This is a genomic window from Wenzhouxiangella sp. AB-CW3 (assembly GCF_014725735.1).
GTDB lineage: Bacteria > Pseudomonadota > Gammaproteobacteria > Xanthomonadales > Wenzhouxiangellaceae > Wenzhouxiangella.
Genome location: NZ_CP061368.1, coordinates 1411465 through 1526807, shown reverse-complemented (window position 1 = coordinate 1526807; position 115343 = coordinate 1411465). Strand labels below are relative to the sequence as shown.

Below are 115343 nucleotides of genomic sequence, written 5' to 3'. Positions count from 1 at the left end.
ATGACCTGGACGGTCTGACCTTTGATCGGGCTGCCGTTATCACCATGGAGGACCAGCGGTTGATCGACGCAGCCTTCCCGCCAGACCGTCTGCTGCACCAGCTCACTGGACAGCACGGCACTCTCGCTATCATGCACTTCCCAGCCTACGATCTTGCGGCTGAACAGATCCATGATCAGGTACAGGAAGAAGAAGCGCCCACGGATATCGGCCGGCAACCAGGTGATGTCCCAACACCAAACGGTGTTGGGCGCATCGGCACAGTGCGTCGCTGGCGGCCGGGCCGCTGCAGGCTTGCGGGCACGACCGCGATGGTGCTGCTGGTCCTCGTCATTCAGTACGCGGTAAAAGCTCGACTCAGAGGCCAGGTAGCGGCCCTCGTCGGCCAACTTCGGCACGATCTGGCCCGGCGGCATGGAAGCGTGCTCGGGCTCGTTGCAGACCGTTACAATCGCTTGCCGTTCTTCAGGCTTGAGCGCGTGAGAAGGCAACGGGCGCACTGCCTCAGGCCGTTTGTCGGCGCGCACGCCGCCATCAGCCGTCCAGCGCTGATAAGTGCGTGCCGTGATGCCCAGCACCTGGCAGGCGGGCCTGAGACGGGCGCCAGCGGTTCTGGCCTCGTCGATCAGCTCAACAGCTTTCTGGCGATCCGGGGTGCTGATCATTCGTCCTCTCCGTCCCCCCAGATCGCCCGGGCTTTTTTTGACAAGGTAAGCAAGGCAGCCGTCTCCGCCAGGGCCTTTTCCTTGCGTGCCAGATCGCGCTCGAGTTCGCGCATCTTCCGGCGTTGTTCCCGGTCAGCCTTCACTTGGCTGGCGGTGCGTTCCTCGGCCCAGTCGTTGGCCTGCTCGCAGGCCCGACGCCAAGCAGCCAGCTGCTCAGGATACAGGCCGCGCTTGCGGCAGTATTCCGAGCGCTCAGACTCGTTCATCGAAGCCGTTTCAATCACGGCCGCGAACTTGTCCCGAGCACTCCAGCCCTGGGCGTCAGATCCGGCATCGGGGTACAGCTCTCCGCGCTCCCGAGCCTGCTTGCGCCACAAGTACACCGTCGGCTCAGAAATGCCTTCCTCAGCGGCGACTTCTCGGACCGTTCGATTATGTGGTGGGCACAATTTGGCCAGCACTGATTTTCTGCGTTCTTCTGAATACTTCACTGTCAGCTCCTGTCCGCCCCCTCTTGGAGACTATTTTAGAGGAGACGACAACTATCCTGACAGAGGGGGCACGCCCGCCAGCCCAGGGCTGGCGGCCAGCGCCTCCAGATAGGAACGCATGGCCGCGCCATAAGTGATTGGCGCGAAAGGCCTGGTTGGCTTGCTTCAGGTTCACGATTGCTGCTTGCGTATACGGCGGCTTATCCAAACTGCCAGGGATAAACCACCGGCACTGTCAGGTCTTCGAATTGACGTACGTTCCGAGTGGCAATGGTATCGCCGTGGGACAGGGGATTCCGGCAATGAATGTATCCCGAATATGCACTGGCCGTCCCAGGCTTTTCCTGAGTGCAGACAACTCGGCCGCAGATTCCGCCGCGGCCACATCGAAAGCTGCCACCCGGAAACCGAGATCATCAGCGACCAGTGACGCAAAAGCCTCCTGCGAAGCGGCCTTCCGCTGACCATCGGGCATTGCCGCAATGCTTAAACTCGCTTCGAACAGCGTCACGCTGCTGATCCACAGCGAATCAGCGCCTGTGTATCCAGCCAGGCCACCACTGCCGACTCCGGACGCCGCTGTATGACGGCCGAGATCACGTTGGTACCGAGAAAAATCACGAATCAAGAACCCAGGGGCAGTGGGTCAATCTGGTGCCCGTGCAACTCGGGCAGAGGCTCGTTGAGACCGATCACTGCAAAACGCGCGGACATGCGCGAACCAAGCCCGCCGCTTGCACCAACCCTCTCTTGAACGGCACGCCGCAGCATCCTGTAGACCTCTTCTTCCATGTTGCAGCCGTGCGCCATCGCCCGTCGCTGCAGAGCTGCCTTCACATCCGCGTCCAGGTTTCGGACCACAAACTGTGCCACGGCTTACTCCGGCCAGATAACGTCACAAAACGATATCAACGATATCATTTTGTGGCAAGTCACTGGCCGCGTGAAGCACCTCTACATCGCCCACCGTAGTCGCCCACCAGACCCCATTGCCATACTTGGGAAACAGCACGCTGGCCAGGTATTTGTGCCGGATCAGTGAGAGTCAACCACCAAGGCGTTTCTCCAGGTCAAACATCAATTCCGAAAATTGTTCAACCAAACCCTGAATCTCCCGATCATGCTCAACCTCTCCAAGATTAGCCACCTGTTCCCTGATGTCTTCGCGATTAACCTTTTTGAAATCTGATGCCAAGACCGCATCTTCAAACTCAAGGCCAATCAGGCTCAGAAGCCGACCCAGAAACCTTGCTTTATCCTCAAGAAAATCCTCATAAGAGCACAGGCTAACCGGCACACCGCGCTCACGCATCACACCAGCCTTGGAAGCAAGCGCCGACTTCGATTCAACGTACTTCTTCAAATAATTCTTCAACTCACCAATATCCACAGAAAACATTCTGTTTCGAACTTCCTCTATGTAAGCTTCCTGATCGTCTTCCGACAACTTCTTTAGCTTGAACTGTGGATGATGAACTCCTTTTCCTCCGCCTATCACTTCATTCGAAAAATACCGAACGAGGTTGTGATTGACTATATCTCTGCGAGTCAAGTAGACAACATGCGTATTGGTATCCAACAACACCTCAGAGACCTTAACCATATTCCCCCAAGGGCGCCACTTGAAAACAACATGCCGATCACATGCGCCCAACGACTCAAGTTCGAAAATGCTGTCACCAAAAGGTTCTCCGCAAAGCAAACTCTTCAAGCCCCGATGAACCTCCGGGAGCCCCTCACCTTCAGCATACCTTTTCTTGACATTAGCCCGGTCCAAGTGCTCAAAAATCGGCACACTAACGCAAGTATGCCTGCCCAGACCTGAGACAATAGCGGAGCTTCCTTCGCGTCCACCATAGATCACCAATAGGTTCTTCTGCATTCCCGATGTAACTCCTTAAACCAACTTCCCGCAAACCTGCACTAACCACCCTGGCCCAGATAGCCCCTGAATGTGTCAAACCTCTTTCCATTAAAGAGATCATCTGCAAGACGGCCCTCCGCCTTGAGAAACGCAAGGCCCAGCCTTTGATCCATCGCTCTGGAAAAGTCAGCATACGACCCTGGCCTGGGCGTAAACTCACCAAAACACAGCTCACCGCCGGAGCTTACGAAATCAATGCGAAGAAATGGGGCTGGCACCTCCAAACTAATCCTGCGCGCAACCTCAAGTTGCTCAGGGGTGGCGCCCACTCCATCGTGGTAGTGGTCGTATAAATCAAACTCCGATTCAATAGTTTCACCATCGGGTTCAGACCACCTGCTGGCAAGCGGGTAGCGAGTAACCTCCAACACCAGCTCAATCTCACCATAAAAGCTGAAAAACTTCAGATCCACCGCAGGACATCCCTCATTCCCAAGCAGCTCTTCCACAATCCAACAGTCACCAGGCACTCTCCCCTGCTCCATATCAAGACTGACTGAGTCTCTAAGCTCACCTATGCTTGAGAGTTTCTCTGTGGTTTTTACCTTCAATATACTATCTTCTGCAAAAGCCAGATACACTCCATGAGAACCCTTTCCGTAAGCTGGCTTGAGGGCACAAGGCGGCTGAATATCTACATCATCGATCGACTTCCCATAGGAGTACACCCGTGGGCGCCTTAATCCCAGAGCATCAATAAACTTGGTTGCCCGATGCTTATCATCCAAGGCCCACTCGTAACAGCTATGTCGTGACTCAGGGTCGCTTCTTTTGATCGATCTGAGAGTCATCAACGTCTTGAATGAAGCCATCTGCCAGAGGTAACCCTGCCGCGCAGCAGTCTCCACGACCAATTGAGGCGCCGTGCAGGCAGTTGAGTACTCAGCAAGAGCCCGTATAAGATCCGACCTGTGCCCTGGCCAACGACGCAACGCCAGGTAACCTACTTTCTTTAATGCACGACTCATTCCGGCCTGAACCGCAACCTGCTGGGACAAGGAGTCTGCCAAGGCATCCAGGAACTCTGGGAAGGACCCGGCCGACTCAACCAGCACCTTCAAATCATTGTGCTTAAGCCCATTCATTTTTCACCCGCACTCTCTCAGAAAAGGAAACTCCCTAAAGTCAGCACCTTTACGTTTAAGCCCTATCTAGACAGCTTCCGTAGCGCCACCGAACAATCCGCAAGCCCCAAAAAGCAATAGAACAGAGCTAGAACAACTCCTCGCTTCACCCCATCACTTCACGAAAAAGCAGTCTCAGTCTACCCCTTTCCTCCTCATCGAAAAAATTCCAGTCAACCAACTCTTCAGGGTACCCCCTCAAAATATCCATTAACCGTTGCTTGAATGCGACTTTAGCGGGCAATTCACGAAGTTTTTGATACGTAAAAAGATAGGAATTCATCATTTTACAGAAAAACCATTTTATATACCTTTCATCCCTACAGAACCTGGTAATGTACTCCAGCGCCACCCCAAGATACTCAAGATGCTCCAACGCCTTCTTTTGCTGCCGAAGGCTTGTTGTCGAACCTGGCCGCCCGTACCGATAAAAGTAAGGTCGACACTCGACAACCCTGATGGTATCTGCCAATGCATGCGTCACAAAGGAAAAACAAAGATCCTCAGAATAGTACATTCTCGGAAATACAATTCCGTGCAACCGCAGAAAATCAGTGCGATAGATGCGATACCAGATATTGGAAAAGAACCTCTGTTGAAATAGTCGCTTCCGATTCTCGCGCCCCCCAAAACAAGCATTAAAGTCTCGCGCACGCACTCTTAACTTCCTCTCCTTATCACCCTCCATCCGCACAAATCCAGCTGCACTCACGACATCAACGGTCATTGACTCTGAGGCATTCAGAAGCTTCTCACAGAAGTCACTTGCGATCCAGTCATCCGCATCGACGAATCCAACATACTGGCCTTGTACGTAAGCCAACCCAACATTTCTTGCGCAGCCTGGCCGACCACTTGCCTCCAGGATATCAATGATTTTGATCCGGCCATCCAGGCATTCAAAATCATGCACAACATCAGCTGTTCCATCAGTCGAACCATCGTTGACAACAATTATTTCAATATTATCTACGTTCTGACAAAGAACAGAGCTCAATGTCTCTTGAACGTACTCCTCAACGTTATGAGCTGGAACAATGATGGACAAAAACGGCTTATCCCGCTCATGTTCTTTAAGATATGCATCGAATAGATCTCGATGCTTCCTTTGGTGTAAAGAATACAAATGGCGCAACTGGTCCATCCAATACTTGGATAATATGCCACTGTCCTTTGCTGATTCATAATGTACTCCAACAAAACTGGCCATCAATTGTTCAAACTTACACCGGTGCTTATCGTGTAGAAACTTGCAATTGTATTTCCAGTCCCCAAGCGCCTTTCTGATGACATATGGGATAAAACGATCGTATCTTCCGGACCTATGCAATTCCTCAACAATCATTTTGTAGGATCTGAGCATTTCAAATGAGCCCGCCCCTCGACGTCTATGCACAGTGGATCCTGGCCTATCGAACCGGTAGTGATAAAAGGCGCCCTTCACTCCAGAAACCCTGTTGGCACAACAAAGCGCTTTGAATGAGAAAGGTGCATCAGACGATGTCGAGAACTCCCCAAACCGGATTCTGTTCTTTTCGATTAAGGAGCGTCTGTAAATCCTCAACCACGCAATTGTCCAGTACTTGCTTTCAAATAGCTTCTCCCGGCAGGGCTGTGAAGCCGACTCATAGATGCCATGCTCTACCTGCTCAACCCTTGTACTGCCATCCTGAAGCTCCCGATAGAAGCTTGTTGCTACTGCGACATCCGCCCTGCTCGCAATTGCGCCGGAATACAGTTCTTCAAGCGCATTTTTCTCCAACCAGTCGTCAGAGTCCAAAAAGGCAATATATTCACCCCTTGCCAAAGATAATGCCTGGTTCCTCGGCACGCCTGAATTGCCTGAAGGTTTCCTATTTCGAATAACCCGAAAGCGACTATCTTTTGAACTGAATTGCTTCAGGATATCGAACGTACCGTCATTGGAGCCATCATCTACAACAATGACCTCAATGTCATGAAGTGTCTGAGCTCTTACAGACTCAAGGCACTGCCCAATATATGACACGACATTGTGCGCTGGAACGATTACGGTGACGAAGGGCTGATCTTCTTCACAAATTGCTTCGGAGCTCTTGACACCCAGCCTTCGCTCATTCAAATGGATATTAAACTCCACCTGGTCGCGTAGATAGGGTTGCGTAATGGCTATCTGCCTGTATAGCAGTAGGGATCTATCAAGCTGACCACGCCGAAAGTACTCATTTGCTTTTTTTAACGCTGACATAGCTAATATGAGGGTCTATCCGAATCTCGCAACGAAATTCCTGACATTGTCCGCCTGATTTGAGAGGTCATGGGGCGTCCTCACTGCTGTCCCATAAACAGCTAAAAAGGAAGGCCTGATTTCAACCCGTTTGGTACAATTGAGTTATCGCTAAACAGTTGAACCAACAGGCGAAATCAGGCCATGGCTCATTCTAGCACCGTGCTGGCTCAAATGCTCAAATTGTCGCCGAGACATGAATTCGAAACGCTGGCCAGAGAGCACCATCAGGGCCGGAAGTTGCGCAAGATCAGCCGCTGGGTGCAGTTCGTGGCAATGGCCAGCGCCCAGTTGACCGGCCGCGCGAGCCTGCGTGATCTGCTCGGCAATCTCGCAGCTCAATCCAGCAAGCTTTATCACCTCGGCGTGGGCTTGGTCACTCGCTCCAGTTTGGCGCGGACCAATGAAAAGCAGCCCTGGACCTTGTACGAAGCGCTGTTTTTCAGGTTGCTGAGCCGTTGCCAGCAGCAAGCACCAGGCCATGGTTTCCGGTTCAAGCACAAGCTGTTTTCACTGGACGCTTCGACCATTGATGTGTGCCTGTCGATGTTTCCCTGGGCCAGGTTCCGCCAGGCCAAAGGTGCGATCAAACTGCATGTCGGCCTGGACCACGCAGGCATGCTTCCGACCTTTGTCTCGATCACCGACGGCAAGACCCACGATGTTACGGCAGGTCGCGCACTGGCGCTGCCGACCGGATCGATTGTTGCCTTTGATCGTGGCTACACCGACTACACTTGGTATAACCAACTGAATGATCGAGGAATTTCCTTCGTTACCCGACAGAAGCGCAATGCCCGCTACCGTGTCATCGAGCGCCGCAAGACCAAGGCTGGGCAGAACCTGACCTGTGACCAGACCATCGAGCTGACCAGCTCCAAGGGAAAAACCTGCCCGATCCCATTGCGGCGGGTGGGATACCGTGACCCCGAAACTGGCAAAAAATACGTTTTCTTGACCAACAATTTCAAGCTGGCCGCAGCCACGATCGCGGCGATCTACAAGTCGCGCTGGCAGATCGAATTGTTCTTCAAATGGATCAAGCAGAACCTCAAGATCAAGACCTTTCTCGGCACCTCGAAGAATGCCGTCATGACCCAGATCTGGATTGCGATGTGCGTCTATCTGCTGCTGGCCTATCTGAAATTCACCAGCCGTACCGGCCGAAGCCTGCAACAGATTCTCCGCCTTCTTCAGCTCAATCTGTTCGAGCGCAGGTCACTGCTGGAGCTGATTGACGACAGCCCACCGGAACCTGAGCCGCCGGATCCGCAACAAGCCTTGGTGCTCGCGTGAAAGTTTGTGGGACAGCAGTGGGGCGTCCTGTAAAGTTTTGTTTTTGCGAACAAACAACACAGGAGGTTCGCCCCATGACCACGTCCAAGCTTATCGGAAAGCTGCTCAAGTTCAAAGGGTTTCGCTGTGTCGGCCTGGCCTTTCGACGCGGTAATCGCCTTGATGTGCTGATCAAGCCGTTCAAGAACGGCTGTCGGTACCCGGATTGTGGCCGGCGCGGCACGATTGTCCGACAGCGACCTGAGCCCCGCTACTGGCGCGACATTCCGGTCGGGCCCTGGTCGATCTGGTTGATGTACTGGCCGCGCGAGATCCACTGCGTCACCCACGGCCGGGTCAAAATTGTTGGCCAATAGTGGGTCAGTTTAGAGTCCCCGATAGGGGATCCGTAAACCCCTCGCCTTTAGGCGATGGATGATATTGTGAGGCGATGGAGGATTACAAGCGCGGCAGCCATACGGTCTGGGATTGCAAGTACCACCTGGTGTGGACGACCAAGTACCGTTATCAGGTGCTGGGCGGTGATGTTGGACTGAGGTGCAGGGCGCTGTTGCGTGAAATTGCGATGAGCAAGGAGATGATCATCTACGCCGGCTCGATCAATCGGGACCATGTGCACATGCTGATTGGTATTCCCCCGCAGTTGTCGGTGTCTCGGGCGGTGCAGTATCTTAAGGGGAAGAGTTCCCACAAGCTGTTATCGGAGTTCCGGGCACTAAAGAAGCGGTATTGGGGCCAGCACCTGTGGGCCCGGGGCTACTGGGTTGCGTCGAGCGGCAACGTGACCGACGACGTATGGAAGGAATACATCAAGAATCAGACGCCCCCGGAGCCGGACGATGATTTCGAGGTGGTTTCAATCGGCCGAACGGCCGATCGATCCGGCTTTGAGCCGTAACAGCAAGCCACCGGCTTTAGCCGGTGGTCGTTGACTTGGCCATTAACACGCTTCGAGTACCTGATGTTGCGATATTGTCAGATCATGTCGCAGAAGGCCGCTGCCGAGCTTCTGCGCCTGCCGGCCTCGACGCTGTCTGACCTGCTGCATCGCTCGATTCAACGCCTGCGCGAGGGCCATCGTATCCGGGGACTCAAAACCATCGGCATCGACGAAATCTCCTATCACCGGGGCCACAAATACGCCACGCTGGTCTACGACCTGGAGCGTTCCTGTGTCGTCTGGATCGCCCACGGTAAGGGCCGCGAGGCGATCGACCGGTTCTTCGACGAGGCCTTGAGCGACTACCAGAAAGCGCGTATCCGAGTCGCTTGCTGTGACATGAGCCAGACCTACATCGGTGCCATCGAAGCGCACTGTCCCAATGCCACCCTGGTGCTGGACCGCTTCCACATCGTCAAAGCGCTCAACGAGGCCGTCGACGAGGTCCGCAAGGAGCAGTGGCGGCAAGCGACTCAAGCGGATCGCAAGGCACTCAAAGGCATGCGGTGGCTGCTCTACCGCCACTCATCCACCCGCACACGGCGTGATACCCAAAGCCTCAAGGCCCTCGACAAGCACAACCGCAGAATCTACCGGGCCTGGCGCCTGAAAGAGGAGTTTGAGCAGTTCTGGAACTACAAGGCGACCTGGGCAGCCGAGCGCTTTCTCAAGCGCTGGGTGAAAAGCGCCTTGCTCAGCAGGCTCGAGCCCATGCGCCACTTCGTGCGCACCCTTAAAAGACACCAACAAGCCGTGGTCGCCTTCATCGACACCCGAATCACCAATGCGATCGCAGAAGGCATTAACCGTATCGTCAGAATGGTCAAAAACCGGGCCAGCGGCTACCGCCATCTTGAAGCATTCTCCGACATGATCTACCTCACTGTCGGTGATGTCGATTTGCCTGAGCAAATCCCGGCACGGTTCCGTACACTGTGAGAATCGCCAGAGACCCGATCAGGTCAGACGTTGCGCAGGATCAGGGCTTTGCGGGATCCGGATATAGCCTGATTTTCTGGGCCACCGCCCACCCAGCATCGGATCGGAAGTGAAGTTGGAATGGAGCACGATCTAACCGGCGAGAGACCGCCTGAGGACCCAATGGGGGCATCCGGAACCGGCAGCTGTCGGCAACAGCGCTCATCCCCGAACTGACTGCGGGTTCTCCAGGTACCACCGATAGGTCTGCTCGATTCCTACTCGCAGACCTATACGGGCGCGCCAACCCATTTCAGCCAAGCGAGTGACATCCATCAGTTTGCGCGGCGTGCCATCGGGCTTGCCCGGATCGGTCACGACCCGCCCCTGGAAACCAGTGACTTCAGCAACCAACCGGGCCAGTTCGAGTATGGAGATATCCTCACCACTGCCTACATTGATGTGCGAGAGCATGGGCTGGGTATGTGCCTGGTAGGTTTCATGCGGCAGATCCAGGACAAACAGGGCGGCTTCGGCCATGTCGTCGACATGCAGAAACTCCCGCCGCGGAGTGCCTGTACCCCAGATCACGACCTCCTCCAGACCATCCCGAGCCGCTTCGTGGAACCGACGAATCAGCGCGGGCAGCACGTGGCTGTTCTCCGGATGGAAATTGTCTCCGGGTCCGTAGAGATTGGTCGGCATTACCGAACGGTAATCGGTGCCATGCTGGCGATTGTAGCTTTCACACAACTTGATGCCGGCAATTTTGGCAATGGCATAGGGCTCATTGGTTGGCTCCAGTGGGCCGATCAGCAGCGCCGATTCGGCCATCGGCTGTGGAGCCTCTCGAGGGTAGATGCAGGAAGAGCCCAGGTTCAGCAGACGACGCACTCCCGCCCGAAAGGCCTGGTGAATAACATTAGCCTCGATCATGAGGTTGTCATAGATGAAGTCGGCCGGATAGGTATTGTTGGCATGGATGCCGCCCACCCGAGCTGCCGCCAAAATCACCACATCCGGTCGCTCGGCTTGCATAAAGGTGCTTAACGCTGTCTGATCTGTCAGATCCAGCTCTGCATGAGTGCGAGTGATGAGCTCCAACGCCTCGCCTTGTGCCCGACGCGCTTCCAGGCGACGAAGAATGGCACTTCCGACCATTCCCCTATGGCCTGCAACATAAATCTTTGACATCAAGTCACTTCCTTAACCGTTTTCCAATGAGACCGGCAAGTCCAGACCGTGCTTTTTCAACAAAGCGTGGCGCTGTGCAGTCTTCAGATCTTCCGCCACCATCTCGGCGCACATCTCTTTAGCGGTAATCTCCGGCTCCCAGCCCAGTTTCTCCTTCGCCTTGGAAGGGTCACCCAGTAGCGTTTCCACCTCCGCCGGACGGAAGTAGCGTGGATCTATGCGCACGATCACCTGGCCGGGCTGGACGCCCGGCGCCAACTCGCCGGCAACCCCCTTGACGATACCAACCTCCTCCACGCCCTGGCCCTCGAAACGCAATTCGATCCCAAGCTCCTCGGCCGCCCAGCGTATGAACTCCCGTACCGAAAACTGCTGGCCAGTGGCAATGACAAAGTCCTCGGGTTCGTCCTGCTGCAACATCATCCACTGCATGCGCACGTAATCCCTGGCATGACCCCAGTCTCGCAGCGCGTCAATGTTTCCCATATAGAGGCATTCCTCCAACCCCTGTGCGATGTTGGCAAGGCCCCGGGTAATCTTTCGCGTGACAAAGGTTTCACCGCGGCGCGGACTTTCATGATTAAAAAGAATACCGTTGCAGGCGTACATGCCGTAGGCCTCGCGATAGTTCACGCAAATCCAGTAAGCGTAGAGCTTTGCCACTCCATAAGGCGAGCGCGGATGAAAAGGCGTGGTCTCCGACTGCGGCACCTCCTGCACCAGCCCGTACAACTCCGAGGTAGAAGCCTGGTAGAAACGCGTCTTCTTCTCCATGCCCAGAAAACGAATCGCTTCCAACAGGCGCAGGGTGCCCATGGCATCCACATCAGCCGTGTACTCCGGCGCCTCGAAACTCACCGCCACATGCGATTGGGCACCCAGGTTGTAGACCTCGTCCGGCTGAACCTCAGCCAGAATTCGGGTCAGGTTGGAACTGTCCGTCAGATCACCGTAGTGCAGCTTCAACTGTTGGTGGTTGCTATGTGGATCCTGGTATATATGATCAATTCTCTGGGTATTAAACGAGGATGCACGGCGCTTGATCCCATGGACCTCATAGCCTTTCTCCAGAAGAAACTCTGCCAGATAAGACCCATCCTGGCCAGTAATACCTGTAATAAGCGCCACACTATTCACGAAATACTCCAATGTGTATCAGCCCAAGTCTAGTTAGCGGAATCTAGTTCAAAGCTCGTCAATCACGCGCTCAAATTGACTGCCGAAACAACATTAAACTCGGAATTTTATTTACCAACAGTTCATGCGCCACACGACACCTCCAAAACTCCAAATCCATCAACAAACAACATAGCCATGATCCTCTATGACTACTTTCAAGTTTACTGTAATGCTGAAAACACTTAAACGGGATTAGTAGCTTGATCTAGATGAACTCCGAAAGCACCAGCCAGATCTACTATTGAGCCCATTGCGACACAAGCAAAACTCCTCTCGCTGAGGAACGACGACGCCAACATGCCTCCGGGCCCAGAGAGACTTGATAGCCCACTGAACTCGCATCATCTACAACACCCTTCGCAGCTCAAAGCCCCTGCAACTCACTCTGTTCGAAGCTGAATGCCAAGTGAGCTAACTGTAGGTTGGTTCTGATGCTGCGCTGTCGTTACAGCATACCGGAGAATCACTTTGCCCCGCTCTGAAAGCGGATACAATTGCGCCCACTCTGCACGGGTGCAGTAGTGCCATCGCACCCATGCCCTGGTGACACGGCAATCAAAGTACTCTTTTCAAACCGAAGACTACACGCCATGACATAGGGCGTTGTCCTCCAACGTCGTACAAAACTTGCTCAGCCTTGGCAAGCTTTGAAGGTTGGTAGACTGACCGCAGCCTACTCATCAATCCAATAGGCTGTCCGTTCCCACAGAATCAAGAACCCAAACAATTGAGTGTCCGACATGACGGAGATCCTGACCATTGGCCCTCATACCCCACTCTCAAGACATCGAGCAAACGAACGACACATCCTGCCAGCCGAGGCTAGATGTCTGGCCCGATCGATATTCTGAACCCAATTTGCGCGAACCCCAAGACCAAAGAAGAAAGCGGAAAGTATCAAATCCCCAACACCCCACGCATTGGCCCAACCCTTTGTAGCATTCACTCGATCGGCATAACCTTCAAAAATCGCCATACCAACAGACCACTCTTCTTTAGTCAGATAATGCTCCGCAAAGAAATGAAGATCTGCGCCCAAACAGTTCATTCCAACCGACCCCCAGTCAAAAAGATATGGCGCAGCCGAATGGACATTAGACGGAATAGCCATATTGTTCCAATTCAAATCGTTATGGCACGTCACATCAGGGAGCGCAGAAACTCGCTTTTCGATGCGGTCAAAGTTCCGTATAATTATTTTACAAGCCCTTTTCTCTTCATCAGACTCAAAACCCTGCTCAAGCAACAACACGTCTTTCGGTTGTAGCGATCGCGCGAAGGTATGCACCCGACTACATGGAAGCCCTAAAAGGCAAATCTCGGCCAAATACGACCCCAATGCGTAACCCTTCTTGTGACATAGGTGCGGACGCTTCATAGCGCCCTCAATCTCCTCTGTCATAATTATATATCGTTTATCACCAAGCTGAGACGCATGAAACAACCGAGGAACATTTAGCCTTGACCCTTCCAGGATCGAATATGCTTGCAAATAAAACGTTCCTTCATGAATACGCGCCGTGCGTTTCTCTACAATCCTTAAAAACACTCTCCCCCATCTACCAAAGTGATGCACAACCAGGCCAATATTCGCAGAACCGACCCCAACTGGTAAGGCTTTATGATCCAACACATACTCACTCATACCTAAACTCGCATACCGCCATTAGCCAGTAGCCCCAAAATCACACCAAGCTGACTCAACTGGTCTTACCCCGCTTCAGTGGACAGTTCAGGTTTTGGGGTTGAAGTGAATTGAGCATAGCGCTTCTCGAACTCCATCGGTGCGACTTGACCGAGACTCTGATGTCGACGCCTAGGGTTGTACCAGCCTTCGATGAACTCGAACACAGCCCGGCGGGCCTGCGCATGGTTCCGGAACCGGCTGCCCTGAAGCAGTTCGCACTCGAGCGTGGCAAAGAAGCTCTCGGCCATGGCGTTATCGTAGCAGTCTCCAACGCTGCCCATCGAAGGCACTATCCCGGCCTTGCGGCATTGCTCGCCGAATTCCAGCGAGGTGTACTGGCAGCCTTGGTCGGAGTGGTGGATCACCCGACTCGGCTGCCGGCGCCGGATGGCCATCTCCAGGGCATCGAGCACCAGCTCGGCCCGCAGATGACCGGCCATCGACCAGCCGACAATCCGGCGACTGAACACGTCCAGCACCACCGCCAGATACAGAAAACCCGACCAGGTCGGAATGTAGGTGATATCGGCGACCCAGAGCTGATCCGGACGCTCGGCCGTAAAGTCTCGCTCAACGCGATCCGGGGCGGCACGGTCAGTCCGGCCGCGTCGGGTGGTCACTACCCAGCGACGCCGGGTCACGCCCACCAGGCCGTCTTCGCGCATCAGGCGCGCGACCCGCTTGCGACCAACTTGCCAGCCTTCTTCGACCAGGTCGGCGTGGATCTTTGGCGCACCGTAGCGGCCCTTCGAGGCCGCATGATGGGCGCGAATGCGCGCCAACAGACGCGCGTCCTCGCGCTTGCGGCGGCAGATATCGCGTCGGCGCCACGCGTAGTACCCACTGGTGGAGAGACCCAGCACCCGGCACATCGTGGCAACCGGAAATTCGGCCCGGTGAGCGCTCACGAACCGGAACCCTTCTTCGGGGACGACTCGCTCTCCCTGGCGAACCAGGCCGCGGCTTTTTTTAAGATCTCGCGTTCCTGGCGCAGCCGCCGGTTCTCACCGCGCAATTTCGTCAGTTCAGCGCGCTCGGCCGAGGTCAGACCGTCGCCGCGCCGGCCCTCATCGCGGTCGGCCTGGACGACCCAGTTGCGGATCGACTGCGCGGTTGGTTCGAACTCCTTGGCCAGTGACTCGGGCGTGCGGCCTGAACGGACCAGATCGACCATCTGTTTGCGGAACTCCTCCGGATACGGGGAATGGGATCTTGGCATTTGGAACACCTCCTATTCTCAAAGGATCAGGTGTCCACGAAAGCGGGTCAAGACCACAACATAACTGATGCTTGATTGCATAAACCAGCAGCAATTGCCATCAATACAATAACCCCCTAACTAGGCTCTTTGTCCCATCCACCTAAAGCCAGACGACAAACCTTATTATAGGAACCCCAATCTGCATTCTGAGCGACGTAGCAGCGCAGATCATCTCTCCTTGGCACCAACTTTTCATTCAACTGACAAAATCTGGCCACAAACTGATCAAGCACATTGCCACCCGGTCCCGAGAGACCCAAGCTCAGAAACATGCCCCTCATGACATCGACACTAGAAAAAAACCTTTCGTACTGAAGAATCGTAAACTTAGCTACCTGCCTGTCACTCAATCTAGCAACCCGTCCAACACTCTCATTCCAAGCTTCCAAGCCATTCATCCAACTCAGATTCCAAGAATCCTCCGCATCCTGAAACCTGGCCTCATAGCTCTCCACCACAGAAAAAGGGTTTCGCAAGATATAGACATGCCTAGCAGCCGGGAACTGCTCCATCACATCATCAAAATGGCGAAACAGAGATGGGAACTTGTCACCAATGTACCTTGCGCGATCGTATCGAAGCTCAGCGCCATCAGAAAAATCAGATAACGGCCTCTTGTTGTGCGTATCCCCTTCCTGAATATCAAGATAACGATCCTTAAAAAAATACTCAGGACTCAATTGGCCACGCTTTATCCTCCAATAGAATCTTTCCTGACCCATCATTATGTCTTGATGGGTATTAAGCACATTAACCAATGCACTAGTCCCAGACCTAGCAACACCAGAAACAAACAGCACCTCTTTCATACAGAACCTTCATCCGTCGCAAGCAAGCCTTTACTCCCCGAAAACATGAGCCTCAAAACCCCAAGCATCCCACCTACACACATTTTACTAATACCTACGGAATAAAGCCTCATAAAGCGGCATAAGAGCATGTGGGTGTATGGAAGAAGCTCGCCACGATGTCTGGGAGCCTCTGTAGGCTTCTGAGTGCCGCGTTGACCGCATTGATGAGTTCTTCCTTGGTCTGGACCGCTTTCTTCCCAACCCGTTGTTTGACGTGCGCCCAGACCAGTTCATCGGGATTGAGCTCCGGCGAGTATGGTGGCAGGGTGACCAATTCGATTCGATCCTTGTTTGCTTCGACAAACGTCCTGACCAACTTGGCCTTGTGCGTCGGATGCCCATCGACCACTAGGTAGATCTTCCGTTCCATACCTTGAATCAAACGCTTGAGAAAGTCACGAAAAACGGTGGCGGTGACAGTGCCATCGACGGTCATGAGCCGAAACTGACCGCGGTTGGTGATGGCCGAAATCATGTTCATTGAAAAACGGGCGCCGGTTGCCTCGATGACCGGTGTCTGGCCCTTCGGTGCCCAGGTCCGCCCGGCATGATGATCAGATCGGATTCCGGACTCATCAGCAAAGAAGATCAATGCTTTCTCGCTCTTTGCACGTCGAGACAACTTGGGAAACTCCTTGTCCCGCCAGTTTTCGACCAATACCTTGTCCTGCTGCCAGGCAGCGGTACAAGGGACGCTGAGGCGTCAAACCAAGTCGCTTGAGAAGTCGCCCGACCGAGACCTCGCTAAGCTTGACGTCGAACTGTTCGCGGATTAACCGACGAATCATCGGAATTGTCCAAAGGGCATACTCGAACTTCAACTGCTGCGGATTCTTGGTGCGAATGATCTTGGCCAGCTTCTCCAACTGCTTGCCATTCAGCTTCGCTGGACGCCCAGGGCGCTTGCCTGTGGTGAATGATTCTTCCCCGTAATAGTGATAGGCCGAAATCCACTTGTAAATGGTTCGCCGGTTGATGCCAGTGCCTGCTGCCACATCCTCAGGACTTTCTCCCGCATCGACTCGTTCCATGGCCGAGCGCCGAAGCAACTCCTGCGCCTTAGGCGGCAGCTTGCGGGCATCAATCTTGCTTCGTCCTGTCATGCTGCATAGTATAACTCATGAGGCTTTATTTATGTAGGTAGTAAATACCCCCGGCAAAGCCGGGGGCTTTAATTTTGTGAGCCGCTCAAAGCGGCAATAAAACCTGGGGCCACTAAAGGTGGCTGATCAGCCCAGCAGATTCATCTGATCGCGGCGCCGACCCTCAGACTCCTGGTTCCGAATGTAGTCTCGGATGACACCCTCGTCTCGACCAACCGTGGAGAGGAAATAGCCCCGAGCCCAGAAGTGCTGACCCACGAAATTCCTCTTGCGCTCTCCATAATTCCTTGCAATGTGGATTGCGCTCTTGCCTTTGATGTAGCCAACCACCTGCGAAACCGCATACTTCGGCGGGATCGAAATGAGCATATGCACATGATCCGGCATCAGGTGGCCTTCCTCTATCCGGCTTTCCTTCTGCCTGGCCAGACGATGGAATACCTCACCCAGGTGGCGTCTGAGTTGTCCGAATAGCGCCTTGCGCCTGTATTTCGGAATGAAAACAACATGGTACTTACACTCCCACTTGGAGTGACTTAAACTCTCTGGTTCGTCCATTGGGATTCTCCTTTGATGTGTGCTTGGCGGCTCACAACAAGGAGTTTTCCCAATGGACCCCCTAAAATGTCAAACTTCTACTGTCACCCCGGCAGAGCCGGGGGATTTCCCGATTTTGGTTAATAATAGCCGCCTCAAATGGCTTCAATGTCCATGTCCATCATCTCGCACATCAGTTGATCACCGAAGGACGTGAAGGCCATACCTGCCGAGGGATAGGAGGTGAACTCACCGAATACAGGCCCCGTGGAGGTGAGATAGAAATCCAGCCGATAGAACACACCTATGTCGCGGGCTATGCGGTCGGCATCGGCCAGCAGCGCCTCCAGATGCGGTGGGCGCGGATAGGCTGGCCCCATGCGGTAGTTGGTTTTGATGCGCTCATGGATGAATCCCCAATCGCGATCAAAAAAGGAACTCGTGCGCAGCTTCTTCTCGGGGTTGCGATCGATCACTTGAATCAGCCGTGCCCGCCCGTCCGCGACGAAGACCTTGAAGTCCCGAGGGATAGCGAATTCAGGATCATAGTCTTCCACGAACTCCTCGACAATTAGTCGTGTTCCAGACTTGGCAAAGACACCATCGCGCTCGCAGACCATGGCAATATAAGCAGGCCTATCCGATTGCATCACCGTATCGCCAGAAAGAAGCTCTCGGTCACCATCGAATAGCATCACACCCTTGCTATCGGCATTGTTATTAGGCTTGATAACAACACGGTCGCGAAGGTGCATACGTTTTAACGCCCCAGGAGTCTGAAAATCAGCGTACTGGCGTGGCAGACGTAACCCAAGTTTACCGATGTATTCATGCATTACCCCCTTGTTTACAAGGGACGCTAAAAACCGTAGGCGCTCCTGTGACTTAAAATCAGCATGCGGATCGGCGCCCTTATACCAGCGCTCAAGTCGATCATCCATACGCTCTTTGAAGGATCGCTGGGTATCTGTTATTTCAGTCATGAGTTCCACTTGCGCGATACTTTGAAATGAAATGACTTCCAGAGCTACTAATACTTTCGAGGCAGGAATTAATGGATTGCTTAGACAAGACTCAATATCTCTCTTATAACTGCATCCATGATACGTTTCCGCTCAAGAGTGATTTTTTCGTGCTCAGAGAAAATCGCTACTAACCTGCGTGCCGTATCCCGCCAATGCCATGCAAGCTGGGCATTAGGTCTGATCCCTGATATACGCTTAACTGCTTGCGCCACTGATTGACTATACGTGTTAATCAAAATATCTCTTGGAACCAACTCAAAGATCCGGTGACCTGGCCCAGCCCAGTAAGCAGGTATAGCCCCTACTGCAAAAGCATCAAATACCTTTTCTGTAACATACTGACTTTGATGAACATTCTCAAACGCTGAAAGCACCCTGGTGCGGCCATCCAGTTGTGCGAGTTTATCAAGATGCCAGTCCGGGAGATCCTGTCGTCGCTTTTCGCCGTGCCAGCCTTTTCCAACACGAAGCACAGCCTCTCCACTGGCATATTCCGCCACCTCGGTTCGATAGGCGCTCAATGCATGTACATCTCTTTCCGGGAAGGAGTTTGAATAGCCCTCACCGTTTCTCTTTTCGTGGAAGAAGGCCGCAGCAATGGGCGCAGCTTTCCACATGCTCATTAGCTCATCGGCCGTCATACTTTTGAAACGGGCCATGAGATTGGCGTAGCGAACAGGAAAATCATCGCTGGTAAGCAAAAAGTAGGGAATGCGATCGAACTTGAATATGTCAGAGGTTTCATGCCCCAGGAACGTGTACTTGATCTCGGTGCCACCGATGGTCAGACTGGCATTGCGTCCGGTAAACGGCCCACTCCACGTAATGTCCCACAGGGGCTCTTCTGAAATCACCGCCAACTTTGGGGGTTTTGATCGATCAAGCACGGGCAACAATGAATCGATACCGTCGCGGAAATCGATTCTAAATCCTGACACAATCAGGTCAGCGGCTTCTGGAGAATCTACGAACTTGAGGCGTCCACCCAGGTGCCGCCTGATTGGCTCGTAGCTGAGCGGGGTTCGGTTGGAGTGCCGTCCAAACAGGCAGATCTTGGGCGGGGACTTACGCAGCACGGCTGGGTAGCCGGATCGCCCACCAAAGGCGCGTTTCCGGGCACGCGAAACTAGTGTTCTATAATGCTGAACCAATCCACTGTCGACACTTGGGTCTCGTTGAGCTCTGGCAACCGCCAGGGACAGACTTGAATTTGATTCCAGTTGACTGATTGCGCCGACCGGATCCAGCAGCAGAGCCGTAGAACATTGTCTCAGCAGTGAGGAGCCATTGTTATTGAGCAGTGTCCGGCAAGCTCGGTCCATCAACCGTCGGCGGGTCTCGCCCACTGACCCCGGGCATACCGGGGATGTGACCGTCAGCATGAGTTTCTGTATGTCGGTAACAAATGATTGTGGTCCGTACATCAGCCAGATCTGCCGCATCGCCTGTCTCATCTGGGAAAGTCGCTCTGGATCCGCAGCGATGCGCTCCAGTTGATCAGGCAGAGCACGGATTTCATCCGGTGACTCTCGACAAAAGACAGCAGCCTGCTCCCAAAGGCGCAACTGACCTGGCGGTGCCCAGGTATCAGCCAGAATGACCGGAATTGCTCCAGCCGCGATGGATTCCCACAGACGAATGGAGTTCGGGCCTGTACCGGAAGGACACAACGAAAACGTGCTGTTCCCGAGCACTTTGCAGAACTGATTGGACGCCACCTCGTTGACCAACGCAGTGGCACCCCCCTCCTCGACCGCCCCTTGAACTTGACACTCGTATACCAGCTTCTCGTAGTGCCAACTGTTTCGCCCTACTATCAGGCCTCGGGGATCATCCTCCAGGTAATCGAGAATCCAATCACGGACTTTACTCAAATAAAATCGGTTTGCGCGCGCACCAACGAATGAAAACAGATGCTTTCGTTGGTCCGAATCCTCCTCCAGATCAGCACCTTTCTGCAACTCCGGGACCTGGACGGGGTAAAGGGGGAAGGGCAAGATCCGCATTGAACACGAAGCCTGCTCGTTTTCCAGTACATCATCACTTGTGGCATGAGACCAGAACAGATGGGTAATTCCAGCCTGCTCGAAAAATCTGGCGTACTTCTTCGCGTAAATGTGCTGACATACCGTCACCTTTACAGCTTTCTTCGGTATTGATCGACAAAACTCATCGAGGCGATTCAGGTATAAGGCTGCATCGCCGGCCCTGGTATTTACCTTATCAATCAGGGTCGCCCATGGGAAAGCCACATACACAGCACGATCCGGGATAATGGAGGAGTGGCGCTTCATCATCTCAAAGGCATGCTGCTCCGTTATTGCCGGATACTGCCAATCCCTGTCGAATGAGACAATTCTTGACGTAGATATCCTGGTATTGCTTCGCTTGGAAGCAAACGAAACCATACGAGTGGCGGCATCGCTTCTTGAGCATGCGTGCGACTGTGGGCTTGCTTCTCCGGCACCAACGGAGCGAGCAGAAGGCTTAGAATTCTCTAGAGCCCGAATCTTGCTTCTTCGATCACGTAGCTTCTCAGAGACTGACTCCTCTCTGATCGACAGCTCGGAACCTCTAAAATCTTTAACTATCAGTAACTTGCGAGTTACGTCATCCTCCTGACACAGCATTTCCAGATGCCGCGTTCGTTGAGCTGGCGTCAGCACGGCATCAATCTCAGCCAGGTAGGAGCTTTTCTGAAGAAAGGACGCTTGTTGATCTGATGTACAAAAGGCACCCAGGGGCGACTTGGTCTGGAAAAAGTCGGCGTGATGAGCCATTTGTCGCCAAAGCTCCCAATCGCCCGCCAACTTCATTTCGCGAATATTTCGGGCCGCCTTATCCCATAGCCATTTGCGGAAGAACGTACCCTCCTGCTGTAAAAAGTCCCAGTGGGTGCCATCACAGATACCCATTCGAAGTGCTTGACGCGGAATCGGCCTGTCAAAACAAGCTGTTATCAGATCATTGGACACCACACATACTGCCCCCCCGAACCAGGAGAGCTGATCGGGCATAAACTGCTCCTCTACGGCCACAGCCAGCGAAAGAGCACCGGGCATCAGGAGATCATCAGCATTGATCCAGGTTAGAAATCCATGATCTGGCGCGCACAGCTCTTCCATTGCATTGAATAGCGCATCATACATGCCAGCATCGGGCGCGGCTGAGTAGCTGAACAGCACAGAGTCACAATTGCTTTTGAATGCCTTGGACGAAATAGTGGTTTGCCAGTACTGCAGTTTATCCAATGTGCGATCTTGTGAGCCACCATCTTGAACATGGTAGCGAATAGAGAACTTTCCCGCTTGCGAGACAACACTCTGGATTGTCTTGTCTATGGTAGCTTCCGCATTCAGACAGGGAGTAGTTATGAAAATGGTTGGATTCATGGAATTTGAATTAGCATCCCTGTGAATGCGCTATTTCCCCTTGATCAATGATCCAGATTCCATTCATATCCGAGGCGCTCGCAAAGGTGACACAACGCTCTCGATTGCCTGAGTTCTTGATGAACGTGACCAGGAATTGACCTGCGTACCCTTGGCTCAATTTTGCCCCCACTCCGGCCACTGTCGCCAGAGAATGAATGCACTGAAAAAAGCTCCTGAAAGTCTTCTGGATATGCAAGGTTCAGGGCACGGCACATGGAAGCGAGTTCCTCGGCCGGGTCCTCAAGAAAGTCCTCGTAGCGAAACATCATTACATCTTGATACTTATCCAGAAAAACTTCATAGCGTCTGGCATACTCATCCGCTGTCGCAGGATTAAATTGATGCCAGTGATTCACTTTTAACGCCAACCAGGAATCGATAGGGTGGCGAACAGTAACGATGGAAAGTACCGGGAAGGTTCTATGGAGGATTTCTCGCACAGTCAGGCGTTCAGGGATTGCTGACCCGATGCAAAAATGGCCGTGGGCATGGTCTCGAACGAGAACCCTCAATCCCTTCTTTTGATTGGATTGATGAAGTACTTTCAGGCTACCCAAAAATAAATCCAGCTTCTCTTCCATGGTGGACGCACGGTTACTGAATCCTGTCAGCTGAATAAGGTCACTGGGAGCGAATTTGCCCACAGTGGCCGGAACCGTACTCAGTGGGTCCACTTCACTAAGCGCGTGAACATTCGGACTGCAAGCCAAGCATTTTGTGATCAGTGTGCCACCAGTACACGCAAAGTGATGAATCGTGCGGATGGGCTCGACGTCCGATGTTTTATCGGTTTCTGCCAAATGACCGCATTGTTCGAGTAGACTGGGAAGCGGATCCGGCTCTATCCGATCGCGCCCCTGGGTTCCGTCCAGTGCTGCATTGTCCAACAGATCCAGCGCATCGTGCACTGCAGACTGGACTTGCCTCATTACTTTACTTGTCGTGACCCGCATTCCGTAGTCGTCCTTCATATGCCTGATCAGTACCGTCAAGTGGTTTCTGAATCGTTGCCGATCAATGCACGGACCAGGCCTTCCTGAAGTTCACCACGATCATCCTGTTGCTCGTTCATCAGTCGCAGGTAGTCTGCAGCCACACTCAGACGCCTATGCAGCTTACCCAGCAACTCCTTCTGGTCCTGATTTGTCTGCATCAACTGGCCATAGCGCTGCTGAAGGTCCTTGAGATCATTCTCTCTAAGGTTCTGCAGTCGAAGGGCGACGGAAATGTCGCTTCGTTGTTGTTGCACTTCATCCCTGATTGAGTCGAGTTCCTTTCGCAAGGCGTCGTTCTCGGCTTGAAGCTGTTGTTCTCGTTGCTGGATCTGGTCAGCGAGCTCTCGCTTCTGTTGCTCCAGCACGGGATTCTGCTCTGCTGTCCGTCGAAAATCTTCGAGCTCCTCAAGTTTGTCTTGCAGCTTCTCAACCTGGGAATACAGGTTTCTTTTCTGTTCCTCGCCCTCCTCTAACTTTTTCTCTAATACATCCTTCTGTTCGGTCAACGTCTCGATCTCTCGCCTGAGCCTTCGGACCTCGATAGCCTTGGGGTTGAGACGAAGATGGTAGCGGGGCCAGTCGGGGTCGCTGCTGTCTTTGGCGCCTTCGATGTAGTAGCCCAGATTTTCCAGTTGACGGGTAAGCTGATCGACGGTGGGCATACCGTCGTAGAGCCTTTCAGTGCCGCCACGGAGGATAACTCGGTCGAAGTGGCTAAGTTGCTTGTGCTGTTGCAGGTTGCTGATGATGGTCTCTTCTTCGCCGGGCGTGTCGATGACTAGCCAGTTGTTTTCGTCGTTTTTCAGGCCCAGGTGCTCGGGGAGCGTATGAGCGGCGATGACATTGACGATGGCCTGGTCGATTTGCTGCAGGCCGGGCAGCAGTTCGGTCAGGCCGGTGGGACGCCTGAGGCTGGACAGGTCCGGGTAGTTGTAGAGTTTGAGCGTACTTTTCCCCGGTTCGGCAGCTATTGCAACGGGAAGAATCTGGACGTTGGAATGTGCCGCGGCGTGCTTCTGGAGCTCCGGCAGCAGTTCCGGGTTGGGCTCGACCAGTATGATCCGCGCAGCACCACTGTCGATGTAGTGTTGCAGCTCCCGGCACAAACCAGCGCCCAGATGGATGATGGTGTTGGGTGTGGGCGCGTGGCAGAGTTGATCTTGAATCCAGTCCATGGCTTGGAATCTCACTTGGCCCTTTTACGTTTGAGAAAGTTGCCGACGCGCAGCGGCTTGGTGAGACGCCAGGAACGGGACGCGCGCATGCTGTCGATCTTCTTCTGAAGCACATCGGCTCTTTGCAACGCGCTGTTGCACTCCCGTTTCAGCTTCTTGCGCTCTGCTTCGGCTTTGTCGTATTTCTGCTGGATGTCGCGGCTTCCCAGGTAGTAGGACTCCAGCTCTTCCTGTACGTGGTGGAGTTGCTGCAGGAGCAGGTCGTTTTCTTCCTTGAGGTCCTGGTATTCACCGGACTGGCTCAGGTCTGCCTTGCCTTTGAGTTCATCGATCTGGGTCTTGAGCTTCTGCTGCTCCTGGCGCAGCTCGCGGTTTTGCGCTCTGAGTCGTTCGGCTTCGGCACGCTCGGTATTGCCATGCTGTTGATACCCATGCCAGGCAGTGAGTGAATCAGGCAGCAGGTCTTCATCGCCCTGCCCCAGGGGGAGGGACGTGGCCTGCAGTTCCTGGGCCAGGCGGCGGGCCTGGGTGTTGGTCACTACCGCACGCTCGGCAATGAGCAGTTCGACCGGGTCGTGCTCTTCATGGGTGCCGGGGCTGTGGGTCGGCATAGCCAGCGAAAGGTCCAGGCGCTGGTTCAGGCGTTCGATGAGGGCGCCGGGATTGGCCTGGGCCAGTGTGCTTTCGATCAGGGTGGTGCGACGGCGGTTCTTGCGTACGGCGGCCAGCACACTCTCGGCACGGGCTGTCCATTCGGCCAGTGCCTCATCGGGGGCCTGCCCTTCGGCCATGGCCTGGGCCAGTGCGGTAACGGGGCTTTGCCAGAAAATCACGCAGTGGCGCTGGGGGTTGTTTTCCAGCCAGCCGGCGACTGCTTCGGCATTCTCGCTTTCGATGGTGTGCAGCGGCAGGGAGGCGCTGGACAGCCCGGCACGCGCCAGCGTGTCCATGGGTGCCCTGGCATCGCCGCCGAAGGGGCTGGCAATACCCAGGTGCTCGGGCCGTCCGATGCTGGGGACAGGCCCGCCATCCGACGGTGCCTTGTTGTGGTTCAGGTTCATTGCATCTTCTCCGTACAATGCTGGTATGTGATGCGTGTTATTGTTTTTGTTGACTTTTTTGGGCCTGTCGGGCAGTAGCAGGCCGGATTCGCTTTGTTGCCAATGTGTTGGTGTGGTCCCTGTCATGATCTTGACCCCCTCCTGGTCATTTGGGTAATTCTACGGGTTTGCTCTTTATTGATCTAGCCGAGTCGCCGGCTTGCGCTGCCCCGGCCTACTCTTGGGTTGGGGCGCCGGGGCGTGGGGCCGGCTGGCGGGCTCTCAAGGCTTGTTGTAGCTCAACGGGCCATAGGGTGAGTTGTACGGCTATGGCGGTCAGGCGGTAGCTCAGTGGCCACTGGGATGCGCTCAGGTACTTCCAGAACTCGATCAGTGGGGGCGCCAGGGCGCGTAGTCTTCGCCAGTCGCCGGACTGGACCTGGGCAGCCTTGATGCGGCGAGTCTTCTCGACCAACTCGGCACGACTGGTTCGGGCCGGGTGGGCGACGATGGCTTCAGGAACGTACTTCAGTTGGGCATTCTGCCGTATCGCCCGGCGGCAGAATTCCGCATCTCCTCCGGATTGCCGGTTCCCGTCAAATCCCTCCAGCTTTCTTGTGAGTGCGGCCGAAGCGACCAGGTTGGCGGTGGCGGCGTAGCCACGCTTCACATACCAGGCTTGCGGGATGCCGCGTACGAGGTCGTAGATTTCCCAGCGGTTGGGCGGGTCGTTCTGCGGGACCATTTCTATGGCGCCGGCGTATATTGTGTTTTCGTTGGTTTGTTGGTTCGTTGTTTGGTTGGTGGCGAGCATCAGGTTTTGCAGCCAGTCTGGGCGCGGCAGGCAGTCGGCGTCGGTAAAGACCAGCCACTCGCCGGTGGCGCGTTCGATGGCGTGGTTGCGGGCGGCATAGGAGCCGGGGGTGGTGCAGTGTTCGATGCGGGCGTTGGGTGGCAGTTGGTCGGGTGGCTGGAAGGTGTCGGAGCGGTTTTCGACCAGCACGATTTCGAATTCGCTTTGCGGCAGCGTTTGCGCCGCCAGGCATTGGAGCAGGTTCGGGACCAGGTGCCAGTGGTTGTGGACGGGGGTGATGATGGAGAAGTGCATGGGTATTTCGGGTTTCGGGTTCCGGGGAAAAGAACGGTTTCCGGTTTCCGGTTTCCGGTTTCAGGTTTCAGGGCTCAGGAATACCTGCCTCTCGGGCTGCTTCTTGGCCTGTGAGGGCTTGAGGGCTTTCTTGCACTCTTGACTGCCTTGCTTTGACAAGCCCGTTGAGCATTGCTGAGATTTCCTTGCACTCTGCAACCAATTCAGTCACGGCTTCGTCGCTCAAAACGCCCACCTCCTTGGCGATATATAGCTGTGTTCTGAGTTCAGCTGCAGAGCCCTTGGCGATATTCAAAAATCGGATGAACTCCGCGTTGGTGTCTCTCTCGTATCCTTCTGCAATGTTGGAGGGTACCGAGACGGCGGCTCTTGTCATTTGGTCTTTCAGCCCGAAGTCTCGACAGCCCTTCAGGGCCTGGTAGGTCGAGACGGCCAGGCGGCTGGAGCGCCTCCAGACTTTCAGGGATTCGAAGGAGTGGTACACGGTTTACAGTTTCCGGGTTACGGGGTCGGGGGTCGGGGTTCTAGCTTCGAGGCTCTAGGTTCTGGGTTGGCTTTCCAGCCAATTATTCAAGTACTTTTGCAGTTCCTTGGCCGTATCGATCAATTCATTCAGTTCGGCTGCGGTTGGGTCGAAGGAGCCGTCGTACAGCCCAAGGGCCCGTTGACGCCTGAACTGATCGATCAGGCGGACTTTTTCTTTGGGAAAGCCGATGGTCTTGGGCAATGTCTGCAGCACTGTCATGTGATGCCCACCTGAAGAGCTGGGGCGGTAATGATTAGCCCGAAGTGCAGCGAGACCGAATTGCAGCAGGGCCTCGTAGGCCAGATCAAAGCGGCTTTCTCGGCTAATTTGTTCGTTCTGGGCGTCATCGAGGCGAATTGCAGCTTTCTCCCGGAGACGATCGATCTCCTCGTCCGTGGCTTGCTCACGGTGTAGCGTGCTGCCGACTAGGTTCTCAAGCGTCACTGGAGTGATCGATCAGGGGGATCGTTGGGCCGCTCAGTACTCTGGTCAGGAATGGGTCTGCGTTGTCCATTCTGATCTGGAATTCCTTTTTCGTGAAGACACGGGCGTTGATCTCGCGACCCAGGCTCTGCTCCAGTGGCTGGAGATGTTCCAGCATCTCGGCAAGAGAAATGTCACCTGCCACGATCAGGTCAATGTCGCTGTCGGCCCTGGCTGTCCCTTTTGCCACTGAGCCGTAGATGGCCGCGAAGTGCAGTCGATCGGCCAATGGCTCGAGTATTGAGTGCAGTTGCGCGGGGATACCACAAGTCTTTCTGATCAGGCCTTGCAGTTCCGCGAACACCGGGTGAGCAGCGTTGGCCGAGTAAGTCACGCGGTTGCCGTCCTGCTTTCTAATGACCAGTTCAGCCTGTACCAATCGCTGTAACTCTTGCTGTAATGTGCCGGGGCTGACTCCGGTGATCCGGGCAAGCTCACGAAGATAGCAGGCCCGCTCCGGTGTCTCGAACAGAACCGAGAACACCGCCCGGCGAGTTTTGCCGAACAGGAGATTGGCGGCAGCATCGTTCATGTACTGGATTGTAGAACATTTGTTTTGACAATTAAAACGGGTTCAGGGTTCAGGGTTCAGGGTTCAGGGTTCAGGGTTCAGGGTTCAGGGTTCAGGGTTCAGGGTTCAGGGTTCAGGGTTCAGGGTTCAGGGTTCAGGGTTCAGGGGTCAGGGTTCAGGGGTCAGGGGTCAGGGGTCAGGAGTCAGGAGTCAGGGTTCAGGTCGTTAGTCTTTATGCGCCAAGTTGGATTGGAAGCCTAGACTTTTCGCGGCTTCGTGCAGTTGCCGATCTGCCGTGATCAAGGGCCAACCATTTTCTGCTGCAACGGCCAGATGCAGTGCATCGAGCGTCCTGAGGTTCGTAGTTCTCTTCTGCAGCCAGGCGCGTGCCTGCCAGTAGTGACGATCTGCAAGTTCTGTACGCTCGAATACGTCCAGTCGCAGGTCCTCTGCAAACGTCTTGTCCACCAACGTAGCTTGATCATCGCTCAACTCTCCTGTGCGCACCCAACGAGCAACGGTGGAGCTAAGCTCCACTTCAGTTAAAGGACTGATCACGGGCCGCCACTGCTCTTGCAGCGCTTCCGCCCTGGGCGTGAGGGGCTCGGCCCGGTACAGGGGGGCGATGACGCTGGTGTCGAAGTATGCGGGTTGTTCAGCCACGTTCGTCGCGGAGCTCGCGGATCAGCTCGGCTGAGCTGGTGTGGGCCGCAGGAAGTTTTTCGCGCAGCGCCGCACGAGCGGCTGCTCGGGTTACTGTCTGTTCATCCGCTGTGTCCGGACGCGTCAGCCGAGCCACGACCCGGCCGCGCCGGGTGATCTCCACTTCTTCGCCCTGCTCTACAGCCTTGAGCAGGTGGCTGAGTTTCTGTCGTGCTTCACGGATACTGAATTGCATAGGCTTATACTGGGTGTGGACACGGATAAGTGTACACGAAACTTAGGTTTCCGGTTTCCGGTTTCCGGTTTCCGGAAGATAAGAACGGGTTCCGGGTTCCGGGTTTTTATTCGATCAGGTGGACGTTCAGCTCCGGGATTTTTCTGAAATCCTTGTCGCCGGTGACGATTGCCGGGTTCTCTGGCAATGTCAGGGCGCTGGCGGCCTGCAAGGCGTCGGGTGTTCGTAGGCCGTGACGGGCGCGGAGCCGGGTGGCTCGTTCGATGACCTCGCCGTCGAGTTCGACGATGGACAGGCCAGGATTGACAAAAAAGTGGTCGAATTTCTCAAGTCTTGCCGTATCGCCAGTTCGAATGGGGTGAACCCGGCACTCCAGCAGACTCAATGCCGACACTACGATGGCTGGTTTGGCATCGCCGCTGCACAAATCTGCCAGGATTTTCTGAGTCGCGTGCTGGATTCCGGGCTCACCCTCGAGCAAGTAGATGAGGGCACTGGCGTCCAGAAATACCGCGTTCAACGGTTCCAGCTCCCTCGTTCTTCCTGGAGTTGCTCGTCGATCTCCTCCCTGGAACGCCCCGCTTCATTGGCGGCGCCCAGTAGCTGGTTCCAAAGCGCGCTCCGTGCTCGGGGCAGATCCACCATGCGTCGGTAGTCTTCTTCACTGAGGATGACGTAGCGTGGCCGATTGCGCTGGATGACGTGTACCGGGCCATGCCGCAGCGCTTCGTCCACCGCCGAGATGCCGCGACGCTTGATTTCCTGAGCGGTGATGGTGTTTTCCATGGCTGGTTCTGTTTGGTACTGGAGTTGGTACTTATTTTAGCACTGGCCTGGTGGATGCGAAGGGTTCCGGGTTGCAGGTTATGGTTTCAGGCGGTGGTGGTCTGAGCGCTTGTCAGCATTTCGGCCTTTTGGCGTTGTTGCCGCGTGTTCAGGTGCATGTTGTGTTGAGCGATTTCCTGAAGTGCCGGGTCTATACGATAGCCTCGTTGCTGCTGCAACCAATCGAGAACCGGGGCAAGGTGCCATAGCGACGGGTTGCCGCAGTGAAACGGTCTGGGAAAATCGGCCTGGTTGAGCATCTGCTTGCGCAGCGCTTGCCGGGAGATGCCGATGATGTCCGCGATTTCAGTCAGTCCGGCGTAGTCGGGCGCGGCTTCGATCAGTTCAGCACCGCCAAGAGCTCTTTGTACGTCGTCAAACGCGGAATCAATGGCCTCGCGGGCATTCTCTGATTCGCGGCTGAATTCAAGTGCAATGCGCCCCGGGTGGCCGGTGCCCACGATGGCATCGTCGCATCCGGCCTCGGCAAGTGCTTCGACCAGTTCATTGATTGGCGGTGAATTTTGGGGTAGCTGAAAGATCAGCTTGAATTCGTGGATCACTTGTCGGTCTCCGGCATGTTTCGACTGCATCGCTCGACGATTCGGGTGATCTGTCGTGCGTGGTTCTCCGGGCTTCGCGGCGTTGACCAGATGCTAGTGGGCCAGGATTTCGTCTGCGGCCAGTAGTTCGATGCCTTCCTCGATGGCCTGGGCGGCGAGGATGCGGTCGAACCGGTCTCGGTGGTGGTTGGGCAATTTGGCAATCTCCAGCGCATGTGTGCTGGAAATTGGGAGTTCCTAGTAGCCGTTGTCGAGCAGGCCTCGTCTCAAGACGGATGCATCGACTTTGAAATCTTCTCGACCCAGGGAAGACTTGATGACGATTTCCCAGATGGAGGCAGCGGAGAAGAGTGGGTGCGTTTCCGGGTCGTTCCGTCGTCTTACGACCCACTCCGGCAGTCGTCGGTCGCCCGCCGCCGCCCACAGCAGCAGGTGGGTATCGAGCAGGAGGTAGTTCACTGCTCGAACATTCGGGAGAGGTCGTCTTCGCCCATCTCGTCGAAGTCGTCAGGCACTTCGATGCGGCCTTTCAGGAAACCGACCCGCTGGCGATTCTCGACGCTGGGGCTGTCCAGGGCGCTCACGCGCACCATTGGCTTGCCGGCCTTGGCGATGATGAAGCTTTCACCCCGGGCGGCTTTCTCGACCAGGCGCGAGAGGTGTGTCTTGGCTTCGTGGATGTTGATGGTGTCCATTTATGCGGGTAGATGACGGAGCGACCTAGTTTGCTTAGTCTGGTTTGTTTGGTTTACTGATGCAATCAGTCGAATCTGTTGTGGCTACCCGGTTGCCGTGCCAATCGGATGGGTGCGAGGCCCCGGCTCTACGCTTCGCTCCGGCCGGGGCGACGGGGAGATTACGGGGTGGCGGGGTTGGGTCGTCCCGGCCACTCCCCCATCGTCGTTCCGGAAAATGCGAAGCATTTATCCGGGATCTCGCACGGTGAAGGTTGACTCATCCAGATATTCGGTCGACATGACACAGGTCGTGACATCATCCGCGACGGGTCATGATGCTACGGGAAAATCCCAAGTTTCTGCATATTCAATCTAGTGTCAGGCAGAGACATATCTCTCGCTGTATTTCAGCGCAGTTTCGAGGATCTGCCGCAATTCTGACAGTGCTTCAAAGACCAGATTCAGATTCGCTGCATTCTGTTCCGGGGAGTCTGGATATTCATGAGTGGCGCGGTTTCGCAATTCTCGAAGCTCGCTCCACTGCACGGCAGACTCAAGGACTCCAAGCTTTTCCAGGCGATTCAGCTTGTCAATGAAGGGTTCAGTCTCATCCCACTCTTCCACGACCTTCAAAATGGACGGAAACAACCGCCTCCCAACAGCATCCTGTAGCTTGACGAAGCGAAACAGAAGCTGATCGATGCTGGCTATTGTCTCTTCGTCAAGCTCCATCCATTGTGCTGAATCCACGGGAATCAGACCAGCCAACTTGTCGGCGGCATAGTCCAGTCGCTTCAAGTGCAGCTCGCACTCTCGCTTTGCAGGCTCCAGTTGGAATTTTTGAATCTCTGAACGATTCACAGCGGAGTTCCGGTTTGTCGGGCAATCTTCACAATGTGGGGCACGGGTGTTTGCCCGGAAGAAGCAATTACGTCGATGCGCCGATCACCCAGTTTAAGCTTGAGTCGAGCGAGAAATCGAATGCGCGCCCGGGCCAATTCCCGGGAATCACGTCCGGGAGCCTCGATGAGCAAATCAATATCTCCGCCCCGACGACTGTCGTCCAGACGCGATCCAAACAGCCATACACGAACATCGTCGCCAAAAGCTTCGGAAGCCGTTTGCTTGATGATTTCAACCTGTTCGGTACTCAGGCGCATGATGCCAGTTTAACTGCTTTTCGCGTTGGTGCTGCCAGTCGGCCAGGTGCGGGGCTCCGGCTGTCCCATGGGCGCTCCGGCTTTCCCAACGTCGTCCCGGAAAATGCGCAGCATTGATCCGGGATCCCGCACGCAGGGGTTCTGCTCTGCGCCGTGCCAATCGGATGGGTGCGAGGCCCCGGCTCTACGCTTCGCTCCGGCCGGGGCGACGGGGAGATTACGGGGTGGCGGGGTTGGGTCGTCCCGGCCACTCCCCCATCGTCGTCCCGGAAAATGCGAAGCATTTATCCGGGATCTCGCACGGTGGGTTGTGCCACCCCGCCCTAGTGATAGTAGCTTCGATACCAGTCCACGAAGGCTGCCACGCCTTCTTCAACGGAGACTTTGGGTGTGTAGCCTGTGGCCCGGGCCAGGTCGGCGACGTCGCATTGGGTTTCGGGGATGTCGCCGGGCTGCAGGGGCAGCATTTCCATGGTGGCACTTTTGCCCAGGTTTTCTTCCAGCACCTCGATGTAGCGCATCAGCTCCACGCTTTGCTCGTTGCCGATGTTGTATATGCGATAGGGCGCCACCCCGCTGGTTTGCGGGTTGGGATGCTCGCCTTGCCAGTTCGGGTCTGTCTCGGGAGGTTTGCCGAGGACTCGAACGACCCCTTCGACAATATCGTCTATGTAGGTGAAGCTGCGCTTGTGATGGCCATGGTTGAAGACCTGTATGGGGTCGTCGGCAAGGATCGCTCGCGTAAAAAGAAACAATGCCATATCCGGTCTGCCCCAGGGGCCGTAGACGGTGAAGAATCTGAGCCCGCTGGCAGGAATGCCGTAGAGATGGGCGTAGGAGTGAGCCATCATCTCATTGGCTTTCTTGGTGGCCGCGTACAGCGTCAACGGGTGCTCGGTTGACTGTTCTTCGGCCAACGGCATGTGGGTATTGGCGCCGTAGACTGAGCTGGTGGATGCGAAGACCAGGTGCTCGGTGCCGTGGTGCCGGCAGCCTTCCAGGATATGCAGTGTGCCGGTGACGTTGCTGCTGACGTAAACATGGGGGTTCTCGGCTGCGTAGCGAACACCGGCCTGGGCTGCCAGGTGGACTACGCGGCCTGGCAGGTGGTCCGAAAATATGGACTCCACGGCTGTGCGATCAGCCAGGTCGCATGTGTAGTGTGTGTAGCCCGGGTGGTTCTCGAACTGCTTTAGCCGATCAGCCTTCAACTGCGGGTCATAGTAGTTGTTGAGGTTGTCGATCCCGATCACCTGGTGCCCCTGTCCCAGGAGTTTCAGGGTGACATGGCTGCCGATGAAGCCGGCGGTTCCGGTTACCAGTGTGGGTCTGCTGTTGGGCGCCATTGATCAGACACTCGTTGAGATGGTTGGTCCTATGCCTTCGAAAGTGAAGACACGCCGTTTCATGTTTTGGGACGCAGTCCCCTTCCCCATTGTCGCCCTGCCTCAGTGTCGTTCCGGCCGTCCCAATGTCGTCCCGGAAAATGCACAGCATTTATCCGGGACCCTGCTGAACGGCCACCGCCCAGAATCCCCGGCCATGCAAGGCCGGGCTACTCCTGCGCCGTGCCAGTCTGATAGGTGCGAGGCCTCGGATATCGGCTGGCGGCGATTCCGGGGCGACGGTTACTAGGTTGTCCCGGCTGTTCCACGGTCGTCCCGGCTATCCCATCGTCGCCCCGACTCCCCCAATGTCGTCCCGGAAAATGCGCAGCATTTATCCGGGATCTCGCACGGTGGGGTTCTGCTCTGAGCCGTGCAAATCGGATGGGTGCGAGGCCCCGGCTCTCCACGCGCTTAACGGCATTCCGGAAGTCCTTCTTTCGCCTGACGGCGAAAACCAGACTTCCTCCATTGCCTGCGCTTCGCTCCGGCCGGGGCGACGGGGTTGGGTTTCGCTTTTGGAGCGAAGGCGCTACATTGATCTTGGCTTTACTTCCAGCCTCGTTTTTCCAGTTCGCCCAGCATATTTCTGGCTGCGTTGGTCAGTTCTTCCACGTAGTCATGGCCAGCTTGAAGTGCTTCGGCAAGAACTGTTGAGTCTTCGATGTATTCATGAATCATCTGATTGCGAAGCTGACGAATGACCATCCATTGCTCGCTGGATTCAATCCAGCCCAGTTTCTCGGCCGTGTCCAGGCGATCGATCAGCAGGGCTCGTTCTTCGCCCAGGGCTTTCAGCAAGGCCGGCAGCAGCTTGTCTCCCAGGGTGTCCTGCAGGCGGCTGAAGCGAGCCACGAAGGCATCGACCCGTTCGGAAAGTGCCTGGTCTTCGTCGAGCCGCTCGGCAGCTTCTGCTGTGAACGGTTCGCTGAACAAACGTGCATTGGTGGCCTCGAGATTTCTGGTTTCGCCTTCGATCACTCGCGCCAGGAACCGCAGGCGCTCCATGTCGTTGCTTCGCTCGGTCATAGCCGGACACCCTGTGTGCGCGCTGCCGCATGAATCGGCATTTCCGGAAAGCCGGGGGCATGCACGACGACATCAACACGGCGACCGTACATGCTACGGGAAACACGTGCTGACAGCCGAGCAGCCAGCAGGGCTGGGTTGTCCGGCGCTTTGTCGGTTTCAACCATCAGGTCGACGTCACCGCCCCGGCGGCTATCGTCGGCACGCGAACCGAACAGCCACACGCGCGCATCCGGGCCGAAGATATCGGCCGTTGCCTGCTTGATGGTCTGGATTTGCTTGGGGTTCAGGCGCATGACGCCAGTTTAACTGCTTTTCGCGTTGGTGCCGCTAATCGGCCAGGTGCGAGGGCGCGTGCCGTGCCAACTGGTCAGGTGCGAGGCCCCGGATATCGGCTGTCGCCGATTCCGGGGCGACGGGATGATGTCGTTCCGCCCCCTTCAACGTCGTCCCGGAAAATGCGCAGCATTTATCCGGGACCTCGCACGGTGAATGATGCACTGCCCCGCTAATGGCGCCGCGGGAACCACGCCGCACCGATCGAAACGTTCGGCTTTCAGGCTCTTACCAGGCCGGGTGTCCCGTTTGGGATGCGGCCGCGGGTGTCGACGATGGGGTTGGCGTGTCGAGCGATCAGTTCGTAGTCGAAGGCGTCGTGGTCGGTAATGATGACCACGCAATCGGCCTGGCTGAGCGTATTGCTGTTCAGTTCTTCACTGCTCAGGTCGAACTCGTGTTCACGCATTTTCGGGAAATGCGGGACGTGAGGGTCGGAATAACCCAATACCGCGCCGCTGTCTCGCAGCATTTCCATCAGCACCATGGCGGGAGACTCGCGCGGGTCGTCGACGTTCTTCTTGTAGGCGATGCCCAGTATGAGGATCTTGCGGCCCCGAATCGACTTGGTCTGATCATTGAGCGCGCCCGCGACCTTGCGGTACACCCACGCGGGCATGTTGCTGTTGACTTCCCCGGCCAGTTCGATGAAGCGGGTGTTGATGCCGTATTCGCGCGCCTTCCAGGTCAGGTAGAACGGGTCGATGGGAATGCAGTGGCCGCCCAGGCCGGGGCCCGGGTAGTACGGCACGAAACCAAATGGCTTGGTGGCGGCCGCGCCAATGACTTCATAGATGTCGATGCCCATGCGATCGGCCACCATCTTCATCTCGTTGACCAGGCCGATGTTGACCGCACGGTGGATGTTCTCGAGCAGCTTGGTCATTTCGGCAGCTCGAGTGCAGCTGACCGGAACCACTTGATCGATGACCACTTCGTACAAGGCCACTCCGGCTTGCAGACAGTCATCCGTGCTGCCGCCGCACACCTTGGGGATGGTGCGGGTGGTGAAATTGGCATTGGCCGGATCTTCGCGCTCGGGAGAGTAAACCAGAAAAATGTCGGCCCCGACTTTCAGTCCCTGTGCCTCGATGCACGGGCGAACTTCCTCCTCGGTCGTGCCCGGATAAGTTGTCGATTCCAGCGATACCATCTGACCCTTGCGCAGGTGCGGAGCAAAGGTTTCCATGGTGTCGCGCACAAAGCGCATGTTCGGCTCGCGGTTGGCGGTCAATGGCGTCGGCACACAGATCAGGAGAGCATCGACCTCGCCTGCCCGGCCGGCATCCGTGGTCGCTTCAAAACCCTGTTCGATGGCCGTGACCACCTTGTCGTCGGTCAGGTGCTTGATGTAGCTCTTGCCGGCGTTCAGTTGCGCTATCTTTTCCGGATCGATATCGAAACCCAGCACCCGAAATCCCTGCTCGGCAAAGCGGAAGACCAGTGGTAGCCCGACATATCCAAGGCCGATGATGCCGACAACAGCACTGCGGTTGGAAATGCGCGATTTGAAATTCTCAAGGCTACTCATGGTCTTTCACTCTCAGGAATTGGATCGACGCTGGCTGGCGTCGACAGATTGAAGGCTTTCCGGCACGCTTGCCGAAGGCAGGCGGCCTATGCCCTCGTAGTGGAACCCCAGTTCGCGCATCTCGTCGGGTTCGAACAGGTTGCGGCCGTCGAAGATGACCGGCTCTTTCAGGGACTGACGGATGCGCTCGAAATCCGGCGCCTTGAACTCCGACCACTCCGTCACGATAAGCAGGGCATCGGCCTGTTCGGTGGCCGAGCGGGCGCTGGTGACGAATTCGATGTTGTCATGGTCTGACAGCAGTTCGCGGGAGGCTTCCATGGCCACCGGGTCGAACGCCCGGATGTGCGCTCCGGCGCGGGTGAGCTGGTCGATCAGCACCAGGCTGGGGGCTTCGCGCATGTCGTCGGTATTGGGCTTGAAGGCCAGCCCCCACAAGGCAACCGTGCGACCTTTCAGTTTGCCGTTGAAGTGGCGCGACAGCTTTTCGAACAGAATGTGCTTCTGGTTCTGATTAATTGACTCCACCGAATCAAGCATGTGCAGTGGCTGCCCCAGGTGTTCGCGCGCGGTCTGATTGAGGGCGCGGACATCCTTGGGAAAGCAGGACCCGCCAAAGCCGCATCCGGCATAGAGAAAGTCGAATCCGATCCGCGTATCGGAGCCAATCCCCCGACGCACTTCTTCGATGTCGGCGTCGACGACTTCGGCCAGGTTGGCCAGTTCGTTCATGAAACTGATGCGAGCAGCCAGCATGGCGTTGGCGGCGTACTTGGTCATCTCGGCCGAACGCGTGCGCATGACCATGAGTCGGTCGTGATTTCGATTGAGCGGCGCGTAGGCCTCGCGCATGAGCTTGGTGGACTTGCCGTTTTCAGTGCCAATGACAATCCGGTCGGGGCGCATGAAGTCTTCGACGGCGTGACCTTCCTTGAGGAATTCGGGGTTGGATACCACGTCGAAGTCCAGCTCGACGCCCCGCTCGGCCAGGGTATGACGAACCGTTTCGCGAACCCGGCAGGCGGTACCCACCGGCACCGTGGATTTGTTGACCACCACCTTGAAGTCGTTCATGTGTTGACCGATATCGCGGGCCACGGCCAATACGTACTGCAGGTCGGCCGAACCATCCTCGCCCGGCGGCGTGCCGACGGCGATGAACTGCAGCCTGCCATGCGCCACGGCCTCGGCGGTGTCGGTGGTAAACGCAAGTCGCCCATCGGCATGGTTCTTCTTGACGATGGCTTCCAGCCCGGGCTCGTAGATGGGGATTTCACCGCGGTTGAGCCGGTCGATCTTGTGCTGATCGATATCCAGGCAGACCACGTCGTGGCCGACTTCGGCGAAGCAGGCGCCGGTGACGAGGCCGACGTAGCCGGTTCCTATTACGGTTATTTTCATAAGATCAGGTTCGAGGTGCTAGGTTCGAGGTGCTAGGTGAAGGATTTGCGGGTTTTGATTAGGCCTCCGAGCATCAGGGAGATTTCTCGGGTTTCTTCTACCCACTCGTTGCCGAGTTCTTTTGGTATGTGGCCGGCTTCTATTCCTATGAGGATTTGGGTTCTCAGTTCTCCGCAGGAGCCCTTGGCATACGAGAGGAAGTTGACGCATTCCTTATTGGATTCGCGCTCGAATCCTTCTGCAATGTTGCTCGGGATCGACAGGCCAGAACGGCCGAGTTGATCGCGGAAGCCCCAGTCGTTCAGCTCGCGGGCAAATCGGTACAACTCCGCGCTCATCCGCACCGCCCGACGCCACACACCCAGATCCTCAAACTTCACACCAAACGCCCCACCAAATAACTGGCCCCTCGAACCCGCTCTTTACCCCGGAACCTCGACCCTAGAACCTCGATCCTGCCCTTCAAGACACGCTACCGCCCTTGGGTGGCTCCCAAAGGCCCTGATTTTGCAGGGATTTTGGTGCCGAGGAGAGGACTCGAACCTCCACGGGTTGCCCCACCTGGACCTAAACCAGGCGCGTCTACCAATTCCGCCACCTCGGCACGTTCGGAGTGCTTCAGGCTCTGACTGTACGGCTCCGGCCCGATACGTCCCGCGTGAAAAACACCGGGTTCAAGTATGGCACAGAGATACCCCTTCCGACAGTCGCTGCCGCTACTCCGCGGCACCCGCCGCGGGCGTATTCTATCAGGCGATTATCGGGTGTTGCTGTGACATTGATATGGCTGCTGGGGTGCGCCGGAGATGCAACCCCGGTCTACGAGGGTAAATCAACCGGAATCGCCGGGAAGGTGGGTGTAGCCCGGCCTTGCATGGCCGGGGTTCTGGGGCTGGCCGTGCCGATTTGATGCGTGCGAGGTCCCGGATAAATGCTGCGCATTTTCCGGGACGACGGTTCGGGGGGACGACGGTGGGAGTGGGCGAGGAGTGGGGTTATACCGTCTGGCCTTGTCTTGCCGAAGCTGGTGTCCGGTGTCTTTTGAGGATGGCTTCGATGATGCGGGGGCAGGCTTTGCCGTCGCCGTAGGGGTTGTGTGCCCGGCTCATACGCCGGTAGGCGCATTGGTCGTCAAGCAGGCGTGTGGCTGACCGGATGATGTCTTCGGTTTCCCTGCCGATCAGTTCGACGGTGCCGGCTTCCAGCGCTTCGGGACGTTCGGTGGTGTCACGAGTAACCAGTACGGGCTTGCCCAGGGACGGGCCTTCTTCCTGAACACCGCCGGAGTCGGTGATGATGAGGTAGGACTGCATCATCAGGTAAACGAAAGGCAGGTAGTCCTGCGGTTCGATCAGATGGATATTGGGCCGGCTGGATAGCAGCTCGCGTACCGGCTGCTGTACATTCGGGTTGAGGTGTACGGGATAGACCACCTGCACGTCATCGCGTTCGGCCAGGGCGACCAACGCCTGACAAGTCCGCCGCAGCCCCTGCCCAAAGCTTTCCCGGCGATGCCCGGTCACCAGTATCAGGCGTCGCGCCGGGTTGATGAAGGGAAACCTGGAGGCCAGATCCTGCCGGAGTGTCTGGTCGTGACGGATCCGCTCTGCCACTTCCAGCAGTGCATCAATAACGGTATTGCCGGTGATGACCGTATCGTTGTCGCGGATGCCCTCGGCCCGCAATGCCTCCGCGGCAAGCTGGGTGGGGGCAAAGTGCAGGTCGGCGATTCCGGCGGTGAGCTTACGATTGACCTCTTCGGGCCAGGGAGAGTAGATATTGCCGGTACGTAGCCCGGCCTCGACATGCCCGACCGGAATCCGGGCATAGTAGGCTGCGAGACTGCCGGCCAGTGTGCTGGTGGTGTCTCCGTGCACCAGCACCCGGTCAGGCTGCACTTCGGCGAGGACATCGCGCAGGCCGGTCAGTATGCTGGCGGTGATATCCGTCAGATCCTGCTGGCTGCGCATGATATTGAGGTCATGGTCGGGACGGATATTGAAAAGGTCCAGGACCTGGTAGAGCATTTCCCGGTGCTGGCCGGTGACGCACAGCCGCGAGTCGATGGCCGGGTCCGAGGCCAGCGTTTGGATCAGTGGCGCCATCTTGATGGCCTCTGGCCGCGTGCCGAAGATGGAAAGGACTTTGAGGGGCTGGGACATACTTGAAGGTCTTTATTGTGTTGTCAGGCTGCAATCAGGTTCAGGGCTGGCCGTGCTGCAACAGCAGCTCTCCGGCCGGCAGGTAGCGCAGTGAGAAAACCAGCGATGGATGACAGCCATCAAACTGATTCTCGCTCAGTGGTCTCGGTCGGGCTTCGAATTCTGCATCGGGCGCGCTGAGTTGCTCGAAGGCTTCGTGAATGATGCCGATGTCGCAATCGAGCTCATCGAGATAGTGGCGACGTTCCCGGCCGGTCAGTTGTCCGACCCCTGCCCCGTCCTGCACCCAGACGCGCAGTCCGGGCAGATCGTTAAGCCCGTGCAGCCATTCGGCGTACTGCCGGGGTTGCTGGCGCCCCGTGAAATAGCTGCTCACGGCCAGCGGTGAATCCAGCGCCTGCAACAGGCGGCCAAGCTGGCCGGACAAAATGGTCTGCCGGCCTGTTTCGGCCAGTCCCCGATCAGGCAGCTCCAGCGGCAGATACCAGCCGGCAAACGCTTCGTACCGCGGGTGGTCCTGCCATGTGCGAGCCTGTGCCAGGCTGCCCAGCAACAACTCATTGAGCTCATCGCCCCAGGATTGACTGTCTCGCTCCAGGCTGGCAAACCAGCGGTCTTCCCAATGCAGGCCCACCCAGATTTCCAGCCCGGCTTCCACTGCATCTTCGACACGCTGACCGAGCCAGCCCTCCACGCCACCGAAGTGCTCTTCGTTGTAGCGGGTCCACTGGAACACCACGCCGCTGTAGCCGGCGTCATCAAGCGCCCCCAGGATGGATTGCCATTGTTCCCGGTCCAGTTGCTGGTCATCGAGTTGAGGCTGGTAGAACACCAGCCGGTCGTCAGCGCCCGACAGCGCGGTCATGGGTATGGCCATGAGCGAAAGAATCAGAAGAAGGTGCTTCACCATTCACTCCCCACGCGCAGGAACAGACCGTTGCGATCGGCAATATTGGTTTCGAATGCATGCTGGAATTCCAGCCGGATACTATGCAGCCGCCGGTAGGCGTCGTACTCTCGAGCTCCACCCCACAGACGAAGACCCAGGCCTGCACCGGCGCGCAGATCGTGCCCGCCGCGCACCAGGCGTGATTCGGCCAGAACATACGGGAACCAGCTTGCCGAGGTATCGTCGCGCAGGGGGCGATGCCATGCGTAATCGTATCGTGCCGAGACCAGGTAATCGTCGCTGCGCGTCCACCAGGCGCCTTCGACGTAGAGACGCTGCTCGCGCCAGGAGTCGCTGACCGGGCGCCAGTCACGGCGATATCGCCCCGTGCTCAGCAGCTCGGTGGCGCCATGGACCAGAAACTGACCATGTCCGGATTCGGGCTCCAGCCAGTCGACGCCCAGCACCGTGATGCCCACCGGCACCTGCCAGAGCAAACCCAATGTGGCGGCCCGATTGGCCAGAACGTCGTCGGAAGGCCCCTGCCCGATCAGCCGGCCGCGGGCGTGGACACTGCCCAGGCCGCTCCGGGGCGTCAGGCGGCGGCTGAGCGTGACATCGGCATAGTGTCTGGGCGGGTCGGCTTCGAAGAAAAACTCGCCGGGGACACTGCCGGTGGCAATCCAGCCGCCTGCCGATACATTCCATTTTCGCCCCAGTGACTCATGACTGCGACGGGCAAGATAGGAACGCTCGATGGTCTCTTCCCGATCCAGGCCCGGCGGTGGCAGATCCGAATGCAGCAGGTCGATGGCATGGCGAAACGATTCGCGGGCCTCTTCATCGTGGTATTGCTCGGCTTCGAGATGACCGATCTGCTCGTGAATCCGGAATCGCCAGGGCTCCATCTCGGCAACACGCTGAAACACCTGGACGGCGCGCTCGCGGTCCAGCGGCTCCAATGCATAGGCATATTCGGCCAGGTACTCGACCTGGTCGGGCGCCCGTTCAACGGCTTCTGCCAGAGCCTCCACCGCTTGCTCGCGCTCACCCAGTCCCCACTGGATGACCCCGATCTGAAAGCTGGCCTCTGCCTGGGGCCAGCGTTGATGCAGTGTCTGCCAGTGTGACAGCGCGGTTTCGAACTCGCCCATGCCCTGGGCAATGCGGGCCTGCATGGACCACCACTGTTCATCGTCGGTGGCTGGATCGAGCCGCTCGAACTGATGGCTGGCCGCGGAATAGTCGCCAATGGAAAGAGCCGCCTCCACCCACATGACCCGCAACGGATCGGCCATGATTTGCTGCTCGTCCAGCTCTTCGAAGCGTTCAAGCGCGGCATGCCGGTGCCCGGCTTCTGCCAGAGAGATCGCCAGCGGCTCCAGCGCCAGGTCAACACTGGCTCGATGGGCGGCCTCGAAGTGATGCGCGGCCAAACCCGGCGAGGCAGCCGCCTGAAGGCAGAACCCGAGCAGCATGTGCAACGCCCCCTGCTCTTCTCCACCGGTTGGCAGTTCCAGTCCACGCACTTCGTCGCAACGACCGATGCGCTGCAGCGTCTGGGCTGCCGCGACTCGCAGCTCCGGGGCCGCTGCCGTCGATGCCAGAGTGACCGGGTGGCGCGCCTGGGGGTCGAGCGTTTCCTGCGGGTAGAGACCCAGCAACCGCAGGCTGAGACGCTGTCCGGCCGGATCATCGCCATGTGGCATGGCCGCAATGAGCAGCCGTGCGGCCTCGTCGTTCTCGCCGGCCAGAATGTAAAAGTAGGAAGCGCGTTCCAGGTCGTCAATGTCGGCCGACCTGTCAAAGCGCTGCTCGTGCAGGCGGGCGGCATCGAGATAGCGCTGTTGACGCTCCAGTGCCGCGAGCAGGTAGGCCTGTGCTACAGGGCCGGGCTGGCCGCGCAGGGACTCAATCAGCCGCTCGTCATCGCCACGCTGTTCCAGTATGACTGCCAGGGTGGTCAAACGCTGCTCTTCCAGCACCTGCTCATCGAAGGATTGTTGGGCCAGCAGCTCAACCGCCTCCAGACGAACGGCCAGGTTCAGCCAGTAGTCGGCCGGCGCCGTGGGGCAGCCGTTGAACCACTTCATGGCCTGTTCGGACTGACCCGCCTGCCAGGCCAGATCGACGGCCTGCAAGCACTCTCCCTGCCGATAGGCCAGTTTGGCGGCGCGTTCCAGATCACCCAGTTCACGATAGACCTGTGACAGTTGCTGCATCTCTCCTGGTGTCAGCACATGATGGGCGGCGACGGCCTCGAGAACATTTTGAGCCACATGCCAGTGACCGCGACCGATGGCCGCCTGGGCGCTGGTGCGCAGCAGTTCAAGGTCAGCGGCAGAACGCTCGTCGAGAAGATGTGCTGCGAGGGCCTGCCATTCGCCAAGCTCGATCCAGGCGGCCACGGCCCGCTCCCGGTCCTGCGGCAACCAGGCCTCGTGGTTCGCCAGCCGCGTCAGCGAGGCGATCACCCGATCTGGCTGGTTGGCGGACTCCGCCATGATCGAACGCAGCCGCAGCGCTGCGGCACAACCGCTGGAAGGACAAGGCACCTGATCAAGCTGCGCCAGCGCGGCGCGGGTTCCTTCCCGCGCCTCGGTGGCAAATCCCAGTGCCTGAACCAGCTCGCGGGCACGCGTGGGCGTGGCTTCGGTCAACCATCCGGAAACGGTCTCGATGGCCGGCGGGTCGTCCGGATCGGCCAGCCAGGCCAGCCTGGCACGATGACGAAGCTCATCCTTGCGCTCGGACCGCGGCAGCGCCTCCAGTCTTGACTCCACCTGCTCGTAGCGACCCGCCATGATCAGGGTCTGCACCATGGCTTCGATCAGGGGCTCATGTTGCGGCGCGCGGCGAAGTGCTGCTTCCCAGTGCACGATGGCGCTGGCCAGATCACCTTGTTCCATCGACCGCTGGGCTCGCTCCACATGAGGAAAAACACGGTGACGATCCAGCTCGCTCAAGTCCGCGAGCATGGACACGGGTGCCGCATCCTGCGGGCCGTTTTCGGCCATTCCGCAAGGAGTCAGGGCAATGAGCGCAGTTGCGATCAGCCACAATGCCCACACCGGGTGGTGCACCAGCCGCTTCATGACACCACCTCCTTCTCGAGTGATTCCGGATCGATGCCGGACTCCTCCAGCAACTGCCGCATGGTGGGCTGGAATTTCTGCTGCAACTCGAGAGTGGACTCCAGTGCAGACTGACTCAGATAACCATGCTCGACCAGGTACTGACCGAGGGGCAGATCACTTTCTTCGTAACCCAAAAGGGCCTGATACAAGGCGCTGGAACTCATGACGTGGTTGCCCATCAACAGGTCACCCAGCAGTACCTGCCGATGAATGTAGCGCATCCACAATGTTTCGGCCTGACGGGCATTGATCTGTTCGGATTCGACAGCCGCTTCGAGTAGCTTGATCGGGTTTTCCATGGGCCGCCCTGAACAGTGCAGACGAAGCGCGGTCGTGACCGTTCCCTGGGGCGTGATCACATAGCGCACGTCCCGGCCCAGCCGGCGCGTCAACGCACGCTGCTGCACCGGCAGCAATGCCGTTTCTCTAGCCAACAGCAGCGCCCCGTCCGGCTCCTTCTGAAGCGGAAACACACCGTACTTGCGCGCCAGGTTGAGGTCCATCAGTTCAAGCTGCGCGCGGCTGATGTTGCGCGGATCGAAATCCCGGCACGGCACACCGGCCTGGGCGGCCAGCAACGCACAGAGCTGCCGGGGCGAGATCAGTTCCAGCCGCAGCAGGGTTTCACCGAGCCGTTCTTCCGGACGACGTTCGGTGAGTGCGCGGTCAAGTGCTTCATCGCTCAGCATTCCCTCCGCCACCGCAGTGGCGCCAAGGGCGCCGATATGTACGGTCTTGCCCAGCTCGGGAAACTCATGCGCGGTCTTGTCCCAGTCCATGCCCTTGCGCTGGGTCGCCCTGGCATACAGCCAGGCAGCCCGACCGGTTGCGGCAAAATTGATGACGTTGCTCCACAACATTCTGGGCGCCGACATCAGTCCCTGGACAATGCCGTACTGCGCACTGACGAAGTAGATTCGCTGCAGTAGTCGGTTCAGCAGCAAGAAGCCGTTGATCCACAGCAGGGTCACCAGCAACTGGCTTTCGGCAAACATGCCGAGAAATCGATAAGGATCGTCGCTCAACCAACCGTACAACAGCAGCACCAGCGCGTTGAACAGAATGAAAGTCGCCAGAAACGACACCGGGTGTGCTATCAGGCCGCGCCGATCGCGCCAGAGGAAGTAGTTCATCCAGAACGAGCCGCCCCAGCGAAGGCTGCTGGCGCCCTGGAACACGATTCCTGTGACCCAGCGAGACTTCTGCCGTACCGCCGCCGAGAATTTTTCCGGGAAGTATTCCCGCACGGCGACCACAGTGGCATCCAGGCTCTGTCCATCAGGCAGACGCTCGCTGGGAAAGCGAACAAAGACTTCCTTCATGCCCCGACGGGCCAGACGGACAGCAATGTCGTAGTCTTCTGTTAGAGACTGGGTATCAAAGGGTACCGAGTCATGTTCGCGCATCAGACTCAACAATGCCCTGCGGCTGAAACAGGTACCCACACCTGCACTGGGAACCTGACCTGCCAGGGCTTCACGAATCACGACGTCCTTGCCATGCTGTTCGGCAAACTCGTCAACATAGTGACCGCCGGTAAACTTGTGCAACGGCCGCGGCAATGGGTAGACCGGCACCTGGATCAGGTCCTTGCCGGCCAGCATGGCGTTGAAGACCCGGAGTTCGAGCGATGGGATCACATCCTCGGCATCATGCAGAATGAAGCCTTCGAACTGGACTCCCAATTGCTCTTCGAGCTCGAACACCCGTACGACGATGTTGTTGAGACAATCGGCCTTGCTGGTCGGACCCGGTCGGGCACAGACCACCTTGTGGACGGTGGGGTGCCGATCGGCAATCTGGTCGACGGCCTGCTGGGTTTCGGTGTCATTGGGATACGTCCCGACGACGATGTGATAGTTCTCGTAGTCAATGGAACGACCCGCCGCCTCGACCATCCTGGCAATAACTTCACTTTCCTGCCAGGCAGGCACCATGATGACCAAGGGCCGCTGCCTCGCGGTCAGTAAGGAATCCGGCCCGGCCCGCCGGTGCTGCCGGTAAATCGTCAGATTGCGCCAGAACCTGCGGCACCAGTAGACGATATCGACAAACAGATCATCAAGACTCAGGAATGCCAGGAGTATGGCAGTGACGATGGTGACGTACTTGAGTCCGTAGAGATATACGGCGGTGAGATCAACCCAATCCATCGGTTTCGGTCAGCCCGGAATCAGTTAAACCGATGCCCTTGAACACGCACAGCCATGCCCCCGCCCAAACCGCTTGGCTTGGCGGGCACTTTGCTGTGTTCAAGGACCCCTTATGTGATCCACGTCACACTATCGCGAGTATAGCGCGGGGGTGATTATTGTCAACGATTTCCTGCATGCGCAGCGAGAGGCAGGGCCTTGCATGGCTGGGGCGGTGAGCGGTGGCCGTGCAGATTTGGTGCGTGCGAGGTCCCGGATAAATGCTGCGCATTTTCCGGGACGACGGTGGGGGGGCAGCCGGGACGACGGTGGGGGGCAGCCGGGACGACGGTGGGGGGCAGCCGGGACGACGGTGGGGGGCAGCCGGGACGACGGTGGGGGGCAGCCGGGACGACAACTATTCCGTCGCCCCGGCCGGAGCGAAGCGCAGGCAATGGAAGAAGTCTGGTTTTCGCCGTCAGGCGAAAGAAGGACTTCCGGAATGCCGTTAAGCGCGTGGAGAGCCGGGGCCTCGCACGCTGCCCCCGGCACGGCTTCTCGCCATGGCCATCAGAAAACGCCGGGAATCACCCACCAGGTGCGAGAGCGATACCCTGGCCACTCGGCATGCCGCGCCATGCTCGCTTCCTTGTGGATCATGTTGACGGCGAACACCCCGCCCCAGACCCAGGCCAGCACCACGAATGGCAGCCAGTGCCAGACCATCAGGGCGAAGCTCAGGTAGATCATCATTTCGCCAAGGTAGTTGGGATGGCGAATGTGGCGATGCAGGCCGTCGGTGATCAGGCCTTTTTCTAGCCGCAGGGTAAAGTACTTCTGTGCGTCGGCGGCCACCATGATGACTGTGCCGAGCAGGCACAGCGTGATGCACAGGGCGAACCAGGCGCCTTCGGGCAGTGGATAGTCGCCGCCGTGACCGGCGATGAGTAGCCAGCCGAATACCCAGTACCAGCCCAGCACGCCCAGAAATGCGTTGATGCCTCCGGCGACGGTGATTCGTTTCTGCCAGCCGGCATCGGGGAAAGCCACATCCTTGACCAGCCAGGCGATCCCGTAGCTCCCATGCAGGGCCAGGTAGACCCAGACGGCGGTGGATGTGTTGCCGTAGAGCCACATCAGCAGGGCCAGAAAAGGGAAGGTTCCGACTTTCTGGAAGTTGATGACCCAGGCAAATTTCCACGGACGCGGGCCGCCAAGGGCGTCTTCGACCAGCCAGGTCGTCAGTCGGCGAAGGCGGGCGGCCCATGTGGGGACTGGCATGGCGATCGGGTTTCAGTAGCAGAAACCCCGATTGTAGCCCGGCCTTGCATGGCCGGGGGTTTTGGGCGGTGGCAGTGCAGATCTGGTGCGTGGGAGGTCCCGGATAAATGCTACGCATTTTCCGGGACGACGATGGGGGTGGTTGTGGAGCTGTCCGTGCAGATGCGATGCGTGGGAGGTCCCGGATAAATGCTGCGCATTTTCCGGGACGACGATGGGGGGGGGGTGTGGAGCTGTCCGTGCAGATGCGATGCGTGGGAGGTCCCGGATAAATGCTGCGCATTTTCCGGGACGACGATGGGGGGGTTGTGGAGCTGTCCGTGCAGATGCGATGCGTGGGAGGTCCCGGATAAATGCTGCGCATTTTCCGGGACGACGATGGGGCAGCCGGGACGACGATGGGGCAACCGGGACGACGATGGGGCAACCGGGACGACGATGGGGCAGCCGGGACGACGATGGGGCAGGCGGGACGGCGATGGGGCAACCGGGACGACGATGGGGCAACCGGGACGACGATGGGGCAGCCGGGACGACGATGGGGCAGGCGGGACGGCGATGGGGCAGCCGGGACGACGGTGAGGGCAGCCGGGACGACGCTGGGGGCAGCCGGGACGACAACTATTCCGTCGCCCCGGCCGGAGCGAAGCGCAGGCAATGGAAGAAGTCTGGTTTTCGCCGTCAGGCGAAAGAAGGACTTCCGGAATGCCGTTAAGCGCGTGGAGAGCCGGGGCCTCGCACCGAGCCGATTGGCACGGCTCAGAGCAGAGACCCACCGCGCGAGCCCCCGGCACGAAGGTTGAAACGCTATCTAACCTGCCCGGGCACCATCAACTGCAGGTCGGGGATGACGCGTTGCAAATGCAGGAAATCCCGGTCGTCTTGCAGCAAACGGGCATTGTGCTCGATGGCGATCTGCGCAATCAGGCAGTCTATGGTGCTGCGGATCGTGAGGCCAGCTCGTCGGCACTGCAGGTAGAGATCGGCGGCACGATTGTGACTCAGGACAGGATCTTGAGGATGCAGAAATCGTTGGGTGCCGAAGTACTCGGTCAGACGCTGAAAACTCTCTGGCGAGTCTGCCCCCTGAAGAATCTCCTGATAAATGACGCCAGTGATTGCTACTGGCAGGTCATCGCCAAGGAGGCTCTCGAGCAACCGCGTGGCGGCGGTATCCTGACCACGCAGATAGTCGATCCAAACGGAGGTATCGACCAGGATCACGAGGAGCGGTCACGCTCGCGCAAGGCGCGGTGGTCATAGTCGGCACTTATGCCGCCCTGCCCGCGGAGCTCTCTCAGATCCTTGCGGCGATGCTGCTCAACGAATTCACGCAGAGCGAGATCGACCAGTTCGCGTTTGGTTTTCACTCCCGCATAGCGGAATGCGGCCTGGAGCAGTTCGTCATCCAGTTCTATGTTGGTTCGCATGCGACATACACCACTCTATACACATTGGATGTGTGCCAGTGTACACCATGGTGAAGTTGGGGGTTCTGGATGGGTGCCACGTATTCTTCGGGACGACGGGGTTCTGGGGGTGGCCGTGCAGATTTGGTGCGTGGGAGGTCCCGGATAAATGCTGCGCATTTTCCGGGACGACGTTGGGGGAGCGGGACGACGGTGGGGGAGCGGGACGACGGTGGGGTTGGTCGGGACGACGGTGGAGGGCGGGATGACGGTGGAGGGCGGGATGACGGTGGAGGGTCGGGATGACGGTGGGGGAGCGGGATGACGGTGGGGGAGCGGGACGACGGTGGGGAGCGGGACGACGGTGGGGTTGGTCGGGACGACGGTGGAGGGCGGGATGACGGTGGAGGGTCGGGATGACGGTGGGGGAGCGGGACGACGGTGGGGTTGGTCGGGACGACGGTGGAGGGCGGGATGACGGTGGAGGGTCGGGATGACGGTGGGGGAGCGGGACGACGGTGGGGAGCGGGACGACGGTGGGATTGGTCGGGACGACGGTGGAGGGCGGGATGACGGTGGAGGGTCGGGATGACGGTGGGGAGCGGGACGACGGTGGGGAGCGGGACGACGGTGGGGTTGGTCGGGACGACGGTGGAGGGCGGGATGACGGTGGAGGGCGGGATGACGGTGGAGGGTCGGGATGACGGTGGGGAGCGGGATGACGGTGGGGGAGCGGGACGACGGTGGGGAGCGGGACGACGGTGGGGGAGCGGGACGACGGTGGGGGAGCGGGACGACGGTGGGGTTGGTCGGGACGACGGTGGAGGGCGGGATGACGGTGGAGGGCGGGATGACGGTGGGAGTAGCCCGGCCTTGCATGGCCGGGATATCCCCGGAATCGCCAGGGGCGATTCCGGGGGATCCAATCTGGCCTCAGCCTTCGTCGTCGATCAGGCCGCGGCGTTCGAGTACGGGCTCGATGGTGGGCAGGCGGCCGGCGAAGTCCTGGTAGAGCTCCATGGCGTCTTTGCTGCCGCCCTGCGACAGGATGGTGTCGCGCAGGTGCTGGCCGGTTTCGCGGTCGAGTCCGCCATTTTCCTTGATCCACAGCACGCTGTCGGCGTCGAGAATCTCGCTCCAGATGTAGGAGTAGTAGCCGGCTGAATAGCCGCCCATGATGTGCGAGAAGTACGGCGTGCGATAGCGCGGCGGCACCGGTGTGTAGTCCATCTCCCAGTCGGCCAGTACCTGGGCTTCGAAGTCCATGACTTCATCGAGCGGCGGTACTTCGTCAGCTGTCAGCTGGTGCCATTCCTGGTCGATGACCGAGGCGGAGATGTATTCGGCGGTGCGGAAACCCTGGTTGAAGGTTTCGGCGGCCAGTACGCGGTCGAGCAGGTCCTGCGGGATCTGCTCGCCGGTTTCGTAGTGGCGCGCGTAGTTGGCCAGCACTTCCGGCCATGCGGCCCACATTTCGTAGACCTGCGAGGGATACTCGACGAAATCGCGCGGCACCGAGGTGGCGGCGAAGGTCGGGTATTCGACGTCGGAGAACAGGCCGTGGATGACGTGACCGAATTCGTGGAACAGGGTGGTGACTTCGTCCCAGGTCATCAGCGTGGGCTCGCCTTCCGGCGGCTTGGGAATGTTGAGGTGGTTGCCGGTGACCGAGTGGCCACCCAGCAGGCCGGAATGAATGCGGTAGGAATTCATCCAGGCGCCGCCGCGCTTGTTGGAGCGCGAGTACAGATCGGTGAGCATCAGGCCGATGCCGGTACCGTCTTCTTCAAAGGCTTCCCATACTCGTACGTCGGGGTGGTAGGTCGGCAGGTCGGTACGCTCTTCAAAGGTAATGCCGAACAGCTTCTCGGCCGAGTAGAACACGCCGTCTTTGAGCACGTTATCGAGCTCGAAATAGGGACGGATCTGTGATTCGTCGAAGTCGTAGCGGCGCTGCCGTACTTTCTCGGCATAGTACGACCAGTCCCAGGAGGCCAGTTCGAATGGCTCTTCTTCGGTCTCGTTGATGATCTCCTGGATGTCGGCGCCTTCGGCCCGGGCCGCTTCGAATGCAATCGGTACGACCTGGCGATGCATGTCGTTGACGGTCTCGACCGACCCGGCGGTCTGACGCTCGAGGATGTAGTCGGCATGGGTGTCGTAGCCCAGCATTTCAGCACGACGGGCACGCAGCTCGACCACTCGCCTGACGATATCGCGGGTGTCGTGCTCGTTACCGCGCGAACCCCGGTTGAGCGAGGCTTCGTGAACGCGCTGGCGTGACTCGCGATTGTCGAGGTCGGCCAGTGGCGGCTGACCGGAGGTGTTGAGCAGGGTGATGACGTAGTGACCTTCTTCCAGATCGCGGTCGGCGGCCTCCGAGGCGGCACGGTCGATGGCCGAGTCGCTCAGGCCGGCCAGGGCTTCGCGATTGTCGAACACCACAGCCGAATCGTTGACCTCGGCCAGCACTTTCTGGCTGAACTCGGTGCCCAGTTCGGCCAGCTCGCTGTTGATCTCGCGCAGGGTGTCTTTCTCTTCTTCGCTCAGTTGCGCGCCGGCGCGCACGAAGCGGATGTAATACTCCTCGAGCAGCCTAAGCGATTCGGCATCCAGGTCCAGCTCGTCGCGCTGTTCGTAGAGCGTTTCGATACGGGCGAACAGATCGGGATTGAGGTTGATGGCATCCTGGTGGGCCGACATCTTCGGGGCCATTTCACGCTGAATGTCCTGAAGCGTATCGCTGGTGTTGGCGCCGGCGAGGTTGGAAAACACGCGACCGACATAACCAAGCACCTGGCCGGCAGCTTCCATGGCCACGATGGTGTTCTGGAAGGTCGGCGGTTCGGGGTTGCCGGCAATGGCTTCAATCTCTTCGGCATGCTCGGCCATGCCGACTTCCAGCGCTTCGCGGAAGTGCTCGTCCTCGATCTGGTCAAACGGCGGCATGCCGTAGGGCAGGTCACTCTCGACGAGCAGCGGGTTGGTGTCTTCCTCGGTCTCCGGGGCTTCATCCACGGCTTCGGCCGGTTCGGCCGGCGGGGTGGGTTCAGCCGGCGGCTCCGGCGGTTCGGGCGGTTCGCTGCAGGCGGAAACCAGCAGCGCCGCCGTGATCATCAGGCAGGCAATCAGTGTGACTCTCACGGTCATTCCTCTTCGACTGGGTGGGACAAACTCCGAATGGTAGCACCATCCCGCAGGCTGCACCTACGGTTCGCGTACTCGAAACTGACCGACCGGTTCAACGGCGCCGCTCTTGCGATCAAGCAACTCCAGCGCGTATTCGCCCGGTATTTCAATCAGGGTCGGATCGGGCATCCGGGCGGTGATCAGGCCCTCGTCGGCCTGCAGGGTCGTGGGCAGCTCGACGCCGTCGAACACGACCACGGTGTCGTCGGGAAAACAGTCGACGAGAATCCAGAAGGCCGAGGCGCCATCGGGTTGCTCATTGAATGGTTCACCGGCCACTGTCTCGCGCTCACCCCAGTCCGCGGGGGCACAGAAGCCTGCTTGATCGGGCACCGCCTCGGTCACGGTCAGCGTACCGACCTGTTGCCGACGCTGTGCGACCGGGTCGTAAAGCCACAGTGCCACCGAGCCGCCGGCGCGGGCAATATCATCGAGTATGACGTCGATCAGTTGCACCGAAAAGCCATTGGATCGCGGGCTGATGTGCAGGCGGTGACCCTGCACGAAGAACACCAGCCGGCTGGGCGGGCGTTGCGCCGTCTCGAAGCTGATCACGTTCTCGGGCAGACCCGGGTGCGCAAGAGGCTCGCCCGGAACAAGCTTGGTCGGAGCCTGACCTTGTATGCGAAGCAAGCGCCCTTCCCCGGCCTGTTCGAAACCGGGTTCATCCGGATGGCTGGCATCCTCGCCGAGCAGCTTGACGTGCAAAGCGGCCAGCGCCGCTTCGGTCTGCGACAGCCACCAGCCTTCGTGTTTGAACAGACCGTGTCCGGCCAGGTCGTGTTCAATGCGCTCACCCAGTGTGGCAACCAGATCGCTGAACTCCATTTCATGCTCGGCGCTCAGGGCCAGGTTGTCGAGCAACACCTGGTGCGGGTCGGTATCGTCATGTTGCTCAAGCCAGGCCTGCCCGACCACGGCCACACCGGTCATGTCGCGCGCAATATGGTCGAAGTGAATGCCGGGCAACGCCGCTGGTATCTCCCGAGCAAAACGCCAGAAGAGACCACCGCCGCCCAGCACCAGCAGGCCGCTGCCGGATATCAGCAGAAAGCGGCGTCGATTCATGCCTCACCCCTCCGCAAGTGTCCGGCCAGGCGCGTGGCCAGTGCCACGATGGTCAGTGTAGGGTTGGCGTATCCGGCCGTTGGAAACACCGCGCTGGAGGCCAAGTAGAGGTTATCGGTGCCGAACACGCGGCAGTCCGGATCGACCACGCCCTGCTCGGCATCGGCGCTCATGCGGGCAGTACCCATGTGATGCAATCCGCCGGAAAGACCGTCGCGTGCGTTGTCATCGACAGGCCGGGCAAACTGCAGGCGCCCCAGTCCGCTGCTGCCAATCCAGTAACCCAGGGCATGAACCAGCCGGTCGATAGCCTCGAAATCGGCGTCGGCCACCAACCAGTGCAAATGCAAGCGCCGCATACCCAGATCATCCAGCTCGTCGGACAAAGTAACCCGGCTGTCCGGATTGGGGCTGGGCTCGTTGATCAAGGTCACTCGATAACGCCAGGCCTCGCTGTCCAGCGCCCTGCCCGCCCCGGGTGTCGTCGCCAGGGCCTCCGGCGGCCAGACCGCATCGGGCTCGACCGGCTGCAGCGTCATGCAGGCGTTGTTCAGGCGCTCGCGCCTGATCAGGGCCTGGTCGGGCGCGAGTACTGGCATGACATACCCGTCGCGACCGGGAAACCGCGTGTAGCGCAACTCGGATCGCGTCATCAGGTAGCCGGGCGCATAACCGAAATGATCCATGAAACAACGCCCCAGCAAACCGGACTGATTGCCCAGCGCGGGGCTTTCACTGGTGGCGGTATGCAACAGCAGTCGTGGCACTTCCAGGCCACCGGTGGCCAGCACGAAGCGTCCCGCCGAAAGGGTGAAGCGCTGCCCTTCCAGGGTGGCGACATGTACCAACTTCACCCGGCCGTTCTGGTGGTCCATGCCGGTCACAGTGGCATGCAGAAACACCACCGTGTCCGGATCGCGCTCCAGCGCCTCGCCGTAACGTTCGGAAAAACGTGTGGGCGGGCTGAATCGGAACAGGCGGTTGCGAAACCCCGATCCATCGGCTACGGGCAGCACATCGGAGTCGCTGACGACGGCCGGGTCGTTGTAGTTGTCGCTGTCGATTTCCAGGATGTCGTTGGCCCGTCGATAGCCTTCGGCCAGGTCATCCGGGCCGATGGGCCAGCCACTCATCGGCATCCAGTCGCGCGTCGCGAAGTCGATGTCATCCAGCGGCCGGCACCACCCGCCCCAGTGATTGCTGGTGCCGCCGAAAAAGCGCTGGCGCGAAGCCGGAAGCGGGTAAGGAATGCCGCTTGTATCGGCCTCGTACAGGGCCATGGCATCGGCATCGGGATGGCTGCGACCGCCGGCTTCCAGCAGTGCAACCTTCAGCCCCGACCCACGCAACTCCAGCGCCAGACTCATGCCAGCCGGGCCCGCTCCCACGATGACCACGTCGAACTGACGATGATCGCCATCGTCCAGGGCTTGTCGAATGTCTTCGATCACAGGTTCTGATTCCCGATACTCTGCAAGTAGCTGCCGCGGCGATTGTACAGCGGCAAAACATTCATGATTCCTTCATTGATTTTCCAGCCTTCTGCTGGAATACTCTGCCCTCGACAAATGTCGACGGGGGGGCGTTGATGTTTCCAATCGCAAGGGGCCCAAATTCCAGGTTGTTCTATTCGATGATGACGATTCGCCATGCTCTGTTTGCCCTGGCCCTGCTCGGGCCTGCCGCCATTCATGCCGCCATGCTGACCAACCCCGACTTCGAGGCCGAAGCCGGCGCCTGGTCGGACCGCAACGGACCGCCGGGCTGGGAATTGCGGCTGGACGATGACGATCAGCTCGGCATCGTCGAGGAGATCGACTTTGCCTACAGCGGCAACCACGCCTTTTTCTTTTCCCACCTGCACCGCGGGTTCGGCGGCAGCCGCATGGACCAGTGCGTGGTACTGGGGGACGAAGAGGCCATTGGCCTGTCGGTCGCGGTGCTGACCGACGAACCCGATCCCGAGCTCAGTGTGCGGCTGCGCCTGGATTTCTATGCCGACGAGGTCTGCGACGAGGATTCGGCCAATGCCGATGCAGAACAGGTGCAGAGTGATATCGGGCTGAGCCAGGATCGCGCTCCGGCCGGCCAGTGGACCCGTCTGCAAAGTGAATCGCGACTGCGCTCGGAACTGGGCGAGGATGTGCGTTCGATGCGCGTGAGCCTGCGCGTGCGCGACAGAAGCGACGACGGCCAGCCGCGTGAACCGGCCCGAACTGTCTGGCTGGACGGGGTGTCGCTGGAAGCTGATGTCGCGCTGCTGCCCGAAAGCCAGCGCCAGGCCCTGCGCGAGATCTACCAGGCGACTGACGGCGAGCAATGGCGTCGCCAGCTGGCCTGGATGGGCGCCGAGGGCACCGAATGCCGCTGGCACGGTGTGACCTGCGACGAGGCCGGCGAGACCGTCGTTGCTCTGGACCTGGCCGGCAACCGTCTCAACGGCACCTTGCCCGAGGCCATCGAACAACTGGTGGATCTGAAAAGCGGATCCGGGCTGGACCTTTGCCACAATGCCCTGGATATTCCCGAATCGATGAGCGACTGGGTCGATGCCCGCCAGATCGGCGGCGACCTGACCGAGTGCCAGCACAGTACGCTGGAACCGACCAGCGCCCGCATGGGTGGCCACTTCTATCAGCCCGAAGGGCGTGACGGCGAAGGCATGATGGTCCACATGCTCTCCAACGGTTCGGCGCTGTTTTACTGGGCCACCTACGACGATGACGGCGAACCACTGTGGCTGATCGCCACCGGGCGGGCGCAGGATCGCATCATCCGATTCGATGAGCTCCATCAGACCGCCATGGGCGAACAGGGACTGGAATTGATCCCGGTCGGCCAGGCCCGGCTGGTTTTTCCCGAGGCTGACCCGGCCTGCAGCCGGGCTGCCATGCGATTCCATGTCGATACGCCGGATTTCGGTGCCAGCGACCGGCGCAAACTGGTCTACATCGACGGCATGGGCGGCTGCCAGCGTCCCGAAAGCCAGGATGCCCTGTTCATCGAACTGGAAGGTCAGTGGTATGACCCGGACTTCAACGGCCAGGGCATCAGCCTGGCCCCTTACGACGACGACCGCGTGGTGCTGACCTGGTACACCTACCGCGAGGACGGCACCCAGACCTGGCGCTGGGGTGTGGGCGAGCGCAACGGCGACAGCATCGATTTTGGCGAGATTGTCGAATTCTTCGGCGGCAACTTCAATGACGCCATCGAACCGGATGGATTGACCACCGAACCGGTGGGCACGGCCCGCGTTCACCTGGAAGCCGACGATAACGGCGAAGAACACTGGCACTTCACCTACGAAGGTTATACCGAAGCCGACACTCGCCTGACCCTGGAACGGATCGTCGCCGGGCCTGAACTCATGGCCAGCACCGGTCACCCGCTGTACCTGCAAATGACCTGGGACGATGTCGAAGAGTTGTACCTGCGCGATGTTCGCAGCGACGACCGCCTGCCCGGCCGTGTCCGTTTTGGCCGGGATAGCGAGCCTGAAGACCTGATGGGGCTGCGCTTCCGTGGCAGCAGCTCGCGCTTCCTGCCCAAGAAGGCCTTCAACATCCGTTTCGAGCAGCCGCAGGACCTGCTGTTTGGCAGCGAGCGCATGAACCTCAATGCCATGTACACCGACCCGTCGATGATGCGCGAGAAGCTCAGCTTCATGCTGTGGCATGAACTGGAGCAGCCGGCCTCTCAAACCCGCTATTTCGATTTCTGGCTCAATGGGTTTTACGAAGGGCTGCACATTCACATTCAGCGTGTTGACGAGTGGCTGCTGGCCATGAACGGACTCAACACCGACGCCACCCTGGTGCGCGACGGCTTCCGCGACAACAGCGACCTGGCCGACTCATCGTTCGGACACGATTTCGGCGACCTGGACAGTGACGAGCGTGAAGCTCTGCTGGCCGACAATTTCAACTCCCGCGGCGACCCCGAGTGGGACCGCGTGCGCGAACTCATCGACTGGGCTCAGGACACCCCGGCCGGCATCCAGTATGCCCAGGGCTTTGCCGAGCGTGTCGACGTCGACAACTTCATCGACTGGCTGGTGCTGCACTGGCTGGTCGGCGACATCGACTCCTTCGGCGACGATTACTGGCTCTACATCGATCACGAAGATCCCGAGGCGCGCTGGAAGTTCATTCCCTGGGACAAGGACCTCAGCTTCGGCTCTCACTTCCGCCAGGGCTTCTTTACCGACAATGACTTCTTCCATTACCAGTACGGCCTGTCCGGCGGCTGGGACAACCTGCTGATCTCCAAATTCCTGCAGACACCGGCGCTGCGTGACCAGGCCCATGCCCGCCTTGACGAGCTGATCAGCGAATACTTCCCGGAAAGCTGGTTCTTCGAGCGCATTGATGAACTGGCCGAACAGATCGTCGACAGCGTCAACATCGCCCCCAGCGCGACGGCATTCCGTTTCCATGACCAGAACCATCATGGCGAGCTGGGTCGCTTTGCCGACCATGTCGAAAACCTGAAGGACTTCGTGCAACTGCGCTACCGGTTCATCGAGCACGCCTTGTCGGGTGTTTCGGGGCCACCCGACCAGGCGCAGCTTCTTCTGCCTGCCGGTCACCAGGAACGCTTTGCCCTGGTTGACGGCACCGGTTTCACCCTGGCATGGATCGACCCGATCGAGCCACTTGCCGAGGACACCGAAGTAATTCTGACAGTTGAAGAGTCACCGGGCACCACCGGCATCGACCGCACCTGGACTCTGGACAGCAGCACCGCACTGGGCGAAGTCGAAATAACCCTGTTCTACCGCAACGACCTGCCCTACACCGGCCGCGAGAACTGGTGGACTCTTGGGGATCAAGCGGTTGGCCAGCAGGATGAATTGCAGATGCGCATCGTCCAGGACGATGGCCCGCATGATCATCCCGACACCCGTGTCAATCCTTACTCGAACAAGGCCACTGCAATGCTGAAGGTGGAGGAAGGCAGCATGGAGTTGCAGTTGGTGCTGTTGCCGGTCGTGGGACCATGATGGATAACACCCTCGCCGGGGCCATCTACCCACCCCGTAGACCGGGGTTGCATCCCCGGTGAATAACACAACCGCAAGCCCGTAACGCCGGCGACGCAGCGCCGGCCTACTCGGTTGCACCAAGCCATGGAATGCGGCGACACCCACAGGGAAATCGCCCACCCCGTAGACCGGGGTTGCATCCCCGGTCGACAACACAACCGCAAGCCCGTAACGCCGGCGACGCAGCGCCGGCCTACTCGGTGCACCAAGCCATGGAATCCGGCGACACCTACAGGGAAATCGCCCACCCCGTAGACCGGGGTTGCATCCCCGGTCGACAACACAACCGCAAGCCCGTAACGCCGGCGACGCAGCGCCGGCCTACTCGGTGCACCAAGCCATGGAATCCGGCGACACCTACAGGGAAATCGCCCACCCCGTAGACCGGGGTTGCATCCCCGGTCGACAACACAACCGCAAGCCCGTAACGCCGGCGACGCAGCGCCGGCCTACTCGGTTGCACCAAGCCATGGAATCCGGCGACACCTACAGGGAAATCGCCCACCCCGTAGACCGGGGTTGCATCCCCGGTCGACAACACAACCGCAAGCCCGTAACGCCGGCGACGCAGCGCCGGCCTACTCGGTGCACCAAGCCATGGAATGCGGCGACACCTACAGGGAAATCGCCCACCCCGTAGACCGGGGTTGCATCCCCGGTCGACAACACAACCGCAAGCCCGTAACGCCGGCGGCGCAGCGCCGGCCTACTCGGTTGCACCAAGCCATGGAATGCGGCGACACCTACAGGGAAATCGCCCACCCCGTAGACCGGGGTTGCATCCCCGGTCGACAACACAACCGCAAGCCCGTAACGCCGGCGACGCAGCGCCGGCCTACTCGGTTGCACCAAGCCATGGAACGCGGCGACACCTACAGGGAAATCGCCCACCCCGTAGACCGGGGTTGCATCCCCGGTGAATAACACAACCGCAAGCCCGTAACGCCGGCGACGCAGCGCCGGCCTACTCGGTGCATCAAGCCATGGAATGCGGCGACCCCCACAGGGAAATCGCCCACCCCGTAGACCGGGGTTGCATCCCCGGTCGACAACACAACCGCAAGCCCGTAACGCCGGCGACGCAGCGCCGGCCTACTCGGTGCACCAAGCCATGGAATGCGGCGACCCCCACAGGGAAATCGCCCACCCCGTAGACCGGGGTTGCATCCCCGGTCGACAACACAACCGCAAGCCCGTAACGCCGGCGACGCAGCGCCGGCCTACTCGGTGCACCAAGCCATGGAATGCGGCGACACCTACAGGGAAATCGCCCACCCCGTAGACCGGGGTTGCATCCCCGGTCGACAACACAACCGCAAGCCCGTAACGCCGGCGGCGCAGCGCCGGCCTACTCGGTGCACCAAGCCATGGAATGCGGCGACACCCACAGGGAAATCGCCCACCCCGTAGACCGGGGTTGCATCCCCGGTCGACAACACAACCGCAAGCCCGTAACGCCGGCGACGCAGCGCCGGCCTACTCGGTTGCACCAAGCCATGGAACGCGGCGACACCTACAGGGAAATCGCCCACCCCGTAGACCGGGGTTGCATCCCCGGTCGACAACACAACCGCAAGCCCGTAACGCCGGCGACGCAGCGCCGGCCTACGGTGGGGTGAATCAGTCGGTGAAACCGGGGGATATCCCGAACTGCGTCTCCCCTACCGCCGCCGTCGGAAAAATGCGCGCAACATCTCGGCGCATTCATCGGCCAGCACCCCGCGGGTGACGTCACATCGATGGTTGAGTTTCGGGTTGTCCAGCACCTCGAATATCGAACGATGCGCGCCGGCGCGAAGATCGTCGGCGCCATATACGACCCGCTCGACGCGGGCGTTGACCAGGGCGCCGGCGCACATGCTGCACGGCTCCAGCGTGACGTAAAGGGTGGTGCCGGGCAGTCGATAGTTGCCCACATTGCGGCTGGCCGCGCGCAGCGCCACGATCTCGGCATGGGCGCTCGGGTCGCTGTCGGTAATCACCGTATTGAAACCGGCACCCAGCACCTTGCCGTCGCGAACCACCAACGCGCCGACCGGCACCTCGCCCATGCGCTCGCCCTGCCCGGCCAGGGCCAGGGCCTGCTTCATCCAGTCGGTATCGTCCAATCTCTGTGTTTGTCGGGCCACTGCCCGAGCCTGGAGCAAACCTGTGTGGAATCCTACACCAGTTGACCTCGCGCCACGAACCATGCCACTCCCACTATAATGCCGGGGTTGTTGGCCACATGACCCTGACACCCTCAGGGACCCAAGCAGGAGCATACCCGATCATGCAGACCCGGCACCATCACGACTGGCAAACCTATGACGAGTTGCTGCAAAAGGCAGCTCAATGGAAGCAGCACTTGCAGCAAGTCAAGGAAACACCTCCGGCACCGGAGCGAACCTGGTATGCCCATGACATCATGGCCAGTCTCTGGCACCTGGAAAGCCTGTTTCGGGAGCTTCCGGCATCGATTCTGGATGTGTTTCGAGAGGGCCGTATTGCCGATATCGGCGGTGCCGACGGCGACCTGGCTTTTTTCATGGAATCCATGGGGTTGACCGTGGACCTGATTGACTGGCCTGCCACCAACTGGAATGGGCTGGCCGGCGCCCGCGCCCTCAAGGACCGGCTGGATGCACAGGGTGTCTCCATTCATGAAGTCGATCTCGACAGCCAGTTCAATCTGCCGGCAGAGCAATACGACATGGTGTTTCTGCTGGGCATCCTCTACCATCTCAAGAATCCGTTCTACACGCTGGAAACGCTGGCCCGACACTGCCGATACTGTTGCCTCAGCACCCGCATCGCTCGCCGAACCGCCGACCGCAAGGTTGAACTCGAGGCGGCACCTGTTTCCTACCTTCTCGATCCGCATGAATGCAATAACGATCCGACCAATTTCTGGATCTTCTCGGCAGCCGGCCTGCTGCGGCTGGCCGACCGGACCGGCTGGAATGTTCTGGCCGACAACCGCGTGGGTGATACCAAACGCTCCGACCCCAGCTCGGACGATCATGACGAGCGCATGTTTCTGGTACTGGAAAGCCGCCAGTTCGGGAGTTAGACAGTGAAATCAGCATCCCGGAAGTCATCCTCCATGGGAGTGATCGCGCTGGCCAGCGTCGCGGCACTTCCGGTGCTCAGCTTCTTCCTGTTCGGCACATTCCAGCTCTATGCTGGCAATGCCGACGAGTTCGAAGCCGGTTTTCGCACTCTGCTGCCTCGCTACGTGCCGGCCATGGTCATCATCTGGCTGCTACTGACCGGAGCCGGCCTGTTGCTGCGTGGCTCGATCAGGCAACGCTATGTCTGCGCCGTGTTCGGCCTGGGCGTTCTGATCTGGTTCCAGGGCACGTTCCTGGTCGGCAGCTATGGAGTGCTTGATGGCCGCGGCCTGGACTGGCAGGCCTTCTCGTTTCCGGCCTGGCTGGATATCGCGCTGTGGATTGGCGTGTTGGCCGGATTTGTCATCGCCTATCGGCAGGTCGGCCGCCTGGCCGTATCGGCCAGTGCCGTACTGATAGCCCTGCAACTGGTTTCGGGCCTGCATGTCGGGCTGACCAGCGACACCCGCCTGTGGAGCGCGCGCATTGCCGACGTTTCGGGACCGCCGGAGGATATTTTCCAGTACTCGCGAGAGCACAATGTCGTGCAGTTGATCCTGGATAACTTCCAGACCGATATCTTCGAAGAACTGATCGAGGAAGAGGGGCTTGCCGAAGACTTCGACGGGTTCGTGCTGTTTCGGGAGAACGCGGCGGTCACGCCCTATACGATACTGGCCATCCCATCCATACTGAGCGGACAGGTTTACGATGGCGGCGAGCCCCCCGGAGAATTCTTTCGTCGCAGCATCAGGCAAGGACTACCCAGCCGACTGCACGAGCAAGGCTACCGGGTCAATCTCAGCACCATGCGCTCACTGGAAGACAGCGACCATGACGCTCATTACAGGATCCCGTCGGTGTACGGCGCCACGGCCCGGGAGATGATCGAAAGCGAGGCTGCCCGGCTTGTCGATATCACCCTGTTCCGCCATGTTCCCCACCTGGTGAGAAACTGGGTCTACAACGACAACAACTGGCGGCTCAGTCCGGTCATGGTCGACCCAGAAACCCTGCCGAAGTCTTTTGCTCACAAGCAGTTCTTCCGGGACTACACCGAACGCCTCGATCCGCGCCTCGATGGCCCGGCCTTCCACTTTCTTCATCTCTGGCCGCCGCATCCTCCCTACGTGACCACCGAAGACGGAGAGTATGCCGGAGAGGCACTGCCCAATACCCGGGAGAATTACAAGCACGAAGCCCGCGCCATCCTGCTGCAAGTCGTCGAGTTTCTCGAGAAACTGAAGGATCGCGGAATCTATGATGACACCCTGATTGTCCTGCACAGCGACCACGGGGGTGCTTTCGAACCGGAGTTCACGCCGACACGAACATTGGCACTGAAAGCCATCAAGCCGCGAAACAGCCGTGGTCCCTTGCGCACCTCCAATGCCCAGGTCGCGCTGACCGATGTGGCCGCGACCATCGTCGAGGAAGAGGAACTGGACATCGACTGGCAGGGACGCTCGGCATTCGATGTTTCCGAAGACGAGGTACGCGAGCGCCGCTTCGTTTTCTACCATGGCAATCGCAATCAGTACCTGCGTCCGGTATCCATAAAAGGCAGCCTGTACTCGGCCGACAGCTACACCCATCTCGAGTCCGTGCCCATCGACATGACCGCCGAGACCTACCAGCCGGGAAACACCGTCGGCGTCGGTATTGACGGGGAGGGTTCGGTGTATCTCGGAGAGGGCTGGAGCACACCCGATGCCGGCGTGGTCTGGAACAACGGGCAGGAAGCCACCCTGAACATTCCCATAGAGCCGCAGGAGAACGATCTGCAACTGTCCCTCTGGTTGATACCTGCAATCTACGAGGACGTGCTTGAACAGCAGCGCATCTCCCTCTACAGCGCCGACCGCAAACTCGGGCAGTGGACGCTGGAAAGCCGCGAGGGCACCCGCCTGCAGGCCTCCGTTCCGGCCGAACTGATGCAGACTGGTGAACTTGAGCTTCGACTCGAGTTGCCCGATGCCGCAAGCCAGCAGGAACTGGGCGTGGGAGGCGACCAGCGCCAGCAGAGCATTGCCCTGAGCCGCTTCCTGCTGGAGTAGGTCCCCGGCTCAGCGCCGACGGCGCATCAGGTAGAGCGTACGCTCGCTGCCTTCGACCGGCTCGCGTTCGAGGATCTCGAAATGCCGGGTCATGGCCGCCTCGAAGTGCTCGGCATCGTAGGTATCGAAGATGTCTTCACGGGTGCTGAGCAGGCGCTGGACCTGGCTGTCGCCGCGCGGGACGAATTCGATGATGAGATGCCTGCAGGCGTCGGCAAAAAAGTCGGCCAGCCGGTCCAGCGGCACATTGTTGGAAATGGCCAGGTGGTGAATCAATGCCAGCGCCATGGCGCAGTCCACCGGGCCACGATCCAGAAACGAATCGCGTTCGCGCTCGTGCCAGCCGGTGCCGGGGCTGGGATTGGTCAGATCCAGCAATAGCGGCAGTGGCCCGGACTGCTGTTCGGCACGCAGGCGCCGGTAGTTCTTTTCCACCGCCGAAGGATCGATATCGAAGGCCACCACCGGAATGTCGCGACGGGCGGCGATGCGGCTGAACTCACCGGTATTGGCGCCCAGATCCCAGACCGCCTCGGGCGAGACGGCATCCAGAAAGCGATCGACCAGTGCCTGCTTGGCGGTGAATGCACCCTCGCTGTAATTGGTCGCCTGGTAGTAGTCGGCCCACTCGGTACCACCGGGGTTCCAGTTCAATTTGGAGATGGTGCCGCGCAGGCTGTCGACCATGCCCAGCAGGCCGGTTCGACTGACCCGGGCCTGTTTGACCGACTTGCCGGACTGCGAAGGGGCGGCATCGGCGTAGTTTCTCTGGTAGCGGGCATGCAGGTGCAGATGCATGGCCAGACCGGGCCTGAGCCGGGTGCGCCTGGGCAGCAAGCCGGCGGCGAGATCCAGCGGAATGCCGTCGATATGCACACGCAGCAACTGACCCAGGCGGATATCACGCCTGGCCATCAGCGCCAGCGGGGCGAGGAAATGCTGGCAGAACTGGCGGTAAGCCACCCAGGGCTCACCCTCGCGGTAGACCTCGAATGACAGCGTGTCGATCATCACCGGCCGGCCGCGATGGAACTGGATGTTGTAGGCCGAGGCATCTTTCAGACTCATGTCATGCTGCATGGCCAGGCGCTGGATCTCCAGGGTGGCCAGGGCGGCATCCTTGAGCTGGCTGAAACTCCACTCGTAGGGCCAGGACAAAAACTCCAGCGGCTCGGGCCGGAGAATCCGGTAGGCCGTGTCCGGCTCGGCGACCGGCCCGTCGACTTCCTCATGCGGAATCAGCAGACCCCGCTCGACCAGTTTCTGATACAGACCCGAATCGATCAGACGATGGTAGTCCTCGCGATAGCGCTGATTGACCTGGCGGTAGACGACGCCGTCCTGCCTGAACACGAAGCCTGAAGGGTCGCGAAAAGAGGCAGCCGCCACCGTCGCTGCTATCTTGCTGGAATCTTCCATCAATCACTCCGTCTTGCCGCATGGAGCCACCCCGGGATTCAAGCGAGTGGCCGAAAGCAGGTGATTTTACAATCTTGTTACAATGCATGGTTTACCGTTCGCGTCCACCGCGACGGCAAAACACAAGCGATACAGCGAATGACCGGAATGGACAGAGCAATGCACCGAGCACGAATTACCTTTTTCTGGATCGCCGTGGCCGCGCTGCTGGCTTTCGTCTCCATGCCGGTCCATGCCTATATCGACCCCGGTACCGGCAGTGCCATTTTGCAGGGCATCCTCGCCGCCCTGGCCGCCATTGCGCTGACCGCCAAGCTCTACTGGCATCGGCTGTTGCGTCTGCTCGGGCTGCGCAAGCGCACCGAGGAACCGGTCAGTGACGCCACGCAGGAACAGGGCGAACACGCCGAAGAATCCAGAAACGACTGAATCCAGGCTGCACATGATTCGCTCGATGCTGGCCGCTGCGGCCCTGTTGGCGGCCCTGCCGATTTCGGCTGAAGCACTGGAGCTGCAATCCGACACCCTGCATCTGGGCTGGGGCGCGGATCACCCTGCACCGACCACCTTCCAGGTCAGAAGCGACCGCGATGCCCGCTGGCAATCACTGATCAGCGCCGACTCGAAGCTCGGTGGCAGTCGGCACCTGCAGTTGCACATCGGCGGCGAGCCGCTCGACAACTGGCAGCTCGACGCAGCCGACCCGACAGGCGTGGTCGCCCGCAGCCATGATCCAGACCGCGAGCTTGAATTCCGGCAGCACTTCGAACTGGCCGAGGGCGGACATACCCTGCACTTGCAGATCACCGTAACCAATCAGGGCGGTTCAGAAACGAACCTCGACGGCCTGGGGCTTAGCCTCGGCCCGGGTCTGGGCGAAGAGCCAATCGACGGGCTGGGCATGGCTGCGGCCCTGTACTCCTTTGTCGATACCATCGGGTTGGTGGATGGACGCATCCAGCGCCCGGCAAGACCGGAGCCCGGCGAAACCCTTTCCCTTGGGGAACTGGCCGGTGCAGAATGGCTGGGACTTTACAGCCGCTATTTCGCCCTGCTGCTCAAGCCTGACGACCCGACCACCATCAACTCAGCCAGCGCCGCGCTGCCTGCACCAGACTCGTCCTCGCTGCCGGCCCGCTACCTGCCTGGGTTGATGTTGGAATTGGACGAAGCGAGCCTGGCCGCGGGCGAAAGCCGGGAGTGGGAGTTCACGGTATTCGCCGGCCCACGATCGCGACAGGCAGTCGCAGCGGGCGAGGCAGATTTCTCCGATGTGCTGTTTCCCGGACTCTGGCAGTGGATGCGCTATCTGTGCTTTGGCCTGCTGTGGCTGCTGGAAGTGCTGTTTGCCCTGATCCCCAGTTGGGGCCTGGCCATTATCGTGCTGGCCGTCCTGGTGCGCCTGGCCATGTATCCGCTAGCCAGGCGGGCCCTGGCCGGACAACACGCATTTGCCGAAGTCCAGCGCCGGATCCAGCCGGAAATCGCAGAGATCAAGCAACGCTACAAGGGTGGTGAGCAGAGCGAGCGGATTCTTGAACTCTACGAGAAGCATGACGTCAGTCCCCTGGCCGGACTCAAGCCGCTACTGATCGTGCTGATCCAGATTCCAGTGTTCATCGCGTTGTTTCATGTGCTGGGCCAGGCCTTCGAACTGCGCGAGGCGCCTTTCCTGTGGATCGAGACACTGGCCGAACCCGACCGGCTGTTTTCGATGGGTCTCTCGCTGCCGTTTTTCGGCCAGTATTTCAACCTGCTGCCTGTCTTGCTGGCCATCACCACGCTGATGACCCTCAAGCTCTCGCCGGCACCGGCCGCGGACGCCACGGCCCAGAGGCGTCAGAACATCTTTCTGGTGATCATGGCCCTGGGCTTTTTCCTGATTTTCTACCCCTTCCCTGCCGGCATGGTGCTGTACTGGACCGCCGCCAACATACTCCACATCGCCCAGAGTCGTCTGACTTCATCCAGCCGCTGAGTGTACGCCGGGGATGCAACCCCGGCCTACGGCTAGGAGAACCCTTGAAATAATACGCCGGGGATGCAACCCCGCCCCACGGCTAGGAGAACCCTTGAAATAATACGCCGGGGACGCAACCCCGCCCCACGGCTAGGAGAACCCTTGAAATAATACGCCGGGGACGCAACCCCGCCCCACGGCTAGGAGAACCCTTGAAATAATACGCCGGGGACGCAACCCCGCCCCACGGCTAGGAGAACCCTTGAAATAACGCCGGGGACGCAACCCCGCCCCACGGCTAGGAGACCCCTTGAAATAATACGCCGGGGATGCAACCCCGCCCCACGGCTAGGAGAACCCTTGAAATAATACGCCGGGGATGCAACCCCGCCCCACGGCTAGGAGAACCCTTGAAATAATACGCCGGGGATGCAATCCCGGCCTACGGTTTGGAGAACCCTTGAAATAATACGCCGGGGATGCAACCCCGGCCTACGGCTAGGAGAACCCTTGAAATAATACGCCGGGGATGCAACCCCGGCCTACGGCTAGGAGAACCCTCGAGGTAGCCCGGCCTTGCATGGCCGGGATTGCTAGGAGAACCCTCGAGGTAGCCGGGATTGCAGGGGTGGCCGTGCAGAGGGCATGCGTGGGAGGTCCCGGATAAGTGCTGCGCATTTTCCGGGACGACATGCCAACCCTGCCCGCCTTATTCCCACTCGATGGTCGCCGGGGGCTTGCCGGAGATGTCGTAGACGACTCGGGATACGCCGTCGCATTCATTGATGATGCGGCGCGAGACATGGTCGAGGAAGTCGTGGTCGAGGTAGGCCCAGCGCGCGGTCATGAAGTCAATGGTTTCGACGGCGCGCAGGGCAATCACGTACTCGTAGCGGCGGGCATCGCCGACAACACCGACGGACTTCACCGGCAGGAACACGGCAAAGGCCTGGCTGACCTTGTCGTAGAAGCCGGCCTTTCTGAGCTCTGAAATGAAGATATGATCGGCTTTCTGCAGCGGCTCGACATACCCGGGCTTGACCTCACCCAGGATGCGCACGCCCAGTCCCGGTCCCGGGAAGGGATGACGCATGACCAGTTCGCGCGGCAGGCCCAGCTCGATGCCGATCTCCCTGACCTCGTCCTTGAACAGTTCCTTCAGAGGCTCGACCAGCTTGAGATTCATGTCCTCGGGCAGGCCGCCGACATTGTGGTGCGACTTGATCACCTTGGCCTTGCCGGTGGCCGCACCAGCCGATTCGATGACATCGGGATAGATCGTGCCCTGGGCCAGCCAGCTGGCTTCCTGATGACTCTTGGCCGACTGCTCGAACACGCGAATGAACTCGCGGCCGATGATCTTGCGCTTCTCTTCCGGGTCGGACACGCCGGCCAGGGCATTCATGAACTGATCGCGCGCATTGATGCGCTCGACGCGCACGCCCAGGTGCTCGGCGAAGGTGGCCATGACCTGGTCGCCTTCCTGGTAGCGCAGCAGCCCGGTATCGACAAAAATGCACAGCAGTTGATCACCGATGGCCTCGTGCAGCAATGCAGCCACCACCGAGGAGTCCACCCCGCCGGAAAGCCCCAGCAGTACGGTGTCTTTACCGACCTGCTCACGCACCCGGGCAATCTGGTCGTCGATGATGGCTGCGGTGGTCCAACCCGCCTCGCAACCGCAGATGTCATGCACGAAACGTTCGAGTATGCGCCGTCCCTGAACGGTATGGGTGACTTCAGGGTGGAATTGCAACCCGTAGTAGCGACGCTGGTCGTCGCCCATGCCGGCAATCGGCGCCGAGGCGGTGGTGCAGATGGTCTTGAAGCCTTCGGGCAGCGTGGTGACCTTGTCACCATGACTCATCCATACATCCAGCAACGCCTGCCCGTCGGGGTCCACCCGGTCCTCGATGCCGTCGAGCAGCCGGCCAGGTGCGTCCTGTGCCACTTCGGCATAACCGAACTCCTTTTCGTCCGAAGGGCTGACCACGCCGCCGAAATGGCTGGCCATCGCCTGCATGCCGTAGCAGATGCCCAGCAATGGCACACCCAGGTCGAACACAACCTGCGGAATACGCGGGCTGTCCGCATAAGCCACGGATTCCGGCCCGCCGGACAGCACGATACCGGTTGCACCGAAGTCACGAATCACGTCGTCTCCGACGTCAAAAGGCAGGATTTCCGAATACACCCCGATCTCGCGCACACGACGCGCAATCAATTGCGTGTACTGGGAGCCGAAGTCGAGGATGAGGATGCGGTGGGTGTGGATGGACATGCTGGTGGCTTGCGGTTGGGTGGGTGGAGGGGTTTGGGGTTCGTGGCTTTCGGTGGGTTGGGAGGTTCAGTTTCAAGTGTTAAGTGTGAAGTGTGAAGTGTGAAGTTGGGGCTTGCGATTAGATTTGTCGAATGGTTTCGGGTTTAGTGGCTTCGGTTGGGTTGGGGGTGTTAGGTGTTAGGTGTTAGGTGTTAGGTGCTGGCACCAAGCCTTGACCAGCTCCCTTGCTCCTTAACACATAACACATAACACCTAAATCTTCACACTTCACACTTCAAACTCCATAGAGCTACCCCAACTTGTAATTCGGTGCTTCCTTCGTGATTGCTACGTCGTGGGCATGGGATTCTCGGACGCCGGCCGGGGAGATTCTCACGAATCGGGGGCGGGTGCGCATTTCGTCGATGCTGGCGCAGCCGACGTAGCCCATGGAGGCGCGTAGCCCGCCCATGAGCTGGTGGACGACGCCGCCCAGCGGGCCCTTGTAGGGCACGCGGCCTTCGATGCCTTCCGGAACGAGCTTGTCGGCTTCGGCCTCGGCCTGGAAGTAGCGGTCCTTGGAGCCCTGCTCCATGGCACCCAGCGAGCCCATGCCGCGATAACTCTTGTATGAACGGCCCTGGTAAAGCACTACTTCGCCGGGCGCTTCCTCGGTACCGGCCAGCAGGCCGCCGATCATGACGCTTGAAGCGCCAGCCGCCAGGGCCTTGGCCACGTCACCGGAGAAACGAATGCCGCCATCGGCGATCAGGGGCACATCGGACTTGCGAACCGCATCGGCCGCGGCGGCCACGGCGCTGACCTGGGGTACGCCGATACCGGCGACCACGCGGGTGGTACAGATCGAGCCGGGTCCCTGCCCGATCTTGATGCCGTCGGCCCCGGCCTCGGCGAGGTCGCGGGCTGCATCGGACGTCGAGACGTTGCCACCAATGACCTGAACATCGGGGTAATGCTTCTTGACCCAGGATATGCGGTCGAGCACGCCCCGGGAATGGCCGTGCGCGGTGTCGACCACGACGATGTCGATCCCGGCCTCGACCAGCGCGGCGATGCGGTCCTCGGTATCGCCGCCCACGCCAACCGCGGCCGCAGTGAGCAACTGCTCGGCACTGTCCTTGGCGGCATTGGGGAAATCACGCGACTTCTGGATGTCCTTGACCGTGATCAGGCCCTTGAGCTGGAAATTGCCGTTGACCACCAGCACCTTCTCGATGCGGTGTTTGTGCAGCAGCTCCAGCACCTCATCCTGGCTGGCGCCCTCCTGCACGGTGACCAGCTTGTCCTTGCGCGTCATGATATTGCGCACCGGATCGTCGAGGTGGCGCTCGAAGCGCATGTCGCGACTGGTGACGAGCCCCACCAGCTCGCCACCATCAACCACCGGCACGCCGGAGATGTTGTGCCGCCGGGTCAGCTCGAACACGTCGCGAATGCTGGTGTAGGGGTCGACCGTGATCGGATCCTTGATCACGCCGGCCTCGTACTTCTTGACGATGCGCACCTGCTCGGCCTGGCGCTCGATGGTCATGTTCTTGTGGATGACGCCTACGCCGCCAGCCTGGGCCAGGGCAATGGCCAGGCGGGCCTCGGTGACGGTGTCCATGGCCGCCGAAGCCAGGGGGATATTGAGCTTGAGATCGCGCGTGATGCGGGTCGAAAGATCGACGTCCTTGGGGAGCACCTCGGAGTAATCCGGCACCAGCGAAACATCGTCAAAAGTAAGGGCTTCGTCGATCAGGCGCATGGGGCGTGCTCCGGCAGGTAAATCCCGCCATTTTACACCTTAAATGCCGTTATGAGCAAACTTGGGAGAGGCGAGAGCCAGCCGTAGGTCGGGGTCACATCCCCGACGGGCGACATTTCGGGCCTGAACGCTCGTAGCTCATGTGTGAACAAGCCTGCTGACTCGTCCGTCGGGGATGTGACCCCGACCTACTCGGGTCGCGTTGGAGTCCGTCGGGGGTGTGACCCCGACCTGCGCGGGTCAGGCTCCTACGGTAAAGCTCTCTCCGCAGCCGCATTCGCCGGTCACGTTGGGGTTGGTAAAGCGGAATTCGCGCACCAGGCCCTGGTGGACGAAGTCGATGCGGGTGCCGGCGACCATGGACAGTGCCTTGTCATCGACGATGACCTGGATGCCCCGGTCCTCGAAGACATGATCTTCGGCGGCAGCCTCATGGGCCAGGCCAACATCGTAGGCCCAGCCGGAGCAGCCGGTGCGTTTGACCGAGAGCCTGAGTCCGATACCCCCGTCTCGCGCCATGAATTCACGCACCCGCTCGGCGGCCGCCTCGGTCAGGCTGACGCCTTCTTCAGTCAGGTTTTCTTGGGTTGCCGTAGCCATGTCCAGTATTATTGCGTCTTGCCCGTCATGTTTCAATGAAAAGGATTTTCATTTCCACCATGCAAACTGCCAGCATCAAAGCGGTGCTCGGCGGCGAAATTGCCGTCGGCTCCGAAATCGTCGTCCAGGGTTGGGTTCGCACCCGGCGTGACTCCAAGGCCGGATTCTCCTTCATCCATCTCAACGATGGCTCCTGTTTCGGCAACCTGCAACTGGTCGCCGACAAGGACCTGCCCAATTATGCCAGCGAAATCCAGAAACTGACTTCCGGCTGCTCGCTGCGCTGCCGCGGCACGGTGGTGGAATCCAGGGGGCGTGGCCAGAGCGTGGAAATCCAGGCCGCCGAGATCGAGGTGCTGGGCTTTGTCGAGGACCCCGACACCTACCCCGTGCAGCCCAAGCAGCACAGCTTCGAGTTTCTGCGCACCGTGGCCCACCTCAGGCCGCGCACCAACACCTTCGGCGCGGTTACCCGCGTGCGCCATGCCGCGGCCCGAGCCATTCACGAGTTCTTCGACGAACACGGCTACTACTGGGTCAACACGCCGATTGTGACCGCCTCGGACGCCGAAGGCGCCGGCCAAATGTTTCGTGTCTCCACGCTCGACCTGATGAATCCGCCGCGTACCGACGACGGCAAGATCGACTTCCGCGAGGATTTCTTCGGCCGCGAAACCTTCCTGACCGTATCGGGGCAACTCAACGTCGAGGCCTACTGCCTGGCGCTTTCCAAGGTCTACACCTTCGGCCCCACTTTCCGTGCCGAGAACTCCAACACTGCCCGCCACCTGGCCGAGTTCTGGATGATCGAGCCGGAAGTCGCTTTTGCCGACCTGGAGGACCTGGCCAGGCTGTCCGAGGACTTCCTCAAGTTCGTATTCGCCCGCGTGCTGGAGCGCTGCGGCGAGGACATGGCTTTCTTTGCCGAGCGCATCGAGCCGGAAGCGATTACCCGGCTGGAGAAGCTGGTCGACAGCGATTTCGTGCAGATGGACTACGCCGAGGCTATCGAGATTCTGAAAAGCTCCGGCAAGAAGTTCGAATTCAAGCCTGAGTGGGGCGTGGACCTGCAGACCGAGCATGAGCGCTACCTGACCGAGCAGCACTGCAAGGCCCCGGTGGTAGTCAAGAACTACCCCGACGAAATCAAGGCCTTTTACATGCGCCTCAATGACGACGGCAAGACAGTGGCCGCCATGGATGTCCTGGCACCGGGTATCGGCGAGATCATCGGTGGTTCGCAGCGCGAGGAGCGTCTGGATGTTCTCAAGTCGCGCATGGCCCACCACGGCCTGGATGCCGAAACCTACAGCTGGTACGTCGACCTCAGGCGCTACGGCACCGTCCCCCACGCCGGCTTCGGCCTGGGCTTCGAACGCCTGCTCAACTACATCACCGGCCTGGGCAATATTCGCGACGTGATTCCGTACCCGAGAACGCCGGGGAGTGCGCCGTTTTGATGGTGAGAGGTAGAAGGTGGGAAGTGGGAAGTGGGAAGTGGGAAGTGGGAAGTGTTAAGTGTGAAGTGTTAGGTGTTAGGTGTTAGGTGTTGGGTGTTAGGTGTTGGGTGTTAGGTGTTGGGAAAGCGGGAGACGGTGATCAGGGCACTTGGTCGTCCCGGAATCACCGCAGGTGATATCCGGGATCTCGCAGGCTGGTCTTCTGCACGGCACACCGGCCGAAGCCTGAGGCCCTGCCCGCTTGAATGTGCGAGGTCCCGGCGCTTTGGCCGGGACGACAGAACTTGCCCACCGGTCGTCCCGGAATCGCCGCAGGCGATATCCGGGACCTCGCACGCTGGCTTTCCGCACGGCGCACCGGATACAGCCGGAGGCCCTGCACGCTTGACCGTGCGAGGTCCCGGCTCTTCGGCCGGGACGACAGAACTTACCCATCCGTCGTCCCGGAATCGCCGCAGGCGATATCCGGGACCTCGCACGCTGGCTTTCCGCACGGCGCACCGGATACAGCCGGAGGCCCTGCACGCTTGAATGTGCGAGGTCCCGGCGCTTTGGCCGGGACGACAGAACTTGCCCACCGGTCGTCCCGGAATCGCCGCAGGCGATATCCGGGACCTCGCACGCTGGCTTTCCGCACGGCGCACCGGATACAGCCTGAGGCCCTGCACGCTTGACCGTGCGAGGCCCCGGCTCTTCGGCCGGGACGACAGAACTTGCCCACCGGTCGTCCCGGAATCGCCGCAGGCGATATCCGGGACCTCGCACGCTGGCTTTCCGCACGGCGCACCGGATACAGCCGAAGGCCCTGCACGCTTGACCGTGCGAGGCCCCGGCTCTTCGGCCGGGACGACAGAACTTGCCCACCGGTCGTCCCGGAATCGCCGCAGGCGATATCCGGGACCTCGCACGCTGGCTTTCCGCACGGCGCACCGGATACAGCCGGAGGCCCTGCACGCTTGACCGTGCGAGGCCCCGGCTCTTCGGCCGGGACGACAGAACTTGCCCACCGGTCGTCCCGGAATCGCCGCAGGCGATATCCGGGACCTCGCACGCTGGCTTTCCGCACGGCGCACCGGATACAGCCGGAGGCCCTGCACGCTTGACCGTGCGAGGTCCCGGCGCTTCGGCCGGGACGACAGAACTTGCCCACCGGTCGTCCCGGAATCGCCGCAGGCGATATCCGGGACCTCGCACGCTGGCTTTCCGCACGGCGCACCGGATACAGCCGGAGGCCCTGCACGCTTGAATGTGCGAGGTCCCGGCGCTTCGGCCGGGACGACAGAACTTGCCCACCGGTCGTCCCGGAATCGCCGCAGGCGATATCCGGGACCTCGCACGCTGGCTTTCCGCACGGCGCACCGGATACAGCCGGAGGCCCTGCACGCTTGACCGTGCGAGGCCCCGGCTCTTCGGCCGGGACGACAGAACTTACCCATCCGTCGTCCCGGAATCGCCGCAGGCGATATCCGGGACCTCGCACGCTGAGACCCTGCAACAAGAATCGACACGTGAGTTCTTGAAAACATACATTCGTGTATGTATACTTTCGCTTTGCGGTTAACCACGCCGCCTGGCTTGCCTGACTGACTGGAGATTCACCCATGCGTGCAGACCATGCCGCACGTGGCCGCGGCCGCGTTTTTCTTCTTTTGCCCGCCCTGGCTCTTGCCCTCACCGCCTGTGGCAATTCGGACCAGGACCAGCAACCGCCCCCACCGCCGGTGACTTATGACACCGCCGAGCTCACTTCGGCCAGCGTCACCGAGGAATATGCCGGCCGCGCCCGCGGCTCGCGCGAGGTGGAAGTCCGTGCCCGGGTCGAGGGCATTCTGGAGGAACGACTCTACGTCGAAGGCCAGGTGGTCGATGCCGGAGACGAACTCTTTCTGATCGATCCCGAGCCCTACGAAATTGCCCTGCAGCGCGCCGAGGCCGAGCGCTCCAATGCCAGTGCCCGCCTGAGTCAGGCCGAGCGCGAATGGCGCCGGGTCTCGGGCCTGTTCGAGCGCGACGCGATTTCCGAACGCGAGCGTGACCGTGCCCGCTCGGAGCTGGACCTGGCCGAGGCCGGCGTGGCGCTGGCAGACGCCGGGGTGGCATCGGCACGCCTGAACCTCGAGTGGACCCGTGTGAGGGCCCCGATTGCCGGTGCCACCGGCCTGGAAACCCTGTCCGAAGGCAGCCTGATCAGCCAGGGCACCCTGCTGACCAGCATTACCCAGACCGATCCGGTGCATGTACGCTTCGCCGTGCCGGAACGCGACGCCGCCATGCAGCGCGCGGTGCGCCGCGCCCGCGACGGCAATGGCGATGAACACCGGCGTACCGCAACGCTGACCCTGCCCGATGGCAGTGACTACGACCAGCCCGGCGTGGTCGATTTCACCGATGTCAGCATCGATCCACGCACCGGCAGTGTCAGTGGCCGGGCTATCTTTCCCAATGCCGACGGCCACATCATGCCGGGACAGTTCGTGCGCGTGCGCCTGACCACGCAGGAACTCGACGATGTCGTTCTGCTGCCGCCGGCCGCCATCGGCCAGGACCAGGAATCGGCCCGCGTCTTCATCGTCGGCGACGATGACCGGGTCAGCTCGCGCCAGGTCACCCTCGGCCCGATCATCGACGGTCGGCAGGTGGTAGCCGACGGCATCGAGGCGGGCGAACGCGTGGTGGTGCGCGGCCTGCACATGCTGCAGGACGGTCAGCCGGTTCAGCCAAGACCGTCTGAGGCTCCACCTGCGGATGCTCAGCCGGAAGATGACCAGCCGGCTGACGGAGGCGAATGATGTTCCGCTTCTTCATCGACCGGCCGATCTTTGCCTCGGTCGTCTCCATCGTTATCGTGCTGGCCGGCACGGCGGCACTGCGAGTATTGCCGATCGAGCTCTATCCCGACGTGGTGCCTCCGCAGGTGGTGGTCAGCACGATGTATCCGGGCGCCAGTGCCGAGGTGTTGGCAGAAACCGTGGCCGCGCCGCTGGAGCAGGAGATCAACGGCGTCGACGACATGATCTACATGGAGTCCACCGCCACCGACTCGGGCATGCTGATGATCACGGTGTCGTTCGAGATCGGCACCGACCCCGACCAGGCCACCATCAACGTCAACAACCGGGTCCAGGCCGCCCTGCCCCGGGTGCCGCAGCTAGTGCGCGAGATGGGTCTGAGGGTCGAGTCGCGCTCGACCAACATCCTGATGGTGCCGGTGCTTTACTCGCCCGAGGGCACGCACGACCCGCTGTTCATGTCCAACTATGCCCTGCTCAATGTCATCGACGAGCTGGTGCGAGTACCGGGAGTGGGTGATGCCTCGCTGTTCGGGCCCACGGACTACTCCATGCGCATCTGGATAAGTCCGGACAAGCTCGCCCAGTTCGGGCTCACCCCGCAGGATGTGGCCTCGGCCATCCGCGACCAGAACGCGCAGTATGCCGCCGGCCGCATCGGGGCCGAGCCCTCGCCCGAAGGCCAGGCCTTCACCATGACGGTGACCACGCGCGGCCAGCTCGACGCGCCCGAGCAGTTCGAGAACATCATTCTGCGTTCCGATCTCGACGGCAGCGTGCTGAGGCTGGGCGATGTGGCCCGCGCCGAGCTCGGCGCCCAGGGTTATGACTTCGACGCCATCTACAACAACCAGCCCACCGTACCGCTGGGCGTCTACCTGCAGCCCGGTGCCAATGCGCTGGAAACAGCCGAGCGCGTATACGACGCGCTGGACAGCACCGCCGAGCGTTTCCCCGACGACATGGCCTATGCCGTACCGTTTGACACCACGGACTTCATCAACATCTCGATTCGCGAAGTCATCATCACGCTGCTGGTGGCCACGGTGCTGGTGGTGCTGGTCACCTTCCTGTTTCTTCAGCACCTGCGCGCCACCCTGATTCCGGTTGCCGCCATCCCGGTGTCACTGATCGGCACCTTTGCCGGCATGCTGGCACTGGGCTTTTCGGTCAACCTGCTCACCCTGTTCGGGCTGGTGCTGTCGATCGGCATCGTGGTCGACAACGCCATCATCGTGATGGAGAACGTCGAGCGGCTGATGCGCGAGAAGAACCTCAAGGCACGTGATGCCTCGGTCGAGACCATGCAGCAGGTTTCCGGCGCGGTCGTGTCTTCGACCCTAGTGCTGGTGGCCGTTTTCGCCCCGGTGGCTTTCCTCGGCGGACTTTCCGGTGAGCTCTATCGCCAGTTCGCCGTCACCATCGCCGTGTCTGTGGTGGTCTCCGGCGTGGTCGCCGTGACCCTGACGCCGGCCATGTGTGCCTTGCTGCTCGATACGCAGAAAAAGCATGTGCTCAAGCCCTTCGAGTGGTTCAATACCGGTTTCGAGCGTGTCACATCCGGTTTCGTGCGCACCGTGGAATTCCTGGTGCGCGCTCCTGTGCTCGGCATCGGCCTGTTCGTGCTGGTCGCGGCCATGGCCGCACTGGGCATGAACCGGCTGCCGCCGGGCCTGGTGCCGCAGGAAGACCAGGGCGTGGCGCTGGTCTCCTACAGCCTGCCGGCCACCGCCTCTCTGGAGCGCACGACAGCCTTCCGCGACCAGCTCTCCGAGCAGTTGCTGGCCATGGACGAGGTAGACGATTTCAGCACTTTTGCCGGTTTCGACATCATCGCCATGGCGCTGAGAACCAATTCCGGCGTCGGCTTCGCCAACCTCGCCGACTGGAGCGAGCGGCGCGGGCCGGGACAGGACGCCCAGTCGCTGACCGAGCGCATCATGGGCATGGGAATGGGGATGGAAGACGCCTTCGTGATCGCGTTTGCCCCACCGCCCATCCAGGGCCTGTCGCTGACCGGCGGCGTCGAAGGCTACCTGGAAGTGCGCGACGACCTCAGTCCGCAGGAAATGGAAGCCCTGGCCTGGCAGCTGATGAGTGCGGCCGGTGAACGACCCCAGCTGAGCAATGCCCGCACCACGCTGGAAACTTCCATTCCGCGCTACCGCGCCGATGTCGACCGCGACAAGGCGCTGGCCGCCGGCGTGCCGATCAATCAGGTGTTTTCCACCATGCAGGCCACCTTCGGCTCGCTGTATGTCAACGACTTCACCCTGCAGGGACGCAACTGGCAGGTCAACCTGCAATCCGAAGGCGAATTCCGCAGCCGGCCCGAAGACCTCAACAAGGTCTTCGCCCGCTCCGAACACGGCGAGCTCATCCCGTTGAGCTCGCTGGTCACCCTGGAGCGCGTTTCCGGCCCCGACATCATCAACCGCTATAACGTCAATGCCGCGGCCCGCATCATGGCCGACGCCGCCCCCGGCTACACCACCGGCCAGGCCAAGGCGGCACTGGAAGCCGTGTTCACCGAGGTCATGGACCGCGAGCAGGCCAGCCTGGGCTTTACCGGCGAGGCCTACCAGCTCGACGCGGCTGCTGGAGCCGGCGGGCTCGCCTTTGTTCTGGGCCTGGTCATGGTGTTCCTCATCCTGGCCGCCCAGTACGAGCGGTTGACCCTGCCGTTGGCCGTGGCCACGGCCGTGCCCTTCGGGGTGCTCGGCGCCGCCCTGTTCGCCCTGCTGCGCGGTTTTCCAAACGACATCTACTTCCAGGTCGGTCTGCTCGTGCTGATCGGGCTGGCGGCCAAGAACGCCATCCTGATCGTCGAGTTTGCCGCCCAGAACCGCGCGGCCGGCATGTCGTCGACCGAGGCGGCGATCACCGCGGCGCGCCAGCGTTTCCGGGCCGTAATCATGACCGCGCTGACCTTCATCATCGGCACCATGCCGCTGGTGCTGGCCACCGGCGCGGGCGCGGCCAGTCGCCAGGAGATCGGCACCGTAGTGGTCGGCGGCATGCTGTTTGCCAGCACCCTGGCGCTGCTGTTCGTGCCGCTGGCCTACAAGCTGTTCGAGGATCTCTCGGAGTGGAACCGCAAACGCGGCGATGGTCATGACCGTGACAGCTCGGAGGAACGGGCATGAACAGACGACTTCATCAGAACGCTTTAGTACTCACCGGGCTGCTGTTGCTGGCTGGCTGTGCCGTCGGACCCGACTATCAGCGCCCGGAACTGGAAGCACCCGCGCCCGTCGACACCGAACAGGTTCGCGCACATCAACAGGCACTGGTCGACTGGTGGCAACGCTTCGACGATCCCGTGCTCGATGACCTGATCGAGCGGGCGACCAGCGACAACCTGGAGATTCGCGCAGCACTCGCGCGCCTGTCCGAAGCCCGCGCCCGCGCCGGCCTGGCCCGTGCCGAGCGACTGCCGACGGTCGCCGCCCAGGCCGAGGCGGCGCGCGAACGCACCCCGGCTACGGCCTTCCCGATCGATATTCCCGGCGCCGGTGCCACCACGGCCAATACCTTTTCCGTGGTCGGCATGCTGGACTGGGAGGTCGATCTGTGGGGACGGCTGACCCGCGAGCGCGAGGCGGCACTGGCCCAGCTCGAGCAGAGCCGGCATGCCCATGATGCCGTTTACCTGGGCATCGTCACCGAAGTGGTCCACAACTACTTCGCGCTGCGATCAGCCGAGCAGCAACTGCGTATCACCGAACGCACGCTCGAGTCCCGGCAACGCACACTGGAGTTGGAACAGATCCGCTTCGACGCCGGCGAGGCCGACGAACTCGCCCTGCGCCAGGCGCAGACTCAGCTCGAAACCACCCGCGCCCAGCTCCCGGCCCGGAAAGCCCTGGTCAGTCAGCTCGAAGGCGCGCTGGGCATCCTGGTGGGCATGACCCCGGACGAGTTGATGGGCGAGATTGCGCTGGCCGAAGGCAGCATCCGCGAGATCCGCGTGCCCGAGCTCGACCTGGACGATCTGCCGGCCTCGCTGATCGAGCGCCGGCCCGACATCCGTGCGGCCGAGGCCGGCCTGATGGCGGCCACCGCCGGCATCGGCGTGGCCGAGGCCGCGCGCCTGCCCGGCCTGAGCCTGGGCGCCATGCTGGGTTCCATTGCCAGTGACCAATCCGACCTGTTCAGCACTGGCGCGACCGCCTGGAATGCCGGCGCGTCCCTGTTCGGCCCGGTATATGACTTCGGTCGCTCACGCTCGCGCATCGAGGTGGCCGAAGCGCTGCGTGAACAGGCCGAACTGAACTGGCGCGCCAGCGTACAAATTGCCTTCAATGAGGTACGTAGTGCTCTGATCACCCTGGAATCGGCCACCGAAACCATTGCCGCGGTCGAGCGCCAGGTCGAGGTCATCGCCCGCACCGAGGAACTGGCCGAGATCCGCTACCGCGAGGGCCTGGTCGGCTTCATCGAATTGCTCGACGCCCGACGCAACCTGCTCGACGCCGAACTGGCCCTGAGCGAGGCCCAACGCGAACAACTCACCGCGGCAGCCACCCTGTTCAAGGCACTGGGCGGCGGCTGGACGGTAGAGGACTAACCGTGCCCAGAAGAACACGTGAAGAAGCCGAAGCCACCCGCGAGGCCCTGCTCGATGCCGCCGAGCAAGTGTTCCATGAAAAAGGCGTGGCGCGAGCCTCGCTGCAGGAAATCGCTCGCACCGCGGGAGTCACCCGAGGCGCCTTCTACTGGCATTTCCGCGACAAGGCCGAGTTGTTTCGTGCCATGTTGGAACGGGTCAATCTTCCGTTTGAAGAACTGGTGGAAGCCATTCCGCCAGGATCACAACCGCAGGGCGAACTTGAGCGCATCCGGCTTGCCAGCCTGGTGGCGCTGGAACGAATGCAGCAACCCCGTTTCCGACGCATTCACGGCATTCTCATACATCGCTGCGAGATCTTTGACGACATCGACCCCGTAGCCATGATGCGAGAGATGGCTGCCACCTCCCATGCCACTACGCTGGAACATTTCAGACGCGCAGAAGCAGCAATGGAGCTGAAGCCAGGACTTGATGGAGAAACCGCCAACCAGTTGTTTCACTGCACGGTCAGGGGGCTGGTTCACAACTGGCATCTGGACACAAACGCCTTCTCCCTTCACGAAACCGGCAGCGCGCTACTCAACAGCTGGTTCAGTCTGATCGAGCGACAAAGCTGAGCCCGACTGAACGTTGAACAAACTCTACTCCGGCACGAAGTCCAGGCTCTGAGGCACTGCCCGCTTGACCGTGCGAGGTCCCGGCTCTTCGGCCGGGACGACAGAACTTGCCCATCCGTCGTCCCGGAATCGCCGCAGGCGATATCCGGGATCTCGCAGGCTGACTCTCTGCACGGCACACCGGCCGTTCGCCCTGTCGCGGTTACTTGACTCGCTGCACCACCCCCACCTACAGTGGTTGACGACCGACCGGCCAGCAGACGAGGCTGGTTCAAGCAAGGGGATTTCATGCTGCGGTTACCAGAACTGTCGATGGTGAGGAGGTTGCCGGTTGCCTGGCCGGCAATCGCCGTGGGCACTTTGCTGATTGCCTGGGCGACATGTGCACAGACAACCATCGAGCTGAACCCCGAACAGCCCAGGTTCATGATCGATGAAGGGGTTGAGTACCTGATCGAAGGTCCAGACCGTCGCCTGAGTCTCGACGATGTTCGCAGCCCGGAACGATCCGACGACTGGACTGCCATTTCGGGTGTCATCAACTTCGGCTTCCAGCGTGATGCGGTCTGGTACCGGCTTGATCTTCGCAACACAACCCCCGAGTCGTTAACCCGCCACCTCGAAATTCGCTATCCACTGCTCACCCGGGTCGACTTTCATCATGTCGTGGATGATCAGCTTGTCACGCATTATGCGACCGGCCTGGCACAATCGTTTCGCGAACGACCCATCAACTACCGAACCTTTGTGCTGCCATTCAGCGCACCTGGCGACAGTTCGAGCCAGATCTACCTGCGCATACAGACCAATGGATCTCACCAGGTGCCCATGGTTATCTGGGATCCTGGCGAATTCCTCCAAGCTGCCCAGGACGACCTGCTCATCCACGGGATGTTCTACGGGACACTGCTGATCATGGCAGTGTTTGTCTTGCTGCTTTATGCCAGCATTCGAGAACGCAGCCTGATCTACTTTTCGGGGGTACTTTTCGGCCTGGTGATCAGTACTGCCGCGCTGCACGGCACCACTTTCCAGTACCTGCTGCCGAACTCGCCGCAGGTTCAGGAACGCCTGATGCTGACTGCGATTCCGATGACCGTGGTCTTCTTCTGCATGTTCTGTGCCTCATTCCTGCAGCTCGGCGAACGATTGCCCAAAGCCAACCGGCTGGTCGTGGGTACTGCCGGCTGCATGCTGATCGCCTTTGTCGCTGGTGCCCTGCTGCCCTACCATCTCGCCGCCGAGGCCATATTGTGGCTGAGCGCAATCGTCTGCATCATTCTGCTGGCCGTTGGCGGCCTGAGTGCCTTGCGCGGCAATCGCAATGGCATCTACTTTGTCATTGCCTGGTCGACCCTGCTGGGCGGCATTATCGTCAACGTTCTCAACCTGGGTGGCCTGACTGGCCGATACGGCATCATCGGCATGAGCCTTGAAGGGGGTGCCGTGTTCGCAGCTGCGGTGTTCGCCGTGGCCCTGGGTGAACGCTTCCGGCGTGAGACCGCTGCCTGGATGCGGGAACATAAAAAGCATCTGACCTCCCTGAGGCGACAGCGTGAAGCCGAGCGCCAGGTCGTGGAAAGCGCTCGGCAACATCGTCTGACCGGGCTGCCCAACCGGGTCGCGCTTGAGCAATGTCTGCAGAACCAGATCAATGAACTGCCGGCTGCCGGTCAACACCTGGCACTGGTCATGCTGCACTTGAAGAACTTTGATGACCTTAATCGAACCCTGGGTCATGAATATGCCGACCAGCTGCTCACTACACTGGCACGCAGATTGAATGACGGGGTCGTACAGATCCCGCAAAGCATGACCATTGCCCCCAGTTCCAGCGACAAGCCCGATCATGCACTGGCCCATGTGGAAGGCGTGACCTTTGCATGCAGTTTTACTGTGGAAGAGCCGGAGCTGATGACCTCGATCATGCAGCACCTGGCCGACAACGTTCAGCAGCCACTGGACTTTGAGCAGATGCACCTTAGTGTCGGCGTGGTCTGCGGCTGTGCGTACTATCCGGATGACAGCCAGGATGTGGGCACCCTGCTGCGTCACGCCTTCATTGCCTATGGCAGTGCTGACACCGATGTCAGACCACTGGCCATTTACCGACATGACGAGAACCTGCACAACGCGCATCGTTTGACACTGATGACCGATCTCAAGCAGGCCATTGACAATGATAATCTCAGCCTGGTGTTCCAGCCGCAGGTGCGCGGAGACAGCGGCGAATACTTCGGCATGGAAACCCTGCTGCGCTGGGAGCACCCCCGGCAGGGATTTATTCCACCCGATCAGTTCATCCCTGTTGCAGAACGCTCGGGCCTGATGCCGGCCCTGACTGCGTGGGTTCTGGACAAGGCCCTGGCATCTCACAAACGCTTCGAGCAGGCGGGGCTTCTGGGCACCATCTCGGTGAATATTTCCCCGGTCAACCTGCGCGACGACGGCTTTCTGGAACTGGTCCGGAGTACGCTGGAAAAGCACCAGGTCGAGCCCCATCGCCTGGTTCTGGAAGTCACCGAAACAGCGGCCATGCGTGAATTCGAACGCACATTGAAAGTACTGCGCTCACTCAACGATCTCAATATTCAGATCTCCATCGACGACTTCGGCACTGGCCATTCCTCACTGGCCTATCTGCGGCGACTGCCGGTCCAGGAGATCAAGATCGACCGTTCGTTTGTTATGGAAATGGATCGCAACCAGGATGATCTGACCATTGTTCGCACGATCATCGATATGTGTCACAACCTCGGTTACCGGATCGTGGCCGAAGGCATCGAGTCGGATCGTTCGCTGCAATTGCTTAGAGAGATGGGCTGCGATGTTGCCCAAGGCTATTTCATCGCCCGTCCGCTACCGCCCGACCAGGCCGAGAGTTGGGTCCAGCAGTCCGGCACACAGCATTCAGGCGAACAATAGACCTGAAATAAGATGCCATGCCGGCACGGTAATCGCCGAGCTCATCACCCCCCAGGCCACCATGGCCGTAGCAAGAGATGGAGCCAGCCTGGCCCCGGAAAGCAGCGCGGCGGCAGTAATCATCGGTGGCATGGCCGCCTCGAGCACGGCGACCCGCGCAACATCTCCTCCGGTTCCCATGAGCAGCAGCACCCCCGTGGCCACCAGTGGCAATACGAGCAGCTTGGCCGCCAGGCCGATGAGCAGCGGCTTGCGGTACTCCGGCACCAGCTTGAGCCTGAGGCTCAGGCCGATGGCAAGTGTTACCAGGGGCAGGAGCATGTCAGCCAGGGTTTCGGCCAGCTCCATCAGCCAGACGGGAAACCAGTGGTTGCCCAATAGCAGTGCCCCCACCAGGGCAATGAAGGGTGGAAAGCAGACAATGCGGGTGGCCAGTGACCGGATTCCGGGAGGCTCACCACCGCCATACCAGGCCAGCACGAACAATACGTGCGTACAGACGATAAGGAAAGACCCCAGCTGGTCGTAGACCACGGCATAGGGCAACGCGTGACTGCCAATCAGGCCGGAAACCAGGGGAAAGCCAAGAAACGAGGTATTGCCCAGCGGAATCAGCACCAGCAACACTGCGGTCACTTCCCGGGATAGCGACATCCAGCGCGCCAGGGGCAGGATGACCGCAATGGTCAGCGCCAGCAGCAACCATGGCATGATCACCAGCGGCAGCAGTTGCAGGCTGGGTTCAAGCGAGGGCACATGCAGAAAGATCAGGGCCGGCAGACACAGACCGATGACCACCTGGTTGAGCACCTGCGGCGCCGAATCGGGAAATACCCGAAAGCGTGCAAGCACCCATCCCAGCGCAACCAGGGTAATGATGATGAGGTAGGCAGACACCTTGGCGTGTGATTGAAATCCAGCCGTGTATCATAGACCACCATGGCTGCGAAAAAGGTGGGCGAACGCCCGGCAATTGATCGGCAACGCCTCGTCTGGATGGGCCAGGCCCTGGTTGTTCTGGCGCTGATCTGGGTGGCGCTCAACGGCCTTGATGGCTGGTGGCTGGGCCTGCTGGCCGCATCCGCCGGCGCCGTGGCCGGCGCAATGCTTGCCTCTGGTCAACCTCACCCATGGCGCCCCCACCGCCTGGCCGGCTTTGCCCTGTTTTTCCTGGTCGAGTCCTTCAAGGGCGGCATGGATGTGGCCTGGAGAGCCCTGAAACCCGACTTGCCGATTCAGCCGGAGTTCCGGCGTTACCGCCTTGACCTGCCTGGAGGGCAGCCTCGAACACTGATGGTCAGCGTGATCAGCCTGCTGCCCGGCACACTCAGTGCCGACCTGTCGGATGATGGCCGGGAACTGGTCGTTCACTTGTTGATGCCCGAGGCCATGGATTCGGTCAGCCGGCTTGACCGGCGCATACGCCACCTCTTTTCGCTTGAGCCCAGGGAGTCTGCCGACGAATGACCCAGGTACTGGGATGGGCCACCCTGTTCCTGTTGCTCAACCTGGTAGCCGGGTTGTGGCGGGTGGCGCGCGGACCCACCGCAGCAGATCGCATGCTGGCCGCATTGCTGTTTGGATCGACAACCGTCGCAGTGCTGCTGATCATGGCCGAGTGGATGGCCATGCCCGCGCTGCGCTCGGTGGCTTTGTTGTTCGTGATGCTGGCCAGCATTGTCACCATTGCCTTTTTCGGGCTGCCGGCTGGAGACGACGAGCGATGACGGCACTGGAGTGGATTGCCCTGGTGCTTTTGATCGCCGGCTGTTTTTTCTACCTGGCCGGCACCATCGGCCTGCTGCGCTTCGGCGACGTGCACTCGCGCCTGCATGCATTGACCAAGGCCGACAACCTGGGCCTGTTGCTGGTCTGTACCGCGCTGGCCGTGCTTTCGGCCAACTGGCGCGTTGCCGCCCTGCTGGTTCTGATCTGGCTGCTGGGCCTGCTGGCCGCCACCGTGTCGGCACACCTGATCGCCCGCCACGCAAGGCGCGGCGGAGACTGAAGCATGAATGTCTCCGTCTACATCGACTTCCTGCTGGCCGCCGGCCTGGTCATGCTGGCACTGCAGGTCGTTTCCGAAAAAGCAGTCCTGCGATCCATCATCCTGTTCGTGGTCTTCGGCCTGGTCATGGCGCTGGCCTGGACCCGGTTGCAAGCGCCCGACCTGGCACTGGCCGAGGCGGCCATTGGCGCCGGAGTGACGGGTGCGCTCATGATGATGGGCTGGCGCCGATTGCTGATCATCAATCCTGCCCGTCCGGCCGAAACGCCCAGCGGGCGGTCACGGCTGGCCATACCCGTGGCCCTGTTTTCGGCCGCGCTGGTCGCCACAATCGGCCTGACGGCGCTGGATATCGAATCACCGGCGCATACGGCCGGACAGGTCGCTGGCGACGAAATGGCCGCGACCGGCCTTGGCAACCCCGTTACCGGCGTATTGCTGCTGTTTCGCAATCTCGACACCCTGCTGGAGATGGCGGTGCTGCTGATCGCACTGCTGGGTGCGCGCGCGATCAGCCCGCCGGCCCGACCCGAGGAGGCCGCGGTGGTCGAGACCGGCACACCGCTGGTCGGTGCCCTGCTCGCCATACTGGTGCCGCTGTCCATACTCATCGCAACCCACCTGCTACTGGCCGGCACCCACGAACCCGGCGGCGCCTTCCAGGCCGGCGCGGTGCTGGCCGCCGGCGGCGTGGCACTGGTACTGGCCGCGCGGCTGCAACCGGACAAGCACCCCGGCATCATGACGCAGCTCGCCGTCACCGCCGGCCTGATTGCCTTTGTCGGCACTGGGGTCGGCATCATGGCGCTCGGAGAAACACTGCTGGTCCTGCCGGGCACCTGGGCCGTCTATCTCATTGAAACCGCCATGATGGTGTCAATCGGACTGACCCTGGCATTGCTGTTTGCCGGCGCACCAGCCCTGATCGGGAGACGCGGATGACGGCCATCCTGTTCGTACTTGCCGCCTCCCTGGTCTTTGGTATCGGTGTATGGGGACTGCTAATCGCCGAGCATCTGCTGCGCAAGCTGCTCGCGCTCAATGTCATGAGCAGTTCGGTGTTCATCATCATGCTGGTGGTCTCGGGCGGCGGCAACGACGGTCCCGACCCGGTGGCCCAGGCGCTGATTCTTACCGGCATTGTGATCGCGGTGGCCGCGACCGCCTTTGCCCTGGCGCTGATGATCAGCATTTATCGTGTGACCGGGCGGGCCACAATCAGCGAGGACGATGACGATGGTCGCTGAGGCACTGGCCGGACTGGTATTCATTCCGCTGGGCATCACCCTGCTGGTGATGTTACTGCCCGACAGGGCCCGCGGCCCGCTCTGCCTGGCCGCCGTGCTGGCTCTGCCGCTGTGCCTGCTGCCGCTGACCCAGGCGGTGTGGACCGAGGGCGAGCTCCACCTGGTCCTGGCCGAGTTCGCCCCTCCCCTGGGCATCGTCTGGCGCCTGGACGGCCTGGCCCTGATCATGCTTTGGCTGACCGCCATCGTCGCGGTGCCGGTCAGTGTTCATGCCCTGACCAGCTTTCCGCCAGGCGAGGCATCCGGGCGCGGATTCTGGCCGCTGTGGATGATGCTGCTTTCGGGCATCAACGCGCTGTTCCTTTCGGCCGACCTGTTCAATCTCTACGTCACGCTGGAGATGATCACCCTGGCCGGGGTGGCCATGATCGGCATCGGCGGCAAGGCCCTGGCATTGAAAGCCGCCATGCGCTACCTGCTGTTGGGGCTGCTGGCCTCGCTGCTCTATCTGCTGGCCGTGGGCCTGATCTACGGCCAGACCGGCGCGCTGGACATCGGCCTGGTGGGCGAGCGCCTGCAGCCGGGTCGAATGGCGGCAACCGCACTGGTGTTGATGACGACCGGCCTGCTGGTCAAGTCAGCCATCTTTCCCATGCACGTCTGGCTGCCGGCCGCCCATGGCAATGCCCCGGGACCGGTCAGCGCCATTCTCTCCGGGCTGGTGGTCAAGGTCTCGCTCTACATGCTGATCCGCATCTGGTTCTGGATGGCCGGCGACTGGGAGCTGTCGGCCGCTGCCACCGCCCTGGGCCTGCTGGGCGCCGGCGCCATCCTCTACGGGTCCGTCGCCGCCCTGGTTCAGCCTCGGCTGAAAATGGTGATCGCCTATTCCACGGTCGCCCAGCTCGGTTATGTCATGCTGCTGTTTCCCCTGGCCAGCATCGACGCGTTTCGGGCCGCCAGTTACCAGTTGCTGGCCCATGGCCTGGCCAAGGCGGCAATGTTCCTGGCCGCAGCCAATATTCTCAAGAGCCTGGGCACCGATCGCCTGATCGCCCTGACCGACCTGGACCGGAAGCTCCCGATCGACCTGTTTGCCTTTACTCTGGCGGCCGTCAGCATCATGGGGCTGCCGCCCAGCGGCGGATTTCTCGCCAAGTGGATGCTGCTGGAGGCCGCCTGGAGGCAGGAAGCCTGGGGGTGGCTGATCCTGGTGTCTGTCGGCAGCCTGTTGTCAGCCGCCTATCTGTTTCGCGTGATCGCCCTGACCTGTTTTCACCCGGAACGCCGTCATGGGCCAAGCCGCTGGCAAGCGCCGTCGGCCAGCGCCAGCAACGCCGCGTTGATCCTGGCACTGCTGGCCATCGCTGCCGGCTTTGCCTCGGCACCGGTGCTGAACCTGATTGACGCCAGCCTGCCACCCGGAGGCATCTGGCCATGACGAACTGGCTGCCCCTGACCATGGTGCTGGTGTCGCTGGTCGCCGGAATCATTATCTTCCTGCTCGGGGAGCAGCGCCAGCTGGCGCGCACCCTGCTCAACCTGGGTGCCGCCGTGGTCAAGCTGGCGCTGGTGGCATTCCTGTTCATGCTCATTGTCGTCGACGACTCGCCCGAGTTTCGCCTGGCCCTGTTGCCCGGGCTGGACCTGGTGCTGAGAGCCGACGCGCTCAGCCTGCTGTTCACGACGTTGTCGGCGGTACTGTGGCTGATCACCACCGTTTATGCCATTGCCTACCTGGAGCGTGACGAGAACCGGGCACGATTCTTCGGTTTCTTCAGCATCTGCGTGGCCTCGACCATGGGCATTGCCATGGCCGGCAACCTGTTCACCTTTTTTATCTTCTACGAGTTGCTGACCCTGGCCACCTGGCCGCTGGTCGCCCATTCGGGAACACGCGCCGCGATACTGGGTGCGCGCACCTACCTGCGCTACACGCTGGCCGGCAGTGCAGTGTTTCTCGTCGGCCTGATCTGGCTCTACGGACTCGCCGGCAGCCGCGACTTCATCGTCGGCGGCACCCTGGAAGAAATCGGCATCGACCAGCACCTTGAGCTGCGCATCATCTTCGTCTTTCTGATCGTCGGCATGGGCGTCAAGGCCGCCCTGTTTCCAATGCATTCCTGGTTGCCCAGGGCCATGGTGGCCCCGGCACCAGTCAGCGCACTGCTGCATGCCGTCGCCGTGGTCAAGGCCGGGGCCTTCGGCCTGGTACGACTTGTCGAAGACGTTTACGGCCCGGAACTGGTGGCTGAACTGGGGATGGACGGCCTGCTGGCATTAGCCGCAGCAATCACCATCATATACGGCTCGGTCATGGCCCTGCGCCAGACCGACATCAAGCGACGCCTGGCCTTTTCCACCGTCAGCCAGGTGTCCTACATCACGTTGGGGGTGGCCGTGGGCGGCATGATGGCCACGACCGGAGGCATGGTCCACCTGGTTCACCAGGGCCTGATGAAGATCACCCTGTTCTTCTGCGCAGGCATTTTCGCCAGCGTGCTCGGAGTCAAGCACATCGGTCAACTCGACGGCCTCGGGCGGCGCATGCCCTTGACGGCGCTGAGCTTCACCATTGCCGGGTTGGGCATGATCGGCCTGCCACCCATGGCCGGCTTCGTCAGCAAGTATTACCTGGGCGCCGGTGCCATCGCCGTGGGTTCCTGGTGGGTGATCCCGGTACTGATCGCGTCCACCCTGCTCAACGCCGCCTACTTTCTGCCCCTGATCAAGCGCATGTGGATGCATGACGAGCCGGCACAGTGGCCCAAGCCAGTCACACTGGGCCGACTGGAAACCGGGGGACTGGTCGTGCCCACCATTGTCACCGCACTTCTTTCAGTGCTGGTCGGATTGCTTGCCGCCCACCCCTTGAGCCCGCTGAGCTGGGTGATGGGCATCGCCACGGAGTACTTCCCGTGAGTATGCTGATCACAATCTTGTTGCCATTGATCGCCGCGATCATGATTGCTGCCGGCGGCAGAGCCGCCCGAGTGGCATGGCGGCTGGTGCCGGTCCTGCCATTGCTGCTCGCCTGGCCCCTGCTTGCAGCCGGACGCTACGAGCCTGGCTGGCTGCTGTTTGGCTTCACCCTGCGCATCGACGAGGTGACCGCTGCTTTCGTGGTGTTGCTGGGCCTGGCCTGGAGCCTGGCCGGATGGCAGGCCCTGCGTAGCATCGATCATCACCAACGCACCTTCTGGATCGGCTGGCTGCTGTGCCTGAGCGGCATGACGCTGGCGACGTTCGCAGCCGACCTGGTCGGCTTCTACCAGGGTTACGTGGTGCTGAGTCTTTCGGCCTGGCTGATGATCGTCCAGGCACGCAACGACGAAGCCTGGCGTGCCGGTCGCATCTACCTGATCCTGGCCCTGCTGGGAGAGGCCGCCATACTGGCCGGCGTTCTGGTGCTGGCCGGGCACTACGGCAACTTAGAGCTGGGCCTGCTGACAGCCGGAGATGCCGAACAGCACCACGTCATCGTGCGCTGGCTGCTGCTGGCCGGCTTCGGTATCAAGCTCGGCATCATTCCCTTGCACCTGTGGCTGCCGCTGGCTCACCCGGCCGCACCGGTACCGGCCAGCGCCATACTGTCCGGCGTTATCGTCAAGGCCGGACTGCTGGGCTGGCTGAGGCTGGTGCCACAGACCGGGCTGGAAGGGGAACCCACCGGGCAGCTCCTGCTGTACCTGGGCCTTTTCACCGCCTTTGCCGGCGTGGCACTGGGACTGCCCCAGCAACGCCTGAAAACCGTTCTGGCTTATTCGACCATCAGCCAGATGGGGCTGATCCTGGCCGCCTTCTCATTGCTGTTTCTGACTGAAGAGCCGGAGCTCGGCCTGCTTTCGGTCATCGGCTTGCTGGTCCTGCACCACGGTTTGAACAAGGCTGCCCTGTTCCTTGCCTGCGGCAACGCACCGGGCATGAGCCGGTTTCGCCTGTTGCTGTTCGCCCTGCCGGCCGTGTCGCTGGCCGCCGCCCCCCTGACCACCGGGTTTCTGGCCAAGCACTGGCTCAAGCAGGGCGTTCATCATCTGGACGGCGCCACGCTGGCCTATCACCTGCTGACACTGACATCGGCAATGACCGCCATGCTGATGTGGAAAGCCTGGAACATGGCGCGGACCAGCAACACCGACGCCGCCACCATACATCCGGCCTGGCCCATACTGGTGGGATTCGCCCTGGTGGTGCCCTGGGCATGGGCCGTCCTGGCCGAGCTGACCATTGCCATCACGGCACGGGCACTGTGGGACAGCGCCTGGCCGATCCTGCTTGCGGCTGCCGTGATCGTTGTTCACGCACGCGGAATGCGACTTCGTATTCGTATACCCGAAGGAGATGCCATCGTAGTGTTCGAGGCGCTGGCCAGACGTCTTCGCACACCAGCCCCAAGCCTGCCGGGCGTGGAGTCCGGGCGGCGTGCGGTTCGCCGACTGCTGATCAAGGCCGATGTGCCAGACCGGCACCTGAGGGATTTGCCGCTGGCCGGGTTGATGATCCTGCTGGTGGGTGGGTTGCTTTGGGTGTTGATGATGGTGGGTGGGGGCTGAAACCAACTCAGGGCGGGAAATAGAGGATATGCTCTTGCCAGTCTGCCTGCCAGACATAGAACGGTCGACGATCAATCGAAAAAGTCGTCAGGCAAGTTAAATCGGCGAATCATTGCTTTCAAGTACCCTTTTCCGGGCTCTGTATTCTCACCATGGTATTTGACTGGATAGTGGGCCACCCTACCGTCAATATCCGGATGAAAGATCACTCGGTGGCTTCCCTTCCCTCTTGTCAATGGCCATCTATTTTGACCCACTTTTGGCCATTTATTTTGACCCACCGTGTGTCGTCTAGCTCGTGGTTTTCTGTTTCAAGCGATAGCTCTCTCCTCCCAGCATGAAGATGTGTGAGTGGTGGATGACGCGGTCAATGATCGGTACCGCCACGGCGTCATCGTGGAAGAAGGCTCCCCAGTTGCTGAAGTCCTTGTTGGTGGTCAGGATGATTGAGCGGTACTCATACAGGCTATTGATCAGCTGGAACAGGTTGTAGCGGGCTTGCCGGGTCATGGGCAGGTAGCCCAGCTCATCGATCACCAGCACATCGTACTTACCCAACTGTCTCAGCCGTTTTTTCAGTTCACCTTTCATCTCGGCCAGCTCCAGGTCTTCGACCAGCGCCAGTGCCGTGCGGAACAGCACCTTGTAGCCGGCTTCAATGGCCTTCAGAGCAATGCCGATGGCCAGGTGCGTTTTGCCCACCCGGGCGGACCGATGAACACCAGGTTTTGGCGCTCATCGATGAAGCCGAAGTCCAGCAGGGCGCTGACCTGACGCTTGGTGATGGTGGTCTGGTGGCGGTAGTCGAACGCTTCTAGCGGCTTGTGCGCCGGCAGCTGTGCCTGTTTCAGGTGCCGATCGATGCGGCGGCGGGTGCGCTCGGCCAGCTCGTGCTCGGCGATCTGCCGGGCAAACTCCAGATAGGACAGCTCGTTGGCTTCGGCTTGGGCCAGCAGCTCACCCAGGTGCCCGGCGGTGGCGCTCAGGCGCAGGCTGCGGTACTGGGACTGGGTCTGTTCAAGCCGACTCATGGGTCACCTCCTGGCCACTGGAGCGGCCAACCTGAGCATAGGCTTGCAGGGCCGAGACAGGCATTCGGTCCTCAGGATCAGGCGTTGTGTTGGTATCGGGGGCTCGCCCGCGGTCTCGAGCTTGCTGCCACGCCTCCAGGTAGCGTTGCACGGTGCTGGCGGTCAACCGGGGCTGCTGAGTCAGTGTCTGCAGCAGTTCGGCGTCGACGGGTCCATGCCGGTTGAGCAGATCACGCAGGCCTGCCAGTTGGTCCTTGTAGATCCTCGGCGAGGTCACCTTGAGCAGGTGGCACAGCGTCTCGCCCTGACCGTCGGGCAGCTGTTGGCAGATGGCCGCTTCCAGATCCGCGATGCGCTGGGCCGGATCCCGGTAGTGGTGGTTGTTCTTGATCGTGCGGCCTTTCTCCAGACACAGCACGTGCTCAGCAATGTGCTCGCCGCTCTCCAGGTCATGGATATGCAGGTGCCCCTCCTGTTCAGAGACACCCACCTGGGCCCGCTGCCAGCGCAGGGGCACTGAGTACTTGTTGGCTTTCCACGAGATCAGCCCGGTTTTGTCGGCCCGGCGGGTCTCGTGGTCAGGGCGAGCCTGAAGCAGGCTTTGCGCCACAATGTAGGGACGCAGGTGTGCGCGCTCGTCGGCCTCGAAGTGGGCCCGCGGCTGGCGACCGGTGGCGCCGTGCTTGCGAACATTGGCCACGGCCTCCAACCAGCCTTGCAGGTGCTGGCACAGCGCCGTCTCGCTCTCGAAGCACTCCCCGTAAAGGGCGTCCTGCTTGACGTACTTGACCCCGGCCTCCACCTTGCCCTTGCTCTCGGGATCATAGCCCTCGCAGGCATGGATCCGGTAACCGGCAGTCGTGGCGTACTGGTGAAAGCGTTGATTGAGCGTCAGCTCTCGGTACCGCTCGTGGATCACCACGAGCTTGGTCTGATCGTATACACACTCCTCAGGCACACCACCAAAGTAGCGGAAGGCTTCGTCGTGAAGCTGGATGAACGCCTCGGTGTCCAGAGGCTGGAATCGCACCCCCACGTACATCAGCCGTGAACAGGCCAGAACGAAGACCACGAAGTAGACCACCCGCTCCACCCCTGCGATCATCACTCCGCGCAGCTCGCCGGGGTCAACCTGGCACTGAACGCCGGGTACGGCGTCAACCACCGGCTCGTAATAACGAGTCTGGCCGTTGGCGATTTGCTCCTTGAGCGCTCGCACGTAGCGGCGCAGGCTACGCTCAGAGGCTGGCAACTCGCCCACTTTCTCACGAAGTCGCCGAGCCAGCTTGATGGCGCTCAGCCGGGGATACGTCTTGAGCTGATGGATGAGGAAATCTCGATACTCGTCCAGACGCTTGCTACGCGAGGGATCCTCCTGGGCCTGGCTGATCGCCATCTCGTTCAGTCTCAGGTACTTGCGAACCGTGTTACGGGCAATGCCCAGTTCCCGGCTGATCGCCCGGACCGATAGGCCCCGCCCCTGATCGTGTAATGCTTTGATTTTGTGAATCACAACCCACTCCTTCAATGATCTGTCCCGGCTTATTTGTCTGGCACGGGACGCTACAGTGTTTTGTGGCCAAAGCCACCCGGGGTGGGTCAAAATTGTTGGCCAATAGTGGGTCAGTTTAGTTGGCCATTAACAGTCCAGACCTGAGCCATTGGTCAGAGTTTTTGCCATGATCTACCCGCGCGGTCAGCTGATTGCTGAAGGAGAACCCTGCTTCTATCACATGGTTTCACGCTGTGTTCGTCTGGCCTTCCTGTGCGGCTGGGACAAGCTGACCGGGCAGAGCGACGAGCATCGCCGCCAGAGGATCGAGACATGTATCCTGTAACTGGCCATCACCGGCAATTCGGAATGTCTGGCGAAACTGAGAATGTGCCTGGGCAAATGGCCAAGGCTGTTGGACTCGGGAAGATGTGGACGAGGGCGTAGTGAGTGAAGTGGAAATTAATATCCTCAGAGAACGCCCTACCTGACCTGTGCCTTCAACCAAACCACCCCTCCCCCACCGACATTGACAGGGCTTCGCCATGCCCGACCCACACGGAATCGGGCAGTTCAATCTGCATACAGCTGCAGCATGGAGAGAAAGCCAGGATGAGCAGCAAGAACAGGCGAACCCGACCGCCACAATGTCAGGAAAAACGTCGGCGGCGCCCATTTGGTGATTTCCACCATATATATGTATGGGGATTTCGAAACTGTGTATGGCTCAGGTTCTCAAATTCCCGAAAAAATCGGCTATTGTTCAGACCGCCCTTTGAGCCCGAAGCCTACAGGAAGCACCGAGAAGGTGGTGTTGGCAAAATGCTAGTATAGGCAGGCCGAAGTAGCATCTTATCAGAGCAACGAAGTCCCTTGAATTTGAGTAACGTTTCGAAAACTTTGGCTCCGGCGATCGGGCACCCCCAGTCCCTTGCGCCATCTAAAGTCGACATTACAGTGATCGCATCTGCTTCACGAACGAAAGTCCTCTAGTATTGGAAGCTTTCGGGGCACTTGAACGCGTCAGAAGAATGCATAAATACACTGACCTGTACTAACGTTAGGAGAGCACACCATGGAAGAATTTCCGAGTCCTCTGGCCCGAGAACGAACCTTGATGTCGATTGTCGTTCCGGTCATGAATGAGGCGCTTGGGCTACGCGATTTCGCAAGCGAATTGAAGAGCTGTGTAGAATCCTTGCCAATTGATGTTGAAGTGATATTTTCAGATGACGGTTCCACAGACTCAAGCTGGGCCATCATTCAAGACCTTAGCGTTAAGTGTTCGCTATTTCGCGGAGTTTCCCTCTCTCGGAACTTCGGAAAAGACGCCGCTATTATGGCGGGATTGAATGTTGCTGCTGGCGATGCAGTTCTTGTAATGGACGCTGACGGCCAGCACCCCATTGAGCTTATACCAGAATTTGTCACTGCGTGGCTGGCTGGTGAGGGGGAGATTGTTGAGGCAAGGAAGACTTCGCGTCCAGGGCAAGGGCTACTCACCCGCGCAGCAGCGATTGCCTTTAACCGACTCTTCACTTTGCTGGCTGGTGTTGATATGAACGATGCCACAGATTTTCGGTTAATGTCACGCTCAGTAGTTGATGTTTTGCTTGCCATGCCGGAGAGGGCCGTCTTCTTTCGAGGGCTAAGTGCGTGGACTGGTTTCCACAGTTGCGTAATTGAATTCGACCCTAAGCCTCGAGCTGATTTTGGCAAAAGTCGATTCTCGCTGTTCGCGTTAGTTAAAGTCGCATTACGAAGTTTGATTTCATTTACCTCGACCCCTCTTCACGTGGTGACATTCACTGGCTTAACATTTGGCGTGTTTGCGATCGCTCTGGCGATTCAAACCCTCGCTCACTGGATGGCTGGGGATGCAGTGGAAGGCTTCACAACGGTTATTCTGCTTCTCCTGATAATAGGGAGTGCCATAATGTTGGCTTTAGGTATTATCGGACTATACATAGGGCAGATTCTGGACGAGGTTAAGTCAAGACCAAAATACCTAATAGCCAGGAAAACGGAAAGGTGCTGACGGTGCAGGGTAACCGAATTTCGTTGCGCAATATGGTTGCACATGTGCGTCTTGCTCGGTACGGCGTAGCGGGAGGATTTAGCCTCCTGGTCCACGCAACCGTTCTTTTGGTGCTCGTAGAAGTGGTTTTAATGAGCCCCGTATATGCGACCATAATAGGATTTGGTTGTTCACTTGCGGTATCGTACTATCTTCAGTATGTGTGGGTATTCTGCTCTAATGCTTCTTTCACACACGCATTCCCGAGGTTTTTGTTAGTTTGCGCCATTGGGTTACTTTTGAATGCATCTATAATGGCGCTGGGCACCTCTGTTCTTGGATTGCACTATGCGTTTGCGCAGGCAGTCGCATTTATAGTAGTCCCTATCAGCAACTACTTGATTAATCGCTCTTGGACATTCGCCCCGGGGGACACTTTCCAACAGAACAGCTTGCTTGGCATTGCCTTGCCATTTGTCATGACTGGTTTTTGGGTCTCCCTTGCGCTGTTGGGGGCAATCCATCTCGATCTTGCTCGGGATGTCATGGTGGGTAGTGATATAACAAGAGGTGTTGAGCTTCCCTTGCAGGGACCTCCGCTTGCGGGGGTGTTTCATCTGGGCCCGATCTGGTACTACGGTTTGGCGTTCCTGCAGTTGCTCGGAGGTTACGGCACCATTGTTGCTATTTTAGCATCGCTCTCCGCACTTCAGTTCTGGTTAGCACAGCAAGCTGGCAGACTCATCCAGTGCCCTACAAGTGGTTTAGTGTGGTCCGCTTTGCTCTTTGTGCCAGCATGGGGCACCTTCGAGCTAATTCTGATGTCCCACCCTGTTCTCGTGAGTGTGCTAACTGTCTCCATGATTCTCCTCGGTGCAAAGTACCTCGAATCAGGGTGCGCCCGGTTTCTCGCAGGCATGCTGATGTGTTTCTCTTTGGGGGTACATGCTCATCCTACCATGATGCTGCAATGGGTTTTTCCTGCAGGGGTTCTGATTTTGGGGTTATGGAGGCATCGTACTTCCTTGATTGTGATCTCTATGTGTGCCACGGCTGCCTTGATTCCATTCATTCCATGGGTGTTCCACCAGCATCTTTCTGAATGGGTGTTTTTCCAAGAATTGGCTAGGTACTCATCTGAACAACAATCAGCCGGTAGCTTGTCGGCGTTTTGGCCGCTGCTTTGGCAAATGACTGGCGGCGGTGTCGAATACTGGTTGAGGGGCACGCTTGGGTGGCCTGCGGTGCCTTCGATGCTAATTGCATTGTTTTATACAGGCATCGTTCTCGTGGGGCTGTGCGGTGGTGTTGTGTTATCAATTCGCGGTAATGTGATGCTGCAGTTAATGTTCTTAACCGTCTTAGTGGGGGCAGTTTCCTTGTCCTTGGTGCGAACCATGCATGCGTACTATATGCTGTCTGGTGTACACACTATTCTTCTCGGTATAGCGGCCTTTGGTATAGCGTATTGGGCCAGTCGAATTCGATCGTCAAGAAGGATTTTAAATGGCATTGTAGTTGGAGCTATTTCAATGAGCTCGACTGTGTATTTGTTGTATGCAATCGATGCCCGGGAAGGTGGCTGGCCATTTGCTTTCATGCCCTTGTTCAATGTTACATCGGCTATGGATCCCCATGCTAGGCATCCATTTCTGACGCCAATGGCAGCATCGGCAAGCGGTCGTTGGCTCTGTAGGAATAGAGACGTAGTTGTCCACGGCTCATATGCGTTGTCTATTTTGCATACATACGCATCAGAGAGCCAGTTGAGGTGCGGGATCGCTCATGTTCCGGTGCATGGGCTCATGGAAAGAAGCGCGAGGCACGTTGTGGGTGTTTCTAAAGCGCTGCTTAGGCGAGTGAATGTAGAGCCTGTCGAGATGGTCGGCGTGTTCGGTGTCCTTCCGGCGTCAAGGATTGCCATGCGTGAGCCGGCTCTAATTGTTGGTAAAGAAAGGCCCTACCCAGTACTCGAGCCACGCTTCGGTGAGGTTTATGAAACGGTAATTGATTGGGTTCCGAGAAGCGACGAACTCGTGATTGTGTCAGATCTTTCTTTTGGATTGGCCACGCCCCCAACCGTGACCATGAGGTGCGGGGATGACCAGCTGGATCCACTGGTTGAAGATCGAGTCACTTGGATCTTTGATGCCTCAGTATGCGAATCAACAGCTGAGGTCATTCTAGAAACGTCGGCTCCCGAGTACATGAACGTAGTGGGCATAAATCGCTGAGGGGAAGTCTAATTCGGAGTTCCTGCGCTGGTTGCGGAGGGGCGTAGGCTTCCCCGTCAAGTCGACACCTCAAGTTAGTGCAACGATTTAGTACTCGGTGAATCGAGATTTCTTCATTAATTCTCCTTTGTGTGACCAGGCCAGAAATCTCTACTTTCTGGATGTGTCACCAGCGGGGAAGTCTGCGATTTGTAGGAAGGGTCATGCCAACAGACAGGGCCTCACACTTTGTCGACGGTTAAAAGCACGAGTGGCCGTTTCGCACAATCACAGTTGTTTCTGGATCGCTGTTGGATCGTCTAGGTTCGGCATGACTACAATCCATCCGTGGGAAGTCTCCATAGAACACCACGAAAAGCCCAAAGTTCAACTGCGCGGAGGGTCGGAGGTTTGAGTTGCCGCAACCCGAATGTGGGGTTGCGGCAACAGTCAGCTGGGAGAGCTACATCTGCCAAACTCTAGGGTTATTCACCTGGAGCCACATTTGTACTGAGGGCGTCGGTTGTGTGGCTGCTGCCGCCCCCTCCACGTACCAGTGGATCCCACGCACATCAACGATCTCTGACTCTGGGAATGGCTCAGACCAAGGGCTATAATTTTGCTCCACGCACTGGAAAAGATTGGTTAAGTGGAACCCATAGTCGGTCTGGTTGCCTGCGCCGAAGATGGGAGATAAGGGCTGATCGCTCACTAGGACAGATTGCGGGCAAACTGTTGAAAGATGGTCAATTGTTACAAAGAACCAATCAGCGCCAGGATAGAAGAACGACTGTTCAAATGGCCAGTTCCAATCCAGTGTTCCCCAGCCGTTTGGGAACATAGTGCCATCAATATTCGGGTGGCTGCTTGCGTCCTCGTGCATTACAACGAAAATGCCCCTCGGGTGATCTGAGCCTCCAGGTGTTTGACCCCATTCTGCAAGCACATAGAAGCCGGCATGACGATAGCTTCCTCCATGTTGCCCGTCGCTTGAGTGCCAAAGCTGAGTGTCAATGGCCATCTATTTTGACCCACTTTTGGCCATTTATTTTGACCCACCGTGTGTCGTCTAGCTCGTGGTTTTCTGTTTCAAGCGATAGCTCTCTCCTCCCAGCATGAAGATGTGTGAGTGGTGGATGACGCGGTCAATGATCGGTACCGCCACGGCGTCATCGTGGAAGAAGGCTCCCCAGTTGCTGAAGTCCTTGTTGGTGGTCAGGATGATTGAGCGGTACTCATACAGGCTGTTGATCAGCTGGAACAGGTTGTAGCGGGCTTGCCGGGTCATGGGCAGGTAGCCCAGCTCATCGATCACCAGCACATCGTACTTACCCAACTGTCTCAGCCGTTTTTTCAGTTCACCTTTCATCTCGGCCAGCTCCAGGTCTTCGACCAGCGCCAGTGCCGTGCGGAACAGCACCTTGTAGCCGGCTTCAATGGCCTTCAGAGCAATGCCGATGGCCAGGTGCGTTTTGCCCACCCCGGGCGGACCGATGAACACCAGGTTTTGGCGCTCATCGATGAAGCCGAAGTCCAGCAGGGCGCTGACCTGACGCTTGGTGATGGTGGTCTGGTGGCGGTAGTCGAACGCTTCTAGCGGCTTGTGCGCCGGCAGCTGTGCCTGTTTCAGGTGCCGGTCGATGCGGCGGCGGGTGCGCTCGGCCAGCTCGTGCTCGGCGATCTGCCGGGCAAGCTCCAGATAGGACAGCTCGTTGGCTTCGGCTTGGGCCAGCAGCTCACCCAGGTGCCCGGCGGTGGCGCTCAGGCGCAGGCTGCGGTACTGGGACTGGGTCTGTTCAAGCCGACTCATGGGTCACCTCCTGGCCACTGGAGCGGCCAACCTGAGCATAGGCTTGCAGGGCCGAGACAGGCATTCGGTCCTCATGATCAGGCGTTGTGTTGGTATCGGGGGCTCGCCCGCGGTCTCGAGCTTGCTGCCACGCCTCCAGGTAGCGTTGCACGGTGCTGGCGGTCAACCGGGGCTGCTGAGTCAGTGTCTGCAGCAGTTCGGCGTCGACGGGTCCATGCCGGTTGAGCAGATCACGCAGGCCTGCCAGTTGGTCCTTGTAGATCCTCGGCGAGGTCACCTTGAGCAGGTGGCACAGCGTCTCGCCCTGACCGTCGGGCAGCTGTTGGCAGATGGCCGCTTCCAGATCCGCGATGCGCTGGGCCGGATCCCGGTAGTGGTGGTTGTTCTTGATCGTGCGGCCTTTCTCCAGACACAGCACGTGCTCAGCAATGTGCTCGCCGCTCTCCAGGTCATGGATATGCAGGTGACCCTCCTGTTCACAGACACCCACCTGGGCCCGCTGCCAGCGCAGGGGCACTGAGTACTGGTTGGCTTTCCACGAGATCAGCCCGGTTTTGTCGGCCCGGCGGGTCTCGTGGTCAGGGCGAGCCTGAAGCAGGCTTTGCGCCACAATGTAGGGACGCAGGTGTGCGCGCTCGTCGGCCTCGAAGTGGGCCCGCGGCTGGCGACCGGTGGCGCCGTGCTTGCGAACATTGGCCACGGCCTCCAACCAGCCTTGCAGGTGCTGGCACAGCGCCGTCTCGCTCTCGAAGCACTCCCCGTAAAGGGCGTCCTGCTTGACGTACTTGACCCCGGCCTCCACCTTGCCCTTGCTCTCGGGATCATAGCCCTCGCAGGCATGGATCCGGTAACCGGCAGTCGTGGCGTACTGGTGAAAGCGTTGATTGAGCGTCAGCTCTCGGTACCGCTCGTGGATCACCACGAGCTTGGTCTGATCGTATACACACTCCTCAGGCACACCACCAAAGTAGCGGAAGGCTTCGTCGTGAAGCTGGATGAACGCCTCGGTGTCCAGAGGCTGGAATCGCACCCCCACGTACATCAGCCGTGAACAGGCCAGAACGAAGACCACGAAGTAGACCACCCGCTCCACCCCTGCGATCATCACTCCGCGCAGCTCGCCGGGGTCAACCTGGCACTGAACGCCGGGTACGGCGTCAACCACCGGCTCGTAATAACGAGTCTGGCCGTTGGCGATTTGCTCCTTGAGCGCTCGCACGTAGCGGCGCAGGCTACGCTCAGAGGCTGGCAACTCGCCCACTTTCTCACGAAGTCGCCGAGCCAGCTTGATGGCGCTCAGCCGGGGATACGTCTTGAGCTGATGGATGAGGAAATCTCGATACTCGTCCAGACGCTTGCTACGCGAGGGATCCTCCTGGGCCTGGCTGATCGCCATCTCGTTCAGTCTCAGGTACTTGCGAACCGTGTTACGGGCAATGCCCAGTTCCCGGCTGATCGCCCGGACCGATAGGCCCCGCCCCTGATCGTGTAATGCTTTGATTTTGTGAATCACAACCCACTCCTTCAATGATCTGTCCCGGCTTATTTGTCTGGCACGGGACGCTACAGTGTTTTGTGGCCAAAGCCACCCGGGGTGGGTCAAAATTGTTGGCCAATAGTGGGTCAGTTTAGTTGGCCATTAACACCTCTCTTAACGTGCTCCTCGAAGCGCCTGTCATGCTTGACGAGCTTCTTTCTTAGCTCTCGCTACTTGTGAGGTCTTGGCACACCAGCCCCCTGGGGTCATCACTCACGCAGACTGAATCTGAAAGCCATTCTGATTCTGGGGGTGTGGAAAAGGAATATCTGACGCTGCCTCGTCAACAGAATCGGCACCTTGCCCGTAAAGCGCGGCAGTATGGTATCGGCGGGCTTAGTGGTATTTCCGCCAGTACTCTTCCGGGGCATCTTTCCAAATGGAACCAATCTCTCCACGCGAAGCCGCAAAGCTGATCTGCATCTCAATGAGTTCATTTAGAGATTCCAGAGCTTCACCCTTGGAATCAGCCTCGGTCACAATATCGAGATCTAGTGCCACTGCCTTCCAGTTTTTCTCTTCTGGATTGCTAAACACCACGCATCGAATGCTGATGTTATCCATCCTCGCTCCTCCTGAACGACAAATACCCCGGAAGCTACCCGAGGTTGTGCAAAATTTGCCGCTAATTACAAATGTAGCAAACTACCTCAGATTAGACAGTGTTTGTGGCAATGGTTGCCTCCAAACCCCGGATGAGGAGCGAATTCTTGCAGGAAGACCGGGTCCTTCTGCGTGAGAGCCCGCCCTTGCGAGCTCTTCCGGGGCAGTACCACCGATGGTGTTTAAGGTGGCAAGGGACGTGCGGACGGCTCCAGGCAAGGGCTTCTTTGCATACGCAAAACCGCCCTTACCTGTCTGCCTGCACTGCTGACGCTTCGCGTCAGCGAGCTCGGGCCGCTTTGCGGCCCTCGGTTCGAACCCTAAAGCGGGCAGCATTAAGGCTTATGGTTTCGAATGGGCTTGTCGGTTCTCGAAGCTTCCGACTTCGGGCGCCTGGGTTCGATTCCGCCACAGAAGCGGCAAATAAAAAGGCCCCGCTCTTGCGAGCGGGGCCTTTTTATTTGGCGTCCCCTAGGGGATTCGAACCCCTGTTGCCGCCGTGAAAGGGCGGAGTCCTAGGCCTCTAGACGAAGGGGACTGAAACGCGGTGGTTTCGAGCCACTTAAAACTTTTTTGGTGGAGCCAGGCGGGATCGAACCGCCGACCTCTACAATGCCATTGTAGCGCTCTCCCAGCTGAGCTATGGCCCCACAACAAGCCGAGCATTTTAGACAAGAGGGTCAGGATCGTCAAGCGATTTCGTGTCGCTTTTTTGCCTTTCAGTTCTTGCCCAGCACGAGCGCGGCGAAGTCTACCATACCTTTGTCGTGGCTGGTGATGCGTCGTGCGGCCAGCAGCGCGCCGCGGGCGAATACGCGGCGATCCGTGGAACGGTGCGTCAGCTCCAGGCGCTCTCCGTCACCCAGGAAAAACACGGTGTGCTCGCCCGCCACGTCGCCGCCGCGCACGGCCTGGTAGCCAATTTCATCGCGATCACGGGCCTGGCGTCGCTGGCTGCGGTCATGCACTGCGCTGCTTTCGAAATCGAGTCCACGGCCGCGAGAGACGGCCTGGCCCAGCCACAGGGCCGTGCCGGAAGGTGCGTCGAGCTTGCGTCGATGGTGCGCTTCCATGATTTCGATGTCGAAGTCGTCGTCCAGGGCCGCGGCGGCCTGCTCGGCCAGCCGGGCCAGCAGGTTCACACCGATGCTGAAATTCGCCGCGCAACACACCGGAATCCGACTGGCGGCCTTGGTCAGCCGCTCTTCCAGTGAGCGGTCCAGCCCGGTGGTCCCCACCACCAGCGGCAGACCGCGTTGTTCGGCATACGGAATGATGCTCGCCAGAAGCTCGGGATGCGAGAAATCTATGATGACATCGGCTGTGACCGATGGGTCGAATGCCTGATGGCGGCTCGCCTGTCCAACCAGCTTACAGCGCTGGTCAGCCGCGATCAGGTCGACGAGAGTGCGGCCGACCACGCCAGTGGCTCCGCTGAGTAGAATCCGAGTGCTCATGATGCCAGCTTACCGCACGCGGCCGGCATGCTCAGAGCCCCATGCGATCGAAAAAGCGCTTGACCTTGTCGGTCCAGCCCGTCGACTGTGGATTCTGGGCCGACTGCTCTCCCATGGTGTCCTGAAGCTGTTCGAGCAGTTCTTTCTGTTCGCGGGTGAGATTGACCGGTGTTTCCACCATGACCCGGCACAGCAAGTCTCCGGCCGAGCGGCTGCGAACTGACTTCACGCCCTTGCCGCGCAGGCGAAACAGCTTTCCGGACTGGGTTTCGGCCGGAATCCTGAGCAGTACCGAGCCATCGAGCGTGGGCACCTTGAGCTGCCCTCCCAGTGCCGCGGTGGTGATGGTAATGGGGACTTCGCAGAACAGGTCATCACCGTCACGTTCGAACAGCGGATGCGGACGTACCTGTATGTCGACATATAGATCCCCGGCCTGACCACCCTGGGTTCCGGCGGCCCCCTCGCCACTCAGTCGAATGCGATCGCCGGTATCCACACCGGGTGGAATCCTTACTTGCAGAGTGCGGGTTTCGCGCACCTGGCCCGAGCCATTGCAGTCGCCACAGGGGTCCTTGATCGTTCGCCCCGAGCCGTGACAGGCCGGACAGGTTTGCTGAACCGAGAAAAAGCCCTGCTGCATGCGCACCTGGCCCTGCCCGCCACAGGTTGAACAGATATCGAGCTTGCCGCTTGTCGACCCGGTGCCGTTGCAGGTTTCGCACTCGCCCAGGGTGGGCAGGCGAATCTCTTTTTCTATGCCGGCAACGGCTTCTTCGAGATCCAGCTCAAGCGTGTAACGCAGGTCCTGGCCACGTCGGGTACGTTGCTGGCGCCGGCGGCCGCCACCCCCGAAGATGTCGCCAAAAATGTCGCCAAAAATGTCGTTGATATCGCCGAAGCCGGCGTGACCGCCCCCGCCGCCAGCTCCGCCCATGCCGTTGACACCGGCATGTCCGAAGCGATCGTAAGCCGCACGCTTTTGCTCATCCTTGAGCACATCGTGCGCCTCGCGGACTTCCTTGAACTTCTCTTCGGCTCCGGGATCGTCCGGATTGCGATCCGGATGGTACTTGCGCGCCAAACGACGATAAGCCTTGCGAATCTCGTCAGTCGAGGCTTCGCGCGATACGCCCAGTGTTTCGTAGTAGTCTGCGGACATGCCGGAAAAGTCAACCCGTTGGCTGGTGTGCTGGTTCGCTCGTTACGTCTGCTAAACGAGATCGTCCCGGATCAGCGCTGTGCACTGCCCGGGACGACCTTTGCATTCAGTGATCCCGAGGATCACTTCTTGTCTTCGTCGTCGACCTCGGTGAACTCGGCGTCGACCACTTCCTCTTCACCGGAGTCGGCCTCGGTACCGGCATCTCCACCCTGCTCGGGCGCACCTTCGTCGGCCTGGGCCTTTTCGGCGGCCGCCTTGTAGAGTTCGGTGCCGGCCTGCTGCAGTTCGTTGACAGCCTGGTCGATGGCTTCCTTGTCGTCGCCCTTGATGGCTTCGTCCACCTTGGCCAGCGCTTCTTCGATCTGCTGCTTGACACCCGCGTCGAGCTGGTCGCCATGCTCACTCAGGCTGGTGCGCGTGGCATGGGCGATGCCATCGGCATTGTTGCGTGCAGTCACCAGCTCCTGGAACTTCTTGTCCTCTTCCCGGTGAGCCTCGGCGTCCTGCACCATCTTTTCGATCTCATCCTCGGAAAGACCGGATCCGGCCTTGACCTCGACCTTCTGCTCGCGACCCGTGGCCTGATCCTTGGCCGAGACGTGCAGAATGCCATTGGCATCGATGTCGAATGTCACCTCGATCTGGGGCACACCGCGGGGGGCTGCCGGAATACCGGTGAGATCGAAGCGGGCCAGCGACTTGTTGGCCGCGGCCTGATCACGCTCACCCTGCAGCACATGCACGGTGACTGCGCTCTGGTTGTCCTCGGCCGTCGAAAAGACCTGCGAGGCGCGCGTCGGGATAGTGGTGTTCTTCTCGATGAGCTTGGTGAACACGCCACCCAGCGTCTCGATACCCAGCGACAGCGGCGTGACATCGAGCAGCAGCACGTCTTTGACATCGCCGGCCAGCACACCGCCCTGGATGGCGGCACCCACGGCCACGGCCTCGTCCGGATTGACATCCTTGCGCGGATCCTTGCCGAAGAAGTCGGCCACGGCCTTCTGCACGGCCGGCATGCGTGTCTGGCCGCCGACGAGAATCACTTCATCGATCTCGTCCACTTTCAGACCGGCATCCTTGAGCGCGGTCCGGCAGGGCTCGATGGAACGCTTGACCAGTTCTTCGACCAGCGATTCCAGCTTCGAGCGCGTGACCTTGATATTGAGGTGCTTGGGCCCGGACTGATCCGCCGTGATGTAAGGCAGGTTGACCTCGGTCTGCTGGGCCGAGGACAGCTCGATCTTGGCCCGCTCGGCTGCTTCGCGCAGGCGCTGCAGTGCCAGCGGATCGTTGTGCAGGTCCACACCCTGCTCCTTCTTGAACTCTCCGGCCAGGTAGTCGATCAGGCGTAGATCGAAGTCCTCGCCGCCGAGGAAGGTATCGCCATTGGTCGCCAGCACTTCGAACTGCTTCTCGCCGTCGACATCGGCAATTTCGATGATTGAAATATCGAAAGTACCGCCGCCGAGATCGTAGACGGCCACCTTGCGATCAGCGCCTTCCTTGTCCAGCCCGTAGGCCAGCGAGGCCGCCGTGGGCTCGTTGATGATGCGCTTGACGGTAAGCCCGGCGATCTTGCCGGCATCCTTTGTGGCCTGGCGCTGGGAATCATTGAAATAGGCCGGCACGGTGATGACCGCCTCGGTGACTTCCTCGCCGAGATAGTCCTCTGCCGTCTTCTTCATCTTCATCAAGGTGCGCGCTGAAATCTCCGGCGGCGCCATCTTCTTGTCGCCGACCTGTACCCAGGCATCACCGTTGTCCGCCTCGATGATCTTGAACGGCACCAGCTTCCTGTCCTTCTGAACCACGTCTTCAGAGAACTTCCGGCCGATCAGGCGCTTGACCGCGTACAGTGTGCGGTCGGGGTTGGTGACAGCCTGACGCTTGGCCGGTTGCCCGACCAACACTTCGTCATCCTTGGTGAAGGCCACAACCGAAGGGGTCGTCCGATCGCCTTCGGCGTTCTCGATGACCCGCGCCTTGCCGCCTTCCATGATGGCAACGCAGGAATTGGTCGTTCCCAGGTCAATGCCGATAATCTTGCTCATGGTCTGAAAATCCTGTTTCCGTCTGATTTGGAAAGTCGTAAAACTGCTCTAGCCGATTAGTGGGGCCCGGCCGTGCTTATTTCAATCGCAGCGGCATTTCAATCGTTCCGCGCAACGATGACGCGAGCGGCGCGCAGCAACCGATCATGCAGGCGATATCCCTTCTGCAGTACGGCCAGCACGGTGTCCGGTTCAGCGTCTTCGCTGGGCTGCATGCTCATGGCCTCGTGCCATTGCGGGTCAAAGCGCTCGCCGACCGGCTCGATGACTTCCAGCCCATACTGTTCGAGTGCCTTGAGCAGAAGTCGACGAGTCAGGGTCAGGCCTTCGCTGGAAGCAGCACCGCCGTCAGCACCATCAAGACCCTGGTCAAGTGCATCGATGACTGGCAGCAGTTCGCGCATCAGCCCTTCCAGCTGAAAGCGGCGGGCCTTTTCGAGTTCGCGACGGCTGCGCTTTTCCATGTTGTCCATTTCCGCGCGCGTTCGCAGCAGGGCGTCGCGCAGACGCGTCACCTCTTCGGCCGGCACGACATCGGCGTCACCGCTGACGTGACCATCGCCGCCTGCATCATCCGTTGAATCCAGTTCCGGCTGAGAGGCTTCTGGCTGCTCGTATTCTTCGTGTGGCTGTTTCGGGTCACCCATGGCTCTGGTTCTGTTTGCGTGATTGATCCTGCCGCCAACAATGGGGCTGGCCGACTCCGAATACAACCGCCGTTGCCGTTTGTGCGGCTTGGTGCTAGTTTGATGGCCCCCGAATGCTCCGACGGTGAAACGACCTCGCATGCTGCGCGCGCTGGCAATACGACATTTCGCCATCATCAGCGAACTCGACATCCGGCTGGAACCGGGCTTCACGGCCATCACCGGCGAGACCGGTGCCGGCAAGTCCATCCTGGTCGATGCCCTGGGGCTGTTGCTGGGCAACCGCGCCGACAGCGCCCTGGTGGCAACCGGCGCCAGGCAGGCCGAACTGTCGGCGACCTTCGATATCAGGGAAATCGCCACCGTTCGCGAGTGGCTCGATGATCAGGCCATGGACGAGGGAGATGATCTTCTGCTGCGCCGAGTGATCTCCGCGGACGGCCGTTCCCGAGCCTGGATCAACGGACGCAGCGCGACGATCAGCCAGCTTGGCGAACTGGGCGCCAGATTGGTCGAGATTCATGGTCAGCATGAGCATCAGCGGCTCGAGAAGCCCGAGGTTCAGCGCAGGCTGCTCGACGGGGAACTGGATTCGGCCATCCCCGGCAACGTGGCCTCGGCCTGGAGCCGCTGGAATGAGGCCAGTCAGGCGCTGAACGAGTTCGAGCAGGACGCTGGCGACCCGGAGGCGATCGAACTGCTGCGCTACCAGTGTCGCGAGCTCAATGAGCTGAGCCTGGCTGAAGGCGAGTTCGAACAGCTTGAAGCCGAACAGGACCGACTGTCGCGCAGCGATGAGATTCGGCAGGCCGCGGCCAATGCCAGCGCCGCGATTGATCAGGACGACACCCCCAGCGTGCGCTCACTGATGCAGGCCGCGCTGCACCAGCTCTCGCCTGTGAGCGATTCCGACCCGCGCCTGGCCGAGGCCGCGACCATGCTGGAGGAGGCCCGCATCAACATCGACGAGGCCTATGCCCTGATCGAACGGGTTGGAGACGAAGAGCTCGGCGACCCCGAGCGCCTGGCGGAGGTCAACCAGAAACTTCAACGGGCACTGGACCTGGCCCGCAAGCACAGGGTCGAACCGGCTGAACTGCCGGAGCTGACCGTTTCACTCAATCAGCGCCTGGAGCAGCTTGAAAGCCAGGGAGAAAAACGCACGAGCCTTGAAGCCGAGGTTCAGACCGCCAGGCAACTCTGGGAAGAAGCCGCCGCTTCATTGAGCGCAGCACGCGCCGAGGCGGCCGCTGCAATATCGACCCGTGCCCGAGACTGCCTGGCAGAACTGGGCATGGATCGGGCCAGCATCGAGTTCAGCATCGAGGTCCGTTCGGAATCGACCCCCTCCCCCCATGGTCGCGATGCCGTCCGCGTCGATTTCACCGCCAATCCCGGACAGTCGCCAAAACCACTGACCCGTGTGGCTTCAGGCGGCGAACTGTCACGCGTGGCCCTGGCCCTGATGATTGCAACCGGCAACCGGGAAGGTACCCGGACCCGCATTTTTGACGAAGTCGATGCCGGCGTCGGCGGCGAAACAGCCCACGCCGTCGGCCGCTTTCTGCGCCAGGCCGCCGGCCAGGGCCAGGCCCTGTGCGTGACACACCTGGCCCAGGTCGCCGCCTGCGCCGACCACCAGCTCCGAGTCACCAAGCACAACGAAAAAGACACCACCGACACCCAAATCGAACACCTCGACCCCACGGCCCGCAAACACGAAATCGCCCGCATGCTGGGCAACGCCGAATCGAGCACCAGCCTGGCGCACGCAGAGGAGATGTTGGGGGGAGGTGAAGGTGAAGTGTGAAGGGTTAAGTGTTAAGTGTTAAGTGGCGGGCCTCGGTGGCTGATTGAGTTGGCTGGTGAGTGTGGCGATTTTAGCAGTGAGTGGAGACGGGGTGGGAGCTTATAGGTTCGGAGTTCGGGTTGTAGGTTCTGCCCATTAAACAGGCAGTTGCAAATGAATATTGAGAATCTGCTTCATCGGCCGCCATCCCCTGTCTAAGGCACCACACAAAACACAAGGCACCTTCACCCACCAAGAGTCCGCCGGAGGCATAAGCGCACCCAGCCACCTCTCCGCCCCAACGCCCGCCTAACACCTAACACCTAACACTTCCCACTATCCTCTCTTCGGCCTGACATAGAGCACCAGCGAGTGGTCGACGATTTCGAAACCGTGTTGGGCTGCGATTTCTTCCTGGCGTTGTTCGATGGCTTCGTCGTGGAACTCCACCACCTCGCCGGTTTCGACGCAGACCATGTGGTCGTGGTCTTCTTCGTCGATTTCGTAGCAGGCCTGCTGAGCGCGGCCGGTGCCGCCGTCGAACATGTGCTTGCGGACCAGTCGGGCCGCCTCGAACTGGGACAGGACCCGGTACACGGTGGCCAGACCGATCTCCTCACCCTGGTCAACCAAGGCCCGATAAATCTCGTCGGCCGTCATGTGTTTCTGGTCCGTTGTTTCCAGCAACCGCAGAATCTGCAGGCGCGGGTGGGTAACCTTGAGGCCGGCCTTTCGCAGCTCGCTCGACTCTTCCGCCATCGGTGATCCTTAGCCTGATTCCAGTTAAGTATTGTATCATTGGGCACATGAAAAACTTCCGCACTCTCCGCTTGGCGTCAAGCCTTTCCGCCCTGCTGCTGGCCGGCACCCTGACCGGCTGCAACCTGGTCTACAAGCAGAATATCCAGCAGGGGAATGTCCTTGATGCTGAGGATGTTGCCGAGCTCAGCGAGGGCATGACCAAACGCCAGGTCCAGGTGCTGCTGGGCTCACCGTCGATTCAAAGCCCGTTCCACAGCGATCGCTGGGACTACATGAACACATTCTCCCAGCGCGGTGGTACCCCAAGCAAGCGTGTCCTGACACTGCATTTCGAGAACAACCGTCTGGTTGCCATGGAAGGCAATTACCTGGACGAAGACGATGTGGCTCGCCAGGCGCTGGACGACCTGCAGGACGAAGAAGAAACCCCGATTCAGGATCTCGACACCCTGCAACAGCCCGACTTCGATCCGGACCCCACCTCCGGTGGTTCCGGCTACTAACGGTCTGCTCAATAGTGAGACCGTTAGCAACCCGGGTCAGGAGCGGCGCTTTCGCTCCAGTTCGGCCATCTGCCGCCGGACTTCCTTGGGATCTGCTCGCAGCGGACGGTAAATTTCGACGCGATCACCGTCTCTGAGCACGGTATCGGCGGAGCGTCGTTGCCCGAAAATGCCCAGCCGGCCCGGATCAATCTCGATGCCAGGCAGTCGACGCGCAATCTCCGAGCGCTCGACAGCTTCACCCAGCGTGCTGCCCGACGGCAGATTGAGTACCAGCAGTTCCTGTCGGTCCGGAAGGGCGGCGGCGACTTCAACGCGAATTGTGCCGTCCTCAGCCATGGATGGCTTCGGCCCGACGGGCAAAGTCGTCAACCATGCGGTCGGCCATGCGAGCGAAATTGCGCCGGAATGGTCGGAGCAGCAAAGATCCTGGCATGCGGAATCGAAGGTCCAGACTCACCCGACAGCCGCCCTCCAGCGGCTCGAAACTCCAGCGCCCCGACAGCTCATCGAATGGCCCGTCCTGCAGTTGCATGGCCAGCGAATGAGGCCGATCCAGCACGTTACTGGTGGTAAATCGCCGCACGAGCCCGCCCAGACTCACCTCCAGCGTGGCAAGCTGCAGGCTCTCGCACTCTTCATGAACCTGAGCGGTGCGAACCCAGTTCAGAAACTCGGGATAACGGGCCACGTCGCGCACCAGGTCGAATATCTGGTCGGGCCGGTAGGGAACCAGGGCAAAGCGGTGGACTTCGGGCATGCAGGTAAGGGTTCAGGGTTCAGGGTTCAGGGTTCAGGGTTCAGGGTTCAGGGTTCAGGGTTCAGGGAGCGCAAGACACCCTGAACACGCCGCGAAATTGTAACGCCCATTCCCCAGTCGTCCCATTTTTTCGAATGACTGACCCGTACCCCCTGAATCCTGCTCGCTGAATCCTGAATCCTGAAACCTCAAACCAACCCTGCGCTATCATGGCCCATCCATCCAGACCCGACTGAAACCGCAGTGTCAAGCAAGTCCTCGTCATCCACCATCGCCCTGAACAAGCGTGCCCGCTTCGAGTACAAGCTCGAGGAACGCTTCGAGGCCGGTATTTCGTTGATGGGCTGGGAGGTCAAGGCCCTGCGCGCCGGTCGAGTCCAGTTTGGTGAGAGCTACGTGCTGCTCAAGGACGGCGATGCTTTCCTGTTCGGATGCCTGATCACCCCGCTGCCTTCGGCCTCGACTCACGTGCAACCGGACCCGATGCGCAATCGACGTCTGCTACTGCACCGACGCGAACTCGACCAACTCATTGGCATGGTCGAGCGCAAGGGCTACACGCTGATCCCGACGGCGATGTACTGGAAGAAGGGCAAGGTCAAGGTCGAGATCGCTCTGGCCAAGGGCAAGAAGACCCACGACAAGCGTCGCACCGAGAAGGAGCGAGACTGGCAGCGTCAGAAGGGTCGGCTACTGCGCCAATCCTGATCCCCGGGGCATCGACCCTCCAGGTCGCACAGTGATGCACAATGTCTGCAACGACCGTTCACGGAGTATTCCCTGCCGATGCACCTGAAGCTGCTTCGCATCCGCAATTTTGCCGGGGTTCGAAAGGCCGAGCTGTCCTTCGACGGCACCACCGTGCTGATCGGCGAGAACAACTGCGGCAAATCCAGCCTGCTTGAAGCGCTGGGACTGGTTCTGGGTGGCCGACCGGAGGAACCTCCAGCGTTTGAACCCAGGCATTTTCACCAGCGCAATGGCCAATGGGGCCAGCCGGACAACCCGGAGCCAGATACCGCTTGCATCGAAATGATTTTCGATGAGACACGGGTCGGTGCCTGGAATCACCCGGACATGCGACCTCTGACTCGACTCGTGCCGGCACGCAAGCGCCAGGTACGGCAGATATCGCTGAGAGTGGAGGCCGACCCGCCCACCGACGGGACATCGAAGGTGTCGCCCCGCTGGAGCATCGGCCCGGTCCACGGCGCTGAACCAGGCCCTGATGACGAGGATGCCCTGACATTGATTCGCAGGCTGAACCCGCTGATCGACCTGCGCGGCTGTCCATTGTCCGCCGCGGCCCTGGGGCGCCACAACGGGAACGAGTCCTGGCTGGAAGACGATCCCGAAGGTCGAGCGCTCCAGCAACAGGTTGACCGGCATTTTCACGCCGTGATCTCGGGCGGATCGGAAGACCACGAGGCCGACATGGAAGCGGGTGTGGCCGCTGCCGAAGCCCTGCTTGATCACATGGACGTCAAGCTCGATCCAGGCGCCGGCCTGGGGCAGAAGGCCATCGGTGAGCTGGTCGGTCGTTCGGCACAGTTGGCACATGCCCGGCGTGATCGCCAGCCCAGTACGTCCATTCGTCGCCTGGGTTTGCTGATTTTCACCGCGGTCATACTGCGCGGCCTGCCGCAGGGTAACGGGCATCCCGACTGGCCCATAATGATTCTCGAAGACCCGGAGGCCCACCTGCACCGCATGACCCTGGCGTCGGTCTGGCGCCTGGTCCACGGATTTGACGTGCAAAAGATCATCACCACCCAGTCCCCCACCCTGCTGGCGGCATCTTCGCTGACCAGCCTGCGGCGGCTGACCCGACACAACGGCAACGTACTGGAATGGCGGGTTCGTGAGGATGCGCTGTCGGACAGCGAGTTGCGCAAGCTGGGTTATCACCTGCGCGCACGACGGGGCGAAGCCGCCTTTGCCCGCGCCTGGATCCTGGTCGAAGGCGAGACCGAATTCTGGGTCATCAACGAACTGGCCCGTATAGAAGGCCGCGATTTCGATCTTGAGGGGATTGCCTGCGTGGAGTTCGCCCAGTGCGGCATCCCGCCCCTGCTCAAGACTGCTCGAGAACTGGGCATCGAATGGCATCTGCTCACCGATGGAGATGCCGCCGGTCGCAGCTACGTCGAGCGCGCACGGTCGCTGTTTGGAGAATCGGATGATGAGCGGGAACGCATCACCCGTCTCGACGAACCCACCCTGGAGCAATGCTTTCACGATCACGGCTATGCTCCGGTATTCCAGCGCCTGGCCGGATTTCGTGGCGACCCCGGCCCGAATGTCACGGCACAACAGGTCATCGAACGCGCGCTCAAACGCCATGCCAAGCCCGATATTGCCCTGCAGCTTGTCATGGCGGCGGCCGAACCGGATTCACCCGGCGTACCCGAACCGCTGGCCGCCATGATTGAAACCGTATTGAAGATGGCGCGCGAGGCGCCGGAGCGCGGCCAGATCAGGCGCCAGGACAACGGCCATCAAGGAGAAGATACAAAGACATGATTTCCCTGAGATTCTGTGGCGCGGCCGGCGGTGTTACCGGCTCCGGCTACCTGGTGGAGACAGGTCGGGCCCAGGTCCTGGTCGACTTCGGCATCTTTCAGGACGGCGACAACCGGCGCGAACGCAACCGGTCGCTGGGCCCGGTGGACCCACGGCGTCTTGGCGCCGTCGTGCTGACCCATGCCCATATCGACCACTGCGGCCGCCTGCCACTGCTCATCGCCAACGGATTCACCGGCAGCCTCCATGCCACGCCCGCGACGCTGGATCTGCTCGAGATCATGCTCGAGGACATGGCCAAGATCGAGGAGGAAGACACGCGCCGCATCAACCGCCGCCGGCGTCGCGCCGGGGAAAAGCCCCTTCAACCGCTGTTTACCAGCCAGCAAGTCGGGCAGTTGCTTCAGCGCGCACGCCCCTTGCCCCTGGGGAACCTGACCAAAGTCGCCACCGGAGTCCGTGCCCGGGCGATTGAGGCCGGGCACATCATTGGCTCGGCCAGTATCGAACTGCACATCGAACACGGCGACGGGGAACGCTGCCTGGTGTTCTCCGGCGACCTGGGGCCAGGTGACGCCCCCATTCTGCGCGATCCCGAGCCACCGACCTCTGCTGATCTGGTGGCGCTTGAATCCACCTACGGCGGCCGCAAGCGCCCCGATACCCGCCAGGCCGTGGCCGAATTCAAACGCATCATTGAAAAAGCCGCGCTGGACGGCGAGCGCGTCATCATCCCGGCCTTTGCCGTGGGACGCACGCAGACCGTACTCTACTACCTGGCCGAAGCAGTACGCGAAGGCCGTCTGTCGCCCGACTTCCCGATCTATCTCGACAGCCCGATGGCCACCCGGGCCACCCAGGTGGTCACTGCCCATCCGGAACTGCATGATGACAAAACGCGACAGCTGCGCGACCAGCGCCAGCTTGAGGCCGACCTCCGGGGACTGCGCATCATCGAATCGGTTCCCGAATCCATCGCGCTCAACGACAGCGATCACCCCTGCATCATCATCAGTGCTTCAGGCATGTGCGAAGGTGGCCGCGTGGTTCACCATCTCAAGCATAACCTGTGGCGCCACAATGCCCACCTCATGCTGGTCGGGTACATGGCCGAGGGCACGCTGGGCCGGACCCTGCTCGATCAACCCGAACATGTCGAGATACTCGGCGAGACCATTGCCGTCAGGGCCGACATCCACCGCATCGAGGGGTTTTCGGCCCACGCCGGTCACGATGAGTTGCTGAACTGGCTGGCACCGATGACTGAGTCGCGGCCACGGGTCGTCCTCACCCACGGTGAAGACGACGCGCGCGAGGCACTGGCACAAGCCATCAAGGAACGGTTCGATTTGTCGGCCGAATGCCCCGGCATTGACGACGTGATCACTCTGGAGTGATCGTACTACTTGCGGAACTTGTCGCTGAATTGCTAGTCTATGTTCCTGACTTCGGGGGCGTACTGGCTTCGACGTGGATCGGACGTACCCTGGGGCATGCCGAGCAGACAGCATCACTCGTAAAACCCTGCTGTAAACTGTTAGTTGCCAACGACGACAACTACGCACTGGCCGCCTAAAAACCGGCCTGCTCCCGACCGGTTGAGCCTGCGCTTCCGAATCGGGATCATTGAGCAGGATCGCGTTGTGTCGCGTTTCAGGGCATGGCGTTAAATCACACTGGAACTGGTCGTTGCATGTGCCCTGCCCCTCGGGCGGTGTGACGACGAGAAACAATCGAGCGGGCTAAGCATGTAGAACCAGGATCAGATGGTTCGCGGACGGGGGTTCGACTCCCCCCGCC

95 protein-coding genes, 3 tRNA genes, 1 other RNA gene and 3 pseudogenes (3 of these 102 cut by a window edge) are annotated in these 115343 nt (G+C 59.8%); 33 read left to right on the top strand and 69 right to left on the bottom strand.

Annotation, left to right across the window (positions count from 1 at the left end):
• From IC757_RS06625 to IC757_RS06605, 5 genes are all read right to left on the bottom strand, one after another.
• Positions 1–1162 (bottom strand): IS3 family transposase gene (locus IC757_RS06625; RefSeq protein WP_411913475.1). Its coding sequence is split into 2 segments (ribosomal slippage): positions 1–688 and positions 688–1162, totalling 1554 coding nucleotides; it reaches 391 nt to the left of the window's first position; the frame shifts between segments, so codons are not numbered across the junction.
• A 618-nt stretch (positions 1163–1780) separates the two neighbouring features.
• Positions 1781–2029: a FitA-like ribbon-helix-helix domain-containing protein gene (locus IC757_RS06620; protein ID WP_190976562.1), complete on the bottom strand. Its 249-nt coding sequence runs from the start codon at positions 2027–2029 to the stop codon at positions 1781–1783.
• A gap of 172 nt (positions 2030–2201) precedes the next feature.
• A complete protein-coding gene (locus tag IC757_RS06615) occupies positions 2202–3038 on the bottom strand; it encodes a hypothetical protein (RefSeq protein WP_190976561.1) in 837 nt (278 codons plus the stop codon).
• A 41-nt stretch (positions 3039–3079) separates the two neighbouring features.
• On the bottom strand, positions 3080–4165 hold the full coding sequence (locus IC757_RS06610; RefSeq protein WP_190976560.1) for an ATP-grasp fold amidoligase family protein: 1086 nt from the start codon (positions 4163–4165) through the stop codon (positions 3080–3082).
• A gap of 145 nt (positions 4166–4310) precedes the next feature.
• Positions 4311–6323 (bottom strand): glycosyltransferase family 2 protein, encoded by a 2013-nt coding sequence (locus tag IC757_RS06605; RefSeq protein ID WP_223846287.1) that lies wholly within the window; start codon positions 6321–6323, stop codon positions 4311–4313.
• 291 nt (positions 6324–6614) lie between these two features.
• Here IC757_RS06605 and IC757_RS06600 point away from each other — a divergent pair, with 291 nt between their 5' ends.
• From IC757_RS06600 to IC757_RS06585, 4 genes are all read left to right on the top strand, one after another.
• Positions 6615–7766 carry an IS4 family transposase gene (locus IC757_RS06600; protein WP_190976558.1) on the top strand — a complete coding sequence of 384 codons (1152 nt, stop codon included), beginning with the start codon at positions 6615–6617 and terminating at the stop codon, positions 7764–7766.
• Between the two features lie 74 nt (positions 7767–7840).
• A complete protein-coding gene (locus IC757_RS06595) occupies positions 7841–8122 on the top strand; it encodes a hypothetical protein (RefSeq protein WP_190976557.1) in 282 nt (93 codons plus the stop codon).
• 74 nt (positions 8123–8196) lie between these two features.
• Positions 8197–8664, top strand: coding sequence for an IS200/IS605 family transposase (gene tnpA / locus IC757_RS06590; RefSeq protein ID WP_190976305.1), 468 nt, complete (start codon positions 8197–8199; stop codon positions 8662–8664).
• A 30-nt stretch (positions 8665–8694) separates the two neighbouring features.
• Positions 8695–9645, top strand: coding sequence for an ISL3 family transposase (locus IC757_RS06585; protein ID WP_263405585.1), 951 nt, complete (start codon positions 8695–8697; stop codon positions 9643–9645).
• Between the two features lie 201 nt (positions 9646–9846).
• On the opposite strand, the gene fcl is transcribed toward IC757_RS06585, so the two are convergent.
• The 43 genes and pseudogenes from fcl to IC757_RS06370 all read right to left on the bottom strand — a co-directional run bounded on the left by fcl (position 9847) and on the right by IC757_RS06370 (position 54256).
• Positions 9847–10818 carry a GDP-L-fucose synthase gene (gene fcl / locus IC757_RS06580; RefSeq protein WP_190976555.1) on the bottom strand — a complete coding sequence of 324 codons (972 nt, stop codon included), beginning with the start codon at positions 10816–10818 and terminating at the stop codon, positions 9847–9849.
• A 12-nt stretch (positions 10819–10830) separates the two neighbouring features.
• A complete protein-coding gene (gene gmd, locus IC757_RS06575; protein WP_190976554.1) occupies positions 10831–11955 on the bottom strand; it encodes a GDP-mannose 4,6-dehydratase in 1125 nt (374 codons plus the stop codon).
• Positions 11956–12763: 808 nt separating this feature from the next.
• Positions 12764–13642, bottom strand: coding sequence for a phosphotransferase family protein (locus IC757_RS06570; protein WP_190976553.1), 879 nt, complete (start codon positions 13640–13642; stop codon positions 12764–12766).
• Between the two features lie 65 nt (positions 13643–13707).
• Positions 13708–14903 (bottom strand): IS3 family transposase gene (locus IC757_RS06565; RefSeq protein WP_190976288.1). Its coding sequence is split into 2 segments (ribosomal slippage): positions 13708–14645 and positions 14645–14903, totalling 1197 coding nucleotides; the frame shifts between segments, so codons are not numbered across the junction.
• 116 nt (positions 14904–15019) lie between these two features.
• Entirely contained in the window at positions 15020–15754 is a 735-nt protein-coding gene (locus IC757_RS06560) for a sulfotransferase family protein (RefSeq protein WP_190976552.1), read from the bottom strand.
• A gap of 109 nt (positions 15755–15863) precedes the next feature.
• The gene (locus IC757_RS06555) at positions 15864–16454 is read right to left on the bottom strand and encodes an IS630 family transposase (protein WP_190976551.1); all 591 of its coding nucleotides are present in this window, start codon (positions 16452–16454) and stop codon (positions 15864–15866) included.
• Positions 16372–16899, bottom strand: a complete 528-nt coding sequence (locus IC757_RS06550; protein WP_190976550.1) for a winged helix-turn-helix domain-containing protein — start codon at positions 16897–16899, stop codon at positions 16372–16374. The genes IC757_RS06555 and IC757_RS06550 overlap by 83 nt, the downstream gene beginning before the upstream one ends.
• Before the next feature lie 126 nt (positions 16900–17025).
• A complete protein-coding gene (tnpA, locus tag IC757_RS06545; RefSeq protein ID WP_190976549.1) occupies positions 17026–17457 on the bottom strand; it encodes an IS200/IS605 family transposase in 432 nt (143 codons plus the stop codon).
• Between the two features lie 134 nt (positions 17458–17591).
• Positions 17592–18419, bottom strand: a complete 828-nt coding sequence (locus IC757_RS06540; RefSeq protein ID WP_190976548.1) for an ATP-grasp fold amidoligase family protein — start codon at positions 18417–18419, stop codon at positions 17592–17594.
• Positions 18420–18499: 80 nt separating this feature from the next.
• Entirely contained in the window at positions 18500–21853 is a 3354-nt protein-coding gene (locus tag IC757_RS06535; RefSeq protein ID WP_190976547.1) for an exostosin family protein, read from the bottom strand.
• A 44-nt stretch (positions 21854–21897) separates the two neighbouring features.
• Positions 21898–22866, bottom strand: a complete 969-nt coding sequence (locus IC757_RS06530; protein ID WP_190976546.1) for a sulfotransferase — start codon at positions 22864–22866, stop codon at positions 21898–21900.
• A gap of 17 nt (positions 22867–22883) precedes the next feature.
• Positions 22884–24065 (bottom strand): hypothetical protein, encoded by a 1182-nt coding sequence (locus IC757_RS06525; protein ID WP_190976545.1) that lies wholly within the window; start codon positions 24063–24065, stop codon positions 22884–22886.
• An 11-nt stretch (positions 24066–24076) separates the two neighbouring features.
• Positions 24077–25126 carry a hypothetical protein gene (locus tag IC757_RS06520; protein ID WP_190976544.1) on the bottom strand — a complete coding sequence of 350 codons (1050 nt, stop codon included), beginning with the start codon at positions 25124–25126 and terminating at the stop codon, positions 24077–24079.
• A 214-nt stretch (positions 25127–25340) separates the two neighbouring features.
• A complete protein-coding gene (locus IC757_RS06515) occupies positions 25341–26213 on the bottom strand; it encodes a glycosyltransferase family 2 protein (RefSeq protein WP_190976543.1) in 873 nt (290 codons plus the stop codon).
• Between the two features lie 67 nt (positions 26214–26280).
• A complete protein-coding gene (locus tag IC757_RS06510; protein WP_190976542.1) occupies positions 26281–26697 on the bottom strand; it encodes a four helix bundle protein in 417 nt (138 codons plus the stop codon).
• Between the two features lie 54 nt (positions 26698–26751).
• Positions 26752–27183: a DNA-binding protein gene (locus IC757_RS06505; protein WP_190976541.1), complete on the bottom strand. Its 432-nt coding sequence runs from the start codon at positions 27181–27183 to the stop codon at positions 26752–26754.
• Complete coding sequence (locus IC757_RS06500; protein WP_190976540.1) at positions 27173–27754, bottom strand: nucleotidyltransferase domain-containing protein; 582 nt, start codon at positions 27752–27754, stop codon at positions 27173–27175. The genes IC757_RS06505 and IC757_RS06500 overlap by 11 nt, the downstream gene beginning before the upstream one ends.
• 204 nt (positions 27755–27958) lie before the next feature.
• The gene (locus tag IC757_RS06495; protein WP_190976539.1) at positions 27959–28396 is read right to left on the bottom strand and encodes a type II toxin-antitoxin system VapC family toxin; all 438 of its coding nucleotides are present in this window, start codon (positions 28394–28396) and stop codon (positions 27959–27961) included.
• Positions 28389–28631 carry a type II toxin-antitoxin system Phd/YefM family antitoxin gene (locus tag IC757_RS06490; RefSeq protein ID WP_190976538.1) on the bottom strand — a complete coding sequence of 81 codons (243 nt, stop codon included), beginning with the start codon at positions 28629–28631 and terminating at the stop codon, positions 28389–28391. The genes IC757_RS06495 and IC757_RS06490 overlap by 8 nt, the downstream gene beginning before the upstream one ends.
• Positions 28632–28737: 106 nt before the next feature.
• Positions 28738–29151, bottom strand: a complete 414-nt coding sequence (locus IC757_RS06485; RefSeq protein ID WP_190976537.1) for a type II toxin-antitoxin system VapC family toxin — start codon at positions 29149–29151, stop codon at positions 28738–28740.
• Positions 29148–29417: a type II toxin-antitoxin system Phd/YefM family antitoxin gene (locus IC757_RS06480; RefSeq protein ID WP_190976536.1), complete on the bottom strand. Its 270-nt coding sequence runs from the start codon at positions 29415–29417 to the stop codon at positions 29148–29150. Before IC757_RS06480 ends, IC757_RS06485 begins: the two co-directional genes overlap by 4 nt.
• A gap of 86 nt (positions 29418–29503) precedes the next feature.
• The gene (locus IC757_RS06475) at positions 29504–30019 is read right to left on the bottom strand and encodes a helix-turn-helix transcriptional regulator (RefSeq protein WP_190976535.1); all 516 of its coding nucleotides are present in this window, start codon (positions 30017–30019) and stop codon (positions 29504–29506) included.
• Positions 30020–30112: 93 nt separating this feature from the next.
• Positions 30113–30478: pseudogene (locus IC757_RS06470) on the bottom strand (type II toxin-antitoxin system VapC family toxin).
• The gene (locus IC757_RS06465; RefSeq protein ID WP_190976534.1) at positions 30475–30714 is read right to left on the bottom strand and encodes a type II toxin-antitoxin system Phd/YefM family antitoxin; all 240 of its coding nucleotides are present in this window, start codon (positions 30712–30714) and stop codon (positions 30475–30477) included. The pseudogene IC757_RS06470 and the gene IC757_RS06465 overlap by 4 nt, the downstream one beginning before the upstream one ends.
• A gap of 360 nt (positions 30715–31074) precedes the next feature.
• Positions 31075–31557 carry a hypothetical protein gene (locus tag IC757_RS06460; protein WP_190976533.1) on the bottom strand — a complete coding sequence of 161 codons (483 nt, stop codon included), beginning with the start codon at positions 31555–31557 and terminating at the stop codon, positions 31075–31077.
• Positions 31554–31856 (bottom strand): nucleotidyltransferase domain-containing protein, encoded by a 303-nt coding sequence (locus tag IC757_RS06455; RefSeq protein WP_190976532.1) that lies wholly within the window; start codon positions 31854–31856, stop codon positions 31554–31556. Before IC757_RS06455 ends, IC757_RS06460 begins: the two co-directional genes overlap by 4 nt.
• A 323-nt stretch (positions 31857–32179) precedes the next feature.
• Positions 32180–33202 (bottom strand): NAD-dependent epimerase, encoded by a 1023-nt coding sequence (locus IC757_RS06450; RefSeq protein ID WP_190976531.1) that lies wholly within the window; start codon positions 33200–33202, stop codon positions 32180–32182.
• A 588-nt stretch (positions 33203–33790) separates the two neighbouring features.
• Positions 33791–34270 carry a hypothetical protein gene (locus IC757_RS06445; protein ID WP_190976530.1) on the bottom strand — a complete coding sequence of 160 codons (480 nt, stop codon included), beginning with the start codon at positions 34268–34270 and terminating at the stop codon, positions 33791–33793.
• The gene (locus IC757_RS06440; protein WP_190976529.1) at positions 34267–34566 is read right to left on the bottom strand and encodes a nucleotidyltransferase domain-containing protein; all 300 of its coding nucleotides are present in this window, start codon (positions 34564–34566) and stop codon (positions 34267–34269) included. Before IC757_RS06440 ends, IC757_RS06445 begins: the two co-directional genes overlap by 4 nt.
• Positions 34567–34826: 260 nt before the next feature.
• Positions 34827–36137, bottom strand: a complete 1311-nt coding sequence (locus IC757_RS06435; RefSeq protein ID WP_190976528.1) for a nucleotide sugar dehydrogenase — start codon at positions 36135–36137, stop codon at positions 34827–34829.
• A gap of 12 nt (positions 36138–36149) precedes the next feature.
• Positions 36150–37538 carry a UDP-glucose dehydrogenase family protein gene (locus IC757_RS06430; RefSeq protein WP_190976527.1) on the bottom strand — a complete coding sequence of 463 codons (1389 nt, stop codon included), beginning with the start codon at positions 37536–37538 and terminating at the stop codon, positions 36150–36152.
• A gap of 32 nt (positions 37539–37570) precedes the next feature.
• On the bottom strand, positions 37571–37918 hold the full coding sequence (locus tag IC757_RS06425) for a four helix bundle protein (RefSeq protein ID WP_190976526.1): 348 nt from the start codon (positions 37916–37918) through the stop codon (positions 37571–37573).
• Between the two features lie 139 nt (positions 37919–38057).
• Positions 38058–38142 (bottom strand) — tRNA-Leu (locus IC757_RS06420).
• Between the two features lie 391 nt (positions 38143–38533).
• Positions 38534–39700, bottom strand: coding sequence for a non-hydrolyzing UDP-N-acetylglucosamine 2-epimerase (gene wecB / locus IC757_RS06415; protein ID WP_190976525.1), 1167 nt, complete (start codon positions 39698–39700; stop codon positions 38534–38536).
• A 40-nt stretch (positions 39701–39740) separates the two neighbouring features.
• A complete protein-coding gene (locus IC757_RS06410; RefSeq protein ID WP_190976524.1) occupies positions 39741–40610 on the bottom strand; it encodes a DUF4434 domain-containing protein in 870 nt (289 codons plus the stop codon).
• On the bottom strand, positions 40604–43684 hold the full coding sequence (locus IC757_RS06405) for an NfrA family protein (RefSeq protein ID WP_190976523.1): 3081 nt from the start codon (positions 43682–43684) through the stop codon (positions 40604–40606). The genes IC757_RS06410 and IC757_RS06405 overlap by 7 nt, the downstream gene beginning before the upstream one ends.
• Complete coding sequence (locus IC757_RS06400) at positions 43681–45879, bottom strand: glycosyl transferase family protein (protein ID WP_190976522.1); 2199 nt, start codon at positions 45877–45879, stop codon at positions 43681–43683. The genes IC757_RS06405 and IC757_RS06400 overlap by 4 nt, the downstream gene beginning before the upstream one ends.
• A 549-nt stretch (positions 45880–46428) precedes the next feature.
• Positions 46429–47139 carry a methyltransferase family protein gene (locus IC757_RS06395; RefSeq protein ID WP_190976521.1) on the bottom strand — a complete coding sequence of 237 codons (711 nt, stop codon included), beginning with the start codon at positions 47137–47139 and terminating at the stop codon, positions 46429–46431.
• A gap of 807 nt (positions 47140–47946) precedes the next feature.
• Positions 47947–48363 carry a PIN domain nuclease gene (locus IC757_RS06390; protein WP_190976520.1) on the bottom strand — a complete coding sequence of 139 codons (417 nt, stop codon included), beginning with the start codon at positions 48361–48363 and terminating at the stop codon, positions 47947–47949.
• A complete protein-coding gene (locus IC757_RS06385; protein WP_190976519.1) occupies positions 48360–48569 on the bottom strand; it encodes a type II toxin-antitoxin system VapB family antitoxin in 210 nt (69 codons plus the stop codon). Before IC757_RS06385 ends, IC757_RS06390 begins: the two co-directional genes overlap by 4 nt.
• A gap of 912 nt (positions 48570–49481) precedes the next feature.
• Entirely contained in the window at positions 49482–51692 is a 2211-nt protein-coding gene (locus IC757_RS06380) for a M3 family metallopeptidase (protein ID WP_223846285.1), read from the bottom strand.
• Positions 51693–51755: 63 nt separating this feature from the next.
• The gene (locus tag IC757_RS06375) at positions 51756–52805 is read right to left on the bottom strand and encodes a hypothetical protein (protein WP_190976518.1); all 1050 of its coding nucleotides are present in this window, start codon (positions 52803–52805) and stop codon (positions 51756–51758) included.
• On the bottom strand, positions 52802–54256 hold the full coding sequence (locus tag IC757_RS06370; RefSeq protein ID WP_190976517.1) for an FAD-dependent oxidoreductase: 1455 nt from the start codon (positions 54254–54256) through the stop codon (positions 52802–52804). The genes IC757_RS06375 and IC757_RS06370 overlap by 4 nt, the downstream gene beginning before the upstream one ends.
• Before the next feature lie 182 nt (positions 54257–54438).
• Between IC757_RS06370 and IC757_RS06365 the strand changes: the two genes are divergently transcribed.
• Positions 54439–57810, top strand: coding sequence for a CotH kinase family protein (locus IC757_RS06365; RefSeq protein ID WP_190976516.1), 3372 nt, complete (start codon positions 54439–54441; stop codon positions 57808–57810).
• Between the two features lie 1703 nt (positions 57811–59513).
• On the opposite strand, the gene tadA is transcribed toward IC757_RS06365, so the two are convergent.
• On the bottom strand, positions 59514–59981 hold the full coding sequence (gene tadA, locus IC757_RS06360) for a tRNA adenosine(34) deaminase TadA (RefSeq protein ID WP_223846284.1): 468 nt from the start codon (positions 59979–59981) through the stop codon (positions 59514–59516).
• A 143-nt stretch (positions 59982–60124) separates the two neighbouring features.
• Here tadA and IC757_RS06355 point away from each other — a divergent pair, with 143 nt between their 5' ends.
• A complete protein-coding gene (locus IC757_RS06355) occupies positions 60125–60904 on the top strand; it encodes a class I SAM-dependent methyltransferase (protein WP_190976514.1) in 780 nt (259 codons plus the stop codon).
• A 3-nt stretch (positions 60905–60907) separates the two neighbouring features.
• A complete protein-coding gene (locus tag IC757_RS06350; protein ID WP_190976513.1) occupies positions 60908–63001 on the top strand; it encodes a sulfatase-like hydrolase/transferase in 2094 nt (697 codons plus the stop codon).
• Between the two features lie 9 nt (positions 63002–63010).
• On the opposite strand, the gene IC757_RS06345 is transcribed toward IC757_RS06350, so the two are convergent.
• A complete protein-coding gene (locus IC757_RS06345; protein ID WP_190976512.1) occupies positions 63011–64420 on the bottom strand; it encodes a class I SAM-dependent methyltransferase in 1410 nt (469 codons plus the stop codon).
• Between the two features lie 159 nt (positions 64421–64579).
• Here IC757_RS06345 and IC757_RS06340 point away from each other — a divergent pair, with 159 nt between their 5' ends.
• Together IC757_RS06340 and IC757_RS06335 are read left to right on the top strand one after the other, a co-directional pair.
• On the top strand, positions 64580–64849 hold the full coding sequence (locus tag IC757_RS06340) for a hypothetical protein (protein WP_190976511.1): 270 nt from the start codon (positions 64580–64582) through the stop codon (positions 64847–64849).
• Between the two features lie 13 nt (positions 64850–64862).
• Positions 64863–66398: a YidC/Oxa1 family insertase periplasmic-domain containing protein gene (locus IC757_RS06335; RefSeq protein ID WP_190976510.1), complete on the top strand. Its 1536-nt coding sequence runs from the start codon at positions 64863–64865 to the stop codon at positions 66396–66398.
• 691 nt (positions 66399–67089) lie between these two features.
• Here IC757_RS06335 and guaA read toward each other — a convergent pair.
• The 3 genes from guaA to IC757_RS06320 form a co-directional block, all read right to left on the bottom strand.
• Entirely contained in the window at positions 67090–68661 is a 1572-nt protein-coding gene (guaA, locus tag IC757_RS06330; RefSeq protein WP_190976509.1) for a glutamine-hydrolyzing GMP synthase, read from the bottom strand.
• A gap of 289 nt (positions 68662–68950) precedes the next feature.
• Entirely contained in the window at positions 68951–70408 is a 1458-nt protein-coding gene (gene guaB, locus IC757_RS06325) for an IMP dehydrogenase (protein WP_190976508.1), read from the bottom strand.
• Positions 70409–70648: 240 nt separating this feature from the next.
• Entirely contained in the window at positions 70649–71008 is a 360-nt protein-coding gene (locus tag IC757_RS06320; protein ID WP_190976507.1) for a HesB/IscA family protein, read from the bottom strand.
• A gap of 59 nt (positions 71009–71067) precedes the next feature.
• Here IC757_RS06320 and asnS point away from each other — a divergent pair, with 59 nt between their 5' ends.
• The 6 genes from asnS (at position 71068) to IC757_RS06290 (ending at position 83372) form a co-directional block, all read left to right on the top strand.
• Positions 71068–72468, top strand: coding sequence for an asparagine--tRNA ligase (asnS, locus tag IC757_RS06315; protein ID WP_190976506.1), 1401 nt, complete (start codon positions 71068–71070; stop codon positions 72466–72468).
• 1601 nt (positions 72469–74069) lie between these two features.
• A complete protein-coding gene (locus IC757_RS06310; protein WP_190976505.1) occupies positions 74070–75257 on the top strand; it encodes an efflux RND transporter periplasmic adaptor subunit in 1188 nt (395 codons plus the stop codon).
• A complete protein-coding gene (locus IC757_RS06305) occupies positions 75257–78403 on the top strand; it encodes an efflux RND transporter permease subunit (protein ID WP_190976961.1) in 3147 nt (1048 codons plus the stop codon). Before IC757_RS06310 ends, IC757_RS06305 begins: the two co-directional genes overlap by 1 nt.
• Positions 78400–79827, top strand: a complete 1428-nt coding sequence (locus IC757_RS06300) for an efflux transporter outer membrane subunit (protein WP_190976504.1) — start codon at positions 78400–78402, stop codon at positions 79825–79827. The genes IC757_RS06305 and IC757_RS06300 overlap by 4 nt, the downstream gene beginning before the upstream one ends.
• 2 nt (positions 79828–79829) lie before the next feature.
• Entirely contained in the window at positions 79830–80447 is a 618-nt protein-coding gene (locus IC757_RS06295) for a TetR family transcriptional regulator (RefSeq protein WP_190976503.1), read from the top strand.
• Between the two features lie 288 nt (positions 80448–80735).
• On the top strand, positions 80736–83372 hold the full coding sequence (locus IC757_RS06290) for an EAL domain-containing protein (protein WP_190976502.1): 2637 nt from the start codon (positions 80736–80738) through the stop codon (positions 83370–83372).
• Here IC757_RS06290 and IC757_RS06285 read toward each other — a convergent pair.
• Positions 83358–84269, bottom strand: coding sequence for an AEC family transporter (locus IC757_RS06285; RefSeq protein WP_190976501.1), 912 nt, complete (start codon positions 84267–84269; stop codon positions 83358–83360). The two genes, IC757_RS06290 and IC757_RS06285, sit on opposite strands and share 15 nt — an antisense overlap.
• Before the next feature lie 42 nt (positions 84270–84311).
• Here IC757_RS06285 and IC757_RS06280 point away from each other — a divergent pair, with 42 nt between their 5' ends.
• From IC757_RS06280 to IC757_RS06245, 8 genes are read left to right on the top strand one after another with little or no spacing between them, the layout of a single operon-like run.
• Complete coding sequence (locus IC757_RS06280) at positions 84312–84839, top strand: Na+/H+ antiporter subunit E (RefSeq protein ID WP_223846282.1); 528 nt, start codon at positions 84312–84314, stop codon at positions 84837–84839.
• A complete protein-coding gene (locus IC757_RS06275; RefSeq protein WP_190976500.1) occupies positions 84836–85099 on the top strand; it encodes a monovalent cation/H+ antiporter complex subunit F in 264 nt (87 codons plus the stop codon). Before IC757_RS06280 ends, IC757_RS06275 begins: the two co-directional genes overlap by 4 nt.
• Positions 85096–85380 carry a cation:proton antiporter gene (locus IC757_RS06270; protein WP_190976499.1) on the top strand — a complete coding sequence of 95 codons (285 nt, stop codon included), beginning with the start codon at positions 85096–85098 and terminating at the stop codon, positions 85378–85380. The genes IC757_RS06275 and IC757_RS06270 overlap by 4 nt, the downstream gene beginning before the upstream one ends.
• 3 nt (positions 85381–85383) lie before the next feature.
• Positions 85384–86322 carry a hydrogenase subunit MbhD domain-containing protein gene (locus tag IC757_RS06265; RefSeq protein WP_190976498.1) on the top strand — a complete coding sequence of 313 codons (939 nt, stop codon included), beginning with the start codon at positions 85384–85386 and terminating at the stop codon, positions 86320–86322.
• Positions 86319–86627 carry an NADH-quinone oxidoreductase subunit K gene (locus tag IC757_RS06260; RefSeq protein ID WP_190976497.1) on the top strand — a complete coding sequence of 103 codons (309 nt, stop codon included), beginning with the start codon at positions 86319–86321 and terminating at the stop codon, positions 86625–86627. Before IC757_RS06265 ends, IC757_RS06260 begins: the two co-directional genes overlap by 4 nt.
• Positions 86611–88068 (top strand): complex I subunit 5 family protein, encoded by a 1458-nt coding sequence (locus IC757_RS06255; protein WP_223846281.1) that lies wholly within the window; start codon positions 86611–86613, stop codon positions 88066–88068. The genes IC757_RS06260 and IC757_RS06255 overlap by 17 nt, the downstream gene beginning before the upstream one ends.
• The gene (locus IC757_RS06250; RefSeq protein WP_190976496.1) at positions 88065–89549 is read left to right on the top strand and encodes a complex I subunit 5 family protein; all 1485 of its coding nucleotides are present in this window, start codon (positions 88065–88067) and stop codon (positions 89547–89549) included. The genes IC757_RS06255 and IC757_RS06250 overlap by 4 nt, the downstream gene beginning before the upstream one ends.
• A gap of 2 nt (positions 89550–89551) precedes the next feature.
• Entirely contained in the window at positions 89552–91180 is a 1629-nt protein-coding gene (locus IC757_RS06245) for a complex I subunit 5 family protein (RefSeq protein WP_223846338.1), read from the top strand.
• 291 nt (positions 91181–91471) lie between these two features.
• Here the strand turns inward: IC757_RS06245 and istB (IC757_RS06240) are convergent.
• Together istB (IC757_RS06240) and istA (IC757_RS06235) are read right to left on the bottom strand one after the other, a co-directional pair.
• Positions 91472–92211: pseudogene (gene istB / locus IC757_RS06240) on the bottom strand (IS21-like element helper ATPase IstB).
• The gene (gene istA / locus IC757_RS06235; RefSeq protein ID WP_190976494.1) at positions 92198–93724 is read right to left on the bottom strand and encodes an IS21 family transposase; all 1527 of its coding nucleotides are present in this window, start codon (positions 93722–93724) and stop codon (positions 92198–92200) included. Before istA (IC757_RS06235) ends, istB (IC757_RS06240) begins: the two are co-directional and overlap by 14 nt.
• Positions 93725–93890: 166 nt before the next feature.
• Here istA (IC757_RS06235) and IC757_RS06230 point away from each other — a divergent pair, with 166 nt between their 5' ends.
• The 3 genes from IC757_RS06230 to IC757_RS06220 all read left to right on the top strand — a co-directional run bounded on the left by IC757_RS06230 (position 93891) and on the right by IC757_RS06220 (position 97954).
• Positions 93891–94049: a Type I secretion system protein TolC gene (locus IC757_RS06230; protein ID WP_190976493.1), complete on the top strand. Its 159-nt coding sequence runs from the start codon at positions 93891–93893 to the stop codon at positions 94047–94049.
• 729 nt (positions 94050–94778) lie between these two features.
• A complete protein-coding gene (locus IC757_RS06225; RefSeq protein ID WP_190976492.1) occupies positions 94779–95741 on the top strand; it encodes a glycosyltransferase family 2 protein in 963 nt (320 codons plus the stop codon).
• Positions 95742–95773: 32 nt separating this feature from the next.
• Complete coding sequence (locus tag IC757_RS06220) at positions 95774–97954, top strand: GtrA family protein (protein ID WP_223846337.1); 2181 nt, start codon at positions 95774–95776, stop codon at positions 97952–97954.
• Between the two features lie 442 nt (positions 97955–98396).
• Here IC757_RS06220 and IC757_RS06215 read toward each other — a convergent pair whose 3' ends face one another.
• From IC757_RS06215 to grpE, 10 genes are all read right to left on the bottom strand, one after another.
• A complete protein-coding gene (locus tag IC757_RS06215) occupies positions 98397–98954 on the bottom strand; it encodes a hypothetical protein (RefSeq protein ID WP_190976490.1) in 558 nt (185 codons plus the stop codon).
• 48 nt (positions 98955–99002) lie between these two features.
• The gene (gene istB / locus IC757_RS06210; protein ID WP_190974040.1) at positions 99003–99743 is read right to left on the bottom strand and encodes an IS21-like element helper ATPase IstB; all 741 of its coding nucleotides are present in this window, start codon (positions 99741–99743) and stop codon (positions 99003–99005) included.
• The gene (gene istA / locus IC757_RS06205) at positions 99730–101256 is read right to left on the bottom strand and encodes an IS21 family transposase (RefSeq protein ID WP_190976489.1); all 1527 of its coding nucleotides are present in this window, start codon (positions 101254–101256) and stop codon (positions 99730–99732) included. Before istA (IC757_RS06205) ends, istB (IC757_RS06210) begins: the two co-directional genes overlap by 14 nt.
• A gap of 360 nt (positions 101257–101616) precedes the next feature.
• Positions 101617–101844 carry a hypothetical protein gene (locus IC757_RS06200; RefSeq protein ID WP_190976488.1) on the bottom strand — a complete coding sequence of 76 codons (228 nt, stop codon included), beginning with the start codon at positions 101842–101844 and terminating at the stop codon, positions 101617–101619.
• Positions 101845–102345: 501 nt separating this feature from the next.
• A tRNA-Glu gene (locus IC757_RS06195) sits at positions 102346–102421 on the bottom strand.
• Positions 102422–102457: 36 nt separating this feature from the next.
• Positions 102458–102533, bottom strand: a tRNA-Ala gene (locus IC757_RS06190).
• 69 nt (positions 102534–102602) lie between these two features.
• Positions 102603–103340: a 4-hydroxy-tetrahydrodipicolinate reductase gene (gene dapB / locus IC757_RS06185; RefSeq protein WP_190976487.1), complete on the bottom strand. Its 738-nt coding sequence runs from the start codon at positions 103338–103340 to the stop codon at positions 102603–102605.
• A gap of 31 nt (positions 103341–103371) precedes the next feature.
• Positions 103372–104502: a molecular chaperone DnaJ gene (gene dnaJ, locus IC757_RS06180; RefSeq protein WP_190976486.1), complete on the bottom strand. Its 1131-nt coding sequence runs from the start codon at positions 104500–104502 to the stop codon at positions 103372–103374.
• 122 nt (positions 104503–104624) lie between these two features.
• Positions 104625–106559 carry a molecular chaperone DnaK gene (gene dnaK, locus IC757_RS06175; RefSeq protein ID WP_190976485.1) on the bottom strand — a complete coding sequence of 645 codons (1935 nt, stop codon included), beginning with the start codon at positions 106557–106559 and terminating at the stop codon, positions 104625–104627.
• A gap of 98 nt (positions 106560–106657) precedes the next feature.
• Entirely contained in the window at positions 106658–107206 is a 549-nt protein-coding gene (grpE, locus tag IC757_RS06170) for a nucleotide exchange factor GrpE (protein ID WP_190976484.1), read from the bottom strand.
• Positions 107207–107330: 124 nt separating this feature from the next.
• Between grpE and recN the strand changes: the two genes are divergently transcribed.
• Positions 107331–109016, top strand: coding sequence for a DNA repair protein RecN (recN, locus tag IC757_RS06165; protein WP_190976483.1), 1686 nt, complete (start codon positions 107331–107333; stop codon positions 109014–109016).
• A 315-nt stretch (positions 109017–109331) separates the two neighbouring features.
• On the opposite strand, the gene fur is transcribed toward recN, so the two are convergent.
• Positions 109332–109754 (bottom strand): ferric iron uptake transcriptional regulator, encoded by a 423-nt coding sequence (gene fur / locus IC757_RS06160; protein WP_190976482.1) that lies wholly within the window; start codon positions 109752–109754, stop codon positions 109332–109334.
• 71 nt (positions 109755–109825) lie between these two features.
• On the opposite strand from fur, the gene IC757_RS06155 reads away from it, so the two are divergent.
• Positions 109826–110260: an outer membrane protein assembly factor BamE gene (locus IC757_RS06155; protein ID WP_190976481.1), complete on the top strand. Its 435-nt coding sequence runs from the start codon at positions 109826–109828 to the stop codon at positions 110258–110260.
• Between the two features lie 36 nt (positions 110261–110296).
• Here the strand turns inward: IC757_RS06155 and IC757_RS06150 are convergent, their stop codons facing one another.
• Positions 110297–110599 (bottom strand): RnfH family protein, encoded by a 303-nt coding sequence (locus IC757_RS06150; RefSeq protein WP_190976480.1) that lies wholly within the window; start codon positions 110597–110599, stop codon positions 110297–110299.
• A complete protein-coding gene (locus tag IC757_RS06145) occupies positions 110592–111020 on the bottom strand; it encodes a type II toxin-antitoxin system RatA family toxin (RefSeq protein ID WP_190976479.1) in 429 nt (142 codons plus the stop codon). Before IC757_RS06145 ends, IC757_RS06150 begins: the two co-directional genes overlap by 8 nt.
• Positions 111021–111263: 243 nt before the next feature.
• Between IC757_RS06145 and smpB the strand changes: the two genes are divergently transcribed.
• Positions 111264–111728, top strand: coding sequence for an SsrA-binding protein SmpB (gene smpB / locus IC757_RS06140; RefSeq protein ID WP_190976478.1), 465 nt, complete (start codon positions 111264–111266; stop codon positions 111726–111728).
• A gap of 78 nt (positions 111729–111806) precedes the next feature.
• Positions 111807–113543, top strand: a complete 1737-nt coding sequence (locus tag IC757_RS06135; RefSeq protein ID WP_190976477.1) for an ATP-dependent nuclease — start codon at positions 111807–111809, stop codon at positions 113541–113543.
• Complete coding sequence (locus IC757_RS06130; RefSeq protein ID WP_190976476.1) at positions 113540–114940, top strand: MBL fold metallo-hydrolase RNA specificity domain-containing protein; 1401 nt, start codon at positions 113540–113542, stop codon at positions 114938–114940. Before IC757_RS06135 ends, IC757_RS06130 begins: the two co-directional genes overlap by 4 nt.
• Before the next feature lie 53 nt (positions 114941–114993).
• Positions 114994–115343, top strand: a transfer-messenger RNA (tmRNA) gene (ssrA, locus tag IC757_RS06125); it runs 7 nt beyond the window's last position.
• Positions 115310–115343, top strand: a pseudogene (locus IC757_RS16985) (Arm DNA-binding domain-containing protein) (its annotated part continues 422 nt past the right edge of the window); the annotation flags it as partial. The gene ssrA and the pseudogene IC757_RS16985, both read left to right, overlap by 41 nt.

What these genes read in the sequence shown, in the direction of transcription:
- IC757_RS06220 (WP_223846337.1), top strand. Translation starts at nt 95,774, where the DNA reads ATGGTTGCACATGTGCGTCTTGCTCGGTACGGCGTAGCGGGAGGATTT.
- IC757_RS06300 (WP_190976504.1), top strand. Translation starts at nt 78,400, where the DNA reads ATGAACAGACGACTTCATCAGAACGCTTTAGTACTCACCGGGCTGCTG.
- guaB (WP_190976508.1), bottom strand. Translation starts at nt 70,408, where the DNA reads ATGCGCCTGATCGACGAAGCCCTTACTTTTGACGATGTTTCGCTGGTG.
- IC757_RS06530 (WP_190976546.1), bottom strand. Translation starts at nt 22,866, where the DNA reads ATGAAGGACGACTACGGAATGCGGGTCACGACAAGTAAAGTAATGAGG.
- IC757_RS06340 (WP_190976511.1), top strand. Translation starts at nt 64,580, where the DNA reads ATGCACCGAGCACGAATTACCTTTTTCTGGATCGCCGTGGCCGCGCTG.
- dnaK (WP_190976485.1), bottom strand. Translation starts at nt 106,559, where the DNA reads ATGAGCAAGATTATCGGCATTGACCTGGGAACGACCAATTCCTGCGTT.
- IC757_RS06610 (WP_190976560.1), bottom strand. Translation starts at nt 4,165, where the DNA reads ATGAATGGGCTTAAGCACAATGATTTGAAGGTGCTGGTTGAGTCGGCC.
- IC757_RS06500 (WP_190976540.1), bottom strand. Translation starts at nt 27,754, where the DNA reads ATGAACGATGCTGCCGCCAATCTCCTGTTCGGCAAAACTCGCCGGGCG.
- IC757_RS06435 (WP_190976528.1), bottom strand. Translation starts at nt 36,137, where the DNA reads ATGAGTAGCCTTGAGAATTTCAAATCGCGCATTTCCAACCGCAGTGCT.
- IC757_RS06395 (WP_190976521.1), bottom strand. Translation starts at nt 47,139, where the DNA reads ATGCCAGTCCCCACATGGGCCGCCCGCCTTCGCCGACTGACGACCTGG.
- IC757_RS06320 (WP_190976507.1), bottom strand. Translation starts at nt 71,008, where the DNA reads ATGGCTACGGCAACCCAAGAAAACCTGACTGAAGAAGGCGTCAGCCTG.
- IC757_RS06430 (WP_190976527.1), bottom strand. Translation starts at nt 37,538, where the DNA reads ATGAAAATAACCGTAATAGGAACCGGCTACGTCGGCCTCGTCACCGGC.
- IC757_RS06550 (WP_190976550.1), bottom strand. Translation starts at nt 16,899, where the DNA reads ATGACAGGACGAAGCAAGATTGATGCCCGCAAGCTGCCGCCTAAGGCG.
- IC757_RS06280 (WP_223846282.1), top strand. Translation starts at nt 84,312, where the DNA reads ATGGCTGCGAAAAAGGTGGGCGAACGCCCGGCAATTGATCGGCAACGC.
- dapB (WP_190976487.1), bottom strand. Translation starts at nt 103,340, where the DNA reads ATGAGCACTCGGATTCTACTCAGCGGAGCCACTGGCGTGGTCGGCCGC.
- IC757_RS06410 (WP_190976524.1), bottom strand. Translation starts at nt 40,610, where the DNA reads ATGGTGAAGCACCTTCTTCTGATTCTTTCGCTCATGGCCATACCCATG.
- IC757_RS06515 (WP_190976543.1), bottom strand. Translation starts at nt 26,213, where the DNA reads ATGCACTTCTCCATCATCACCCCCGTCCACAACCACTGGCACCTGGTC.
- IC757_RS06310 (WP_190976505.1), top strand. Translation starts at nt 74,070, where the DNA reads ATGCGTGCAGACCATGCCGCACGTGGCCGCGGCCGCGTTTTTCTTCTT.
- dnaJ (WP_190976486.1), bottom strand. Translation starts at nt 104,502, where the DNA reads ATGTCCGCAGACTACTACGAAACACTGGGCGTATCGCGCGAAGCCTCG.
- tnpA (WP_190976549.1), bottom strand. Translation starts at nt 17,457, where the DNA reads ATGGACGAACCAGAGAGTTTAAGTCACTCCAAGTGGGAGTGTAAGTAC.
- IC757_RS06615 (WP_190976561.1), bottom strand. Translation starts at nt 3,038, where the DNA reads ATGCAGAAGAACCTATTGGTGATCTATGGTGGACGCGAAGGAAGCTCC.
- IC757_RS06230 (WP_190976493.1), top strand. Translation starts at nt 93,891, where the DNA reads ATGATCTACCCGCGCGGTCAGCTGATTGCTGAAGGAGAACCCTGCTTC.
- IC757_RS06150 (WP_190976480.1), bottom strand. Translation starts at nt 110,599, where the DNA reads ATGGCTGAGGACGGCACAATTCGCGTTGAAGTCGCCGCCGCCCTTCCG.
- IC757_RS06335 (WP_190976510.1), top strand. Translation starts at nt 64,863, where the DNA reads ATGATTCGCTCGATGCTGGCCGCTGCGGCCCTGTTGGCGGCCCTGCCG.
- IC757_RS06400 (WP_190976522.1), bottom strand. Translation starts at nt 45,879, where the DNA reads ATGGATTGGGTTGATCTCACCGCCGTATATCTCTACGGACTCAAGTAC.
- IC757_RS06355 (WP_190976514.1), top strand. Translation starts at nt 60,125, where the DNA reads ATGCAGACCCGGCACCATCACGACTGGCAAACCTATGACGAGTTGCTG.
- guaA (WP_190976509.1), bottom strand. Translation starts at nt 68,661, where the DNA reads ATGTCCATCCACACCCACCGCATCCTCATCCTCGACTTCGGCTCCCAG.
- fur (WP_190976482.1), bottom strand. Translation starts at nt 109,754, where the DNA reads ATGGCGGAAGAGTCGAGCGAGCTGCGAAAGGCCGGCCTCAAGGTTACC.
- IC757_RS06450 (WP_190976531.1), bottom strand. Translation starts at nt 33,202, where the DNA reads ATGGCGCCCAACAGCAGACCCACACTGGTAACCGGAACCGCCGGCTTC.
- IC757_RS06560 (WP_190976552.1), bottom strand. Translation starts at nt 15,754, where the DNA reads ATGAAAGAGGTGCTGTTTGTTTCTGGTGTTGCTAGGTCTGGGACTAGT.
- IC757_RS06290 (WP_190976502.1), top strand. Translation starts at nt 80,736, where the DNA reads ATGCTGCGGTTACCAGAACTGTCGATGGTGAGGAGGTTGCCGGTTGCC.
- IC757_RS06215 (WP_190976490.1), bottom strand. Translation starts at nt 98,954, where the DNA reads ATGGCCATTGACACTCAGCTTTGGCACTCAAGCGACGGGCAACATGGA.
- IC757_RS06365 (WP_190976516.1), top strand. Translation starts at nt 54,439, where the DNA reads ATGATGACGATTCGCCATGCTCTGTTTGCCCTGGCCCTGCTCGGGCCT.
- IC757_RS06255 (WP_223846281.1), top strand. Translation starts at nt 86,611, where the DNA reads ATGACGATGGTCGCTGAGGCACTGGCCGGACTGGTATTCATTCCGCTG.
- IC757_RS06570 (WP_190976553.1), bottom strand. Translation starts at nt 13,642, where the DNA reads ATGAGTGAGTATGTGTTGGATCATAAAGCCTTACCAGTTGGGGTCGGT.
- IC757_RS06265 (WP_190976498.1), top strand. Translation starts at nt 85,384, where the DNA reads ATGAATGTCTCCGTCTACATCGACTTCCTGCTGGCCGCCGGCCTGGTC.
- IC757_RS06250 (WP_190976496.1), top strand. Translation starts at nt 88,065, where the DNA reads ATGACGAACTGGCTGCCCCTGACCATGGTGCTGGTGTCGCTGGTCGCC.
- wecB (WP_190976525.1), bottom strand. Translation starts at nt 39,700, where the DNA reads ATGTCCCAGCCCCTCAAAGTCCTTTCCATCTTCGGCACGCGGCCAGAG.
- IC757_RS06200 (WP_190976488.1), bottom strand. Translation starts at nt 101,844, where the DNA reads ATGGATAACATCAGCATTCGATGCGTGGTGTTTAGCAATCCAGAAGAG.
- IC757_RS06260 (WP_190976497.1), top strand. Translation starts at nt 86,319, where the DNA reads ATGACGGCCATCCTGTTCGTACTTGCCGCCTCCCTGGTCTTTGGTATC.
- IC757_RS06540 (WP_190976548.1), bottom strand. Translation starts at nt 18,419, where the DNA reads ATGACTGAAATAACAGATACCCAGCGATCCTTCAAAGAGCGTATGGAT.
- IC757_RS06465 (WP_190976534.1), bottom strand. Translation starts at nt 30,714, where the DNA reads ATGGACACCATCAACATCCACGAAGCCAAGACACACCTCTCGCGCCTG.
- IC757_RS06525 (WP_190976545.1), bottom strand. Translation starts at nt 24,065, where the DNA reads ATGGACTGGATTCAAGATCAACTCTGCCACGCGCCCACACCCAACACC.
- fcl (WP_190976555.1), bottom strand. Translation starts at nt 10,818, where the DNA reads ATGTCAAAGATTTATGTTGCAGGCCATAGGGGAATGGTCGGAAGTGCC.
- IC757_RS06445 (WP_190976530.1), bottom strand. Translation starts at nt 34,270, where the DNA reads ATGACCGAGCGAAGCAACGACATGGAGCGCCTGCGGTTCCTGGCGCGA.
- IC757_RS06595 (WP_190976557.1), top strand. Translation starts at nt 7,841, where the DNA reads ATGACCACGTCCAAGCTTATCGGAAAGCTGCTCAAGTTCAAAGGGTTT.
- IC757_RS06490 (WP_190976538.1), bottom strand. Translation starts at nt 28,631, where the DNA reads ATGCAATTCAGTATCCGTGAAGCACGACAGAAACTCAGCCACCTGCTC.
- IC757_RS06455 (WP_190976532.1), bottom strand. Translation starts at nt 31,856, where the DNA reads ATGCGCCTGAGTACCGAACAGGTTGAAATCATCAAGCAAACGGCTTCC.
- asnS (WP_190976506.1), top strand. Translation starts at nt 71,068, where the DNA reads ATGCAAACTGCCAGCATCAAAGCGGTGCTCGGCGGCGAAATTGCCGTC.
- IC757_RS06405 (WP_190976523.1), bottom strand. Translation starts at nt 43,684, where the DNA reads ATGAAGCGGCTGGTGCACCACCCGGTGTGGGCATTGTGGCTGATCGCA.
- IC757_RS06600 (WP_190976558.1), top strand. Translation starts at nt 6,615, where the DNA reads ATGGCTCATTCTAGCACCGTGCTGGCTCAAATGCTCAAATTGTCGCCG.
- tnpA (WP_190976305.1), top strand. Translation starts at nt 8,197, where the DNA reads ATGGAGGATTACAAGCGCGGCAGCCATACGGTCTGGGATTGCAAGTAC.
- grpE (WP_190976484.1), bottom strand. Translation starts at nt 107,206, where the DNA reads ATGGGTGACCCGAAACAGCCACACGAAGAATACGAGCAGCCAGAAGCC.
- IC757_RS06305 (WP_190976961.1), top strand. Translation starts at nt 75,257, where the DNA reads ATGTTCCGCTTCTTCATCGACCGGCCGATCTTTGCCTCGGTCGTCTCC.
- IC757_RS06535 (WP_190976547.1), bottom strand. Translation starts at nt 21,853, where the DNA reads ATGAATCCAACCATTTTCATAACTACTCCCTGTCTGAATGCGGAAGCT.
- IC757_RS06130 (WP_190976476.1), top strand. Translation starts at nt 113,540, where the DNA reads ATGATTTCCCTGAGATTCTGTGGCGCGGCCGGCGGTGTTACCGGCTCC.
- IC757_RS06520 (WP_190976544.1), bottom strand. Translation starts at nt 25,126, where the DNA reads ATGAACCTGAACCACAACAAGGCACCGTCGGATGGCGGGCCTGTCCCC.
- IC757_RS06225 (WP_190976492.1), top strand. Translation starts at nt 94,779, where the DNA reads ATGGAAGAATTTCCGAGTCCTCTGGCCCGAGAACGAACCTTGATGTCG.
- IC757_RS06375 (WP_190976518.1), bottom strand. Translation starts at nt 52,805, where the DNA reads ATGAATCGACGCCGCTTTCTGCTGATATCCGGCAGCGGCCTGCTGGTG.
- IC757_RS06245 (WP_223846338.1), top strand. Translation starts at nt 89,552, where the DNA reads ATGCTGATCACAATCTTGTTGCCATTGATCGCCGCGATCATGATTGCT.
- IC757_RS06440 (WP_190976529.1), bottom strand. Translation starts at nt 34,566, where the DNA reads ATGCGCCTGAACCCCAAGCAAATCCAGACCATCAAGCAGGCAACGGCC.
- IC757_RS06385 (WP_190976519.1), bottom strand. Translation starts at nt 48,569, where the DNA reads ATGCGAACCAACATAGAACTGGATGACGAACTGCTCCAGGCCGCATTC.
- IC757_RS06145 (WP_190976479.1), bottom strand. Translation starts at nt 111,020, where the DNA reads ATGCCCGAAGTCCACCGCTTTGCCCTGGTTCCCTACCGGCCCGACCAG.
- IC757_RS06345 (WP_190976512.1), bottom strand. Translation starts at nt 64,420, where the DNA reads ATGGAAGATTCCAGCAAGATAGCAGCGACGGTGGCGGCTGCCTCTTTT.
- istB (WP_190974040.1), bottom strand. Translation starts at nt 99,743, where the DNA reads ATGAGTCGGCTTGAACAGACCCAGTCCCAGTACCGCAGCCTGCGCCTG.
- IC757_RS06135 (WP_190976477.1), top strand. Translation starts at nt 111,807, where the DNA reads ATGCACCTGAAGCTGCTTCGCATCCGCAATTTTGCCGGGGTTCGAAAG.
- IC757_RS06480 (WP_190976536.1), bottom strand. Translation starts at nt 29,417, where the DNA reads ATGGAAAACACCATCACCGCTCAGGAAATCAAGCGTCGCGGCATCTCG.
- IC757_RS06275 (WP_190976500.1), top strand. Translation starts at nt 84,836, where the DNA reads ATGACCCAGGTACTGGGATGGGCCACCCTGTTCCTGTTGCTCAACCTG.
- IC757_RS06270 (WP_190976499.1), top strand. Translation starts at nt 85,096, where the DNA reads ATGACGGCACTGGAGTGGATTGCCCTGGTGCTTTTGATCGCCGGCTGT.